The following is a 94,673-nucleotide window of genomic DNA, read 5'->3' as shown; positions in this document are numbered from 1 at the left end:
TTTCAAGCGGTTTGCCGGGGGCAACCGCTACTGCCGCGCGTGTCCGCATCGGGATCTCCTGTTGAAAAGGGCCGCCCTTGCGGGTGGCGGGGATGTGACGGCGGAGCCCGGCACAGCAAGGGTTACGGCAATTCTGTTTATCTGCCCCCGAACCTTCCCCGAAACGCGGCCCGACCCGATCCGTTTGCAAGGCCGGGGCAGGGGGCAATCGACACGGGGGGCGCTCCGCTGTAGGCTGTCGGTAAGTTGCGTCTGTGATCTGGAACAGCCGCGTAATTGCCATAAACACTTGTGTCTGGCAAGTAGTCTTTGTTGACTGCGAAGCCAAAGCCAGACCGAGGCTGCGAGGAGAGCGAGATGACCGAAAACCAGCAAGCCGAAGCTGTCGCCCGGGGGTCGGCCGAACTCTGGTTGCAGGCCGCGCGTGAGGCTTTGCTGGAAGGGGGGGTGGAATCGGTAAAGATCCTGTCCCTCGCCAAGGCGGTGAACCTGTCGCGGGCGAGCTTTTACTGGTTCTTCGAGGATCGGGAGCAACTGCTTGACGCGCTTTTGGCGCAGTGGCGCGAAAAGAATACGGGCAATCTGGTGCGCCGCGCCGAGGCCTATGCGGATACGCTTGCCGAAGCGATTCTCAATGTCTGCGATTGCTGGTTCGACAAGGCGCTGTTTGATTCGCGCTTTGAATTTGCGGTCCGCAGCTGGGCGTTGCAGTCGCCCAAGGTGCTGGCCGAAGTGCAAGCCGCCGATACCGTGCGCATCGCCGCGCTGACGGCGCTATTCGAACGTTTCGGGCGATCCCCCACCGCATCGGCGGTGCGCGCGCGCGCCATCTATCTGGTCCAGATCGGCTATATCTCGATGCAGGCCAATGAAGACCTGCGCCTGCGCATGTCGCGGATGTCGGAATATGTGCAGGTCTATACTGGGGTCGAACCCGAACCGCGCGAAATGAACCGCTTCTTCTCGCGCCATGGGATTTCGGCGGCAGAGGCCTTGTCAGTGCAGGCCTAGCCTGCCTGCCAAAACCGTAGCAGATTCAAGGATGATAAGCCTTGATTTAACATCGCGATTTTAGGGAAGAACCGTGGCAGCCCGTAGGGGAGTCGAACCCCTCTTCCCAGGTTGAAAACCTGGTGTCCTAACCGATAGACGAACGGGCCGCGGTTGGTGAGGCGGTTTCTAGCGGCAGTGTTCAGGGCGCGCAAGAGGAAAAATGCAGCTTATGCAAAAGCTGCATCTTCAAGCCGCAGCTGCACTTTTGTCCGTCCGCCATAGGTGTTCAGCTCCAGCTTTCCGGCCAGATGGAACCGCTGATGACCGGGGTTTTCGAGCGCCGGGCCAAGGGGGCCATCGAAGGCGCCAAAGGCCACTGCGTCGAGTTTCGCGCCCATGCCGTCGCCGAAGGTCAGCCGCAGATGGCTTTCCCCGATCCGGCGGGCCTGCACCGCCACGCTGGCAAAGGCAAAGCGCGGCGCGGGCGAAGAGGCACCGTAAGGCCCCGCTGATTCCAGCTGCTCCACCAGATCCATCGTCGCCCCGGCAGGTGCGAGAAGCCCGTCCAGATGCAGATCCGCCGGGCCGCCCGCCCCGGCGCCCTGCCGCGCCAGCAGCTCGCCCAGACGCGCCATGGCGGTGGGAATCTGCGCCTCCTCGATCGTGAGGCCCGCGGCCATCTTGTGCCCGCCGCCCTTCAGAAGCAGCCCTTCGGCCGCGACGCGCTGCACCGCCGCCCCCAGATCCACGCCCGAAACCGACCGGGCCGAGCCTTTGCCGATGCCGTTTTCCAGCCCGATGACCACGGCGGGGCGATTGGTGGCCTCTTTCAGCCGCGCGGCAACAATGCCCACCACGCCAGGGTGCCAACCTTCGCCTGCCGCCCAGACCAGCGGCCCGTCCGTCCCCCGCGCTTCGGCCTGCGCCAGGGCTGCGGCGCGGACCGCGGCTTCGATCTCGCGACGTTCGGTGTTCAGCTGATCCAGCCGTTCGGCCAGGGCTGCGGCCTCGGCCTCGTTCTGCGTCGCGAGAAGCCGGGCGCCCAGATCGGCCTGCCCGATGCGCCCGCCCGCGTTGACCCGCGGCCCCAGCAGAAACCCCAGCGCATAGGGGGTGGGCGCCTGATCCATGCGCGCTACATCGGCCAGCGCGCGCAGTCCCACCCGGTCGCGCCGCGCCATGACGCGGAGGCCCTGCCGCACGAAGGCGCGGTTCACGCCGACCAGCGGTGCCACATCGGCCACGGTGGCCAGCGCCACCAGATCGAGCATCGCCATCAGATCGGGGCCTTGAACGCCGTCCTGCCGCAGGCGGCGATTGGCTTCGACCAGCATCAGGAACACGACCGAAGCCGCGCAAAGATGCGCCAGTGCCCCGTCTTCATCCTGGCGGTTGGGGTTCACCACGGCCAGCGCGGGGGGCAGAACTTCGCCCCCAAGGTGGTGATCCAGCACAATGACATCGGCCCCCGCAGCGGCGGCAATGGGTTCATGGCTGAGCGTGCCGCAATCGACACAGACGATCAGGTCATGCGCGGCCGCCAGAGCCTGCATGGCGGGCACGTTCGGGCCATAGCCCTCATCGATCCGGTCGGGGATATAGAGCGTTGCCGCGTGCCCCATCGCCCGCAGCCAGACAAGGAGCAGCGCCGCCGAAGACCCGCCATCCACATCGTAATCGGCGAAGATGGCGATACGTTCCTTGCGCCGCACCGCCAGAAGAAAGCGGTCCGTCGCAGGTCCCATGTCGCGCAGTGACAGCGGGTCGGGCAGCAGATCCCGCAGGGCAGGGGCCAGATAGCTCGCCGCATCCTGCGGGCTGATCCCGCGCTGCACCAGCACGGCGCAGAGCGCAAGCGGCAGGCGCGTGGCCTGCATCATCGCCTCGGCTAGACGCGCGGCCTCGGGCGCGGGGCCCAACCAGCGCCGCCCTGTCAGCGACGCCTCGACATTCAGGAAGGATCTTTGGCTCATGCCGTCAGTCCTGCCGCGCCCGGGCCCGCAAGACAAGGGGGCTTGCAGGCCCGGGCGCGCCTTCCGGCCTTACCAATGGCCGGTGTTCGGCATCGAAGCCCAGGGTTCCGCCGGGGCCAGCGCCGCCCCCTTCTGCAGCAGCTCGACCGAGACATTGTCGGGCGAACGGACAAAGGCCATATGGCCATCGCGCGGCGGGCGGTTGATCAGCACGCCATTGGCCTGCAGATGCGCGCAGGTGGCATAGATGTCGTCCACCTCATAGGCGAGATGCCCGAAATGGCGGCTGTCCGAAGGCAGGCCGCTGTCGCCATCCCAGTTGTAGGTCAGTTCGACAGGGCAATCGGGCTGGCCGGGGGGCGCCATGAAGACCAGCGTGAAGCGCCCGCCTTCGCTGTCATGCCGCCGGGTTTCCTCAAGCCCCAGCAGGCGGAAGAACGCGATGGATTTCTCAAGGTCCAGAACCCGGACCATGGTGTGCAGATAGCGGATTGTCATCGGTGTCTCCTTTGATCTGCCCGCAAGATAGGGGATATGGCCGCCGATGCCACCCCCACGATCAGAACAGCGACTTCACCCCGAAGACCACGCCGATCTGATGCGAATCGAAGGCCGAGATATTGCTGTCGGTCCGGCTGGCGCGCAGCGTGACCTGCGGGGCGAACCCGGCCCAGTTCACATCGGTCGGCACCGCCGAAATCTGGGCAAAGACGGTTTCGTCCTGCCGCCCGCCTTCTGGCACGATGATGCCGACGCGGAAATCCGGGTAGAAGGCAAAGCTTGCCCCCACCGCGGTGCTGAGCGTGACCGGGCCCAAAGCCCGCGCGGGGGCAAGGCTGGCCTGCACCATCGCGCCGTGGCGGCGGCGCTGGCCGCTGCTCGTCTCAACCGCATAGGCCGAAAACGACAGGCCCAGCCGGGTGCCGCCGGGGCGCAGCCCCTGCCAGCTGGCCGTGATCTGCGGGCGGCGCTGTTCGCGCCCCCCGGCCGAGGTCGGGCGCTCGACCGTCCAGTCCAGCGCGAGGCCGAGCGTATTGCGCCCGTCAAGCTTCTGTTCGCGGGCAAGGCCGATGCTTGCACTGCGGTTGCCGCTGTCGCCGCTTTCCCCAAGCCCAAGCGCCCCGTTTAGCCGCCAGACCCCGCCGGGCCGGGCCGTGGCGAGGCTGTGGTCCAGCCCCAGGCTGAGCGTCGTTTCCGCAAGATCGCCATCGGTCAGCGTTTCGGCCCGGTCGCGCGCGGCATCCGACATGCGGACGCGCTTGGCATCCAGCCCGAAGGTCAAGCGGGTTTCGGTCGTAGTGCTGCGGGCAAGGCGGAGGCTGCCATCGGCCTGCAGTGTGGCAATCACGCCTTCCAGCGCCTGGGCATCCTCGCTCAGCATGCCGATTTCGGGGCGGCCGTCGATCAGGTTGAAGGGGCTGTCGGACCCGCCGTTCACGTTGTTGGACGGTGACAAAGAAAACTGCAGGCGGCCTTCCCAGGCAGACATCTCGCGCAGTTGGCGCAGGGCAGCCGCCGCCGCCTGCCGTTCCGCTGGCGTCGGGGCCGCGGAACCCGCCTGCCGGAGCCAGTAGCGCAGGGCAAGGTCGCGTCCCTCTGCAGCCGCAATTTCGGCGGCAAGGCGGGCGGCCTCATGCCGCTGGCGGTCGCTTTGAGCGGCGGCAAAGGCGGCGCGGACCGCTGCGCGGGCCTGCGGCAACTGCCCCCTGTCGCGGGCAATCAGGGCGCTGACCTGAAGGCCCAGAGGATCCTCTGGACGCGCGCCCAGCAGGCGCGCGGTCAGGGCATCAGCTGTCGCAAGCTGGCCCTGCTGATAGGCGCGCAGGATCGCTGCGCGCAGGTCGGGCACGGCGACCGCCACGTCATCGGCGGTGGCGGGCAGGGCAGCCAAAAGCGCCAGCGCCGCCACCCAGGGTGCCCGGATCCGGCGCATCCCGCTCAGTTTGGCTCGACCGTGTCGCAAATCGCGGCATCACCCGGCTGGCCGCACTGGGTCAGCACGAAAACACCATGTTCCTGTTCCAGGTCGATATCGTCGTTGAACGTCTCAAGATGCACGACGCCGGCCACGCTGGAGGAATCGCTTCCGCCGAAGATCCCGCCGTAATTACCGGTGATCGCATCGACATTGTCGCCCTCGGGATTTTCCGCGCTGCCCGTGAAGGTGCCGTTCTCCGCAATCTCGGTCGGGGCCAGAATCACCTGGGGCAGGCTGGTGCCTTCGTTCACGACCACGCGGTTGTAGACCACCCCGTTGACCTGATCGTCCGAGAAGTTGGCGTTCAGCAGGATGTTCCCGCGCACCTGACGCGGCTGGTTGGGCAAAAGCTCATCCGCGGTTCCTGCGGGCGGTGTCAGCACATCGGGGTTGCCCGCGGCCGGAATGTTTTGCAGTGCCGCATAGGTTCCGGCGTAGGTGACCTGACCGCTGCCCGTGGCAGCGCTGATCGGGGGGCGGTCGAAATTCCCGTCGCGTTCAAAGCTGCCGCCGCCAAAGTAATGGCCGAACTGCCCACCATCGGCCACGGCCACGGCGCGGGTCGCGCCGTCGCGGCTTTCGCGGGCCAGCGCCACAAACATGCGGTCCAGCGGATCTTCCTGGATCGAATAGGCGCGGTAGCCCCCGACGTCCAGATCGGCATTCCGCTGATAGGTCACCAGCGCAGGCGACGAATCAAGCCCCGCGATCGACAGGCGCAGGCTGTCCGAGGTGGCGTCATAGCGCGCTGCCGTGACATTCACGGCGAGCGATTCCGGCACAGTGACGGTTTCGCTGTCGCCATCACCTTCGCCGTCATCGCCACCCGTTGCATCGGGGAAGGGGCTGCCACCGCATGCCGCCAGAAGCAGCACCGCTGCCAAGGTCAATCTGTAATCCATGTCACTGCCCGTCATCCGCTACGCATTTTTGCCCCGCAGAATGTTTGACCACCTGACGCAAGTCAACGTGGCCCGCGTGGATTTCGTGCAGGACGTGTCCTTGCGGCCCTGCGGCGACCTGCATGCTTGCGTTTTGGCGCATTCCGTGGCTTTTGACCGGGGTAGGGTGGGGTGCCCGGTCAGCCTGCCCGTGCCGCCTGCCTCGCGCCCCCACGACCCGACCAGCCGGAGACCTGACATGCCCCTGACGCCCGAGCAGCTTGCCGAGATCGACGCCCTTCGCGCCACCCCGCGGCCCACGCTGCGCGCTGTGTCCGAGGGGATGGAAGCGCATCTCTACAAGGCCGCGCCGGTGCTGGATCACGGCTTTGTCCGCGTGATCGACTATATGGGCAATGATGCCGCCATCGTGCAGGCCGCAAGGGTCAGCTATGGCGCGGGCACCAAGAAGGTGAACGACGATTCGGGCCTGATCCGCTATCTCATGCGGCACTGGCACTCGACGCCGTTCGAGATGTGCGAACTCAAGCTGCATGTGAAGCTGCCGATCTTCGTGGCGCGGCAGTGGATCCGCCACCGCACCGCCAACGTCAACGAATACAGCGCCCGCTATTCGATCATGGATCGGGAATTCTACATCCCCGAACCCCAGCATCTTGCGGCGCAATCGACGGTGAACAACCAGGGCCGCGGCGCGGTGCTGGAAGGGGCCGAGGCGGCGCGCGTGCTGGAAATCCTGAAATCCGATGCCGCCCGCACCTATGACCATTATGAGGAAATGCTCTCGCAAGACGGTCAGCAGGGGCTGGCGCGTGAACTCGCGCGGATGAACCTGCCCGCCAATATCTATACGCAATGGTATTGGAAGGTGGACCTTCACAACCTCTTCCACTTCCTGCGCCTGCGCGCCGACCCGCATGCCCAGTACGAAATCCGGGTCTATGCCGAGGCGATCGCCCGCATGGTCGCCGATTGGGTGCCGGTTGCCTTTGGTGCCTTCGAAGATTACCGCATGGGCGGGATCACCCTTTCGGGCAAGGCCATCGCCGTTCTGAAACGCCGTCTTGCGGGCGAGACCGTCACCCAGGAAGACAGCGGCATGAGCAAGGGCGAGTGGCGCGAATTCACCGAGGTCTGGGGCTGATTCCCGCCCAAATCGCGGTGGCGTGACGCGCCACCGCCGCTTTCCGTCCGCCCGGCACTGGTCGGACGCAGGATCCGCGCTAAACCGTTCCTGAAACGGAGCAGATCATGCAGATTGCCAGCCTCTACCTTGTGACAGCCACCATCTTCCTGCTGCTGGACGCGATCATGCTGCGTCTGGTGATGTATCCCTTGTTCAGCCGCCACCTGCAGGACCAACTGGCCGAAACGGTGCGGATCGTGCCGGCGGCGCTGTTCTATGCGGCCTATGTGGCGGGGCTGGTCTATCTGGTGTCCCTTCCCGCCATCCGCACCGGCGCGCCGGTCTGGCTGCCCGCGGCGGTGGTGGGCTTCATGGCCTATGGCACCTATGAATTCACCTCTTACGCCGTGATGCGCGACTGGCATTGGACCATGGTGCTGACCGATGTCACCTGGGGCACGATCCTTACGGCCGTGTCGGTCTGGGCAGGCGTCTGGGTCACGCGCGCGCTTGGCCTGGCGAACTGACTGGCCTATGACGGGGGGAAACCGGCCCCCCGGGGTCTGCAAGTCAGGACAGCACCATGATCCTTTACGGCATTCCCACCTGCGACACCTGCAAGAAGGCGCTCAAGGCGCTTGAGGCGGCGGGTCAGACCGTCACCTTCCGCGACATCCGCAAGGACCCTCTGACCGAGGCCGAGATCGCCCGGCTGGTCACTGAATTCGGGGATCGGCTGATCAACCGCAGCTCGACCACCTATCGCGGCTTCAACGATTTCCTGAAAGCATCCGAGCCCGAGGCGCAGATCGCCGCCCAACCCACGGTGATGAAACGCCCGGTGATCGAACAGGATGGCCGTTTCTGGCTGGGCTGGGATGCGGCGGTGCAAAGCGCGCTTCTGGGCTGATCCCAAATGAAAACGGCCCCCGAGCGGGGGCCGCATAGCTGATCTGGCAGGCGCCGCTTACAGCAGCTTCAGATCCGAGGCCGAGGCACGGCCGTCACGGCCCGACTGCAGTTCGTAGCCGATCTTCTGGTTGTCGTTCAGGCCCTTCAGCCCGGCGCGTTCCACGGCCGAGATATGCACGAACACGTCCTTGCCGCCGTCATCCGGCGCAATGAACCCATAACCCTTGGTGGCGTTGAACCATTTCACGGTGCCGGTCGGCATTCCGTCTCTCCTTCATCAGACATCCCGGGGCGAGATTGCCGCGGGCCGTGCAGCCAGGTCTTCCAATGCTCCGGCTGCTGGTCTGGCAGGAGGCGGGCGAAAGTCTGTCGTCACGCGGAAATGATGCCACGGATCAGGCAAAAAGCAAGAAAATTGGTTGAGCAGGGGGTTCCCGCTCAACCATTTGAAAACGCAACAGTTTTTCCGAAAACGCCCGAAATCAGGGCATCTGTGCCGCGTGCGACAACTCGGCCAGGATCGCCTCGAGACTTTGCGTTTCGGTGCGGTTTTCGCCAAGGCGACGCACCGAGACGGTCCGCTCTTCGACCTCTTTCATCCCGATGGCCAGAATGACCGGCACCTTGCCCACCGAATGTTCGCGAACCTTGTAGTTGATCTTCTCATTCCGGGTATCCGCCTCGGCGCGAATTCCCGCTTTCTTCAGAAGATCAGTGACTTCCAGAACATAGGGATCGGCATCCGACACGATCGAAGCAACCACGACCTGACGCGGGGCCAGCCAGAACGGCAGCTTGCCGGCATAGTTTTCGATCAGGATGCCGATGAAGCGTTCAAAGCTGCCGAGCACGGCGCGGTGCAGCATGACGGGGCGGTGCTTTGCCCCATCTTCGCCCACATATTCCGCACCCAGGCGCACCGGCAGGTTGAAGTCCGCCTGGAAGGTGCCGCACTGCCATTCGCGTCCGATGGCGTCGGTCAGTTTGAAGTCGAGCTTCGGCCCGTAGAAGGCCCCGTCACCGGGGTTGATCTGATAGGGCAGGCCCAGACCTTCGATGGCCTTTTGCAGCGCGCCCTCCGCCTTGTCCCAGATCTCGTCGCTGCCCACGCGCACATCGGGGCGGGTCGACAGCTTGATGTCGAATTTCTCGAACCCGAGATCCTTGTAGACGCTGGACAGAAGGCTGATGAAGCTCGCGCATTCCTGCTCGATCTGGTCCTCGGTGCAGAAGATATGCGCGTCATCCTGCACGAAGCCACGCACCCGCATGAGGCCATGCATCGACCCCGAGGATTCATAGCGGTGGCAGGCGCCGAATTCCGCCAGCCGCAGCGGCAGGTCGCGGTAGGATTTCAGACCCTGATTGTAGACCTGCACATGGCAAGGGCAGTTCATGGGCTTGAGCGCGTTGATCCGCTTTTCCTTGGCGCCTTCCTCGTCCACTTCGACGATGAACATGTTTTCGCGATAGGCTTCCCAGTGGCCGGATTTTTCCCACAGGATGCGGTCCACCACCTGCGGGGTGCGGATTTCCTTGTAGTCATATTCGCGCAGGCGCTTGCGCATGTAATCTTCCAGCGCGCGGTATACGGTCCAGCCGTTGGGGTGCCAGAACACCATGCCCGGCGCCTCTTCCTGCAGGTGGAACAGATCCATTTCGCGGCCGAGCTTGCGGTGGTCGCGCTTGGCTGCTTCCTCCAGCATCGTCAGATGCGCCTTCAGGTCGTCGCGGTTCTTGAAGGCCACGCCATAGATGCGCTGCAGCATGGGCCGCGTCGCATCGCCCAGCCAATAAGCGCCTGCGACATGGGTCAGCTTGAAGGCATCGGCCGGGACCTGGCCGGTGTGCTGCAGATGCGGCCCACGGCAAAGATCCTGCCAGGTGCCGTGCCAGTACATGCGGATATCCTCGCCTTCGGGAATCCGGTCCAGAAGTTCGAGTTTGAAAGGCTCGCCCCGCCCACGGTAGTATTCCACCGCCCGTGCGCGTTCCCAAAGTTCGGTTTTGACAGGTTCGCGCGCATTGATGATCTGCTTCATCCGCGCTTCGATCTGGCCCATATCCTCGGGCGTGAAGGGTTCGGCGCGGTCGAAATCGTAGAACCAGCCGTAGTCACGGACCGGGCCGATGGTCACTTTCACATCCGGCCAGATCTCTTGCACCGCCCGCGCCATGATATGCGCGAGATCATGGCGGATGAGTTCAAGCGCCTGGGCATCGTCTTGCATCGTGTGGATGGCGATGGTGGCGTCGCCCTGGATCGGCCATTGCAGATCCCAGTGTTTGCCATTCACCGTCGCCGAAATGGCCTTTTTCGCGAGGCTGGTCGAAATCGACGCCGCCACTTCGCCTGCGGTCACGCCCGCGGCGAAATCGCGCTTATTGCCATCGGGGAAAGTCAGGGAAATCTGGCTCATCGGCCTAGCTCCTCGTCGGTTTGGCGCCCACGGAACGCCCGGTTGCGGGTTGGTGTTGCGCGCTTTTCGCCGCTTGGCGGGGCCACGTCAAGCGGGCAGCCGTGTTGAGCAGGCCCGCCCCCCTCTGATAGGAAGGCCGCAGCAGAGGAGTGGACCATGCCTGATTTCCTGACAACGCCCGCCGGCCGCCGCATCGCCTATCACAAGACCGAGGGGGCCGGGCCGGGCGTGGTGTTTCTGGGCGGGTTCAAATCCGACATGACCGGCACCAAGGCGCAGCACCTGCAGGACTGGGCCGAGGCGACCGGGCGGGCCTTCCTGCGGTTCGACTATTCGGGCCATGGGCAAAGTTCGGGCGCGTTTCTGGATGGCTGCATCGGCGATTGGGCGGCCGATGCCATGGCCGCGATTTCCGCGCTGACCACCGGGCCGCAGGTTCTGGTTGGCTCGTCGATGGGGGGGTGGATTTCGCTTTTGGTGGCGCGCGCCATGCCCGACCGTGTGGCCGGGCTGGTGGGCATCGCTGCCGCCCCCGATTTCACCGAAGACCTGATGTGGGCAACCTTCACCGAGGCCGAGCGCGCGGCCCTGGCCGCGGGCCGGGTTGAACAGCCGTCGGACTATTCGGACGAACCCTATGTCATCACCCGCAAGCTGATCGAGGAGGGGCGCAGTCAGCTCGTCCTGCGCAGCCCGCTGCCCTTGCCCTTCCCGGTGCGGCTGCTGCAGGGCACCGCCGATGTGGATGTGCCCCCTGCCGTGGCGCTGCGCCTGATGGACCATGCGGAAAGCCACGACCTGCGGCTGGTGCTGGTCAAGGGGGCCGATCACCGGTTTTCGACGCCCGCCTGTCTTGCGCTGACTGTCACGCAGATCAAAGAGGTTCTGGCGCTTGCTAAAATCTAAGATTCCGGCTGCCTGAGCGGCATCCGCAGTCTCTGATCTTGTCAATTTCGAACATTTTTGCATCTGGGGCCGTCTTTGCGGCCCTAGCTTCGTTTTCGGCACTGGCCCCGCACGGCGCGCCCGTGTAACCATCGTGCAAAATACGACCTGCCGGACAAATCGGCAGGCATGAGGCACGAGTGACTTATGATTGAACCGGTCATCCTGATCCCGGGGCTGTGCTGCGACGCCCGGGTGTTTGAACATCAGGTCCTGCATCTGTCCCAGCACCGCCCTGTGATGCTCGCCCAGCCCAAAGGGGTGACGGTCGAGGAGATGTCAGCCAACCTTCTGGCCATGGCGCCGCCGAAATTCGCGGTGGTCGGACAGGGGCTTGGCGGGGATGTCGCGCTTGATCTGGTGCGGCGCGCGCTGGATCGCGTCACGCGGGTGGCGCTGCTGTCCACCGATCCGATGGCCGAGGCCCCGGCACTTGCCGCTGCGCGTGAGGCGCGCATGGTGGCCGCGCGGGCCGGGCGGCTGTTTCAGGCCGTGGCGGAAGAATACCCCGCCGCCGACATGGGTCCGGCAGGACCGATGATCCAGCCGCTGTTGCGTGCCATGGCCGAACATCTGGGCGAGGGGGTCTTCCTCGCGCAGTCCAAGGCCATGCAGCGCCGTCCGGACCAACAGAAAACCATGCGCCGCGCCATGCTGCCCGCGCTGATCATGGGGGGCGGCCGCGACAGCCTTGTGCCGCAGCGCCGCCATGATTTTGTGGCCCAGCTGATGCCCTTTGCCACGCTTCAGATGTTTGAGGGGGTGGGCCACCTTTTGAGCCTTGAGGCCCCCGAGGCGGTCACGGCCGCGCTGGAAACTTTTCTGCGCGGCCCGATGCTTTTACGCTGATCACTTCGCCGCGGCGAGCTTGACCGGCGCTTTCTTCGGTGCCTCGGCCGCGGCCCCCGAATTCGCGTCGATGAAGTTGAGCACGAGCGGACGGATGTTCAGACGCCAGCTCTTGCCAGCGAAGATGCCGTAATGCCCGGCGCCGGGTTCCAGGTGGCTGGCCTTTTTCGCGGCGGGCAGGTTGGTCAGCAGGTTCAGCGCGGCAAGGCACTGGCCGGGGGCCGAGATATCATCCTTCTCGCCCTCAACGATTTTCACGGCCACATCCGTGATCGCGGCAAAATCGACCTTCTTGCCCGCGACCACAAAGTCGTTCCGCGCGATTTCGCGGTTTTTGAAGATGCGCTCGACGGTGGAAAGATAGAATTCCGCGGTCATGTCCATGACGGCCAGATATTCGTCATAGAAGCGGTTGTGGGCGTCGTGATCCGAAGCTTCGCCCCGCGCGGCGCGCAGGATCTGGTCACTGAAGGCCTTGGAGTGGCGCTCTGCGTTCATCGACATGAAGCCCGCCAGCTGCATCAGCCCCGGATAGACCAGACGCCCCGCGCCCTTGTATTTGAAGCCCACGCGCTGGATGGCCAGTTGTTCCAGTTGGCCCATCGTCACGCGGCGGCCGAAATCGGTCACCTCGGTCGGGGCTGCATCGGGATCGACCGGCCCCCCCATGAGGGTGAGAGAGCGCGGCTGCGCGGCAGGGTCTTCCGCGGCAAGGTAGGCGGTGGCAGCAAGGGTCAGCGGCACCGGCTGGCAGACCGCGATCACATGGGTGTCGGGGCCAAGGTGGCGCATGAAATCCACGAGGTAGAGGACATAATCCTCAACGTCGAACTTTCCTGCCGACACCGGAATGTCGCGGGCATTGTGCCAGTCGGTCACATAGACATCGGCATCCGGCAGCAGCGAGGCGACGGTGGGGCGCAGCAGCGTTGCGTAATGCCCCGACATCGGCGTCACGACCATGATCTGCCGTTTCATCTTGTCGCGGCGGCGGACCGAGAAATGGATCAGATTGCCGAAGTCGCGTTCCACCACCGGCTTGATATCCACCAGATGATCGGTGCCATCCGGCCCCACGATCGACCGGATGCCCCAATCCGGCTTGGTCACCATGCGCGAAAAGGTGCGTTCTGTCACTTCGCCCCAGGCTGCGGTCAACTGGAACAGCGGATTGGCCGACAGTGCGAAGACCGGGTACGAGGCCATGGCCCGCGCGGTGGCGCCAAGCCACTCATTCGTGTTGCGGGCTGTTTCCATCAGATCATAAGTCGCCATATACTTCATCTGCGTCTCCTTGCCCGCCGGGCCGTGGCACCGCCCCGGACCCCAGGTAAGCCCGGGACAAAGAGGCGCGTATGCTGCATGCGCAAAAAGTGTAGGGGGGAATTGAACACATGACAACTGAGACCAAGGACGAAGCCGCGCGGTTTGAAAGGTTGAACGCCAACCTTGCCAAGGTCGAAGAGTTGTCCAAGCGCCTGACGACGGCGCTAACCCACCGCAAACAGGCCGATCCGGCCCTGCATGGCCCCTCGCAAGAGCTCTATCTGAAGGCTGCAGCCGCCTATGTGGCGGAAATGATGCAGAACCCGTCGAAAATCATCGAGCAGCAGGTCAGCTACTGGGGAAAGACCCTCAAACACTATGTCGAGGCGCAGCAGGCGCTGTCGAAAGGGGAAATGAAGGCCCCGGCCGACCCCGGCCCGCGCGACCGCCGATTCGCGAATCCGATGTGGGATACCCACCCTTTCTTCAACTACCTCAAACAGCAGTACCAGATGAACGCCGAGGCGGTGACCACCGCCGTATCGGGGCTCGAACGGCTGGAGGACACGGACCGGCGGCGGATCGAGTATTTCTCGAAACAGCTGGTCGATATGCTGGCGCCGACGAACTTCCTGGGCACCAACCCGGATGCGCTGGAAAAGGCCGTGGCGACCGACGGCGAAAGCCTGGTGCGGGGCCTGGAAAATCTGGTCCGCGACATCGAGGCCAACAATGGCGATGTGCTCGTCACTTTGGCGGATAAAGAGGCCTTCCATGTCGGCCAGAACATCGCCACCACGCCCGGTGCGGTGGTCTTCCGCAACCATATGCTGGAGCTGATCCAATATGCGCCCACCACCGACAAGGTGCATCAGACGCCCCTGCTGATCTTCCCGCCGTGGATCAACAAGTTCTACATCCTTGACATGAAACCGGCCAACAGCCTGATCAAGTGGATCGTGGATCAGGGCTTCACGCTTTTTGTGGTCAGCTGGGTCAACCCGGATGCAAGCTACCGCGACGTGGGCATGGATGACTATATCCGCGACGGCTATCTCGCCGCGATGGATCAGGTGCGCGCGATCACCGGCGAAAAGCAGATCAACGCTGTGGGCTATTGCATCGCGGGCACGACGCTGAGCCTGACGCTGGGCTATCTGAAGAAGATCGGCGACAAGCGGGTGAAATCGGCCACGCTTTTTACCACGCTGACCGATTTCAGCGATCCGGGCGAGGTGGGGGTTTTCCTCAAAGATGATTTCGTGGACGGGATCGAGCGCCAATGCGCCGTGGATGGGGTGCTGGACAAGTTCTTCATGGGGCGCACCTTCAGCTTCCTGCGCTCCAACGACCTGATCTATCAACCCGCGATCAAAAGCTACATGATGGGCGAGGCTCCGCCCGCCTTCGACCTTCTGTTCTGGAACGGGGATGGCACCAACCTGCCCGCGAAGATGGCGGTCGAGTATCTGCGCGGCCTCTGCCAGCAGGACCGCTTTGCCCAAGGCGGTTTCCCGGTGCTGGGCGAGATGGTGCGGCTTGAGGATGTGACCCTGCCGCTTTGCGCCATTGCCTGCGAGACGGACCATATCGCGCATTGGAAGGGCAGCTTCAACGGCGTGCGGCAGATGGGGTCGAAGGACAAGACCTTCATCGTTTCGGAAAGCGGGCATATCGCCGGGATCGTCAACCCGCCTTCGAAGGGGAAATACGGCCATTACGTCAATGACGGCCCGATGACCACGCCGCAGGAATGGATCACCGGGGCCACCTTCCATCCGGGCAGCTGGTGGCCGCGCTGGGGGGAATGGCTGGCGGCGCGGTCCGGCAAGATGATCGCGGCGCGTCAACCGGGCGATTCGGGCCATGAGGTGCTGGCCCCCGCGCCGGGTACCTATGTGACGGCGGTTCCAAAGCTCTGATATTCCAGAACTTTGTTCCGCTGTCATTGCCTGGCTGGATGAAATGCTGCGGTGCAGAATAAATGCTTGATTTTCTGCACCGCAGCATCTATATCTGTGTTCAGGAACCGGGCGACGCGCCTTTGCAGCCTGACACACGGAGCAAGATGATGACGAAGACCACCGACTTCACCAAAGTCATGCAAGACATGATGGCCGCTTTCCCGGTTGACGCCTCGGCGTTCCAGAACGCGTTCAAGACCCAGGCTTCGATGGGCGAGAAGCTGTCGAAAGTGGCGCTGGAAGCCGCTGAGAAATCGACCGAGATCACCTCGAAATGGGCCAAAGACACCATCGCCAAGCTTTCGGACACGTCGAAAGCCAAGGCTGACCCGTCGGAATACACCAAGGCCGTGACCGACTTCGCTTCGGCCGCTGCTGAAATGGCTGCCGAGCATATGGCCGCCTTCGCCGAAGTCGCCAAGAAAGTTCAGATGGAAACCGTCGAACTGATGATGGCTGCCGGCAAGGACGCTTCGGAAGAAGCCCAGGCTGCCGTCAAGAAAGCCACTGCCGACGCGACCTCGGCCGTGAAAAAAGCTGCTGCTGCCGCGAAGTAATCGCACGACGCGCAACCTTCCTGTCCTCCTCCCTCGTGGAAGAATGCGCGGGGCGGACCCTTGGTCCGCCCCTTTCTTTTTGCTTTCCTTTTCGCTGCGCCCTGTCCTAAGCTTCTCTGCAAGCGCAAAAAGACCGGGGGAGGAGCCGTCATGGCAAACGCCGAAAAACCGCTGCTGATCAAACGTTACGCCAGCCGTCGGCTCTATAACACCGAGACGAGCGATTACGTGACGCTTGAGGATATCGCAGGGTTCATCCGGGCGGGCCGTGAGGTGCAGATTGTCGACCTGAAATCGGGCGATGACCTGACCCGGCAATATCTGCTGCAGATCGTGGCCGAACACGAAAGCAAGGGGCAAAGCATGTTGCCCATCAATGTGCTGACCGATCTGGTCCGCAGCTATACCACCGAAATGCAAAGCGTGGTGCCGCAATTCCTGGCCGCCTCTTTCGACATGCTGCGCGACGGTCAATCCAAGATGATGGAAAACCTGCAGAATTTCCCGAATCCCATTGCCGCAATGCCGGGGTTTGAGGCGATGCGGAAGCAGCAGGAAGCCTTCATGAAATCCATGATGGGCGGTCTTCCGACCTGGCCCCCCACGGCCCCCGCGCGCGAGGAAGAGGGCAAATCCGCGAAAGACAATGATGAGCTGGACGCCATCAAGAAGCAACTGGCCGAGCTGCAGGCCAAGCTTTCCAAGCTCTGACCCATGCCGGAACCTTCTGGCCGCGTGACCCTCTGGGGGATCGAGGTCTTTTTGGCGGTGGCCGAGGAAGGCTCTATCACTGCCGCGGCGCGGCGTCTGGGGGCCAGCCCCTCGGCCGTGAGCCAGCAGTTGGGTGGGCTCGAATCCGTTCTGGGATCGGTTCTCTTTGACCGCGGGCGCCCCATGCGGGTGACGCCTGCGGGCGCTATCCTGCGGCGGCACGCGCAGACCATTGTCCACAGTGCGCATGAAGCGCGGGCCGAATTGGCCATGGCCGATCTGTCGGGACTGACGTCGCTGCGCCTTGGCGTGATCGAGGATCTGGATGCAGACGTGACGCCCAGCCTGCTTGAGGGGCTGGCCGTCGATCTGCGGACCTGCCGTTTCCTACTGGAAACCGGTCCCAGCCACCGGTTGCAGGATCAGCTTGAGGCGCGGGCGCTGGACATCATCGTTGCGGCCGAACTGGGTGCCGCCCAACCCCCGGCCGATGGGCTGGAAATGCATGGTCTGCTATGCGACCCCTTCGTGGTCGTCGCCCCGGCCGGTGTGGCCACCGGGCCCGAGGCGCTGCGGGCCTTGCCGATGATCCGTTATTCGGCGCGTCATCACATGGGGCGGCAGATCTCGGCGCATCTGGCGGCGCAGAACCTATCGCTCACCAGCCGGTTCGAGCTGGACAGCTATCACGCCATTCTGGCCATGGTAGCGGCGGGGCAGGGATGGTCGATCCTGACACCGCTGGCGCTGCATCATGTTGCCCGGTTCCGCCGCGCGGTGCAGGTGGCGCCGCTGCCCTTTGGCGGGCTGGAGCGGCGCATCACCCTTTCGGCGCGGGCGGGGGCCTTGCAGGACATGCCGGCCACCGTGGCACAGCGCCTGCGCGACCTGCTGCAACAGCAGGTGGTCAGCCCGGCGGTGGCCGATTGGCCTTGGCTCGCCGGGCAGCTTCGTCTGCTTTAGCCTTTGACCTCGGCGGCTGCTTCCACCAGTGCGGCGGCGATGAAGTCGAGTTCGGATTGCGTCAGGCGGGTCGGCAGGCGCACGTCGCAGGCGCGCATCAGCATGGCGCGGGTCTGCGGCAGATCGGGCGCATCGCCCAGGAATTGCCAGTTCCAGAAGGCGCGGGCGTTATCTTCGCTCAGACCGAAGACCTGCACGGCGATGCCACGCTTTTTCGCGGCGGCCTGGAAGGCGCGGGCCTCGGCATCGGTTTCAAACCCGATGAGGTTGAACTGGATCGAGTCCGGCGCCCGTTCTTCCGGGCCAAGGGGGGGCGGCACGTCTAGCCAGGGGCTCTCGTTCAGTTGTGCGGCCACATGATCATGGTTGAAGCGGCCCTGATCCACGCGGCGTGCAAGCTCGGGCAGCTGCGGGCGGATGACGGCTGCCGAAAGGTTCTGCATCCGCATGTTGTAAAGCGGCAGGCGATTTTGCCACAGCATATAGCTGTTTTGCAGGCCGGGATGCTTTTTCCAGTTATGCTCATAGGCGCCCGACATGATCACCGCGCGGGCTGCAAGCTCGGGGTCGTCGGTGATCAGGATGCCGCCTTCGCCTGCATTGATCATCTTGTAGGACTGGAAGCTGAAACAGCCGATCTTGCCGATCGTGCCGATATTGCGGCCATGCCATTTGGTGCCCAGGCTGTGCGCGGCATCCTCGATCACCGGAATGCCCGCGGCATCCGACAGGGCCATGATCGCGTCCATGTCGCTGGTATGGCCGCGCATATGGCTGATCAGCACGGCATCGGCGCCGGGCAGTTTGGCTTCGAAATCGGCCATGTCGATGCGGTAATTGGCGCCGACCTCGACCAGAACCGGGGTGCAATCGGCGTGAACCACCGCCGAAGGCACGGCGGCAAAGGTGAAGGCCGGGATCAGCACCTTGGCGCCCCGCGGCAGATCCAGCGCCTTGAGCGAGAGGAACAGCGCCGCCGAACAAGAGCTTACGGCAAGGGCATAGCGAGCACCCAGAAGCGCCGCGAATTCGGCCTCAAGCAAGGCGACGGGGGCGCCTTCGGGCGCCGTGTAGCGGAACAGATCCCCCGAGGCGAGCAGCCGCTCGATCTCGGCCTTGGCGGCTTCGGGGATCGGTTCGGCGTCATAGACATTGGGCGGGGAAATCTGTCCGTCAGCGGCCATCTTCGGCTTTCCTGAAACTGTCATTCAGGAAATCTGTAAGCCCGCAAGGGCCGAAATGCCAGCAACAAGTTGATGACATCCCGGCCCCGGCGGGCCTTTCCGCCGATGCACAGATCAGACGCCCAGCCGGTCGCGCAGCGAAAACCAGGTCATCGCCAGCACCAGAAGCGGCCAGCGCAGCGCCGCGCCCCCCGGAAAGCGCGGGGTTGGCAGGGCGGCCATCAGATCAAAGCGTTCGGCCTGACCGCGCAGCGCTTCGGCCATCAGCTTGCCGGCCAGCGTCGCCATGGCCACACCATGCCCGGAATAGCCCGAGGCCGACAGGACATTGGCCGCCACACGCGCAAAGCAGGGCAAACGGGTCATGGTAATGGCCAGCGTCCCGCCCCAGGCATAGTCGATGCGGGCATCGGCCAGCTGGGGATAGACCTCCAACATGGGTTTGCGCACGGTGCGCACCAGATCCGGGAAGGTCCAGCCATAGCTTTCGCCGCCGCCGAACAGAAGCCGCCCATCCTCGGACAGACGCCAGTAGTTCACGACGAATTTCGTATCGGCCACGGCGACGGGTTTTGACAGGATCTCGGCCGCGCGGTCGCCCAGCGGTTCGGTCGCCAAGATGAAATTGTTGATCGGCATCACCCGCGCCGCAACAGAAGGTTCCAACCCGCCCAGGTAGCCGTTGCAGGCGAGGATCACATGATCCGCCTTCACTCGGCCTTTGGCCGTGATCACCGTTGCGGGGGGGCCGTGGTCGATCGTTGTGACATGGCTGTTCTCATGCAGCACAACCCCCGCCGCCACGGCAGCCCGGGCAAGGCCGATGGCAAAGTTCAGCGGATGCACATGGCCCGCGCCCCAGTCGATCTCGCCGCCTTTGTAAGCGGTAGATCCGATCAGGCTGCGAATGCCGGCGCGGTCGAGCGGCTCCAATGCCTCGTAGCCATAATCGCGGCGCAGCTTTTCGGCATAGGCATGGGTGTCGCGCACTTCGCGGTCATGCCAGCAGGCATGCGCCACGCCGGGGTGGAAGGTGCAGGGCATGGCGTGTTCGGTGATCAGGTCGCGCACCAGTGCCTTGGCCTCTTCCGCCATGTCCCAATAGCGGTGGGCGGCATCGCGCCCGGCGATGCGTTCCAGCTCGATCTGGTCCAGCCGCTGGCCCGATCCGACCTGCCCGCCATTGCGCCCCGAGGCGCCAAAGCCCACGCGATGCGCCTCAAGCACCACGACGCGATAGCCCGCCTGCGCCAGATGCAGCGCGGCAGACAGGCCCGTATAGCCCGCGCCGATCACGCAGACATCGGCCCGGACCTCGCCTTCAAGCGCCGGAAAGGCGAGCAGATCGGCCCGCGTGGCCGCGTAAAAGCTGGCCGGGTATTCACCCGGCCGGTCATTTGCAAAGAGAAGATCCATCGCCGCCTCAGACGTTCAGCAGCAGATGTTCGCGTTCCCACGGGCTGATGACTTGCAGGAACTCTTTGTATTCGTTGCGCTTCACGCTGTCATAGACGGTGCAGAATTCCGTTCCGAGCACGTCGCGCAGGGCGGCGTCCTCTTCCAGCAGGTCCAGCGCATCGCCCAGGTTGGTGGGGATGTCATCGCTGTCGATATAGGCCGAGCCGCTGAATTCAGCGCGGGGCAGCCGTTTTTCCTTGAGGCCCAGATAGCCGCAGGCAAGGCTGGCCGCGATCCCCAGATAGGGGTTGCAATCCATGCCCGGCAGGCGGTTTTCCACACGCCGCGCCTCGGGGCTGGCGATCGGGACGCGCAGGCCCGTGGTGCGGTTGTCGCGGCCCCATTCGAGGTTAATGGGGGCGGCGAAGTCGGGAACGTAGCGGCGATAGCTGTTCACATAGGGGGCCAGTAGGGCGATGGCGCCGCTCATGTGGTTTTGCATCCCGGCGATGAAATGCAGGAATTCAAGCGTTTCGCCGCCATCCGGGGCCGAAAAGATGTTGCGGCCGCTGGCCATGTCCACCACCGAATGGTGGATATGCATGGCGCTGCCGGGCTCACCTGCAATGGGTTTCGCCATGAAAGTCGCGAAACAATCGTGGCGCAGCGCCGCCTCGCGGATCATGCGCTTGAAGAAGAACACATCATCCGCCAGCCGGACCGGATCGCCATGGGCGAGGTTCAACTCGATTTGGCCCGCGCCGCCTTCCTGCAGGATGCCGTCGATCTCCAGCCCCTGCGCCTCAGCGAAGTCATAGATATCGTCGATCACCTTGCCATATTCATCGACCGCAGACAGCGAATAGGCCTGCTTTTGCGCGGCGCGCCGACCCGTGCGGCCCATGGGGGGCTGCACGGGCATATTGGGGTCGATGTTGCGGGCGGTCAGGAAGAACTCCATCTCGGGGGCGACGACGGGGCGCAGGCCCTCGGCCTCGAACAGCCCGACGATGCGCTTGAGCACATTGCGCGGGCTGAAGGGCACCGGGCGTCCCTGCTGGTCCTGCGCGTCATGGATGACCTGCAGAGTCACATCCGCTGTCCAGGGGGCGGCGGTGGCGGTGGTGAAATCCGGCACGAGGATCATGTCGGGTTCGGTGAAGGCGTCGAACGGGTTGTCGGCCCATTCGCCGGTGATGGTCTGGAGAAAGATCGAATTGGGCAGGAAATAGCTGGTCTGCTTGGCGAATTTCGCGGCGGGCATGGCCTTGCCACGCGCCACGCCGGCAATGTCGCCGATCACGCATTCCACCTCATCCACGCGACGGTTGGCAATGAAGGCTCGGGCTGCGTCGGGCAGCTTGCTCGTCCAATCGGACATGGGTCACACTCTGGCTTTGGCCCCGGGGGCTGGCCGGATTCAGGCCGCCTGACGGGGCGCTTTGAAAAAATCTGCGATCTGGCGCGCAAGGATCTGGTCATCAAGCGGCAGGTCAAGGCGCGCGCCCGCCTTGGCCATGAGGGCATCAGGCACGACGCCCTTGCCCCGGGTCTTCATCAGGCCATCCACGAATTCGCTGCGGAATTCGGGGTGGGCCTGCACGGTAAAGATGCGGTCACCATAGACCAGCGCCGCATTCTGGCAAAAGTCGTTGCAGCCCGCGACCTCGGCCACGGCGGGTTTTTCCACCACCTGATCCTGATGCCAGGCATTCAGGCGGATGCTGCGGCCGCCAAAGTCGTATTCCGTCGGGCCGACCGACCAGCCGCCCGCGAATTTCTCGACCCTGCCGCCCAGGGCCTGCGCGATGATCTGATGACCAAAACAGACGCCGACCATGGGCACCGCCTTGGCATAGGCCTCGCGGATGAAGGCCTCAAGCGGGGGGATGAAGGCGTGATCCTCGTAGACGCCAAAGCGTGACCCGGTGATCAGCCAGCCATCACATTCGGCCACGCTGGCGGGAAACTGCATGTCCAGCACCCGGTAGGTGCGGAAGGTCAGCCCCTGATCGCCCAACAGACGCATGAACATGTCAGGGTAATCGCCCGAGGCTTCGATCAGCACGTCAGGGGATTGGCCGGTTTGCAGGATGCCGATCAGCATGGGGGTTCCGAATTTGATGTTCTTGCAATGTAGCAATCCGCCCCCGCCTGCGGCAAGGGGGGCAGGGCACGGGAAGCGCCCCACCCGGCGGTTGCGTGACGTCAGACGGTGTCGAGGTAAAGCTCGACCCGCTCTTCCGCCGAAAGTTCGGCGATATAGTGCAGCTCTTGCCGCTTGGTCTGCACGAAATTGCGGATCAGCTCTTTCGGCAGGAAACGGTAGAGCGTGTCGCTATGCTCGAAAGCCTCGATCGCGGCTTCCCAGTCGGTGGGGATCTGCGGCAGGTCCATCGCATAGGCATTGCCGGTGATCGCGCTCGGCGGTTCCTGCTGATCCTCGATCCCGCAAAGCGCGGCGCCCAGAATCGCGGTGAGCATCAGGTAGGGGTTCACGTCGCCCCCCGCCACGCGATGTTCGATCCGCCGGGCCGAAGGGCTGCCCGCGGGGATGCGGATCGCCGTGGTGCGGTTTTCATAGCCCCAGCCGATCGAGGTGGGGGCATGTTTGCCCGGCACCAGCCGTTCATAGCTGTTCTGATGCGGCGCAAAGACCAGCGTGCTGTCATGCATCGCGTTCAGGCAGCCCGCCACGGCATGACGCAGCATCTGCGTGCCCTTCGGACCGCCGCTGTCAAAGACATTCTCGCCTTTCTCGTCGATGACCGAGAAATGCGTATGCAGGCCCGAGCCGGAGTATTCCGGGTAGGGTTTCGCCATGAAGCTTGCCGCAAAGCCGTGGCGCCGCGCCAGACCCTTCACCAGCATCTTGAAAAGCCAGGCATCATCGGCGGCGCGCAGCGCATCGTCGCAATGCATCAGGTTCACTTCGAACTGCCCCAGTCCCGTTTCCGAGGTCGAGGTATCGGCCGGAATGTCCATCGCCTCGCAGGCATCATAAAGATCGGTGAAGAAGGTGTCGAAGGCATCAAGCGCCCGGATCGAGAGCGTCTCGGCCGCCTTGCGCCGCTTGCCCGACCGGGGCGAGGGCGGAACCTGCAGCGTCTTGCCGCTGTCGTCGATCAGGAAGAATTCAAGTTCCATCGCGACGACAGGTGTCAGGCCGCGCGCCTTGTAGCGTTGTACCACCGCATTGAGCGCGTGGCGCGGGTCGCCCTCATAGGGCTGTCCATTTTCGCGGAACATCCAGATCGGCAGCAGCGCCGTCGGCGCCTCAAGCCAAGGCATCGGCATGAACCCGCGCTCGGTGGGTTTCAGCACGCCGTCCTGATCGCCCTGTTCGAAGACGAGCGGGCTGTCATCAATGTCTTCCCCCCAGATGTCGAGGTTCAGCACGGAAAAAGGGAACCGCGTGCCGTTCTTGACCACGCTTTCCGCAAAACGCGCGGGCACCCGTTTGCCCCGCGCCTGTCCGTTCAGATCCGCCGCAGCCACACGGATCGTGCGAACCTCGGGGTGTTTCCTGAGCCAGTCCTTCATATTCATGTTGTCGTCAAGACACTGGGGCACGGGAACACCCTTCCACACAGAGGGCGCGCTGGCCCTTGGCGTGGGGATGGGGACCATGCCCTTGGTCCGTTCTCCCTTGTTTGATCCTTGCCATCCGCGCCCGCCCATCGGGGCAGGGGACGCCACACCTTTGGTGCGGTTCGGGCGACGGCCCGAAGAATTTGATCAAAACTAGGCTACTATCGGATCAGCTGCGGACGCAAGCGAATTTTGCTGCGCGTGTTCGACGGCAGGTGGCGATTGAGCCTTCGGTTCACCAGACCGAAGATCCCGATCAGCGTGCCGGTCAGCAGGATGAAGTAGAAGGCCACGATCGGATAGGGCACGAAGGGGTTGAAGGTCTTGTCCGCGAAGTAGTTGGCGTAATAGAGCGCATCGCCCCGCTGCTGGAATGCCGGGAAGCCGGAAAAGAATACCAGCGTCGTGGCATGGAAGAGGAAGATCGCCTCATTCGTATAGGCGGGCCACGCGAGCCGCAGCATGGTGGGCCACTGGATGCGCCGGAACTTGGCCCAGCCGGAAATGCCATAGGCCTCGGCCGCCTCCAGATCGCCCTTCGGCACCGACATCAGCGCGCCATAGAAGATTTCCGCGGCATAGGCCGAGGTGTTCAGGAACAGCACGAACAGCGCCCCCGCCCAGGCCGAGGTCATCCACGAGGTCGGGAGATGCAGCCCCAGCACATCCACACCACCGCGCGGCAGCATCACCAGTGCCGAATAGGCTAGGAAGAATTGGATGAACAGTGGCGAGCCACGGAAAACGAAGATGAACCATTCCGCCGGTTTGCGCGCCCAGGGCTTGTGCGAGGCCTTGGATAGCGCCAGCGCGTTGGACAGGAAGAACCCCAGCATCAGCGCCAGAGCGCCGAAATAGACGTTCCAGATCAGCCCCGACCCGATCAGCGTGAACTGCTGGCAAAGCGTGAAGTCCGTGCGCGGCAACAGCTTTTCGCCAAAGCCGAGGCTGCGGAAGGCATAGGCGCCAATGGTTTCCCAGCAGGTCATTGCGCGGTCCTCCGCATCGCTTCACCGGCGGCGGTGGCCTGACCGTGGTTGAGCCGTTTGGCCAGTTTGTTCAGCACGATTTCAGAAAGGCGCGTCATCAGAAGATAGCAGACCATCAGGAAAAGGAAGTACCAAAGCCGCCAGTCCGGATGCGGATAGGCATAGGCCTGCGTCTTGGCGCTGCCCAGCTCGCGCGCCCAATAGACGATGTCCTTGACCCCCAGCAGGAACAACAGCGGCGTGGCCTTGATCAGGATCATCCACAGATTCGACAGCCCCGGTAACGCATAGACCCACATCTGCGGCACAAGGATGCGGCGGAAGACCTGCCGCGGGGTCATGCCATAGCTCTCGGCGGTTTCGAGCTGCGCCCGCGGCACCGCATTCATCGCACCGTAAAGCACATTGGCAGCAAAGGCGCCAAAGACGATGGCAAAGGTAAAGACGGCCAGCGCGAAACCATAAAGCTGGTGCCAGATCTGCGCCGAGCTGTTCGAAGGCACCTTGGCCTCGGGGCAGACACGGAATTCCAGCCCCTGCCGGATCGGCTGCGTCCAGTCGGGGCAGACGACCTGATGCTTCATCCATTCGATCCCCTGATCGAGCGCGATCACGAAGAACAGGAAGAAAACGATATCCGGCACGCCTCGCACCATTGCCGTATAGGTCTTACCGACCAGCCGCACCGGGGCCACATGACTGCGCGCGGCCATCGCCCCGCCAAAGCCGAAGGTGAGCGCCACGGGGGCGGTGACCGCCAGCAGCGTCAGCACCGTCAGGAAGGACCAGTAGAAATCGATGTGCTTGCCCGAGGTGAGGTAGCACACGAGCCAGGAGAGGCCCTCAAGCGTCTTGGGGTCGGCGCAGCTGCTGAACATTTGGGGGATCCGAGGGGGAAAGGCAAAGGCCCCTGCCGCCACATGGGCAGCAGGGGCAAAGGCAGATCAGAACTTCTTGGCTTCGGGGCCAAAGTGCTTTTCGATCAGCGGGTTGAGGGCGCCTTCGGCCTTCATTGCGCGGATGGCGGCGTTGAACTTTTCACGCAGCTCGTCATCGCTGTCGCGGAAGGCCAGACCGACACCGCCGCCAAGGGCGATGGCGTCGCCCACATAGGTCAGCTCGCCATTCGATTCGGCCACATAGGGGGCGAGGAAGTCCTTGTCGGCAAAGACGGCGACCGCCTCGCCGTTGCGGACGGCGGCCACGGTTTCATCCGGCGTCGGGAATTCCAGCAGGGTTGCGCCCGATTCCGCGACATAGCCCGCCTGGATGGTGCCAACCTGCGCCGAAACGACGCCGCCCTTCACATCCGCATCGGCGGTCAGGCCCACATAGGCGCTATCGGCCGGCGGGACGTAGTTTTCCGAGAAATCGACGACCTTCTCGCGCTCATCGGTGATCGACATGCCGGCGATGATCACGTCATAGTTGCCCGACTGCAGGTTCGGGATGATCGAATCCCAGTCATTGGTGACCCATTCGCAGGTCAGACCGGCGCGCTTGCACAGCTCATCGCCCAGCTCACGCTCAAAGCCCGCGACATTGCCCTGATCATCGATGAAGTTGAAGGGCGGGTAGGCGCCCTCGGTGCCAAGGCGGATGGTTTCGGCGGCAGCGGCGCCGCCGGTCAGGGCCAGCAGGGTGGTGGCGAGCAGAAGTTTCTTCATTCTTGTTCTCCCGTTGGTGATGTGGTGGCGTCAGCGGCCCCTTTCGGGTCAGGCCATGGTGGCCGACAGGAAGCCGCGCAGGCGTTCGGTCTGCGGGTTTCCGAAGAGTTGATCGGGCGGGCCTTCCTCCTCGATCTTGCCCTTGTGCAGGAAGACGACGTGGTCGGACACATCCGCCGCCATCTTCATGTCATGGGTTACGATGATCATCGTCCGGCCTTCTTCTGCAAGGGCCTTGATGACCTTGACGACCTCTTGCTCCAGCTCGGGGTCGAGCGCGGAGGTCGGTTCATCGAACAGAAGCGCGCGCGGCTCCATGCACAGGGCGCGGGCAATCGCGGCGCGTTGCTGCTGACCGCCCGAAAGCATCGCGGGCCAGGCATCCGCCTTGTCGGCAATGCCCACTTTGGCAAGATAATGCCGCGCCTTTTCTTCCACTTCGGCAGGGTCGCGCTTCATCACGGTCAGCGGCGCTTCCATCACGTTCTGCAGAATGGTCATATGTGACCAAAGGTTGAACTGCTGGAACACCATCGAAAGGTTTGTCCGGATACGCAGCACCTGCGCTTTGTCTGCGGGGTGGCGGTTCAGGCCCGTGCCGCGCCAATGGACGGCCTCACCTTCGAACAGGATCTCGCCCTGCTGGCTGTCTTCCAGCAGGTTGCAGCACCGGAGCAGGGTGGATTTGCCCGATCCCGAAGACCCGATGAGCGAAATCACATTGCCCCGCGGTGCCTTGAGATCAACACCCTTCAAGACCTCCAGCTGGCCATAGCTCTTGTGGAGGTCACGAATTTCAATGACCGGCGCGTCAGTCGCCGGAGAGACGGAATTACGTTCGGCAGTCACGGTTTCTCGCTTGTCGTTGGCCATCAAGGCTCCCTTGGGGGCAAGTAGGGCGGAATTTCTGGCCCCTTGCAACGGCATTTGTGCCGAAACAATCCGATTTGCCACCAGTTTGGTCAATCTGACTGAACGTAATGCGCAACGCACGGGCAGAATGCCGCAGGGTTTTTGCGCCTCACGCGGGAACCTTTGGGCCGAGGTCAGCCCTGCGTCGCGCTGCGCTGTCGGGCCAGCGCCGAATCCCGATCCGTCAGCCCCAGAAGCGAGGCGACAAGGCGGATCACCTGATCCTCTTCCTCGCCCCGGCTGCCATCTGACAGCGCGACCGACCACAGCGCCTCGATCAGACCGGCGCGGTCGTCCAGCGGCACGGTCTCTTTCAACGCACGGGTGAAGCGGACGGTATCGGGGGCCTCGGCCTCAAGCACGGCGGCGCGGCCCTGCAGATCGGCGGCGGCAAAGGGCGAAAGCGCGTAAAGCCGCGCCAGAACGCGGTCGATTCGCGCGCGCTCGGCCTCGGTATAATGCCCGTCTGCGCGCGCGACGCGCACCAGAAGCGCCGCCAGCGCCAAGGGGGCATCGGTGGCATCCAGGCGGTCGGGGGCGGGTGTCAGCAGACGACGCAGAAGGTTTTCAAACATTCCGGCAGATTAGCGGCCCTGCGCGGCGCTGTCCAATCACAGCGGCTTGGTCGGAACCCGGATCTTGCCCTGCGAAATCCGCACGGCCTGCCCGCCGATGCGGATCGCGGTCGGGCCATCGGCGCCGACCTCGATCGTCAGGCGCAGGTCTGACGGGCGGCCCATTTCAATGCCCTGCCGTAGATGGAAGCGATGGGTGCCCGGTGTCAGATCGCCCGAGGCCTGCAATTGCGCGGCCAGAATGGCGCTGGCCGATCCGGTTGCCGGGTCTTCTGACACGCCCGCGCCGGGCCAGTACAGCCGCGCGCGGAAATCGCAGTCGGTGCCGGGGGTGTAAAGATAGGCGCTGTCCACCCCCGCCGCCGCGCGCAGAGCGGACCAATGCGGTTCCATCGGGCGGGCGCGGGCGAGGCAATCCAGATCCGCCACCGGCACGAACAGGAAGGCCGGCCCCCCCTGCCAAAGCGCGGGCCGATGGGCGCCAAACCCCACCTCATCCTCGGCAAGGTCGAGCGCCTTCGCGACCAGCGCGGGCGGCGCCGATCCTGCAAAGGCATGGGGCAGCACGGGGGCGGTGAATTCGGCCTCGGTCACATCGCCCCGGCGGGTGACGCGCACCGGCACCAGACCGGCCTCTTCCTCCAGCACCAGCACGGTGTCGAAATCGCCCGCGGGGTGGTCTTCCTCGGCCAGTAGGATCGCGCAGCCCAGCGTCGGATGGCCGGCAAAGGGGATCTCGGCCCCTGGCAGGAAAATCCGCACCCGCGCGCGGTGGCCGGGCTGTGCCGGGGCCTGCACGAAGATCGTCTCGGACAGGTTGAATTCCCGCGCGATGATCTGCATCTGCGCCGTTGTCAGCGCATCGGCCCCCAGCACCACAGCCAGCGGATTGCCGGTGAAGGCGGTGTCGGTAAAGACATCAAGCGTGTGAAAGGCCAGCATCGCGGATCAGAGCTTTTTGAACAGGTCGGTGATTTCGGCTGCCGCCTCGGCCGTGCCCCAAGGCGGATTGACGATGAACATCCCCGATCCGATCATGCGATGCCCTTCCCGCACGGGCGGGAAGCGGACCTCATGGCGCAGGTGGTCAGGGTGATTTTCCTCCATCGTCGCAAGCATCTCAAGATGTGCGCCCGAGGTCAGGATCGGATACCAGAGCATCAGCACCCCCACATTCCACTTGCGCCCCACGGCGGCGAACAGCTTGGGGATGGTGACATAGTCGTCCTTGATCTCATAGGACGGGTCGATCAGCATCACCCCGCGGCGCGGGGTCGGGGGCGTCAGCGCCAGCGCCTGCTGCAGCCCGTCGCGCTGATAGAGATGCACCGGGAAATCCGCCATGGACAGGTAAAGCCCGTGGTGTTCCTGCGGATGCAGCTCTGACAGGTGGATCTGGTCGGTCGGGCGCAGCGACAATACGGCCAGCAGGGGCGAGCCCGGATAGGCGCTGGCACCGTGGCGGGCGCGCACCTCGGCCAGACGTTTGCGATAGGGGTGACTGGGGCGGAGCTTGCGTTCCAGAACCGAAATCCCGCCTGCGGCCTCGCCGGTTTTTTCGGCTTCATGGCTGGACAGGTCATAAAGCCCCCGTCCGGCATGGGTTTCGATATAGGTCAGCGGCTTGTCCTTCTGGGTCATGTAGTCAAGGACATGACACAGCAGGGCGTGCTTTTGCACGTCTGCCAGGTTCCCGGCGTGATAGATGTGTTGATAGGACAGCATGGCCCAGCCGTAATCGCCTTCGCCGCGCCACGCAATGAAATAAGACCTTTCCGCCTGTTGCGTCATACCCTGCAGAGGACTAGGGAAGCGGCGACATCCCGGAGGATATGCCTTGGAAATCTTCACTGCCGAGGGCCTGACCGCCCTGCTTGCCGTCATAGGCATCGATCTTGTGCTGGCGGGCGACAATGCCATCGTCATCGGCATGGCCGCCGCGGGCTTGCCCAAGGATCAGCGTGCCCGCGCGATCTTCGTGGGGATCATCGCGGCCACGGTGCTGCGGATCGGCTTTGCCGCGCTGACCACGCATCTTTTGCAGATCGTGGGGCTCTTGCTGGCCGGGGGCATCCTGCTGCTCTGGGTCTGCTGGAAGATGTGGCGCGAACTGCGCGAAGGCCATGACGCCGAGGTTGCCGCCGAAGAGGCGCTGACGGGCGAGGACGTGAACCGGGATGGTCAGATCGCGGGCGGCCAGCCGCGCAAGACTTTTGCCCAGGCGGCGCTGCAGATCGTCGTCGCCGATGTCTCGATGAGTCTTGATAACGTGCTGGCCGTCGCCGGGGCGGCGCGGGAACATACCTCGGTACTGGTGATCGGGCTGATCCTGTCGATCGCACTGATGGGTCTTGCCGCAAGCTTCATCGCCAAGCTGCTGAACCGTCACCGCTGGATCGCCTATATCGGCTTGGTGATCATCCTTTATGTTGCGCTGAAGATGATCTGGGAAGGCTTCCACGAGGTCGAGCCGGTGCTGCTGAGCGCGCTTGGCGCCTGATCGGCCCCTGATCTGAAACGATAGGGCGGCCCCGCGGGGTCGCCCTTTTTCATGCGCTCAGCCCCGCGAGGCGCGGTATTCCTGAAAGCGTTCATACATCAGACGGTATTCCGTCGGAATGTCACGGATCGACAGCAGCGCGATCACCTCGCCCTGATCCATCACGGGCATATGGCGGAAATGCCCCTCTGACATGATGGCCAGCGCATCATTCAGCCCGGCCTCGGCCTCAACCGTCTTGGGGTCGGGGGTCATGATATCTTCGACGCAGGTCGTGTCGGGGTTTTCGTCATGGCCGATGCAACGGCGGATCACATCACGTTCCGACATCACCCCCACCAGCCGCGTGCCCTCAAGCACCAGCAGCGCGCCGATGTTGAACTGATCGAGGACATGGGCCGCCGCGCGCACCGTGGTGCCGATCTGCACGGCAGGCAGGCTGCGACCGGCGACAACTTCACGGACAGAGCGGATGAACATGGGGCGCACCTCGGGGCTGGGACAGGCGGGTCGGCATGACCGGCGATAAAACCTTACGATACCACGAAACTTCCTGTCCGCGCAGCGGCTTTGGCGCCCGCTGCGATCTTCTGTCACGCGTCAGAAAAGCAGAACGCCCGGGTTGCCGTGGCGCCCGGGCGTTTTGAAAGTTGGAACTGATCCTCAGACCAGGCGGCTCTTTTCCTTGGCCGCGCGGATGAAATCAGCAAACAGCGGATGCGGCTGGAAGGGCTTGGATTTCAGCTCGGGGTGGAATTGCACGCCGATATACCAAGGGTGATCCTTCGCCTCGACGATTTCCGGCAGGCGACCATCGGGCGACATCCCCGAGAAGATCAGGCCACAGGATTCCAGCTTGTCCCTGTACTGGGTGTCCACCTCATAGCGGTGGCGGTGGCGCTCTTCGATCTCGGTCGTGCCATAGACCTGTGCAACGCGCGAGCCGGCCTTCAGCGTGGCGTTATAGGCGCCCAGACGCATGGTGCCGCCCTTGTCATCACCCACTTTGCGCGCGACGACATGGTTGCCCTGTACCCATTCCTTGAGGTGATAGACCACCGGGGTAAAGCGCTTGGCGCCCGCCTCATGGTCAAATTCTTCCGAGCCTGCATCCGCCAGACCGGCCAGATTGCGCGCGGCCTCGATCACCGCCATCTGCATGCCAAGGCAGATCCCCAGATAGGGGATACCCTTGGTGCGGGCATATTGCGCCGCCTTGATCTTGCCCTCGGTCCCGCGCTCGCCAAAGCCGCCGGGGACGAGAATCGCATGGAAACGTTCCAGATGCGGGGCCGTATCCTCACGTTCGAAGATCTCGGCATCGATCCATTCGGCCTTCACGCGGGTGCGATTGGCCATGCCGCCATGGGTCAGCGCCTCGGCGATGGATTTGTAGGCATCTTCCAGCTGGGTGTATTTGCCGACAATGGCGACACGCACTTCGCCCTCGGCATTCATCAGCCGGTCCATCACATCTTCCCAGCGCGACAGATTGGGCTTGGGGGCCGGTTCAATGCCAAAGGCATTCAGCACGGCTTGATCCAGACCTTCGCGGTGATAGGCGAGGGGGGCCTCATAGATCGTCTTGAGGTCATAGGCCGCGATCACCGCATCCTTGCGGACATTGCAGAAGAGGGCGATCTTTTCGCGCTCTTTTTCCGGGATCGGATGTTCTGACCGCAGCAGCAATACGTCGGGCGCAAGGCCGATCGATTGCAGTTCCTTGACCGAATGCTGCGTGGGCTTGGTCTTCAGCTCGCCGCTGGCCGCCAGATAGGGCAGCAGCGTGAGGTGCATGAGGATGCATTCCCCGCGCGGCCGTTCGTGGATGAACTGGCGGATTGCCTCGAAGAAGGGCAGGCCCTCGATATCGCCGACAGTACCCCCGATTTCGCAGAGCATGAAATCGACCTCGGTTTCGCCCACGCGAAGGAAGTCCTTGATTTCATTGGTCACATGCGGAATGACCTGAATGGTCTTGCCAAGGTAATCGCCCCGGCGTTCCTTTTCCAGCACGTTGGAATAGATCCGCCCCGACGAGATGCTGTCGGTCTTGCGGGCCGAGACGCCGGTGAAACGTTCGTAATGACCAAGGTCAAGGTCGGTTTCCGCGCCATCATCGGTGACGAAGACTTCGCCATGTTCAAAGGGCGACATCGTGCCGGGGTCGACGTTCAGATAGGGGTCAAGCTTGCGCAGGCGGACCGAATAGCCACGCGCCTGCAACAGCGCCCCCAGCGCCGCCGAAGCCAGACCCTTGCCAAGGGAGGACACCACACCGCCGGTGATGAAGATATAACGCGCCATGAGGAGGCTCCCGTGAAAAATCGTTTCGGATATGGCGATTCGCCCTGCGGGAATCGCAGCATCACGGGAGTTGAGACTTAGCCAGTAATTCGGCAAAGCGCAACACGGCCGCTAAATGCTGTCGACGTCAGCAGGGCGCAGTCTAGGGTTTGTGGAAGGTCGGCCCAGGCCGAAGGGATCAGTTGTTCTGGGCCGGGGCCGCCGGGGCAGCGGGCGCTGCCGGGGCCGCATTGCCTTCGGTCGCGGCATCGGGGCGCGGCGGGGCAAGCGGGGCATCGGTCTGCGCCGGGGGCAGCAGGTCACCGCCCAGCGGTGCCGCCGGGGTTTCCGGCTTGGCCGGCGCCGGGGTGCCACCGATCTGGTTGATCACCGAGCCGCTGTCGGCTTCGCGCGCGGCGATGATCGTCAGCGTGATCGAGGTGATGATGAAACCGACCGCGAAGATCCAGGTCAGCTTGGTCAACGCATTGGCCGCGCCGCGGGCCGAGACGACGCCCGAGCCGCCACCGCCACCCATGCCAAGCCCACCGCCTTCGGAGCGCTGCAGCAGCACGACCCCGATGAGCAGAAGCGCAAGGATCAGGTGGATGGTAAGGATGACGTTTTCCATGGGGCCGCCGTTATTCGCTGCTGACGCGCCTATCTAGGCGGAAGGGGGCGGGGGCGCAAGCCCGATGCGCGGTCTTGCACCCCAAAGGCGGCTGCCTTCCGGGCCGGGGCCGGAAAAGCCGGGCGTCGCGGCGCCCCGCGCGGGGCGATCAGCCCTTTTCGTAAATGGCCTGCGTCTCTTGCAGGGCGGCGTCCAGCCTGCGGCCGGGTTCATAGGCAGCCAGATGCGCGGGCAAGGGCGTATGTTTCGGCAGCACCGGTGAAGGCTGCGGCGTCCCGATCACGGTCGAGACGGGAATCACCCCGGCCCAGACCGGCAGATGGCCGTCCTCTTCATCATCGCCGACATTGGCGGCGCGGATTTTCGCGGCGGCCTCTTCAATACCCATCGCGATGACGGTGGTGGCCTTGATCTCTTGCGTCGTCATCGGACGCAGCTCTTCGTTCCGGCCGGGGTAGAAGCGTTGGGTGATGGCCAGCAGCGCGCGTTCCTGTTCGGCGGGGTCCTCCACCAGATGCGCTGTGCCGAACACCATGGCCGAGCGGTAGTTGACCGAATGGTTGAACCCGGACCGCGCCAGCACCAGCCCATCCAGATGGCTGACCGTCAGGCAGACCCGCGCGCCCTGTTCCTGCGCGCGCAACATGCGGCTGGCCGAAGATCCGTGCCAATAAAGCGTCTCGCCCTCACGCCAGTGGATTGTCGGGGTGCAATAGGGTTGGCCGTCCAGCACATAGGCGACGTGGCACATTAGCGCGCTGTCCAGAATGGCATGCACGGTCGCACGGTCATAGCTGCCGCGTTTGCCAACGCGTTTGATGCGGTTGCGGGGGCTGACGGGATAGTCGCTCATGGTCACCTCACTTGTCTTTGGCCTTGATAGGCCGCAAAATTGGTTTGTAAGAGGTCCAATATGGCAAAGATAAATCAGACCAATTTGCCGGACTGGTCGGCGCTGATCCCGGTGCTGCCCACGGCTGGCACGCGGGCACGGGCGGTCTATGCCGCGCTGCGCGGGCTGATCGAGGATGGGCGGTTGCCCCCTGGCGCGAAACTGCCGCCGAGCCGCGCCTTGGCGCAGCAATGGGGCCTTGCGCGCGGTGCGGTGGTCGCGGGGTTCGAGATGTTGGTGGCCGATGGTTTTGCCGTGGCGCAGGTGGGGGCGGGCACTTTCGTGGCGCCGCAGGTGCCGCGGGCGGCGGTGGTGGCCGTTTCGGCCCCACGCGCCTTTGTGCCGATGGACCTGCCCGGCGATCTGGGGCTGGGCTTTCCCGATCCGCTGACATTGCGACAGTTCCGGGTCATCCTGAACCGGCATCTGAGCCGCCCCATCGCCACGCTGTATCACTACGCCGATCCGCAGGGCGACCGCGCATTGCGGGCCGAGGTGGCGCAATATCTTCAGGTCGCGCGGGGCCTTCGGCTGCATCCCGATCAGGTGGTGCTGACCTCGGGCACGCAGGGGGCGCTGGATCTGGTGGCGCGCGCGGTTCTTGCGCCGGGCGATGAGGTCTGGATGGAGGACCCGGGCTATCCCTCGGGCAAGGCTGCGCTGGTGGCACAGCGCCTGATCCCTGTTCCAGTGGATGCCGAGGGGCTGGATGTGCGCGCGGGGATCGCGCGGGCACCGGGCGCGCGGGCGGCCTATGTCACGCCCTCGCACCAGTTTCCGCTGGGGGTGGCGATGACCATGCCCCGGCGGCTGGAGCTGCTGGCCTGGGCCGATCAGATCGGCGGCTGGATCATCGAGGATGATTACGACAGTGAATTCCGCTTTACCGGCGCGCCCCTTGCGGCTTTGCAAGGGATCGATGCGGCGGGGCGGGTGATCTATGTCGGCACCTTTTCCAAGGCGCTGATGCCGGGGCTGCGCGTGGGGTATCTGGTGCTGCCGGAGGCGCTGCTGGGGCCGGTGATCGACCTGCGCCGCCGTACCGACCGCGCCCCGCCGGCCTTGGGCGAATCTGCCCTGGCCGAGCTTCTCGCGCAGGGGCATTTCGCGGCCCATCTGCGCCGCGCCCGCCGCCGGGTGCGCGCCGCGCGCGACCGGCTGGTCGCCGATCTGCGCGCGGCAGGGCTTGCCGTCACCCCGCCCGATCAGGGGCTGCACCTGCTGCTGGATCTGGCCGCGGGGCAGGATGATCTGGCGCTGGCCGCGGCGGCGCGTGCCACGGGCTTTGGCGCAAGGCCGCTGTCCCCCCTTTACCTCGAACGCGCGCGGCAGCGGCCGGGCCTCATCCTCGGGTTTTCGGGCCATACGGCCGAGGGGCAATCCCGTGCGGCCCGGTTGTGGCTGGCCCGCCAGGGCGAAGCCCTGCGCGCAAGGGCGGCTTGAGTTTCCTGTGCATGGCGCGCCCGAGGGGCGATTTTCCTCTGTCCTCGCGCGGGTTGCGTCTATATACGGTCGCGGGTTTCACTTTGCCGAAGGATTCCGGGCATGGCCAATGTCGTCGTAGTCGGCGCCCAATGGGGCGACGAGGGGAAGGGCAAGATCGTTGACTGGCTCAGCGAACGCGCCGATGTGATCGCACGCTTCCAAGGCGGCCATAACGCAGGCCACACGCTGGTCATCGGCAGCAATGTCTACAAGCTGTCGCTCTTGCCTTCGGGCATCGTGCGCGGTGGCAAGCTGTCGGTCATCGGCAATGGCGTGGTGCTGGACCCCTGGCACCTTGTCTCCGAGATCGCCAAGCTGCGCGGGCAGGGCGTTGAGATCAATGCAGAAAACCTGATGATCGCGGAAAACACCTCGCTCATCCTGCCTCTGCATGGCGAACTGGACCGCGCCCGCGAAGGCGCTGTCGGTGTGGCCAAGATCGGCACTACCGGGCGCGGCATCGGCCCGGCCTATGAAGACAAGGTCGGCCGCCGCGCCATCCGTGTGGCCGATCTGGCCGATGCGGCGACGCTGGAAACCCGTGTGGACCGCCTGCTGGCCCATCACGACGCGCTGCGCCGCGGTCTGGGGCTGGAGCCTGTGGACCGCGTGGCCCTGATCGCCGCACTGAAAGAGATCGCGCCGCAGGTGCTTCCCTTTGCCGCCCCGGTCTGGAAAGTGCTGACCGACGCCCGCCGCGCGGGCAAGCGCATCCTGTTCGAAGGCGCGCAAGGCGCACTGCTGGATGTCGATTTCGGCACCTATCCCTTCGTGACCTCTTCCAACACGCTGGCCGGTCAGGCCGCGACCGGCGTGGGCCTTGGCCCGACCGCGATCGATTTCGTGCTGGGTATCGTCAAGGCTTATACCACTCGCGTGGGCGAAGGCCCCTTCGCGGCGGAACTGCATGACGAAGACGGTCAGCGTCTGGGCGAGCGGGGCCATGAATTCGGCACCGTCACCGGGCGCAAGCGCCGCTGCGGCTGGTTCGATGCGGTTCTGGTGCGCCAGACCTGCGCCACCAGCGGCGTGTCGGGCATCGCGCTGACCAAGCTGGACGTGCTGGACGGCTTCAAGACGCTGAAGATCTGTGTGGGCTATGATCTCGATGGCACCACCATCGACTATCTGCCCACCGCCGCCGATCAGCAGGCCCGCTGCAAGCCGATCTACGAAGAGATGGAAGGCTGGAGCGAATCGACCGCCGGCGCCCGCAGCTGGGCTGAACTGCCGGCTGCCGCCATCAAATACGTCCGCCGCGTGGAAGAGCTGATCCAGTGCCCGGTTGCCTTGCTCTCGACCTCGCCCGAGCGCGATGACACCATCCTCGTGACCGATCCCTTCGCGGATTGATCGCATGGCACTGGGCTATCGCACCCGCAAGCGGCTTGCGCTGCTGATCCTGATCCTGGGCCTGCCCGTCTATATCGGGTTGGTCTGGGGGATCATGGGCGCGCTGGACCGCCCGCCGATCTGGCTGGAGCTGCTGATCTATGTAGGCCTGGGCTTCCTTTGGGCCTTGCCGTTCAAGTTCATCTTCAAAGGGGTAGGGCAGGCCGATCCTGATGCCCCGCGCGACGAAGACGGGCGCTGACATCGAAAAAGGCGGAAGGGGTGACCCTTCCGCCTTTCGCGTTCCGGGGCGGGTGGCAGCCCTTCAACCCGGAGAAAATGGTGGGCGATCAGCCCACCAATTTGCGTGCCTCGGCCAGAACATGCGACGAATCGGACAGCGCATACTGCCCGCGCTTCACCTTGACGATCTTGCCCACCCGCAGCAGCGACCCGAAGCTGCGCAGGCTGTCTTCGCGGTTTGTCCCGGCCTGATCGACCAGATTGGCCACCTGACGCATGATCTGCGGCCGCGAGAAATGCGGGCGACCCTCGATGCAGGCGGCGTAGGCCGCCGCAGCCTCAAGCAGGGCCGGAAGGCCCTGCGCCCCGAGACGCTCCGCAAACTCGGCAAAGCCGCGGCTGTCGGCGAAGAGGTTTTCTTCCTCTTCGTCCAGATCGAGATCCTCAAGATCCAGGTCATCCTCATCGTCGAAATCATCAGAGATCGACTGAGGTGTGGGCGCGGCACGCGCAGGGGCGGCAGGTGCCACGGCCCGATCCACCCGAAGTTCGGACACCAGCACCAGCGGGGCGGGGCGGGCAACAGTGGTCGTGCCCCCCTCGGCCAGCATTTCCGGTGCGGTGACTTCGCTCCGGGCGGGGCGCACGATGTGGGACAGGGCCTCGCGGTAGGGATCAATCCGTTCAGAGTCGTTCACGGGGCGGGCGGCTCCGGCGCGACGCTCGGCGACGGTGGCGGCCACTGCGGCCTTCAGATGCTGGATCGCCGACATGCGGCGGCGGGTTTCCGGGCCCGCCATCTGGCTGTTGGTCTCGGCGATCAGGCGCGACACGGCAGCCTCATGGGCATCGGCGTCGGGCACGGGCTGCGCGAGCGCTTCGGCCTGGGGCGGAACGGCAACCGGGCGCGTCGTTTCGGGCCGGGTGGGGCGCACCGGACGGACCGGGCGAACCGGGCGCACTGACTCGGCCGTGGTGGGCTCGGCCGTGGTGGGGGCGTCTGTCGATTCGGCCTGAACTGCAGCCAATTCGCGCATCAGATCGGCCTCCGCCTCGGGCGAGAGGACGGGCGCCGCGGCGGGGGTGTCGGCGACCACCTCGGCATCTGCGACTTGCGCTTCGGCAGCAAGCGGACGGCGGATGCGGATCACCCGCGCGCGGGCGCGCTGCAGGCGGTCATCCAGCGCCGCAGCAGGTTCTTCGGCTGCGTCATGGGCCGCGAAGGGCGCAGCCATTTCGGGTTCAGGTTCGGGCACCTCTGCGGCGGTGGGCTCCGGCGGCAGGTCATCGTCAAAGCTGCCCGTTGCGTCATCGTCGAAGCCGTCGCCGTCCGCGGGCGCAGGTGCCCTATCGGGGGCCGCGACAGCCGCCAGAATGCCCGACAGGTCAGGCTCGGGCTGATCGTCCTCATCGGGCAAGGCCGCTTCATCGATAACCTCGGTGCGGATGTTGGCAATTAGCGCATCCTCAAGAACCAGCTCGGCGCCGAAATCCTGATCGGGTTCCGGCGTGACCGGGCGCAGGGCTTCGGCCACCACATGCTGCTCCGCCTCGGCGGCCAGCGCGGCAAGGTCTGCCTGCGGTAGATCTTCCTGCGCGTCCATGCTGTCTTCCGGCAGGGGCGCGTCCTGCAGCGGATCTGCAGCCATCACCGGCATCACATCTTCGGGCAGGAGATCCTCTGCGACGGGCAGGGGCGCAAGCGGGGCTTCGGCGTGGACATCCTCAATATATTCCGTGGCGGGGGCCGCGGTCGGGCGGCTTTCCGCCACCGCGCTGCGAATCCGGGCAAGCTTGGCGGTCAGGCTCTCGCCTGGTTCATCCATCACGGCGGGCGCCACCGGAGTTTGGGGCACCTCCGCCACGGGCGGGACGGACGGCTGCATGGCCGGTGCGTTCTGCGCCGGGGCGGTCAGGCGGGGTTGGGCTGCCGCCTCATCGCCACCAGCCCGCAGGATGACACCGTTTTCCTGGATCTTGGCCTCAACCCGGCGCTGGATTTCCCGTTCGGCAATCTTGTGCAGCATCGCGGCATCGGGCGTCGGCGGTTCCGCCCCGAAATAACGGTCTTCGGCTGCCAGATCACGGAAGTATTCGGCAATCGCCTTCATCGTGTTGAAAGGGTCGTCAAACCCCTCCAACGTGCAAGAGAAGGTGCCATAGGAAACCGTGAGAATTTTACTGGCTCCGATCATCGGACGCTCGCCTTCTACTAACCATGTGCCCAATTTACGCGGGCCGGGTTCGATTCCATGGACAGATAGGGGTAATTTGAAGGATTGATTATGGCCCGCAGCCCCACCCTCTGCCTTAATTCGGGAACAGTATCCGCATGAATCCCCTGATTGTCGAATCCTCAGCGCCGGTCACGCTGATTGCGGGGGGGCCGGTGATGCGCGCCGACCTGCGCCTGGCGCAGAAACATGCGCCGATGGTGGTGGCGGCCGATGGCGGGGCGGATCGCGCGCTGGCGCTGGGGGTCAGGCCCGCCGCCGTGATCGGCGATTTTGATTCGATCAGCGCGGCGGCAAAGGCGCAGCTGCAAGGCGCCCAAATGCTCCATCTGGCCGAACAGGAGACGACCGATTTCGACAAGGCGCTGCGGTCCATCCGCGCGCCAATGGTTCTGGCCCTCGGCGTCATGGGGGGGCGGGCCGATCATGCGCTGGCAGTGCTGTCGGGGCTGGTGCGGCACCGGGCCAATGGCGGCGCGCCCTGCGTGCTGCTGGGGCCAAAGGACGTGGTCTTTGCCGCGCCGCGCCACCTGCGCTTGCGCCTGCCGGTGGGCGAGCGGCTCTCGCTCTTCCCGCTTGCGCCGGTCAGGGGGCAAAGCCGGGGTCTGCGTTGGCCCATCGACGGGCTTGTCCTTGCGCCCGATGGGCGGATCGGCACTTCGAACTGCACCGACGCGCGGGATGTGGAGCTGACCTTCGACAGCGATGCGATGCTGGTGATCCTGCCGCGCAAGTGCCTCGGGGCGGTCTTGCGCGCGCTTTAAAAGCTCGGGTCGGTCAGGGCGTCAAGGCTTGCGCGTTGTTGCGCGCTGCGCCGTTCCCGCCAGATCACGTAAAGCCCCGATCCGGTGATGATGGCGATCCCGGCCCAGGTCATGGCATTGGGGAAGTCGCTGAAGACCAGATAGCCCAGCACCACCGCCACCACGATTTCAAAGTAATGAAGCGGCGCCAAAGTGGCAGATGGTGCAAACTTCAGCGCATAGGTCATGCACATATGGCTGACCGAGGCCCAGAACCCCACCCCGAACAGCCAGAGCCAGACGATGCCCTGCGGCATGCGCGGGTCCAGATCGGGCAGGCCGGTGCCCTCTGCCCAAAGAATGACCGGCAGGCAGATCGCGGTTCCCGCGAGCGCGGTATGCAGCTGCATCGGCACCGGATGCATGCGCGTGGAAATCGCGCGCGTGGCCAGCATGTAGAAGGCAAACAGGAACGCCGTCCCCAGCGGATAGAGCGTGACCAGACCGAAGGTCGCAAAGGCGGGCTGGATCACCAGAAGCGCCCCGGCAAACCCCACGATCGAGGCCGCAATCCGGCGGGGCCCGACCTCTTCGCCGAACAGGATCTTGCCCATCAGCAGCAGGATGAAGGGTTCCACAAAGACAATCGCCAGCGCATCGGCAATGGGCATCACGGAAATCCCCGCGATGAAGCAATAGGTCGACAGCACCAGAAACAGCGCCCGCAGAACCACCATGCCAAAAAGCCTGCGGTCCATGCGGCCCCATTCGCCCATCCACATGACCACCGGCAGCATCACCAGCGACTGCACCACGAACCGCGCCAGCGTCACCTGACCCACGGGCAGCGTCTGCGTCGCAAGTTTGGAACAGACATCCAGCAGCGGTGCCAGCACGCAAAAGGCAATCATCAGCAGCGCACCGGGCAGGATGCGATCAGAGGTGTTCGGGCCGGTCAGCGGTACGGAAGGGGAAGTCATCTGGGTCATGCCGCCTTGATAGGCAGGCAGTTGCGCCGCAAACCGGCTGGATGCGACAAAGGGTGCCGCTTCCAGTGCATCCGGCAGCTTTGCCCCCCGCAAAAGCGGAGGGCAGGCGTTCAGCAGTTCGGCACGTTCACCGCAAGGCCACCCAGCGAGGTTTCCTTGTACTTCTCATGCATGTCATGGCCGGTCTGGCGCATGGTTTCGATGCAGACATCAAGGCTCACCAGATGCTGGCCATCGCCCCGCAGGGCAAGGCTTGCGGCCGAGACCGCCTTGATCGCGCCGAGACCGTTGCGCTCGATGCAGGGCACCTGCACCAGCCCCTTCACCGGGTCGCAGGTCATGCCAAGGTGATGTTCCAGCGCGATTTCGGCGGCATTCTCCACCTGTTCGGGCGTGCCCCCCATCACAGCGCAGATCCCGGCGGCGGCCATGGCGGCGGCGCTGCCGACCTCGGCCTGACAGCCACATTCCGCGCCCGAGATCGAGGCATTGTGCTTGCAGAGCCCGCCAATCGCAGCCGCCGTCAGCAGGAAATCCCCGATTTTCGACCGGCTGGCCCCCGGCACGTGATCCAGCCAGTAGCGCACCACGGCCGGCAGCACCCCGGCCGCGCCATTGGTCGGCGCAGTCACGACCTGACCGCCCGCGGCGTTTTCCTCATTCACCGCCATTGCATACAGCGACATCCAGTCGTTGATCGTATGGGGCGGCGTCATGTTCAGGCCGCGCTCGGCCTCCAGCGCCTCGCGGATGCCCTTGGCGCGGCGGCGCACCTTCAGCCCGCCGGGCAGGATGCCATCAACCGCCATGCCGCGTTCGATGCAATTGTCCATCACCTCCCAGATGCGGGCAAGACCCGCCTCCAGTTCGGCCTTGGAGCGGAACACCAGCTCATTGGCGCGCTTCATCTCGGCAACCGACAGGCCGGATTTCGCGGCCATTTCAAGCATCTGCGCCGCCGTTTCGAACGGATAGGGCACTGGCGTCGCGGCCTTGGCGCTTTCCCCGGCGGCCAGTTCCGCCGCCGTCAGCACGAAGCCGCCGCCGATGGAGTAATAGGTTTCCTCAAGGATCACGTCGCCCTCGGCATCCAGCGCGCGCAAGATCATGCCATTGGCATGGCCGGGCAGCGAGGGGCCGTAGTCAAAGACCATATCGGTCTTGGGGTCGAAGCGCATCGCGGCGAAACCGGGCGGCGTGATGGTCCGGGTGGCGTGAATCTCTTCTAGCGCCGCTTCGGCCTTGGCATGGTCATAGGTGGCAGGCTCAAACCCCGCCAAACCAAGGATCGTGGCCCGGTCGGTGGCATGGCCCACCCCGGTAAATGCGAGCGATCCGTGCAGCGAGGCCCGCAGCCCATGGGCGTGGAACGGGCTTGCCTTCAGCGTGGCCAGAAACTTGGCCGCGGCCACCATGGGCCCCATGGTATGCGAGGACGACGGGCCGATGCCCACTTTGAACATGTCGAATACGGAAAGGAACATGCGCGACTCCTTGTTTCGCGCACTATGGCGATCCGGGGCGCGCGGGGGCGTGCGGAAAACGACAGGCTCTGGCGCAAAGCGAAGTCCGGGGCCTTGCTGGGCCTGTCCCGCGTTAACGCGGCCTTAACCGGAATCGCGCCACGATCGATACCAGGTGCAGGAGGTTTCGATGCGATTTCTGCTTTCTTTGCTCATCTGGTTCTGTCCGACCCTTGCCCATGCGGTCGATCTGCCCGCAGCGGTGCAAAAACGATTGGACCGCAACCCGGATGCCTTTGTGGCCGATGCGCTGCGGCTTGTGGCCGGGTTCGGCGGGCCATCGGGTTTGACTGGTGCTGATATTGACCGTGCCATAGCGGTCGATCGGGCGGCCGCGCGGGCCGGGGCGCTGCGTGACCTTTTGGTCGCCGATTTCGACGGCGACGGTGGGCTGAGCGCGGTTGAGGTGTCAGGCTACCTCTCCATCCTCTCGGCCCGCGGGCGCGGCGATTTTCTGACGACGGTCAGCGATGCCGATCAAGGGCAGGATGGTGCGCTCGATCCGGCAGAGGTGGGGGCTGCTGCTGCCCGTGCTGCCGAGGCGGCGGTCTCGGTGCAAGAGGTTGCCGCGATGCAGGCGCTTTTGCTCTTTGACGGGGATGGCGATGGGGGCGTGACGGCCGCCGAACTGCGCCGTGGCGTTGCACAGGCAGCCTCGGCGGCGGGGGGGTGACGGGATTCTCCCCTCGCACTTGGGTGGGGTTCTGCCTATAAGCGGGCAACGCTTGCGAAGGAGTTTCCCCATGCCCGCTGATCTCTCGCCCATCGACAAGGCCAAGTTTGTCGCCGCCAAACGCGCTGTGGATTTCGTGGAAACCGGGATGAAGATCGGGCTCGGCACGGGTTCGACCTCGGCCTGGATGGTGCGCTGCCTCGCCGAACGCATCCGGGAAGAGGGGCTGAAGGTCGTGGGCGTCCCGACCTCGACCCGCACGGCCGAACTGGCGCGCAGCCTGGGCGTTCCGGTCACCTCTCTGGACGAGGCCAAATGGCTCGACCTGACCATCGACGGGGCCGATGAATTCGACCCGCAGCTGAACCTGATCAAGGGCGGCGGCGCGGCGCTGCTGCAGGAAAAGATCGTGGCGACCGCCTCGGACCAGATGATCGTGATCGCCGATGCCGCCAAAGACGTCGCCAATCTGGGGGCCTTCCCGCTGCCGGTCGAGATCATCCCCTTCGGCTGGCAGACCACCAAGGCGCTGATCGAGGAAATGCTGGTCAGCATGGATGTGCTGAACCGCGATGTGACGCTGCGGATGAATGGCGATGCGCCCCTGGTCACGGATGAGGCCAACTACATCGTGGACCTGCACCTCAAGCGGATCGGCAACCCGCGGCAGCTTTCTCTTGTGCTGAACCAGATCCCGGGCGTGGTGGAGAATGGCCTTTTCATCGATATCTGCGACAAAGTGATCATCGGCCACGGCGACGGTCGCGTCGTGCTGCGCGACATCAACTCGGGCGAAACTTTCGACGAACGCATTGAATTCGCCGACAGCGACAACATCTTCGCCGATCTGGACGACTGAGGAAGGGCGCGGACATGACATTCGATTACGATCTGTTCGTCATCGGCGGCGGGTCCGGTGGCGTACGCGCAGCCCGGATCGCCAGTGCCGAGGGCAAGGCCCGCGTTGCGCTGGCCGAAGAATACCGCATGGGCGGCACCTGCGTGATCCGCGGCTGCGTGCCGAAAAAGCTGATGGTCTACGCGAGCGAATACCCCGGCATGATCGAGGACGCCCGCGCCTATGGCTGGAAGGTCGAGGCCGGCGCCTTTGACTGGTCGCATTTCCGCAGCCAGCTTGAGGTTGAGCTGACCCGGCTTGAGAATGCCTATCGCGGCACGCTGAAAAACGCGGGCGTCGAGGTGTTTGACCAACGCGCAACCGTGGCCGACGCCCATACCGTGGCCCTGGCCGATGGCCGTCGCGTCACCGCCAAGCACATCCTGATCGCGACCGGCGGCAAGCCCTTCATCCCCGACGTTCCGGGCGCCGAGCTGGGCGTCACCTCGAATGAGATGTTCCACCTCGAGGCGCTGCCCAAGCGCGCGCTGGTGGTGGGCGGGGGCTATATCGCCTCCGAATTTGCCTGCATCCTCAATGGATTGGGGGTCGAGACGACGCAGTATTACCGCGGTGCGCAGATCCTGCGTGGCTTTGATGACGAAGCGCGCGGGCATGTCTCGACCGCGATGCAGGCCGCAGGCGTAACCATCCATTGCGGGACTGACATCCTGCGGCTGGAAAAGACTGCGGGCGGCATTCTCGCGGTTGCGACCGATGGCACCGAACGCGAATTCGATCTGGTGATGTTTGCCACCGGCCGTAGCCCCAATAGCCGCGGGCTTGGGCTTGAGGCGCTGGGGGTCGAATTCGGCCGCAAGGACGAAATCAAGGTGGATGGCTGGAGCCAGACCTCGGTCCCCTCGATCTATGCCGTGGGCGATGTGACCGACCGCATCAACCTGACGCCCGTCGCGATCCGGGAAGGCCATGCTTTCGCCGATACGGTGTTCAAGGGCGAACCGCGGCAGGCGGATCACGATCTGGTCGCCTCGGCCGTATTCACCCAGCCCGAACTAGGCGCCGTGGGTCTGACGGAAGAGGCCGCGCGCGCGCAGGAGCCGATCGAGGTTTACGTGGCCACCTTCCGCCCGATGCAGACACTGTTCGCCGGGCGGCAGGACCGCGTACTGATGAAACTGATCGTGAGCACGGCGAGCCGCAAGGTGCTGGGCTGCCATATCGTCGGCCCCGGTGCGGGCGAGATGATCCAGCTTGTCGGGATCGCCGTAAAGATGGGGGCGACGAAGGAAGACTTCGACCGCACCGTGGCCGTGCATCCGACCATGTCGGAAGAGCTGGTCACCCTGCGGAACCCGGTGCGTCGGGGCTGAGTGACGCAGGGGCCGCCACGGCGGCCCCAAGTCTTGAATTTCTCGCCAGAATGACCAGTTAGTCCAAAACGGACAGAACTTAGGAAGGTTTCGATGTCGAATGGGGGTCCTTGGGGCGGCGGTGGAGGCGGTGACAACCGCGATGGGCGTGGCGACAACAACCGGGGCGATGGCCGCGGGGGGCCGCGGCGCCCGGGCGAAGGCCCCCAGATCCCGGAAATCGACGAAATCGTGAAAAAGGGGCAGGAACAGCTCCGCGTGCTGATGGGCGGTCGTGGCCGCACCGGCGGCGGCGGGGGCGGGCGTGGGCCCGGCGCGAACGGCCCGCTCGTTTCGGCACAAGGGCTCGCACTGGGCGCACTCGCGGCGCTGGGTCTTTGGTCTTGGGCGTCCTTCTACACGGTGAAGCCGGAAGAACGGTCGGTTGAACTGTTTCTGGGTGAGTTCTCCGCCATTGGCGAGCCGGGCCTGAACTTTGCGCCTTGGCCGCTGGTGACGGCCGAAATCGTGCAGGTGACGGGGGAACGGACCACCGATATCGGCACAGGCCGCAATGGCGATACCGACAGCGGCCTCATGCTGACGCGCGACCAGAACATCGTGGATGTGGAATTCCAGGTGGTCTGGAATGTCTCGGACCCGCAGCCCTATCTGTTCAACCTGGCTGATCCGGCCGATACGATCCGTGCGGTTTCGGCTTCGGCGATGCGCGATATCATCGCACGGTCCGAACTGACCCCGGTTCTGAACACGGGCCGGGCGTCGATCGCTGCCGATCTTCGCGCGAATGTGCAGGCCACGCTTGACAGCTACAAGGCCGGGATCAACGTCATCCGCGTGAACTTTGACCGTGCCGACCCGCCGCGCGAAGTGTCGGATTCGTTCCGTGAGGTGCAGGCCGCGCAGCAGGAACGCGACCGGCTGGAGAAAGAGGCCGACGCCTATGCCAACCGCGTGACGGCCGGCGCCCGGGGTGAGGCCGCGCGTCTGCTTGAGGATGCCGAAGCCTACCGCGCGCGCGTCGTCAACGATGCCAAGGGCGAGGCGAGCCGCTTCTTGGCCGTCTATCAGGAATATGTGAAAGCGCCCGACGTGACGCGCCAGCGCATGTATCTGGAAACCATGGAAGGCGTGCTGGGCCGCGTGAACAAGGTGATCCTTGACGGTGTGGCCGAGGGGCAGGGGGGCGTCGTTCCCTATCTGCCGCTGAATGACCTGACCCGTCCCGCCGCACAGGGAGGCAATTGAGATGGCCCGCGCACAGATCTTTCTTCCCGCACTTTTCGTGGTGGGCGCGGTTGCCCTGTCTTCTGTGTTCATCGTCGATGAACGTGAACAGGTTCTGGTCCTGCAATTCGGCCAGGTGAAGCAGGAAATCCGCCAGCCGGGACTGGGATACAAGATCCCGTTCATTCAGGACGTCGTCCGCTATGAGGACCGCATTCTCGGTCTTCAGACCCAACCGCTTGAAGTCACGCTGAAGGACAACCGCCGGTTGGTGGTTGATGCCTTCACGCGCTGGCGGATCACCAACCTGATCGATTTCCGCGAGGCCGTCGGCGCCGGTGGCACCGATGCGGCGCAGTCGCGTCTCGACCGGATTGTCAGCGCGGCCATCCGTGAGGTTCTGGGCTCTGTTCCGTCGAATGCCGTGCTGTCGGAAGACCGCACCGGCCTGATGAACCGCATCCGCGACATTGCCAAGCGCGAGGCTGCTAGCCTCGGTGTCGAGGTCATCGACCTGCGTCTGACCCGGACCGATCTGCCGGAACAGAACCTTGCCGCGACCTTCGCACGCATGATCGCCGAACGTCAGCGCGAGGCCGCGGATGAGGTCGCGCGCGGGAACGAGGCCGCAAGCCGCGTGCGCGCCGCCGCCGATCGTGAGGTGGTGGAAGTGACCTCGGATGCCCGCCGCCAGGCTGAGGTCATCCGTGGTGAGGCAGATGCCACGCGCAACGGCATCTACGCCGAGGCCTTCGGTCAGGATCCGGAGTTCTTTGCATTCACCCGCTCTCTGACCGCCTATGAACGGGCTTTGGGCGAAGGGAACAGCGCCATCGTCATGAAACCTGACAGCGCATTCTTTGATTATCTGAAAGATCCCAAGGGCGGTGCTTCACGCCAGCCCTGATCCGGTTTCCGGAACAGGATCGAAAGGCCCGGACTCGATGGTCCGGGCCTTTTCGCTGCGCGGCAGAGTTGAAAATTGAAACAAAGAATCACATCGGTTTGACGCGGCGCGACGGGGTTTGCATTGCGCTTGGCGTCGCCGCGCTGTTTGCTGTGTTCAACCCGGCGGGGGGCCGGGAGAGTGTTGCAACCGAAAGGAGTTTCGCGGTGCAATCCAGAGCGATTACCTTGGATGTCCTGTCCGGCAGGCCGCGCCAAAGCGCCGTCCGTCTGTTGGGCGCGCTATTCCTGGGCCTTGCCGTGGCCATGGGACCGGCGGGTCTGGTCGAGGCGCGGGGCGCCCCGGAAAGTTTTGCCGATCTGGCCGAACAGATCAGCCCGGCGGTGGTGAACATCACCACATCTGCCGTCATCGAAACCTCGACCGAAGACATGCCGCGCCTGCCCGAAGGCTCGCCCTTCCAGGATTTCTTCGATCAGTTCAACCAGGGGCAGGGCGACAACGAACCTCGCCGCTCCGAGGCGCTGGGGTCGGGTTTCGTGATTTCGGAAGACGGGTTCATCGTCACGAACAACCACGTGATCGAGGGCGCAGACGAGATCGAGATCGAATTCTTTTCGGGCAAGCGCCTGCCGGCCAAGCTGGTCGGCACCGACCCCAAGACCGATATCGCCGTGCTGAAAGTCGAAAGCCCGGAACCGCTGGCTTTCGTGAACTTTGGCGACAGTGATCTGATGCGCGTGGGCGACTGGGTTGTCGCCATGGGCAACCCTCTGGGGCAGGGGTTCTCGGTCAGCGCGGGGATCGTTTCGGCCCGCAACCGAGAGCTTTCGGGCACCTATGACGACTATATCCAGACCGATGCGGCCATCAACAAGGGCAACTCGGGCGGGCCGCTGTTCAACATGGACGGCCAGGTGATCGGGGTGAATACCGCGATCCTGTCGCCCACCGGCGGGTCGATCGGTATCGGCTTTTCGATGGCCTCGAACGTCGTGTCCAAGGTCGTGACGCAGCTGCGCGAATTCGGGGAAACCCGTCGCGGCTGGCTGGGTGTGCGCATTCAGGACGTAACACCGGATGTGGCCGAGGCCATGGGGCTGGGCGAGGGTGTCACCGGCGCGCTGATCACCGATGTGCCGGAAGGGCCTGCGAAAGAGGGCGGGATGCTGTCGGGCGATGTGATCCGGTCGTTTGACGGCAAGCCGATCAAGAATGTCCGCGATCTGACGCGTCGTGTGGCGGATGCGCCGGTGGGCCAAGGCGTCAAGGTCGAGGTGCTGCGCGAGGGCAAGACCGAAACGCTGACCGTGACGCTTGGACGTCGTGAGGAAGCCGAGGCCGCTGAAACGGGTGCGGGCGATGCCCCGGCTGACAAGGCCCCCGCAAAGGTCGAGCTGATGGGCCTGACAGTTGAACCGATGAGCGCCGAGATCGCCGGTCAGCTGGGCTTGCCGGAAGACACCGAGGGTTTGGTCGTGACCAAGGTCGATGCCACGTCCGAGGCCTATACCAAAGGTCTGCGTGAGGGCGATCTGATCACAGAAGCAGGCCAGCAGAAGGTCGCGCGGGTGCAGGATCTGCAGGATCGCGTCGCCGAGGCGAAAGAGGCGGGGCGTAAGTCCATTCTCTTGCTGATCCGCCGGGGTGGCGACCCGCGCTTCGTGGCGCTGTCGGTCGAATAAGCGGCGCTGCAGGGACAGGATGGGGCGGCAGGACGATCCTGTCGCCCCTTTTTCATGTTTGGGGCTTTTCGGCGGCACGGCAAGACGGCAGCATGGGCGTGACTGTTGAAGGATCTTCCCATGACCGCTGCTGCCGATCTGCCCCCCGCCCATGAACCCGTGATCCGTGCGATTGCCATGCCCGCCGATACCAACCCCTCGGGCGATGTTTTTGGTGGTTGGCTGATGGCGCAGATGGACCTTGCGGCGGGCAATCTGGCAGCCCGGACGGCGCGGGGCCGGGCCTCGACCATCGCGGTCGACGGCATGACCTTTCACAAACCGGTGAAAGTCGGGGATGAGGTCTCGTTCTACGCCGATCTGGTCCGCACGGGCCGGTCGTCGATGCAGATCCATGTCGAGGCTTGGCGGCGCGACCGCTATAGCACCGATTTCATCAAGGTGACGGATGCGACCTTTACCTTTGTGGCCTTGGATGCCGAAGGGCGCCCCCGCCCGGTTTACGGGTAAGGGCGTTCAGCCCACCTCATGCAGAAGGCGCGTGCGGAAGGAGGCCATCCATTCCGCGCGCTCCTCTGCGATGGCGCGGCCTTCCTGCGTGTTCATCGTCTCGACAATCGGGAAGAGCTTCACCTCCAGATGATCCAGCGCAAAGGCGCGGTCATCCAGGGGGCGGTGATGCGCCAGCGGGTCTTTGGCGTCGAACAGTGCGGCATTCATGGCACCCGCGACATAGAACATCCGCGCGATGCCCAAGGCCCCAAGCGCTTCAAGACGGTCGGCATCCTGCAGGATCCGGGCCTCTTGCGTTTCGGGGGCGATGCCCGCCGAAAAGCTGTGCGCTGCAATGGCATGGGCCACACCGGGCAGCTTCGAGGCCGGAAAATCCGTGCCCGACAGATAGGCGACGGCCGCCTCGGCCGACCGGCGCGAGGCCTGCGCCCGGTCGGGCGAATCCTTGGGCAGGTTGACCGCATCATGGAAAAAGGCCGCCGCCATCAGGATCTCGGCATCAGCGCCGCCTTCGAAGCGGGCGATGCGCTGGCAATTGGCCCAGACACGCCGCAGATGCGCCAGATCATGCGCGCCATCGGCCCGATCGGCCCAAAGGCGCAGCACCTCGGCCTCATATGCGGCCTGACGTCGGGTTTGATCAGGGGTCATTACAGTTCATCCAGTTCGGTGCGGACCAGGCCCAACGTCTTGGCCCCTGCCAGCGACAGGATGCTGCTGTTCAGGCCAAGGGGTTCCTGAAAGCGGCGGATCGCATCGCGTGTGGCCCGGTCGAGGCGACCATTGACCGCGCTGAGGTAGAAGCCCCGCGCCTTCAGCGCGCGCTGGACCGAGGCGACGAATTCGGGAGTCATGTCCTCGGGGCAGGGGGTGCGGAAATGGATCGACTGCCGGTCGCGCAGGATGCGCTGGTGGGTTTCGGTGGCATAGGTCGCAGGTGTCACCACCTTGCCGCTGGCATCGGTCTTGGCGGGCGTCGCCTCGACCTGTTCCGACACGGTTTCGATCACCGCTGGCGTGGTGTCGGTCGCCCAGCACTCGCCCGCCTTGTCCTTGGGGGCCGTCGATTTGTTGCGAATCACGCCTTTGGACAGATCGGCCTTTTCCGGGGCGGCGATGTCGGCGGTGGGCTGGCAGGCGGCCAGCATGGCAAGCAAGGCAAGTCCCGCCCAAGCGCTCTGCATCATCGTGTCGGATTTCCCACCTTCTTTTCGTCAGCTGCGACCATAGCCGCTATCCCGGCGTGGTGAAAGGGGCGCGCGGACGGGCTGGAAGCCCCGCAATTTATGGCCTATGTCTTTGCCAGCGAAGGTTTCATGGGGCCCGGCAAATGGCGAAAATCACCTATATCGAGCATAACGGCAAAGAGCATGTCATCGAGGTCGCCAATGGCCTGACGGTGATGGAAGGCGCGCGCGACAATGGCGTGCCGGGGATCGAGGCCGATTGCGGCGGCGCCTGTGCCTGCTCGACCTGCCATGTCTATGTGGCACCGGAATGGGTGGAAAAGCTGCCCAAGAAAGACGCGATGGAAGAGGACATGCTGGATTTTGCCTGGCAGCCCGATCCCGTGCGCTCGCGTCTGACCTGCCAGATCAAGGTCAGCGATGCGATCGACGGTCTGGTCGTGCAGCTGCCCGAAAAGCAGATCTGACCGATCAACAGCTTCGGTGCATGTCAGGGCGGGGCAACCCGCCCTTTTTGCATTCAGTTGGTCTTGCGCGCGGGCAGGAAGGGCAGGGGGGCGACAGGCACGCCGTCCTCCAGCAACTTGCGGGCCTCATCCAGTTTGGCCTCGCCATAGATCGCGCGTTCGGGGGCATCGCCGGCATGGATGCGGCGGGCCTCGGTCGCGAAGTTCATACCGACATATTCGGATTTCGCCTCGATCTCGCGGCGCATGGCGGCCATGGCCTCTTCGACCTCGGACCGGGGCTGGGCAAGGGGGCGGGCCTCTTCCTTGACCGCGACCGAGGGCGCCATCAGCGCCTTTTCCACCTCGGTGCCGCCGCAGACCGCACAGGCCACGAGCCCACGCGCCTTCAGATCGTCAAAGGCCGAGCCGGAGGCGAACCAGCTTTCAAAATCATGGCCTGCGGCGCAGTGCAATGCATAGCGGATCATGGTGTCACATCGCTGTCACAAGGTGCATGAGGCAGACATGGCGCGCCGCACGGGGGAAATCAAGCGCCCCTGCGACCGCGCCTGCGTCATGCCCCCGTGAACCCGGCAAGCAGCGCCTGCAATTCCGGCTCGGCCACGCGTTCGGCCGCGGCCGTCGGGCTAAACCATTCGCGGCGGCGTTGCTTGCGTTCGGGAAAGCGGTCGGCGACCTGATCCACGCGCAGGCCATACACCATCACGACGCAGGGCATCGGCACGCGCTGCGGCCCGATGCCCTTGTCATAGGAAAAGGCGCCCAGCGGGGCGTCGGTCAGGGTGCCGGTCACGCCGGCTTCCTCCCACGCCTCGCGTGCGGCGGAACCATCGGGGCCAAGATCCTTGATCGGCCAGCCCTTCGGGATGACCCAGCGCCCGGTATCGCGGCTGGTCACCAGCAGGATTTCGACACCATGGTCCACAGGGCGCCAGCACAGCGCCCCGAACTGGGTCCGCGGCTTGTCACTGCCAAGCTTGGCAGTCTGGGGGTCATGGTCGTTCATCACGCCTCTTGCCTGTTCTTGGGGGCGTCTCTTGCGGTCGCCTAGCCTGCAACTTTGCGGCCAGTCGGGGATATTGTCACGAGATGTTTGCGCGTCCATGGCGGTTCATCCCGGGATTGCAGGATTTGTTCCAATTTCCCCGCTGCGGTGGCAGGTTTCAGCCGTTGACGGCGCGAATTTGCGGATTACTTGACCGATAAGGCCATGAAGGGGGATCACGATGCAGGGCAGGATCGGGCGGCGCGCTGTTCTGGCGGCAATGTTGGCGTTCGGCGCGGCAGGGGCCTTGGCCGCGGGGCCGGGGCCCGATTTCACCTTCGACTCCATTGATGGCGGCAAGATTGATCTGGCGCAATGGCGCGGCAAGCCGGTGCTGGTCGTCAATACCGCCTCGCTCTGTGGCTTTACCGGCCAGTATGAGGATTTGCAGGCCCTTCAGGATCGCTATGCCCCGCGCGGCCTGGTGGTGCTTGCGGTACCCTCGGACGATTTCGCGCAAGAGCTTGGCACCGCGGATGAGGTCAAGGAATTCTGCGCCGTGAACTTCGACCTCACCCTGCCCATGACCACGATCACCCATGTGAAGGGCGCCAAGGCGCATCCCTTCTATCGCTGGATGAAGGATCAGCACGGCTTTGCGCCGGGGTGGAATTTCAACAAGATCCTGCTGGGGCCGGATGGGGCGCCGCTTGGCACATGGGGGGCGCCGGTGCGCCCGCTTTCGGCGCCGATCGTTGGCGCGGTCGAGGCGGCGCTGGGGTGATGCAGCCCCTTTTTGTCGGGTCGGAAATCTATCGCGGGTCGTCCTACGGCGGGCTGCACCCGCTTCGGGTGCCGCGTGTCTCGACCGTGATGGATCTGGCCCGCGCGCTGGGGTGGCTGCCGCCTGATCAATTCCGCACCTCGCCCCGTGCCAAACCGGCGGCGCTGACGCTCTGGCATGATGCGGCCTATGTTGCGGCGCTGGAAGAGGCCGAGCATCTGACGCGCGCAGGCCACCCCCTGCCGCCCGATTGGCGCGACCGCTTTGGCCTTGGCACCCTGTCCAATCCCGCCTTCCCCGAGATGTTTCGCCGCCCCGCGACCGGGGCGGGCGGCATCATGTGGGCGGCCGAGATGCTGGCCTATCGCCCGGCGGGGGTCATCCATGTTCCGGGCAGCGGCACCCACCACGGTTTGCGTGAGCGGGCGGCGGGCTTTTGCTACCTCAATGACGTGGTGCTGGGGCTGAAGGCGCTGCAGGGGGCGGGGCTGCGGCGGCTGGCCTATGTCGATATCGACGCCCATCATTCCGACGGAGTTGAAATCGCCTTTGCCGGGCAGCCCGATGTGCTGATGATCTCGGTCCATGAGGAAGGGCGCTGGCCCTTTACCGGCGGCCTTGCAGAGACGGCCGGGGGCAATGCCTTCAACCTGCCCGTGCCGCGCGGCTTCAATGATACCGAGATGGAGGCGGTGCTTGACCGTCTTGTCCTGCCCCGCGTCGCCGCCCATGCGCCCGAGGCGATCGTGCTGCATTGCGGGGCGGATTCGCTGCGTGAAGACCCGCTGTCGCGGCTGGAGCTGTCGAACCGCGCCTATCTGGCGGTGGTTGCGGCGCTGCGGCCATTGGCGCCCCGGCTGATCGTGACGGGCGGGGGCGGGTATAACCCCTGGTCGGTCGGGCGGCTATGGACGGCGATCTGGGGGCTGCTCTCGGATCAACCCATGCCCGACCAGCTCCCCCCCGCCGCCGAGGCGGTGCTGCGCGGTCTCAGCTGGAATGGCGGCAGCCGCCCCTTGCCGGCGGCAGAGCTTTACACCACGCTGCTGGATGATCCGCGGCCGGGGCCGCTGCGCCCCGTGCTGCTTGACCGTCTTGCCAAGCTGGAAGCCCGATGATCCGTGCCTTCATCGCCCTGCCGATCCCCGAGGACGTGGCCCAAGCCCTGTATCAGCTGCAGGCCCTGTTGCGCCTGCCGTCCGAGGTGGACCCCCATGATTTTCACCTGACGCTGGCCTTCCTGGGCGAACAGCCTGACGCGGTGCTGCAAGAGGTGCATGAGGGGCTAGACGTGTTGTCCATGCCGGGCTTCCCGCTGGAACTGCGGGGCGTGGGCCTTTTCGGCGGGGCGCGTCCGCGCGTGGTCTGGGCCGGTGTGTCACCTTCCGAGCCGCTGATGCGCCTGCAGGCCAAGGTCGCGCAGGTGGCCGTCAGGGCCGGGGTGCGGGTGCCTGCGCGCAGCTATGCCCCGCATGTGACGCTGGGCCGCCTGCCGCATCTGCCACCCGATGAGGTGGGGCGGCTGGAACGCGCGGTCGTGGCGCAACAGGCCTTCCGCGCGGGGCCGTGGCTGGTGGCGGAAAGCGGGCTTTATGCCTCACACGCCAAGGTGCGTGGTCCGAAGTATGAAATGCTGAACAGCTATCCCCTGGGCTGATCCGGGGGCAGGGCGGCCATCAGCGCCGAGATCAGCGCCCCTTCGTCCTGCGGCTGCAAGACCCGCGTCGCCGCCGCAGCCAGTTCCGCCTGTCGGTCTTCGGGCAGGGTGGTCAGTACGGTAGCAAGGCTCTCCTCCGTCACCGGAACCGCCGCGCCGGCCGTATCCAGTGCGGCAAAGACCTCGGCAAAATTCGCGACATTCGGCCCGTGCAGGATGCAGGATCCCTGTTGCCCCGGTTCATAGGGCGTATGGCCACCCGCATCCCCGAAGGTACCGCCGATCACGGTGATCCCGGCCATGGCATACCAGAAGGGCATCTCGCCCAGCGTATCGGCAAGGTAAACCGCCGTCTCGGCGCCCGGCGCCTGCCCCTCGGACCGCCGCGCCATGGTCAACACCTCTGCCGCGATCAGGGCCGCGATCTCGGCTCCCCGGCGCGGGTGGCGGGGCGCAAGGATCAACAGATCGACCGCCCCCGCCGCTTTGGCCTTGGCGAAGGCGCGCAGGATCGGCCCCTCCTCCCCCGGATGGGTCGATGCCGCAAGCACTGTCCGCGCCCGCGCCGCCACCGGGGCAAACGGCAGATCGACCCCCGTGGTCGCCCCCGCCCGGGCCTTCAGCATCAGCCGCGGCCCCAGCGCCCGCGCGGGCAGACCCAGCGCCCGAAACCGTGCCTCCGATCCGGCATCCTGCGCCGACAGAAGCGTGACCTGCCCCAGCATCGCCGCCATCAACCCGGGCGCAACACGGCCCCAGTTGCGGGCCGACCCCTCCGACATCCGCGCGCCCAGAAAGATGACCGGCCCCACCCCCGCCATTTGGGTGATCCGCTCGGGCCAAAGCTCATTTTCCAGACAGATCAACGCGCGCGGCGACCAAGCCTTGCGGAACCGCGCCACGGCGCTGGGCGTGTCGAAGGGCGCAAGCCGCACCGCCACACGCGGCAGCGCCCAGCCCGCCACCATGCGCCGCGCCGTGCCGCTGTTGCAGGTCACCACGATCCGCAGATCGGGGCGCAGCGCCAGCATCCGCTCAACCACCCAGCGGGCCGAAGTCAGCTCTCCGTTCGAGGCGCCATGAAGCCACAGATCCACCGGGCCCGCCCCCCGCGCACCCAGCCGCTCCGCCAGCGCCCCGGCCTCCAGCCGCCCGCGCAGCCGTTGCAACAGCGCCTGCCCCAGCAGCACCGGCATCAAGGCCCGCATAATCGTGCGATAGAGCCGCACCCCGTTCCCCCGTCTGTCTTGCGCCCCCGGCATAGTCCGAAGCCAAGCCCCGGGGCAAGCGGCTTGCCGCCTCTGGCCCTTTCCGCCGATTGCTGGCAGATAGGCCCTTCGCACAACCCCTGAGGCCGCCTTGCGTTACCTTTTTCTCCTGCTTTTGCCGATGCCTGCCATGGCCCTGCCGGTTGTCAGCTGCGAACCGGGTCTTCTGGTGCATCTGCAGGATCTGGGTCAGGCGGGCATGATCGAAGGGCAAAGCAACGGCCTGTGCCAGGTGCGGCTTGAAACCGGCCGCGCCGTGGTGCGTGCGCCCCGCGATCTGCAGCCCGGCATCGCCGCCGATACCCCGCCCGATCCGACCCCGGATCAGATCCCCGGCGGCTGACGCCCCGGCCAGTCGGTCGCCAGATGGTACTGCTGCCCCATGGCCAGCACCCGCGCATCCGCCCCGAAAGGCCCGATCAGCTGCATCCCCATCGGCAGACCCTGCGGCCCGAACCCGCAAGGCAGGGCCAGTGACGGCAAGCCGATCAGGCTCACGGGCACAACGACCTCCATCCAGCGGTGATAAGTGTCCATCGCCCGCGCGCCGATCTGCGTGGGCCAGCGCAGATCCGCGGCAAAGGGCCAGACCTGCGCCGCAGGCATCACCAGCGCATCATGGCTGCGGAACAGCTTGGCCGCCCGCGCATACCAGCGCGACCGGATCACGCTCGCCTCATGCACCTCGGCGGCGGTCACGCGCAGCCCCTGTTCGATCTCCCATTGCGTCTCGGGCTTCAGCAGGGTGCGCTTCGCAGGATCGGCATAAAGCGCCCCCTTCGCGCCCGCGTTCAGAAAGGCCCGCAAGGTCAACCAGGCCTGCCAGAGCTTTTCTGCGGGGAAGGGGGGCGCCACCGGCACCACCTCGGCCCCGAGATCATTCAGCACCCGCAGCCCCGCCTCGCAGCGCTCCAAAATCCCCGGCGCGCAGCCAAAGGCACCGCCCCAGTCCCCCAGCCAGCCGATGCGCTTGCCGCGCAAATCCATCTCCAGCCGCGCGGCAAACGGCTCCCCCGCCCGGCCAAACGGCACCTCGGGATTCTCGCCCGCCAGTACCTCCAGAAACCGCGCGAGATCCTCAACATTGCGCGCCATCGGACCTTCGGTGGCCAGCGTCGCCATGAAAGTATCGCCCACCGCATCGCTGGGCACCAAGCCATAACTGGGGCGAAACCCATAGACATTGCAGAAGGCGGCCGGGTTCCGCAGCGACCCCATCATGTCGCTGCCATCCGCGACCCAGACCATCCGTGCCGCCAGCGCCGCCGCAGCCCCGCCCGAAGATCCCCCCGCCGTCCGCGCCAGATCGTAGGGGTTGCGCGTCACCCCGAAGACCGGATTGAAACTGTGGGACCCATGCCCCCATTCGGGCGTATTGGTTTTGCCGGTGAAAATCGCCCCCGCCGCCCGCATCCGCGTGGCAATCAGATCATCCGTCCCGGGCACATGATCGGCATAAAGTGGCGATCCCCAGGTCGTCCGCAGTCCGCGCACCGCCACCAGATCCTTCACCGCCACCGGAATCCCGTGCAGCCAGCCCCGCCGCGGCGCCTCATCCGCCGCCCGCGCCTCGGCCATCAACTCATCGGCATCCCGCAGGCTGACCACCGCATTGACCGCGCCATTCACTGCGGCCACCCGCGCCAGATGCGCCTCCATCACCTCCGAGGGCTTCACCTCCCGCGCCGCAATCCGCCGCGACAACTCCGTGGCACTCAGATCGGTCAGCGCCATGCCTGCTTCCATTTTCTGTCTGCAAATATCCTCGGGGGGTGCGGGGGGCAGACAGCCCCCCGCGCGACCGTGCCACAGGCGCTTATTTCTGCAGCTCGGTCCAGATCGCCGTCACATAGTCCTGCGCCTTGCCCGAACAGGTCGGCAGGAAATGCCCCGCCGCCTTGAACTCTTCCGGGATCACCACCTCGGGCGCGGTCTTCATGTCTTCGGGCATGAAGGCCTCGGACCCGGCGATGCCATTGGCATAGCGCGCGAAGGCCGAAATCATCGCGGCATTTTCCGGCACCATGATGAAATCGAGGAACTTGTAGGCTTCCTCGACGTTCTGGGCATCCTTCAGCAACGCGACCGAATCCATGAACAGCGGATAGCCTTCGCGCGGATAGCCATAGGCCACATCCGGGTTCGCCACGCGGGCGCGCATCGAGGATCCGTTCCAGTTCACACTGGCCGCCCAGTCGTTGTTCGACAGCTTCTCGGTCGCGCCGTAATCCATGCTGATCCAGTCGGGCTTGGCCGCAATCAGCGCATCGCGGGCCTTCTTCAGCACCTCGGTATCTTCGGTGCAGGGCTCACCCCCGGCCCACATCACGGCCATCGACACCACGTCATTCATCTCGGGGACGACGTTGATCTTGCCTTTCAGCTCATCGGGCACATTCAGGAATACTTCGGCGGTGTTGATGTCGCCGCCATAGACCTTGGTGTTTACGGCAATCCCGGTCGAGCCCCACTGCCACGGGATCGAGAATTTGCGGCCCGGGTCCCAGGCCACATCCATCCATTCCGGAGCGATGTTCTTGTGATTGGGCAGCTTCGACTGATCGAGTTCTACGATCAGACCCTTTTCCACCCAGATCGGCACGTAATTGGCCGAAGGCACCACCAGGTCAAAGCCATGTCCGCCGGCTTCGATCTTGGCCAGCGCGGTATCGTTGCTGTCGTAATCGGTGACGGTGACCTTGATCCCCGTTTCCTTCTCGAATTTCGCCAGCAGTTCGGGGCTGGTGTAATTGCCCCAGTTGTAAAGCTGCAGCTGTCCCTCGGCCGAGGCAAGGCTCGTTCCGGCCAGAAGGATCGCTGTCGCCGTCAGAAAGGTCTTCATCGTCTTACGCTCCTGTTGGTTCTTGGTCTTGGTGGCTTTTGGGGGAAAGTTTCAGCCCTTCTTGCGCGTCAGCAGGAAGAAGGCCGTCAAGAGGATCACGGTCAGCCCCAGCAACCCGGTCGAGATCGCATTGACCTCGGGCGTGATGGCCCGGCGCATCTGGCCCAGCATATAGGTGGGCAGGGTATCCTGCCCGCCTGATTTCACGAATTCGGTGATCACGACATCATCAAGGCTGATGACGAAGGCCAGCATGGCGCCCGCAAGGATACCCGGTGCCAGCAGGGGCAGGGTGACATGGCGGAAGGTCTGCCAGTTGCTTGCGTAAAGATCCGAGGCCGCGGTTTCAAGGCTGAGGTCCATCCCCTCCAGCCGCGCGCGGATCGGCAGATAGGCAAAGGGAATGCAGAAGGCCGTATGCGCCAGGATCAGATAGCCAAGCCCCTGATAGCCGGTCCATTGCTTGATGACGCCGAAGAAGATCATCAGCGCCACCGCCGTTACGATTTCCGGCACCATGAGGGGCTGGTTGATCAGCACATAGATGAAGGTCTGCCCGTGATAGGCTGCGCGGCGGGTGGTGCCAAGGGCGGCCAGCGTCGCCACCGCCGTGGACACCGCCGAAGCCGTGGTCGCGATCAGAAGTGACCGCAGCGTCGCGGATTTCACGGCCTCATTTTCCCAGGCACGGGCGAACCAATGCAGCGACACACCCTCCCACACGGCGATCGAGGTGCCGGCGTTGAAGGCATAGGCCACCAGCGTGAAGATCGGCAGGTAGAGGCAGACAAAGGCCAGCACCGCGACGGTGGCAAAGCCCGGAATCCGGCTCGGCTGGAAGCTTGCATCAGCCATGGCCATTGCCCCCCTTGTTTGCCGCGCGCACATAGATCAGCAGCGCCGCCATCACCACGATCAGCAGCGTCATCGACAGCGCCGCGCCCAGAGGCCAGTTGCGGCCCTGTCCGAACTGCAGCTCGATGAAATTGCCGATCATCATGTTCTTGCCGCCGCCCAACACGCGCGGCGTGACATAGGCCCCCAGCGAGGGCACGAAGACGAGGATCGACCCCGCGATGATCCCCGGTTTCACAATGGGCAGGATCACCCGGCGCAGCACCTGCCAGCGGCTGGCATAAAGGTCATAGCCCGCCTCCAGAAGCCGCATGTCGAAGCGGTCGATCGCCGCAAACAGCGGCAGCACCATCAGCGGCAGATAGACATAGGTCATCCCCATCAGCACCGCCGCATCGGTATTGATGATCCGCAGCGGCGTGTCGAAGAGGCCCAGCTTGATCATCACCGTGTTGAACAGCCCCTCGTTGCGGATCACCTCATTGATGGCGAAGGTGCGGATCAGGAGGTTGGTCCAGAAGGGAATGGTGATCAGGAACAGCCAGAAGGCCCGGGCCCGCGGGGGCCGCGTGGCTATGAACCAGGCGGTTGGAAACCCCACCAGAAAAGTGATGCCAGTCGTCAGCAGCGACAACTTCACCGACCGCCAGAAGATCGTCAGATGGGCATCGGCCAGCTTCAGCGTGTCGTCAAAGATATCCTTAGTGAACAGGATGCCGCGCCAGCCATCCAGGCTGAAGACCCATTCGACATTCCCGTATTTGCCGGGGCTGAGGAAGGAATAGACCGCCACGATCAGCAAGGGCCCCGCCGCCGCCAGCAGAAGGATCAGAAGCGCCGGGGCTGAAAGCGCCCAGGCAGACCTGACGTTTCGGGCGCGAGCGTCGTCTTCAAGGCTCATGGCTCAGTCCCCCAGAACCTGCACGGCGCCGGGGGCAAACCGCAGATGCACCTCTGCCCCCTGCGTCAGCCCGGTTTCGCCGCTGGGGTTGCTTTGCAGGCGGGCCACGACCTCGGTCCCGTCGCGCAGCGCCAGATGCACATGGGTATCGGTGCCGAAATAGACCCAGGAGGCGATGGTCGCCGCAATCCCGCTTTCGGCCAGCCGGACCTGTTCGGGACGGACGGTCAGGGTGACGGTGCCGCTGCGGGTGGGCGGATCGGTCAGTTCGACCAGATCGCCGGTGCCCAGACGGGCGGCGGCACCCTGAAGGGTGGCGGGCAGGAAATTCGTCTCGCCGATGAAGCTTGCGACAAAGCGGTTGACGGGGCGGGTGTAGATGTCGCGCGGCGCGCCGATCTGCTGGATCTTGCCCGCGCTCATCACGCCGATGCGGTCGCTCATGGTCAGGGCTTCTTCCTGATCATGGGTGACGAAGACGAAGGTGATGCCGGTTTCGGTCTGCAGCCGCTTGAGTTCGACCTGCATTTCTTTCCGCAGCTTCAGATCCAGCGCCGAGAGCGGTTCATCCAGCAACAGAACCTTGGGCTTGGGCGCCAGCGCACGGGCCAGCGCGACACGCTGCTGTTGCCCGCCCGACAATTGGCTCGTCTTGCGATCGGCCATCGCCTCAAGCCGGACGAGGGCCAGCATCCGACGCGCGGTCTCTTCGACCTCGGCCTTGGGTTTGCCCTGCATCTGCAGGCCGAAGCCCACATTCTGCGCCACCGTCAGATGTGGAAACAGCGCATAGCTTTGGAACACCGTATTCACCGGGCGGCGGTTTGGTGGCAGGTTGGTGATATCCTGCCCATCCAGCAGGATCTGCCCCGAGGTGGGCGATTCAAACCCCGCGATCAGCCGCAGCAGCGTGGTCTTGCCGCAGCCTGAAGGCCCCAGCAGCGTAAAGAACTCGCCCTTGCGGATCTGCACCGATACATCGTCGAGCGCCCGCACGGCGGCGGCGCCCTGACCAAAGGCCTTCACGGCATTGCGGGCCTCGATGGCAATTTCGCTCACACCCATTCCCGTCCCTGATGATGATCTGATTTTTTGATCATATTTTGCGACTTCGCTGCGTGGCGCAAGTCATTTCACCCGGTGCGGCGGTTTTCGCGCCAGCCAATCGCCACATTTCTCAACTTCTGCACAAAGGGCGATCAACTCCTCATCCGCGCCAAAGGGCGCGGCCAGATGCACGCCGATGGGCAGGCCCATGCTGCTGAACCCCAGGGGGAGAGAGGCCGCAGGCTGTCCGCTCGCGTTGAAGACGGCGCAGAAGGGGGAATATTCGAAGATCCCGCCGGGGCCGGTGCGATATCCCACGTAATCCTCGGTGCGGTGATCAAAGCGGCCGATGGTGGCGGGCGGTTCGGCCAGCGTGGCCGACAGAATGATGTCCACCCCCGCGAAGGCGGCGGCCATCTGGCGGCCAAAGGTGTGGATCTGGCCCACGGCCTCAAGATAACGGGTCGGATGCAGGGTTTCGGCATGGGCGCAGGCACCGCGGCCGACGCCCTCGACCAGATCCGCGGTCAGGGGGCGGCCCTTCAGCGCCTTGCGGATGCCAAGGGCCGTGCCGATGCCAACGATATCGGTCCAGGCGCGCATCATCATCGGCACATCGGCGGCGGGCAGGCCGGGGGCGACAACATGGCCAAGCCCCTCCAGCAACCGCGCCGCGGCCTGCACCACCGCGCGCACCTCGGGGTGGATCGGCGCGCCGGTGAAGGTTGTTTCCACCAGCATCACCCGCAGGCGGCGCGGGGGGCGGCTGATCGCATCCGCATGGCTGCGCGCCAAGGGCGGGGCATGGTAGGGCGCACCCGGATCGGCCCCGGCGCAGGCATCCAGTATCACCGCCGTATCCCGCACCGACCGGGTCAGGAAGCCGTCAATCGCCATGCCCGCCCAGCCCTCGCCGACATAGGGGCCATCGGGCAAACGCGCCCGCGTGGGTTTGAACCCGAACAGCCCGCAGCAGGATGCCGGGATGCGGACCGATCCGCCCCCGTCCGATCCATGGGCAAAGGGCACGATCCCCGCGGCCACCGCCGCCCCGGCCCCGCCCGAAGATCCGCCCGGTGTGTGATCCAGGTTCCAGGGGTTGCGCGTGGGGCCGCCGTAAACCGCCGCCTCGGTCGCGGCGCCGATCCCGCCTTCGGGGCTGGTGGTGCGCCCCCAGGTGACGACGCCGGTGGCGCGGATGCGGTCAAAAATCGCGCTATCCTGCCCGTAGCGCGTGTCCGCCAGCAGCCGCGAGCCGTTGTGCGAGGGGAAATCCACCGCCTCGCACCCCAGATCCTTGATCAGGAAAGGCACCCCCCGAAAGGGGCCGCGCGGCAGGCCCGCCTTCAGATTGCGTGCGGCGGTGTCGATCTGCGGCAGGACCACCGCATTGATCTGCGGGTTGATGGCCTCGGCCGCGGTGATCGAGCTTTCCAGCGCCTCTTCCGCGGTCACCTCGCCCCGCGCGATCAGCGCCGCCAGATCCGTCGCATCGCGCGCCCCGAAACGTTCCAGCATCCCCGGCTCCCCTTGGTCTGATTTGATCATATGCTGGACCGCCCTGTCCGCCCCGGCAATGCCATCCGCGACGGCGGCAGGTCGGTTTTGCCGATTGGCGCGGGCGCCCGCCTGTGCTTTGCTGCCGCGAAACCAGTTTGAGGACCCCGATGATCCGCCTTGCCCGGCCCGCAGATGCGGCCTTCCTGCGGGCCTGCGCCGAGGCTGCCTATGCCCGCTATGTGCCCGAGATCGGCCGTCGCCCCGCGCCGATGGATGCCGATTTTCCGGCCCAGATCGCGGCTGGGCAGGTGTCGGTGGCCGAAGATGTGCAGGGGATGCCGCAGGGGTATGTCGTCTGTGTGCCGCGGGCGGACCATATGTTGCTGGAAAGCGTGGCCGTGCATCCAAGGGCTGTGGGGCAGGGGCTGGGCCGCCTGCTGATTGCGCATTGCGAGACCCTGGCCCGCGCGCAGGCGCTGCCCGAGGTGCGGCTTTACACCAACGCCAAGATGGCCGCGAACCTAGGCCTTTATCCCCATCTCGGCTATCGGGAAACTGGGCGGGGGGTGGAGAACGGCTTTGACCGTGTCTATTTCGCCAAAGTGCTGGGCTAGCGGTCAGGGCGCAATGGCGATCTGCCGGGTCAGTTTGCCCGACGTGTCAAAGATGTAGATCTGCCCATCCTTGCCCACCACCCCGATCCAGTCCTTGCCGCGGGTGATCGCCTCGGGCGTGACGCCTGCGGGCAGGGCAAGATTTTCCGGCCATTCCGGCGCGGTCGAGGTGGGCAGCCGCGTGACAAGCAGCCCCACGATGGTTATGACGCCCAGGATCAACGTGGCGGTCAGCGCCGTCACCAGCCATTTCAGCCAGCGCAGCGAGGGCGGAAGCTCCAGCTGTTCCGAGGTCTCATCCATGTCCCTGTCCCCCGATGACGATGATCTGCCCGAAGGCATCCTGCGCGTTGTGATCGGCGAAGACCCGCCGGACCGTCTTGATAAGGCGCTTGTGCGCGAGGTGCCAGAGGAGGCGTCGCTCTCGCGCTCGCGTCTGATGAAGATGATCGCGGCGGGCGATGTCCGCAAGGCGGGCCAGCCCGTGACCGACCCCAAGGCCCGCGTCGCGGAAGGTGAGGTCTATGAGCTGATCGTCGGGCAGGCTGCCGATGTCGATACGCTGGCCGAGAACATCCCGCTTGAGGTGATCTGGGAGGACGCCGATCTGATCGTGGTGAACAAGCCGGTGGGCATGGTCGTTCATCCGGCGCCGGGGTCTTACACCGGCACGCTGGTCAATGCGCTGCTCTGGCATTGCGGGGATACGCTGTCGGGCGTGGGCGGGGAAAAGCGGCCGGGGATCGTGCACCGGATCGACAAGGATACCTCGGGGCTGCTGGTTGTCGCCAAAAGCGACCGTGCCCATCACGGCCTGGCCGCGCAGTTCGAACGCCATACCGTGAACCGCCATTACCTGGCGCTGGTGCATGGCATGCCCTCGGCCGCTGATCCGCGGTTGCGCGGGGTGCGGGGCGTCAGCTTTGAAAACGGCGGCATCCTGCGGATCGCCACCAATCTTGCGCGCCACAAGACCGACCGCCAGCGTCAGGCCGTGGTCTGGAACGAGGGCCGCCATGCCGTGACCCGCGTCCGCGTGCTGGAAAGCTACGGCACGCCCGCCGTGGCAAGCCTTGTGGAATGCTGGCTGGAAACCGGCCGCACCCATCAGATCCGTGTGCATATGGCCCATGCGGGGCATGGTCTGATCGGGGATCAGACCTATGGCGGCAAGCGCCGCGTGGCGCCGAAATCCGTGGGTGAGGGGGCAGCCGAGGCCGCCAATACCTTCCCCCGTCAGGCGCTGCACGCGGCGACGCTGGGCTTTGTTCACCCCGTCACCGGCGAAGAGCTGCAGTTCGAGGCCCCGTTGCCCGCCGACATGGCCAGCCTGGTCGAAACCCTGTCCCAAGCCCAACCGCGCTGACCCCTTCTCCGGCCCCTGCAGGGGCCGGATCCGCTTGCGGCAGGACCCAATGCAAAAAGCCCGGGTTCGCCTGTCTAGGCGCCGGGGGTAGTCGGGTTATTTGGTGTAAATGGCGGAGAGACAGGGATTCGAACCCTGGGTCGGCGCAAACCGACAACGGTTTTCGAGACCGCCGCATTCGACCACTCTGCCACCTCTCCGCGTCAGGGGTCTTCTTGAAGCGGGGATGTAACGAAGCTTTCGGGGGGGTGCAAGCCCCCTTTTGCAAAAAGTTGCTACTCTTGTGGCGGAAAGCGAAAGCCGTGGCGCGGCGGGGGCTTATATCCTTGGCTGCGCAGCCAATTTCCTGATCGCGATCAACGGGGTTGCGGCTGCAGAGAGGGGCGGATGGCAGAGAGCTCCCCCCGCGGTCGGCGGTCGGCCGCCCCGGTCACGCGGCTGTGCATGACCGGGTGGGGCTTCGTTCTTGGCAAGCGGGCGGGCAGGCATTAGCTGTCAGGGCAGGGCCACATCGGGCCCGCGGTTGGTGGAGAATGCGCATGGCCAGGGTAACACGGATCGGTGTGCTGGTGCTGGCGGGTCTTGTGGCTTTCGGACCCATGTCCTTGCCGGTTCGGGCAGAACAGGCCGGGGCGGGGCAGGTGGCCGCGCTGACGCAAGACCTGCGTGCCCTGACCGAGGCCATGCAGATCCACGATGTCCTGGCGATCATGCAGGCCGAGGGGCAGGACTACGGCAAGCAGCTGCGTGACGAGATGTTCCCCGGCAAGGGCGGTGCCGAATGGCAGGCCACGGTGACACGCATCTATGACCCGGCCCGGATGCATGAGGAATTTACCGCCCGGCTGGCGAAAGAGCTTGCCGTCAAGCCCGGGGTGGCGAGCGCCGCCGCCGATTTCTTCGCGTCTGAAACGGGGAGGAAGATCATCGGGCTGGAGCTTGAGGCGCGCCGCGCCCTGCTGGACCCGGTGATCGAAGAAACGGCCCGCAAGGCCTTTGAGAAGATGGAAGCCGAAAACAGCCCCCGGCTTGAGGCGCTGCGCCGCTTTGCCAAGGTCAATGACCTGATCGAGATGAATGTGATGGGGGCCTTGAATGCCAATTTCGCCTTCTATCAGGGCATGGCCAGCGGCGGTGCGCTGGGGGGCGAAATGTCCGAAGAGGACATGCTTTCCGAGGTCTGGTCGCAAGAGGAGCAGGTCCGCAACGATGCCGAGGACTGGCTCTGGCCCTATCTCGCGCTGGCCTATCAGCCGCTGTCGGATGAGGAGCTGCAGGCCTACCAGAGCTTTTCGGAATCCCCCGCCGGGCGCGATCTGAACGCGGCGCTGTTTGCGGCTTTCGACACCAGCTTTGTCCGCATCAGCCGCGAGCTGGGCCGCGCCACGGCCCTGATGGTGCAGGGGCAGGATATCTGATCCGTCCGGGCCGCAGGGCGGGGAGTTCGGTCTTGACAGACAGGGCCCGATTCCTGATAAGCAGCCATCCCGGTTCAGGCCCCGAGTCTGTCCGGGTATTTCTGTTTACAACGTCCCCCCGTGGGGCGCGCTGTCCGAGGCGGGGAAACCCGGCAACACCGAAAGGGGCCACAGGACGCGGAAACCTTGGAAGGAAAGACCCATGTTCGCGGTCCTCAAAACGGGCGGCAAGCAGTACAAAGTGCAGGCTGGTGACATCCTGCGCGTTGAAAAGCTCGCTGCCAATGCTGGTGACAAAGTCCAGTTCAACGAGATCCTGATGGTTGGCGGCGAGTCCGTGACCGTTGGCGCTCCGACCGTTGCCGGCGCTGCCGTGCAGGCCGAAGTGATCGCCCAGATCAAGGGCGAGAAGGTCATCCACTACGTCAAGCGTCGCCGCAAGCACAGCTCGCAGCGCACCAAGGGCCACCGTCAGCAGCTGACCCTGCTGCGCGTGACCGAAGTGCTGGCTTCGGGTGCGGAAAAGTCGGGCGTGGCTCCGGCCGTCGGCACCGCCGATGCGCGTCGTGCAGCCCACAATGGCGGCGCTGCTGCCAAAGCTGCTGAATAAGGAGTAACTCCCCATGGCACACAAAAAGGCAGGCGGTTCTTCCCGCAACGGCCGCGACTCGGCCGGTCGTCGTCTCGGCGTGAAGCTCTATGGTGGCCAGGCCGCCATTCCGGGCAACATCATCGTGCGTCAGCGCGGCACCACCTGGTTCCCGGGTGAAGGCGTCGGCATGGGCACCGATCACACCATCTTCGCAACCGTCGAAGGCAAGGTGTCGTTCAAGAAGGGCCTGAAGGGTCGCACCTTCATTTCGGTCCTTCCGGTCGCGGAAGCTGCTGAATAAGCCGAAAACCCTACAGGGTAACTGTAAAAAGGGGGATCGGCGAAAGCCGGTCCCCCAACTCCGTTCTGGCCCAAGGCACCGCAGGGCAGACGGAACAGGGGACCGGATCCCGGGCAACGGCAGTTGCGCCATGGATCGGTCCGAAGCGGGCCCCTCCCACTGGCTGCAAGCGTCCATCGCCCCGAATGCGGAGTCCGGCTGCCTTTTGCCGGGTTTGCGCGCCGACCAAGGCACAGGTCGGAAGGCTCTTTTGTCGTCGATGACAAATTGGTCATGGTTCGGCCGTATGATGTTGGCAAACCGTGAAGAACCCCCATCTTGCAGATGGGGCACGTGCGTAAGACGGTGTCCCGCGGGATGCCGCGCTTTCAAGGAGGGAAGCGATGAAGTTGGATGTGATCGAGAAGGATCGGGATTTCGCCGGGGTGGCCGGGTTTGGCCAGATGGTTGATGGTATGATTACTGCGGGCCGTTTTGTCCTGCGCCCTGTCCGAAAATCCGACGCCGGTCTTTTTGCCATGTACGCGGGCGACCGCCGCGTGGCCGAGGCGACCCGCTCGATCCCGCATCCGCTTCCGCCGGGGGCCGCCGAGAACTTCGTGACGCGGGCCATGGCCCGGCAGGGAAATGAGGATGTCTGGGTCATCGACGGGTCCATGCAGGGCCTGGCCGAGGTGCTGGGGGTGATCAGCCTCAAGCGCATGGATGAGGCCCAGTTCAACCGCGACCAGAGCGAGATCGGCTATTGGGTGGCCCCGGCCTTCTGGAATGCGGGCTTCGCGTCCGAGGCCGTGCGCGCCCTGGTCACGGCCAACCCCCAGAAAAACCGCACCATCTTTGCCGAGGTGTTCCAGGACAACCCGGGCTCGGCCCGTGTCCTCACCAATGCGGGCTTCCAGTATCTCGGCGATGCCGAGACATTCTCGGTGGCGCGCAATGCGCGGGTGCCGACCTGGACCTATCTCCGCAAGCTGGACTGAGAGCCAATGAAAAAGCCCCGCCTCGGGATCACCGGGGCGGGGCCTTTGGCAAATGGGGCAGGGGGCGTCAGTTGCCGCGGCGCGCAAACAGGCCCGCATCTTCGGCGGCGCGGCGCAGGGCGCGCGACTTGTTGACCGTCTCCTGATATTCCGCTTCGGGGTCGCTGTCATAGACGACGCCGCCCCCGGCCTGAATATAAAGCTTTTCGTCCTTCAGAACGGCCGTGCGTAGCGCGATGCAGAAGTCCATCTCGCCGTTGGCGGCGAAATAGCCCACGCCGCCGCCATAGACGCCGCGCTTTTCGGGTTCCAGCTCGTCGATGATCTCCATCGCGCGGACTTTGGGCGCCCCCGACACCGTGCCTGCAGGCAGCCCCGCCAGCAGGGCCGACAGGGCATCCTGCCCCTCGGCCAGCTCACCCACCACGTTCGAGACGATGTGCATGACGTGGCTGTAGCGTTCGATAATGAACTTCTCGGTCGGCTTCACGGTGCCGATCTTTGCCACGCGGCCCACATCATTGCGGCCCAGATCGAGCAGCATCAGATGTTCGGCCAGCTCTTTCTTGTCGGCCAGCAGGTCCAGCTCCAGCGCCTTGTCCTCATCCGGTGTGGCGCCGCGCTTGCGGGTGCCGGCGATGGGGCGGATCGTCACCTCACCCTCGCGCAGGCGCACGAGGATTTCGGGGCTGGCGCCCACGACCTGATAGCCGCCGAAGTTGAAGAAGAACATGAAGGGCGAGGGGTTGGTGCGCCGCAGGCTGCGGTAGAAGGCAAAGGGCGGCAGGGGGAAGTCCTGCGTCCAGCGTTGCGACGGCACGACCTGAAAGATGTCACCCGCGCGGATATAGTCCTTGGCCTTCTCGACCGCGGCCTTGTAGCCCTCATGCGTGAAGTTCGACACCGCATCGCCCACAGGCGCGACCTCGCCCAGATCACGGGTCGCGGTCGGGGGCGACCGGTCCAGATCGCGCAGGGCGTCCATCACGCGCTCGGCCGCTTGGGCATAGGCCGCCCGCGCCGACAGGCCCGAGCCGACCCAAGCGGGCGACACGACCGTCACCTCGCCCTTGACCCCGTCCAGCACCGCCACGACCGAGGGCCGCATCAGCACCGCATCGGGCAGGCCCAGCGGATCGGGGTTCACATCCGGCAGATGTTCGACCAGCCGGATCATGTCATAGCCGAGGAACCCGAAGAGACCCGCCGCGATGGGGGGCAAGTCTTCCGGCATCTTGATCCGGCATTCGGCCAGCAGGGCGCGCAGCGTTTCCAGCGGGTGCCCATCCAGCGGCTGGAATGCAGCAGGATCAAAACGCGCCTCGCGGTTGATTTCCGACTGCGTGCCACGGCAACGCCAGATCAGGTCGGGCTTCATGCCCACGACCGAATAGCGGCCGCGCAGCTCGCCGCCGGTGACGCTTTCCAGAATGAAGGTATCGGCGCGGGCCTCGGCCAGTTTCAGCATCAGGCTGACCGGCGTGTCCAGATCGGCGGCAAGGCGGGCGTAGACCAGTTGGTTCTGGCCTGCGCTCCAGCCCTTTTCAAAGGCCTCGAAGGCAGAGATCATCGTCATTCCCGGGCCTTTCAGCGCATCTGGGCGTGGACGGCGTCAATGGCCGCCTGATTGATGGTGATGCCAGCCTGCGCGGCCAGCCCCGCCGAGAAGAGCTGGAACGCATCCTGCGCCATGCCCTGTTCGATCTGCGCCGCAATCGCGGTCTTGAGCGCCTTCGCATCGGCATCATCGGCGGCGGCGGGCATCACGTCATCGACCTGCACGAGGCCAACGTAATCCGGCGTTTCCACCACGCCGACCTCGCCCTTCTTCAGCTTGAAGGCGGCGGGGAGCAGCGTGTTCGGCACCCCTTCGACAAATCCGTCGCGGGCAATCTCGGGCGCCTGGTCGATGATGCCGTAGGCACCGATATTGGCCCCGGCGGCGACCTCGGTCTTGATCTCTTCGGCGCGGGCCAGCAGGGCCTTGTGCAGCGCGTCCTTGCGCCAGCCTTCGGTCACGGCCTCGCGAGTCTCTTCGAACGGGATCGGCGTGGCGGGGACGATCTCGTCCAGACGCAGGGCGACCAGCCCGCCATCATCCAGCTGCACACCTTCGGCGAAATCCCCTTCCTGCACCTTGCTCGCGGCCTCGCGGAAGGCGGGGTAGCCCGCGATTTTTTCATCCGACTTGGCCGAAAAATCGATCGTGGCCAGCGTCATGCCCTGCTCTTTTGCCAGATCCTCCAGCGTAGCGCCCCCTGCCAGCGCATCGTCGATGGCCTCGACCTTGTCGGCAATGGCGCGGCGCGCGGCATCCATCTGATATTCGGTGGTCAGATCGGCCTTGGCCTGTTCAAAGGTGGTTTCCTGCGCCGCAAGCACCGCATTCATGCGGTAAAGCGCCGGCCCCAGATCGGACGGCAGCGGCCCGGCGACACCCGGGGCGGTCAGGGCAAAGACCCCGTCGCCCGCGGCGCCGAGTTCGGCCTTCGACACATCGCCCAGATCGATGTCCATGAGCTTGAGCCCACGTTCCTCGACCAGCGCATCAAAGCTTTCGCCCGCATCCAGACGCGCCTTGGCGGCCTTGGCCTCGTCCTCCGAGGCAAAGACCAGACGCTCCACCAGACGCCGTTCCGGCTTGAGGTATTCGTCCTTGCGCGAATCATACAGCGCGCGCAGCTCGCCCTCATCCACTGGCATGGTGGCGGCCAGATCTTCGGGCAGCAGCGCGGCATAGGTGATGCGCTTGGCCTCGGGCGCGGTGAAGGCCGCGATATTGGCGTCGTAGTAGGCCTTGAGCGCGGCATCATCCGGTGCGGCCAGCGGGGTTTTCAGTGCATATTCGGTAAGCGACAGGATCGACAGCGCGCGGCGTTCGGCGATGAAGGCATGCAGCGTGTCCGTCGCCGTGGCGGGGGCAAGGAAGCCGCCCGACACCGCCCCGGTCAGCAGCGCGCGCGACAGGTCTTCGCGGATGCCGGTTTCAAATTCGGCCTGCGTCAGGTTGTTCTGTTTCAGCGTGAACTTGTAGGTTTCCGCGTCAAAGCTGCCCGAAGCCCCCTTGAAGGCATCCATTCCGGCGATGTCCTGCGCGACACGGGCGTCGCCCATCGACAGGCCGATGCGTGCGGCCTCATTGTCCAGTGCGGCCGTGGTCACAAGCGACTGACGTACACGGGCGTCGATGCCAAGGCCCTGCGCGGCGGGCAGATCGATCTGGGTGCCAAGCTGCTGGCCCATGGCGTTCATCTCGGCACGCAGGGCACGGAAATAGCGGTTCGCATCAATCTCGCGGTCGCCCACGGTGCCGATGCTCATCTTGGCGCTGCCGTAATTGGTGACGCCATAGCCCCCCAGACCGCCGACGACCATGGCCATCAGTACCCAGGCCATGACCGAAGTCCCGCGGCGCTTGCGTTTCGGGCTGTCGGTTTCGGTGTCTTTGGTCATGTCTGGCCTGCGTTGCAAGGGTTTGGCTCGGTTCTAAGCGGTCGATGCGCGCGCGGCAAGTGGCGCCGCCCGCGCAGGTCGGGGGAGGGGGCGGGCGATCAGCCCTGCACGCGGGCAAGCCGGTCAAAGAGCGCGGCAATCCCCGCGGTATCGACATTGGCAAAGGCGATGCGGAACTGCTGCTGGCGTTCGGGATGCGTGTCGGGCTGGAACATGGTTCCGGGCAGCATCAGCACCGCCTGTTCCTGCACCAGCCGCCGCGCCAGATCGGGCGAGGGGGCGGCGAAGGGGTGTTCCACATAGGCGAAATAGGCCCCGCAGCCCAAAAGCCGCCAGCCCTGCAGCGCGCTGAAGCCTGCCACCATGGCCGCACGGCGGGCCAGAATCTCGGCCCGTTCGCCTGCCACCCATTGCGCGAGGTTCCGCATCCCCCAGAGCGCACCGATCTGGCCCAACTGGCCGGGGCAGATGGCGACGGTGTCGAGGAATTTCTCGACCTCGGCCAGACGATCTTCGGCCGCGACGATCGCGCCCACGCGATGCCCGGTCAGGCGGTAAGCCTTGGAGAAGGAATAGAGGTGGATCAGCACATCCGCCCAGTCGGGGTCCGCGAACAGATCATGCGGCCGCCCCTCGCGGCTGTCGAAATCGCGGTAGGTTTCATCAAGGATCAGGGCGATACCCCGCGCGCGGCAAAGATCGCGGAAGGCCGCAAGCAGCGCCGCGGGGTATTCGACCCCGCCGGGGTTGTTCGGGCTGACCAGCGCAATGGCCCGCGTGCGCGGGGTGATCAGCGCGGCCGCCCGTTCGGGATCGGGCAGCAGATCGGCGCCGGTTGCCAGCGGCACGGCAGTCACGCCCTGCATGTCCAGCCACATCTTGTGGTTGAAATACCAGGGCGTCGGCAAGATCACCTCATCCCCGGCACCGGCAAGGGTGGACATCACCGCGGTGAAGGCCTGATTGCAGCCCTGCGTGATGGCGACCTGCGCGGGGGCGATGGCGCCGCCATAGGCGGCCGACCATTGATCTGCAATCTCGGCCCGCAGCTCCGGCAGGCCCAGGACAGGGCCGTAAAGATGCGCCTGCGGATCGTTCAGCGCGGCCTCGGCCAGCGCCTGACGCAGGCCGAGCGGCGGGCTTTCCACCGGGGCGGCCTGGCTCACATTGATCAGCGGGCGGTCGGGGCTGAAGGTCACACCCTGCAGCCAGCGCCGCGCCTCCATCACCGGCGGGGGGAAGGTCGCGGCCATCGCGGGATTGAGCGGCAGGGTCATGGTGTCAGCCTCGGGGTCAGCAGCGCGTAGGGCCGGGGCCGCGCCCCGGCGGTGGCCGGCGGTTCAGTCGCGACCGCGGAAGGGTTGGACGTATTGCAGCGCCATGTCCCAGGGGAAGAAGATCCAGGTATCCTGGCTGACCTCGGTCACATAGGTATCCACCTGCGGCTTGCCATGCGGCTTGGCATAGACGGTGGCAAATTGCGCCTTGGGATAGAGCCTGCGGACCAGCTCCAGCGTCTTGCCGCTATCGACCAGATCATCCACGATCAGGATGCCGGTGCCATCGCCCATCAGATCGGCCTGCGGGCTTTTGGTCACCACCGCTTCGGTGCGGTCCTGATGGTTGTAGCTTTTGACCGAGATCGTATCGACAACGCGGATGTCCAGCTCGCGCGAGACGATCATCGCCGGCACCAGACCGCCGCGGGTGATGCCCACGACTGCTTTCCAACTGCCGTTTTCGCCCGGACCCTTGCCGTCCAGCCGCCAAGCCAGCGCGCGGGCGTCGCGGTGGATCTGGTCCCAGCTGACGTGAAAGCCTTTTTCATGGGGCAGGCGGTCGATCATGGTCTTGCTCCTTCAAAGGGTGGCGATCTTGACGCCAAGCACCGCAAGGATGCCGCCAAAGCTGCGGTCGATCCAGCGTTTCAGGCGGGCATAGGCCTGACGCGGGGCGGACAGGGAAAACAGCCGCGCCACGATGGCATTGCAGAGAAGTTCGTTGGTGAAGATCATGGCCAGCAGTGCAAACAGCCACGGCGCAGAGGTGCCGGGCGGCACCGTTCCCACAAAGACCGCGCCGAAGAAGACGGCGGCCTTGGGATTGGCAAGCTGCGTGGTGATGCCCAGCCGGATGGCCGACAGCGGCGAGCGCGCCGCTTGACCTTCGGTTTCCATGTTCAGCGGTTCATCCGCATGGCGCCACATCTGGAAGGCAATCCAGCAAAGGAAAAGGCCCCCCGCGATCTTGAACCCCCAGAACAGCGCAGGCGCCGCCTTGAACAGCACGGCAAGCCCCAGAAAGGCCGCCGTCGCCCAGAAACAGGCACCAAGCCCGATCCCTACCGCCAACCAGACGGCCGTGCGGAAGCCACGCGTGACACCGGTCCGCGCCGTCAGCAGCACCGCAGGTCCGGGCGAGGCCGCCGCAAGCAGATGCAGCAATGTTGCAGCAAGGAAGGCGGCGCCGGTCATGGGTTCATCCCCTCAGGTCAGGGCAATCTTCGCGCCCAGAAGGGCAAGGAACCCGCCAAAGACCCGGTCGATCAGCGTCTTGAGCGAGAGATAGACGGCGCGGGTGCGATCCAGCGAAAAGAGCCGCGCGACCAGCACATTCCACAGGAAATCGGTCGAAAAGACCACGGCCAGCAGCGCGGCCTTGATCCAGAGCGCGGTATCCGGCGGCACCAGCCCGGCAAAGACCGCGCCGAAAAAGACCACCGGCTTCGGGTTGGCCAGTTGCACCGTGATCCCGCGCCAGAAGGCCGCACGGGCGGTGGGCGGGGCCGCGTCGTCACTGTCGCCCAGCGGCTCGGCCGCGTGGCGCCACATCTGGATGGCAATCCAGACCAGCCAGAGGCCGCCGACGACTTTCAGCACCGTCAGCAGGGCAGGGGCGACCTTGAAGATCACCCCCAGCCCGAAAAGCGCGCAGGCGGCCCAGAAGACCGCCCCCGCCCCGATGCCAGCGGCCAGAAACACGCCAGCCCGCATTCCCCGCGATATTCCGGTGCGGGCCGTCATCAGCACGGCAGGGCCGGGGCTGATGGCCGCCATCATCTGCACCGAAGCCAGGGCGAGGAACGCGGCCAGTGTCATTCCTTGCGCCCCGTCACAACGTCGATATCGGGCGCGTCCACCGCCTTCATGCCCACGACGTGATAGCCCGCATCCACATGCAGGTTTTCCCCCGTGGTGCCCGACCCCAGATCCGAGAGCAGGTAAAGCGCGGCCTTGCCGACCTCTTCCTGCGTGACATTGCGGCGCAGCGGCGAGTTCAGCTCGTTCCACTTCATGATGTAGCGGAAGTCGCCGATGCCGCTTGCGGCCAGCGTCTTGATCGGACCGGCCGAGATCGCATTGACGCGGATGCCGTCCTTGCCCAGATCCTCTGCCAGATATTTGACCGAAGCTTCCAGCGCCGCCTTGGCCACGCCCATCACGTTATAGTGCGGCATCACCTTTTCGGCGCCGTAATAGGTGAGGGTCAGCAGGCTGCCGCCCGGTGCCATGATCGCCGCGGCACGCTGGCAGACAGCGGTGAAGCTGTAGACCGAAATGTCCATCGTCATGGTGAAATTGCCGCGCGAGGTATCGACATAGCGGCCGCGCAGTTCATTCTTGTCGGAAAAGCCGATCGCGTGGACGACGAAATCGACCGAACCCCATTTCGCCTTGATCGCGTCGAACAGGCCGTCCAGCGACTCTTCGCTGCCCACGTCACATTCGATGAAGGTTGACGACCCGATGCTTGCCGCCAGCGGCTGAACGCGCTTCAGCAGCGCCTCGCCTTGATAGGAAAACGCCAGCTCTGCCCCTTGTGCCGCACAGGCCTGGGCAATGCCCCAGGCGATCGACTTGTCATTGGCGAGCCCCATGATCAGCCCGCGTTTGCCGGCCAGCAATCCCGAAGACATGTCGTCCCTCTTGTTATGTGGTCTGGCGTGCAGGTGTAGGGCAATGCGCCCGATCCATCAAGGGCGGCAGATCAGGCGCATTACAGCGGTCTTGCCCGTGATCTTTCGAGCGCCATTTCCACCCCAAAGATGCCGCGAACGTGCTTGAAACCCCGGGGGTCAGGTGCGACGGTGCCGCGCAATCACGTCACGGCACCGGCGGCCCCGCAGCACACCGGTGCCCGCGCACCCTTATGAGGAGACACCATGGACCGCTCTGGCATCTTTGCAGGGGAAAATCCTTTCGCCATCGCCCGCACCTGGCTGACCGAAGCCGAGGCGACAGAACCCAATGATCCCAATGCCATCGCGCTGGCTTCGGTCGATCCCGACGGGCTGCCCAATGTGCGTATGGTGTTGTTGAAAGACATCGAGACCGAGGGCGAGGGCGGCGGCGCTTTCGTCTTTTACACCAATTACGGCAGCGCCAAAGGGCACGAACTTGCCGCCTCGGGCAAGGCTGCTTTCGTCATGCATTGGAAAAGCCTGCGCCGCCAGGTCCGCGTGCGGGGGCTTGTCACGCGTGAGGAAGGCCCACCCGCCGATGCCTATTACGCCAGCCGCAGCCTGCAGTCACGTCTGGGGGCCTGGGCCTCGCGGCAGAGCGAACCATTGTCCTCGCGCGGGGCGCTGATGGCCGAGGTGGCCAAGGTCACCGCGCTGAAGGGGCCGAACCCGCCCCGCCCGCCCTTCTGGGGCGGCTTCCGCATCCGCCCGGTCGAGATCGAATTCTGGGCCGACGGCGCCTTCCGCCTGCATGACCGCTTTCGCTGGACGCGTGAAACAATGGCGGACCCGTGGAAAATTGCACGGCTCAACCCCTGATTTTCACGCTTCGTGAAAATCAGGGCCTGAAATTCTGTGCATTTTCGCTTGAACACGCCGCAGGATTGACGGATTGAACGCAGGAAGGGTCAAACTGGGGAACGGCTCTCACTATGTCTGAAGAAAATATGGTCATGCCTCGAGAAGTGCATGGCAAGGTCAAATGGTTCGATCCAGCAAAGGGCTTCGGCTTCATCATCGGTGACGAAGGTGGGTCCGACATCCTGCTGCATGCGAATGTCCTGAGAAACTATGGTCAAAGCTCGGTTGCCGATGGCACCGGGATCACGGTCATGGTGCAAAATACGCAGCGCGGCGTGCAGGCGGTCGAGGTGGTTCGGATCGAACCGCCCTCGGGTGTTGCCTTCCCGCTGGGCGAAGAACAGGGGCTGGCCACCGCCGAGGAAATCGCGGCGCGGCCCCTGGAACCGGCCCGTGTCAAATGGTTCGACAAATCCAAGGGTTTTGGTTTTGCCAATGTCTTTGGCCGTCCCGAAGATGTGTTCATCCATATCGAGGTGCTGCGCATGTCGGGCTTTGCTGACCTGCTGGCCGGAGAAGCCGTCTGTCTGCGGATCATCGAAGGCAAACGCGGCCGCATGGCCGTTCAGGTGGTATCATGGGAAGCAGCGGCACGACCGCAGGACTGACACTCGCGCTCGCCGCTTTGGCGGGCGCGGCCCTTGCCGATCCGGCCTGCGACCCGGCCCGCATCGATCTGCGGGGCGATTTCGGGCAGGCCCAGTTCCGCGTCGAGGTGGCAGATGATGCTGCCGAACGGGCGCAGGGGCTGATGTTCCGGGAAAGCATGTCCAGTTCGGCGGGCATGTTGTTCATCTACGAGACGCCGCAGCATGCGCGCTTCTGGATGCAGAACACGCTGATCCCGCTCGACATGATCTTTGCCGATGCCACAGGGCGCGTGACGCATGTGCATGCCAATGCCGTACCCGAGGACGAAACCGTGATCGATGGCGGCACAGGCGTGCGCTTCGTGCTGGAGATCAACGGCGGTCTGGCTGAACGCATGGGCATTGCCCCGGGAACCGAGCTGCGCCATCCCGGCATTCCCGCCGATCAGGCAGCCTGGCCCTGCGGCGAAGCAGGCAATTAGGGCTTTCCTTTGCCGCGTCAGGCGGTTAGAGAAAGCGCAGTCGGGGCGTAGCGCAGCCTGGTAGCGCGACGGTTTTGGGTACCGTAGGTCGCGAGTTCGAATCCCGCCGCCCCGACCAATTTCCAAAGATGCCCAACGCAAGCCGCAGCCCTGCTGCGGTTTTTGCGTTTCTGGCCATATGATTTGATGATCTGCCAAAGAAAAAGGGCGCCCCGGCCATTTGGCAGCAGGGCGCCCGATCCTTCGGTCTTTTGCGCGATCACTCGCCGCGGATGACCTTGCAGAGCGACTCGAACAGCGGGTCATTGGCGCAGATCAGCGACCCGCTGCCAAGAATATCGCCATCCACGCGCACGGGTGCGACCATGCCGCCGGCCTCTTTCACCAGCAGCAAGCCCGCCGCGATGTCCCAGACCTTGTTGTTGCGTTCCCAGAACCCGTCGTAGCGGCCCGCCGCCACCCAGGCGAGGTCAAGCGCCGCCGACCCCAGACGCCGCACACCGGCGCAGGCGGGCATCAGCCGCGCCAGATCTTGCAGCGTGGCGGGCAGGCCGGTCTTGGCCGCGAAGGGCACGCCGGTGGCAAACAGTGCTTCATGCATGTAACGGCGGCCCGACACCCGCAGACGCTTGTCGTTCATCCAGGCGCCCGCGCCTTTTTCGGCCCAGTAGAGTTCATCCTTGGCCGCGTCGAAGATCACCGCCGAAACGATTTCGCCCTTGTGTTCCAGCGCGATCGAGGTGGCCCAATGCGGGATGCCGTGCAGGAAGTTGGTCGTCCCGTCCAGCGGATCGACGATCCAGCGGCGGGTCGGGTCTTGCCCGGCCTCTTCGCCGGTTTCCTCACCGATCCAGCCATAGCTGGGGCGGGCGGTCATCAGTTCTTCCTTGATGATGCGCTCGGCCTCACGGTCGGCCTTGGTCACGAAGTCGCCGGGGCCCTTGGCCGAAACCTGCAGGTTTTCCACTTCGCGGAAATCCTTGACGAGGCTGCGCCCGGCCTTGCGGGCCGCCTTGATCATAACATTCAGGTTGGCGCTGCCTTGCATCGGGCTTCCTCGTCTCTGGTTCGGTCATGTCGCGGATGTTCAAGGGGGGGCTTCTAGCCGGAAAGGCCGGCTTTGTGAAGGGGCGGCGTGTGTCTGGGAAATGTCATCTGGCTGTCGCAAAACCGTGACCTTGCCATGGTTGGGTCCGCGCGTGATGAAGGAGGTTCCCATGCCCGCTGATCTGCCCCCCGTTCTGGCCCCGGAAATGTCTGAGGAATTGCCCGGCCGTGACTGGTTGGCCGCCGAGCTGGCCGATACGCTGGACGAGGAATACGAGCTGGAGCTGGAAGATGTCGCGATTTCCGAGGAGATCGCCCGCATCTACAAGGACCGCCACCCCGATGCGCTGGACCGAGCCACCTATATGCATGCGCTGATCCGGCTTCAGTCGGAACTGATCAAGCTGCAGGACTGGGTGCAGCACAGCAGGGAAAAGGTCGTGGTGATCTTTGAAGGCCGCGACAGTGCGGGGAAGGGCGGCGTGATCAAGCGGATCGCGCAGCGCCTGAACCCGCGGGTGGTGCGGACAGTTGCGCTGCCTGCGCCGTCGGACCGGGAACGCTCGCAATGGTATTTTCAGCGCTATGTGCCGCATCTGCCAGCGGGCGGCGAGATCGTGCTGTTTGACCGCAGCTGGTACAACCGCGCCGGGGTTGAGCGGGTCATTGGCTTTGCCAGCGAGGAGGAGGTCGAACAGTTCTTCCGCGACGTGCCGGAGTTTGAACGGATGCTGGTGCGGTCAGGCATCCGGCTGGTGAAATACTGGTTCTCCATCACCGACGAGGAACAGCAGTTCCGCTTTCTGATGCGGATCCATGATCCGATGAAACAGTGGAAACTGTCGCCGATGGATCTGCAAAGCCGGGTGCGGTGGGAGGATTATACCAAGGCCAAGGAAGATATGATGGCCCGCACCAATATCCCCGAGGCGCCCTGGTATATCGTCGAAGGGAATGACAAGAAGCGCGCGCGGCTGAACTGTATCGACCATCTGCTTGGCCTCGTGCCCTACAAGCCGGTGCCGCATGACGAAATCCTGCTGCCCGACCGCGTCTTCAACCCCGATTACGAACGCGCCGTCTTGCCGCCCGAACTGTATGTGCCGGCCAAGTACTGACGGTCAGAGCATCAGGTCCGCGCCCTGAAGGCCGCCGACATTGACCAGCACCAGGCCCACATCGGCCTGGCGGTCGCCGTTGGTATCGCCACCCAGCACGCGGCCCTGATCGGCGATCCCGTCGCCCGTCACGTCGCCGATGGCCTGTGCCGCGCCAAGGCGCAGCTCTCCCGCCTGGCCAGTGAAGGCGCCGGTCCCCAGAAAGCGGAAGGCGTCATTTGCGGCGGTGCCTGCAATGGCATCGATGCCGCGCAGGTCCAGCTGATCGCCCTGGGCATGGCTGAAATCCAGCACGAAATCGGCACTGCTCGGGGTCATCTGCGCCTCGGCCCGGTTGCGCCAGACAAAGGTATCCGCCCCGCCGCGCCCCACCAGATCGTCGAACCCACCGCCGCCCACCAGACGATTTGCCCCGCCGGTGCCAAAGATCGTATCGCCCGAGGGAGAGCCGATGGCATTTTCGATGCTGAGCAGCGTTTCGAAACGGTTGGCGCCAGTCTGCGCAAGACCGGCGCCCAGATCGATGGTCACGCCAGTGCCGCGGGTGGTGCTGTCATCATTGCGGGCTTCGTAGCTGATGGTGTCGGTGCCGGTGCCGCCGCGAAAGCTGTTCTGCCAGCCGACCGAGATGAAGCGATCATTCCCCGCTTCGCCGCGGTAATCGCTTTTGAAGGTGGTGACGGCGAACAGGTCATTGCCCAGTCCACCCAGAACCGTATCGGCCCGGTCCGTGCCAAAGGACCCGAACCCCGTGCCGACATAGGTGTCGCGCCCATCCCCCAGCGTGATCAGGTTGCCCTGTTCGGCGCGGTTCACCACGGTATCATGGCCCAGCCCCATGTGAACGGTATTGCCGCCGCCAAAGTCGTCCGCGCGGTTCAGATCGACAGCATCATCGCCGCCCCGCATGAAAAGGGTGATTTCGACATTGTTGAAGGAAAACCCCTGCACGAATTCATTCGCAGCGTTGTTGAAGGTCAGCGTGCGGCCCATGGAAACCCTGTCTTTTGAAATGTTCCGGCAAATCCGGGACAGCCTAACCTAGCTGCGCTGAAGTTTCACCGCCTCTGTGCGCCCCAGTCGCAGAAAATGCGCCATGTAAGGCTGGGTCGCGTCCTCGGTCCGGGTGGCGGCGTAAAGGCGTTTGGTCACGTTTCCGGCCAGCGGGCGGGTGACGTAATCGGGATTGCCCTTCAGCCCGCGCAGCGCCCAGTCCGGCAGGACAGAAACCCCGCGGTTCGACCCGACGAGCATCAGGATCACCGCCGTGAGTTCGGCCTGGCGGTGGCCGCGCGGTTCAACCCGGGCGGGGGTCAGCAGTTCGGTAAAGACATCCAGCCGGTCGCGGCTCACGGGATAGGTGATCAGCGTCTGGTCGCGCAGATCCTCGGCGGTGATTTCCGCCCTGGCGGCCAGCGGGTTTTGCGCCGCTGCAACCAGCGTGGGGTGATAGTCGAACAGCGGGTTGAACACGACACCGGGGATCTCGCTCGGGTTCGAGGAGATGACCAGATCCACCTCCTCGCGTTCCAGCGCGGGCAGGGCGTCAAAGGCCAGACCGGCGCGGATATCGACATCCACATCGGGCCAGCTGTGGCGGAACTGTTCAAGCACCGGGAAAAGCCAGTCGAAACAGGCGTGACATTCCAATGTGATATGCAGCCGCCCGGTCTTGCCCGAAAGAAGGGCACGGAATTCATCCTCCAGCGCCTCGATTTCCGGCAGAACGCGGTCGGCCACCCGCAACATGCGCTGCCCTGCCGCGGACAGTTTCAGGGGTTTCGACCGCCGCACGAACAGTTCCACCCCGGCCTGATCCTCAAGCCCCTTCACCTGATGCGACAGCGCGCTTTGCGTCATGTTCAGCAGATCGGCGGCCCGCGCCAGCCCCCCGGCCTCATGGATGGCGCGGATCGTCCGCAGGTGACGCAGTTCAAAGTACATGAATGATCCTCATGTTCATCTTGAGAATTATGAATTTGTCTCACATTCGATTTTTCGGCACAAGGGGGCATCCGAAACAGGAGCCGACCATGACCGCACCGCGAATCTCTTTCGAGTTCTTCCCGCCCCAGACGCTCGATGCGTCGTTCAAACTGTGGGAAACGGTGCAGATGCTTGCGCCGCTGAAGCCCGAGTTCGTTTCGGTCACTTATGGCGCTGGCGGCACCACCCGCAAGCTGACGCATGAGGCGGTGACGACGATCGGCAAGAATTACGGGCTGGATGTTGCCGCGCACCTGACCTGCGTCGATGCCACCCGCGCCGAAACGCTTGAAATCGCGGCGGCCTATGCGGCGGCGGGTGTCAAGAACATCGTGGCGCTGCGCGGTGATGCCCCCAAGGGCGCCACCCGGTTCACCCCGCATCCCGAAGGCTTTGCCAATTCGGTCGAGCTGATCGAGGCGCTGGCCGCCACCGGCAATTTCACCCTGCGCGTCGGCGCCTATCCCGAACCGCATCCCGATGCCGCCGATACGGCGCAGGATGTGCGCTGGCTCAAGCGCAAGCTGGAGGCCGGGGCCTCGGCCGCGATCACGCAGTTCTTCTTCGAGGCTGAAACCTTCCTGCGCTTCCGCGATCTTTGCGTGAAGGAAGGGATCACCGCACCGATCATTCCGGGCATCCTGCCGATCACCGATTTCGCAGGCGTCAAGAAGTTCTCGGCCCGCTGCGGGGCGCAAGTGCCGCAATGGCTCGACGATGCCTATGCCGCCGCCAAGCGTGATGGCCGGGAAGAGCTGCTCTCGGTCGCGCTCTGCACCGAGCTGTGTGACACGCTGCTGTCGGAAGGGGTGGAAGACCTGCACTTCTATACCCTGAACCGCCCCCATCTGTCCCGTGATGTCTGCCATGCGCTTGGCATCACCCCCGAAGTGGCGCTGGAAAAGGTGGCCTGACAGGCCCGATCCAGCATACCTGCGCCCGGACCCCGGAGGAGGGGGACCGGGCGTTTTTTTACGCGCCGTCCGGCTGCGGGACCGGAAAGACCAGATCATAGGCCCAGTTGAAGGCGAAGGCATAGACCAGGTAAAAGCCTGCAAAGGCCAGATCCATCATCAGCGCATCCCAAAGCCCGATCCCCAGATAAAGCGCGATGAAGGGGATCAGCACGGCCAGCAACCCCGTCTCGAACAGCACCGCATGACCCACGCGGATGGCCAGCGTCTTTCGCACCGTGCCGCGCAGCCGCAGCAGGGCATGATCGAAGATCAGGTTATAAAGGTAATTCCACAGCGTCGCGATGGTGGCGCTGACGGCGGCCACCACGCCGATCTCACCCATCGGGTGATCAAAGACCACCGCGCCCAAGGGCGTGACGATGGCAAGGCCCAGCAGTTCAAAGCTGAGCGCGTGGCGGATTCGGTCTGCGGTTTTTCTCATGGGGCGTTCCCTGTGCTGGTCGGGTCGTCCCGTCAAATTCCCGGTGCCGGGGCCAAGCTGGCGGAGGTCGTCCTCACTTGGGCCGAACATAACGCGATGGTCGCGCCATGCAAGGGGGGGCAGCAGGGCGGGCTGGTCATGCCGGGGGCGGGGCGTTATCGTTGCGGCCAAAGTGAAAACAGGCGGCTGGCATGAAACCGATCCATATCCTCAACGGTCCCAACCTCAACCTTTTGGGGCTGCGCCAGCCCGAGATCTATGGCCGCGAAACACTGGCCGATGTCGCCGCCCGCTGCGAAGCGCTGGCGGCCGAGCTGGGGGCCGAGGTGGTGTTCCGCCAGTCGAACCACGAAGGCGCGATTGTCGAGATGATCCATGAGGCGCGCGAAGCGGCTTCGGCCATCATCATCAACCCGGCTGCCTACACGCATACTTCGGTTGCGATTCTGGATGCGCTGAACGCCTTTGAAGGCCCGGTGTTCGAGGTGCATATTTCCAACGTCCACAAGCGCGAAAGCTTTCGCCATCATTCCTATGTCAGCCTGCGGGCCGATGGCGTGATGGCGGGCTTCGGAACCGAGGGCTATCTGCTCGCGCTGCGCCGGGCCGTTTCGGTGTTGAAGGCCTGACCCGGGCCATGCGCTTTGGCTGGCACCCCGCGGCGCGGGTGGTCGATGCGGCGGGGGGGCTGCATGGTCCGCAAACCCCGGCCGATCGCCCGGTCGTGCTGGCGCCCGTTCCCGGCGTGGTGGCTTTGCAGGCCGCCCTGGGCGCCCCGGCCTTCCGCATCGGTGGCGATGGGCCACCGCCTGAGGGCGCGGGCCTGTTTGAGACGCTGACCGGCGGCACCTCGGGCACGCCGCGCCGCATTTTGCGGGCGCAGGCGAGCTGGATCGCCAGTTTCACCCAGAACGCGCGGCTATTCGGCATCGGGCCGGGGGTCGCGGTGGCGGTCCTGGGGCAGCTTGTCCACTCCCTTGCACTTTATGGCGCGGTCGAGGCGCTGCATCTGGGCGCGACGCTGCACCTGCTGGATGGGGTGCGCCCGGATCGGCAGGCCCGCGCGCTGGCCGAACGGCGGATCGCGCTGGTTTACGCCACACCCGCGCAGATGCGCGCGCTGGTGGCCGCCGGGGTCGATTGGCCCGATCTGCGGCAGGTGATCATTGGGGGCGCCAAGCTGGACCCGGCTCTGCGCGCGGAATTGCAGACCCGCAGCCCGGCGCAGGTGGTGGAATTCTATGGCGCTGCCGAAACCAGCTTCATCTCCCTCTCCGACGCCGCCACCCCGCCCGACAGTGTGGGCCGCCCCTATCCCGGGGTAGAGATCGAGGACCGCGACGGCCTGCTCTGGGTCCGTTCGCCCTATCTGGCGCAGGGCTATGCCGGGGTGCCGGGGTCGGCCCTCTGGCAAGACGGCTGGGTCTGCCCCGGTGAGATCGGCCATCTGGCAGAGGGTTATCTTTATCTGACCGGTCGCGCGGGGCGGCGCGTGAAGATCGCCGATCAGACCGTGCAGCCCGAAGAGATTGAGGCCCTGATCCTGTCCCTGCCGGGGGTGCAGGCCGCCGCGGTGCTGCCGCAGCCCGATGCGCGGCGGGGGGTGGTGCTGGTGGCCTGCCTGCAGGGCGATGTCACGGCCGAGGGCGCGATCCTTGCCCGGTTGCGGCGCGATTTGGGGCCGCTCAAGGCGCCGCGGCGCATCGTCTGGGTGGCGGAATGGCCGGTGCTGCCCTCGGGCAAGACTGATTTGCAGGCGCTGGCGGGGGTCGTGGCATGACCGCCTTTCTGATTGCCGCGCGCCGCAGCCCAGTCATGCCGCGCGGGGGGGCCTTTGCCTCGCTGACCCCGCATGAGCTTGCCGCCCCCGTGATCCGCGCTGCGCTGGCCGATGCCGGTGTCGCGCCGGATGAGGTGGACGAGCTGATCCTGTCCAATGCCCTTGGGGCCGGGGGAAACCCGGCGCGGGTGGCCGCACTGGCTGCGGGCCTGCCGGAACGGGTGGCGGGGCTCAGCATCGATCGGCAATGTGCGGGGGGGCTGGATGCCATCGTACTGGGCGCCGCACTGGTGCAGGCGGGGCTGGCGCGCGTTGTGGTGGCGGGTGGGGCGGAAAGCTATTCGCGCCGCCCGCTGCGCTATGCCACGGCGCCCGGTGAGCCGCCCCGCGCCTATGACCAGCCACCCTTCACCCCCTGGCCCGACCGCGACCCCGAGATGACCGCCGCCGCCGCCGCGCTGGCCGACCGCCTCGGCATTTCGCGCATCCGGCAAGAGGCATGGGCCATCCGCTCGCACGCACTCGCCCAAGCCTCGCAGCCCGAAATCCTGCCGCTGCTGGGGCAGGGGCGTGATGCCTTTACCCGCAACCTGACGCCGCGCCTTGCCGCCCGCGCCCCGGTGCTGGTGGGCAGCATCACCGCGGCCACCACGGCTGTCGCGGCAGATGCTGCGGGTTTTGTCGTGATCACTGGCGCGGATCGGGCGGCACAGGCGCCGCGCGCCCTGCTGATCGCCGCAAGTGCCACGCTTGGTGCAAGACCCGAAGAGCCGGGCCTTGCCCCCGTCGCCGCCATTCGCGCTGTGCTGGCGCAGCTGAACCGACATCCCGATCAGATGGACCGCGTGGAAATGATGGAGGCCTATGCCGTGCAGGCGCTCGCCTGTCTCGACGCGACCGGCCTGCCAGAGGATCGCGTGAACCTGAAGGGCGGGGCATTGGCACGGGGCCACCCCATCGGGGCTTCGGGCGCCATTCTGGCCGCGCGGCTTTTCCATGATCTTGATGTGGGCATGGGACTTGCCGCCATCGCCGCGGCGGGCGGTATCGGCACCGCACTTGTCCTTCAGGCATGAAAAAGGCGGCCCCGAAGGGCCGCCTTTTCCGCAAAGGTCAACAGCCCTTACGACCGCGACAGGACCGAAGCCGGACGCACCCGCGCCAGACCCCGGGTGATGCCCGCAGCCAGACCGGCCTTGATGACATCCCCGATGATGAAGGGCGATGCCGCAGCCACCGCCTGCGCCCAAGTGAAGGTCTTGGCATCGGCCACACCCTCGGCGATCAGCACCGAATAGACGCGGAAGCCCACGATCCCGCAGCCCGACAGCACGACGATCCCGCCGATCACCGCCCCGGCAAAGGCCGCAACCGCAATCGGGCCCTGCCATTTCTCGACAATCAGCCCGGTCACGAAGGCTGCGATGGGGAAGCCCACCAGATAGCCCATCGACGGGCCCATGAACACACCGATACCCCCACGGCCGCCCGAGAGCAGCGGCAACCCCAGCGCCACCAGCGCGAGGAACAACAGAACCGCCAGCGCGCCCCGACGGGCCCCCAGCACAGTCCCACAGAGCATGATGCCCATCGATTGCGCCGTGATCGGTACGCCCGACACAAGGTCGATCTTCGGCACCAGCCCCAGCACGGCGATCAGCGCCGCAAACAGCGCGATATGGGTCAGATTGCGTTCCATGATGGTCTCCTTACAGGCCGCCCCGCGCGCGCAGGGCCTCGGCCACCTGTTCTGCATCGTCCAGGGCCGCAAGGGCCACCGGAAGCACGATCCGCGCACCGGCCCGCCGGGGGCTTCGCGCGCGCCATGCCTGCACAAGTTGTGCGGCCTTGTCCAGCAGAACCGGCGTGAAGCGGATGACCAGCGCCATGGCCAGCGCGATCGCCTTGGGGTTGATCCCCAGACGCGCCAGCGGCTGAAGCGCCCGCTCGGCCAGCATCAGCATCGCCTCAAGCCGGGTGGTCATCGTCGCCAATGTCGCAAGGCCGATGGCAAAGATCATCCGCCCCGAGACCACCGCCCCGGCTGCCCAGGCGCCCGTCCAGCCGTGCCAGACGAGGATCACCGCCACCACCGGCCAAAGCCCCGAAATCTGGCGCCCGGCCGCCCGGGCAAAGACCACCCCCTGCGAAAGATAGGCCGCAGCCAGCCCCGCCAGCAGCAGCCCGACCCCCGCCAGACTGGTCACCTGCAAGGCCAGCACCGACCCCAGCGCCACGGCCCCCAGCTTCACCCCTGCCGGAAGCCGGTGGAATGCCGTCTCAACCGGCGAGGTCAGTGTCAGCATCGACCTCTCCAAGACGGGCCATCTCGGCACGGAAGGCGGGCAGGACAGTTTCGGGGGCCCCGCACATCTGCACCCGCCCGCCCTCGATCCAGACGATCTGGTCGCAGGACGCAACGGACTCCGGGCTATGGCTGATTGTGATCAGACGCTGGGGCAGGGCGGCGAGGCGCCGGCTCAACCGCGCCTGCGTTGGCAGATCCAGCGCGGCAAAGGGTTCATCCAGCAGCAGCGTCGCAGGCTTCATAAGCAGGATCGCCATCAGGCACAGCCATTGCTTCTGCCCCTGGCTCAGCGCGGCAACCGTCGCCCCCGCCCAATGGCTGCGCCCCTCGGCCTCGAGCATCGCAAGCACGCGCCCGCGCGCCACGGCCGCCGGAAGGCCCATCTGCCGCAGGCCAAAGGCCAGCTCCTCCTCGACCGTCGGAAAGATGATCTGATGATCAGGGTTCTGAAACAGGATCCCCACCGCCCGCAACATCGCGCGCCGATCCTTGGCCGGGTCCACCCCCGCCACCTGCACGCTGCCCGCCGTGGGCGGCAAAAGCCCTGCCGCCAGCCGCAGAAGCGTCGTCTTCCCCGATCCGTTCCGCCCCAGAATGCCGATCCGCGCCGCCGTCATCGACAGCGTCACCCCCTGCAGGACAGACTTGCCCTGCACGCTGTAATCGACCCCGGAAAATGTGATCCCTGCATCCATGGCGCTGGCTTAACGCCCTTGCCGCAGCCGCACAAGAAAAAGGGGCCGCAGCCTTGCCCGCCGCGCCCCCCCGATCCTCTTTCATCTTGGCACAAATATCCCGGGGGTGCGGGGGCTGGCCCCCGCTTCCACCTTCTCAGCCCTGCCGCGCGGCCGCGACCGAAGCTTCCAGGATCTCCATCGCCTCGGCAAAGATGTGGTCCTCGATGGTGATCGGCGCCAGGAAGCGCACCACATTCCCGTAAACGCCGCAGGTCAGCAGGATCAGCCCGCGCTTCTGCGCCTCGGACTTCACGCGATTGGTGAAATCGGCATCCGGCACTTTGCTTTCGGGGTTGGCGAATTCCACCGCCACCATGAAGCCGGGGCCGCGGATATCGCTGATCTCGGGCGTGACCGCGCGGATCGATTCGAGCTTCTGCTTCAGCCGCGACCCAAGTTCATTGGCGCGGTCGCACAGCTTTTCCTCCTCGATCACATCCAGCACGGCATGGGCAGCGGCGATGCCCAGCGGGTTGCCGCCATAGGTGCCGCCCAGACCACCGGGGTTGGCCGCATCCATGATCTCGGCCCGGCCCGTCACCGCCGCAATCGGCAGCCCGCCGCCCAGACCCTTGGCCATGGTGGTGATATCGGCCACCACGTCATAGCCATGCATGGCGAACATGGTCCCGGTGCGGGCAAAGCCGGTCTGCACCTCATCCGCGACCATCACGATGCCATGCTCATCACAGAGCTTGCGGATCGCGCGCATCAGATCGGCCGGGGCGGGGTAGAAGCCCCCTTCGCCCTGCACGGGTTCCAGAATGATCGCGGCCACGCGCGCGGGGTCGAGATCGGCCTTGAAGAGCTTGGTGATCCCCGCCATCGCATCTTCGGTCGAAATCCCGTGCACATCCTGCGGGAAAGGCACGTGGAAGACATCGGGCATCATCGCCCCGAAACCCTTCTTGTAGGGTTCGACCTTGCCGGTCAGCGTCATGCCCATGAAGGTGCGGCCATGGAAGGCCCCGCCAAAGGCGATGACGGCATTGCGCCCCGTGGCGATGCGGGCGATCTTGATGGCATTCTCCACCGCCTCGGCCCCGGTGGTGACGAAGATCGTCTTCTTGGGGAAATCCCCCGGCGCGGCGGCGTTCAGACGTTCGGCGAGGCGGATATAGTTCTCATAGGGCAGAACCTGATGGCAGGTATGGGTAAAGCGGCCCATCTGTTCGGTCACGGCGGCCATGACCTTGGGGTGGCAATGGCCGGTGTTCACCACCGCGATGCCTGCGGCAAAGTCGATATAGCGGTTGCCCTCGATATCCCAGATTTCGGCATTGCGGGCGCGGTCGGCATAGATCTGGGTCTGCATACCCACGCCCCGGGCCACCGCCTCGACGCGCCGCTGGGCGACTTCGGTATTGAGCATCTCTTGGTCCTTTCACGCCGCGGAAGCGGGATGATCACAATCTTCGATCGAAGTTTGATCAAAAGATGGCAGCCCTCGCAACCAGAATTGCGACACCGGGCAGGACGGAAAAGGCCGCCCATTGGGGCGGCCCTGATGCACCGGCGCGCCTAGCTGCCGAAATGCGAAAAGCGATAGGGCGAGACGCCGTATTTCTTGCGGAAGCTTTTCGAGAAATGACTTGATGAGGCATAGCCGCATGCCACCGCCACTTCGGTCACGCTCATATCCGTTTCCGCCAGCAGCGCCCGACCGTGCTGAAGGCGCAGGTCGTTCATGTAGCGCACGGGTGTCACACCCAGATAGCGGTTGAAAAGCCGCTCGATCTGACGGCGCGACACGCCCAGGTGATCGGCGCAGGCGTCCAGGTCGAACTCTTCCTCGATCCGCGCTTCCAGGAAGGCCACCGCCTTGATCAGCTTTTCGTTCCGCGTGCCCAGGCGCGCGGCCAACGAGGTGATCTGCTCATCCTCTTCGGTGCGGCGCTGGGTCAGAAGGCACATGTTCATGACCTCCTGGCTCAGCTGTGCGCCGTAGCGGTCATGGATGAGTTTGAGCATCAGGTCCGCCGCCGCCATCCCGCCCGCGCAGGTGACGATGCGGTCCTCGATGCAGAAAACCTGCCGCGCGGGTTCCAGATCGGGGAAGGTTTCGCAAAATCCCGACAGGTTCTCCCAATGCAGCGTGAAGCGCCGTCCCTTGAGGATACCCGCCCGCGCCAAGGCATAGGCCCCGGTGCAAAGCCCGCCCACCGTGCGCCCGCGCCGCCATTGCGCCCGGACCCAATCGCCCAGCGTGGGGGTGATCTGGTTTTCCGGCTCGACCCCGCCGCAGACCAGCACATAACCCGGCGGCGGTGCTTCGGGCAGGGTGCCCTCGGGGACCACCGGCACGCCGTTCGAACAGGCCACCGGCTTGCCATCCTCGCTGAAGGTTCCCCAGCGGAACAGCATCTGGCCAGTCAGCTGGTTCGCCACGCGCAGCGGCTCGATCGCCGAGGTGAACGCCAGCATGGTAAATTTCGGCGCCAGAACAAAGGTGACAGAGACTGGCTCGGTCACTTTCGGCAAGGCGACATGCGCCACCCCACGGGCCACAAATTTGCGGGCGTCTTCTGGATCGGAACTCTTCATGGCTTTGGCCTAGCGTGACTGCGTCCCCATCGCAAGCATTACACATTCGCCTGCAATCTCGTCGCGAATCTTTACGGGCCATTAACCACCCTGACGCAATCTGATCCGCAGAAAGAAGGAGCGGACAGATGAATTCCGGCCCATACCCCGATTGCCCCCTGCCGCCGCGCCCCTTGGCCGAGGCTGAGCAAATCGCCTGTCTGCGCCTGATCCGGTCGCGCCGGGTTGGACCGGCGACCTTTCACCGGCTTGTGGCCGAACACGGCAGCGCTGCGGCGGCCTTGGCGGCGCTGCCCGAAATTGCCCGCGCGGCGGGGGTAGAGCGTTATGAACCTTGCCCCGAGGCAGTGGTTTTGCAGGAAATCCGGGCGGCCCGCGCGCAGGGCGCACGGTTACTGTGCCTGGGTGGCCCGGGGTATCCTGCGCTTCTGGCCGAAATCGCCGACGCGCCACCGGTGCTCTGGGTCAAGGGGGACCCGGCGCTGCTTGCGCGCCCCGTGGTGGGGCTGGTGGGCGCGCGCAATGCCTCAAGCCTTGGGGGGCGGATGGCGCGGCGGTTGGCCGAATCGTTGGGGGAGGCGGGATTTGTCATCGCCTCGGGCCTTGCGCGGGGCATTGATGCCGAGGCCCATCGCGCCAGCCTGCCCACCGGCACTGTGGCCGTGGTGGCCGGGGGGCTGGACGTGGTCTATCCGCCCGAACACGCGGGCCTCGCCGCCGAAATTGCCGAGAAGGGCTGCCTACTCAGCGAACAGCCCTTCGGCCTTGAACCGCAGGCGCGACACTTTCCGCAGCGCAACCGCATCGTCTCGGGGCTGTCGCGGGCGCTGGTGGTGGTCGAGGCGGCGGCGCGGTCCGGATCGCTCATCACCGCGAAAGAGGCCGCCGACCAGGGGCGAGAGGTCTTTGCCGTGCCGGGCCATCCCTTCGATGCCCGCGCGGCCGGCTGCAATCATCTGATCCGCGAAGGGGCCACGCTGGTCAGGTCCGCGGCCGATGTGATCGAGGCGCTGGGCGTGGTGGCCCCGCCCGAACCGCCGCTTGCGGTGCCCGATCTGCCACCTCTGCCGGGGCCGGTGTCGCAGCGCCGCCCGCTGCGCGACATAGCGGCGCTGCACCGCCTGATTCTCGACCGCCTCTCCCCCAGCCCCGTGGCCGAGGATCAGCTGATCCGCGATCTGGCCGTCTCTGCCGCCGAAGTTACGCCCGAGCTGCTGACGCTGGAGCTGGAGGGGCAGGTCATCCGCCAGCCCGGCGGGCTGATCTGCCGGCCATGATGCGGGCATCAGCGGCAGATCTCGGGCAGTACGGGCCCCCAGTTTTCGCAGTAGACAGGGTCGGCGTACCAGACATCGGTGGCCCCGATGCCGTGATGCACCACGACCCATGTGTTACCCTGTTTTTGCAAAAGCGCCTGCATGGCGGGGCCATCCAGGTAGTCCGGGTCCATCCCGTCGCGTTCGACCAGTGGCGTCCTGGCAAGGTCGATCGGGATGCCACCGGGGCGTTGGGGTTCGACCGCGGCGAAGGCGACCTTCCCCTCGACCCGCAAGGATTGCACGATGAATTCGATGGGAGCGCCAAGATCCCATTCTGCCAAAGGGCGCATCGCATCCATCATGGCGCGCCGTTCTGCCGAGCCGCGCGGCGGTTCGGTCCAGGCTTGGGCGGGCAGGGCGAAAAGGACGAAAGCCAGCGGCAGAAAACGCATCGAAAATCCTGTGATGAAGGCGGAATCGCGATCAATGATGGGGGTGTTGTCGGCCCTGCGTCAAACGCCGTGATGATGCGCCTCCCCTTGACGCGGCGGGTTTGCCTTGACATGGGGGCAGCGTCGCACACATCTTTCCGCGCCGCCGCAGGGCAGGGCGCAAGAGGTATTCATGGCAGTCGTCGTCGTCGAGTCTCCGGCCAAGGCCAAGACAATCAACAAATATCTCGGCTCCGACTATACGGTGCTCGCCTCATATGGCCATGTCCGCGACCTGCCGCCCAAGGATGGGTCGGTCGATCCCGAACATGATTTCGACATGAAATGGGAAGTCGCTGCCGAAAGCAAAAAGCATGTCCGTGCGATTGCCGAGGCGCTGAAGACGGATGATGAACTCATCCTCGCGACCGACCCTGACCGTGAGGGGGAGGCGATTTCGTGGCACTTGAAAGAGGCGCTGGCCTCAAGCCTGAAGAAGGGCAAGAAGGTCAGCCGCGTCACCTTCAACGCCATCACCAAATCCGCCGTGACCGAGGCTATGAAGAACCCCCGCGATGTCGATGAGGCGCTGGTCGAGGCCTATCTGGCCCGCCGCGCGCTGGACTATCTGGTGGGCTTCACCCTGTCGCCGGTGCTGTGGCGCAAACTTCCCGGGGCGAAATCGGCCGGTCGGGTGCAATCGGTCTGCCTGCGCCTGATCGTTGAACGCGAGATGGAGATCGAGGCCTTCCGCGCCCGCGAATACTGGTCGGTGACGGCGGTGCTGGCCACCCCGCGCGGGCAGGAGTTCGAGGCACGTCTGACGATCCTCGGGGGCAAGAAGCTTGACAAGTTCGACATCCCCACCGCCGAGGCGGCGGAGATTGCGGTGCAGGCCGTCCAGTCGCGCGATCTGAAAATCGCCACGGTCGAATCGAAGCCCGCCGCGCGCAACCCCTATCCGCCCTTCATGACCTCGACCCTCCAGCAAGAGGCGAGCCGCAAGTTCGGCATGGGCGCCAAGGCGACCATGGCGGCGGCGCAGCGGCTCTATGAGGCTGGCCATATCACCTATATGCGGACCGACGGGATCGATATGGCGCCCGAGGCGGTCATGGCGGCCCGCGCGGCGATCAAGGACCGTTTTGGCGCGGCCTATGTTCCCGACAGCCCGCGCATGTACAAGAACAAGGCCAAGAACGCGCAAGAGGCACACGAATGTATCCGACCGACGGATATGTCCGCCGCACCCGAAACGCTCCGTCTGGTCGAGGCCGATCAGCGCAAGCTTTATGACCTGATCTGGAAGCGCACCATCGCCAGCCAGATGGCCGCCGCGCGGCTGGAGCGGACGACCGTCGATATCGCCTCGGCTGATGGGCAGGTGGGGCTGCGCGCGACCGGGCAGGTCGTGATGTTCGACGGCTTCCTCAAGGTCTATGACGAAGGCCGCGACGATGATGGTGAGGATGAAGGCCGCCTGCCGCAGATCATGCAGGGCGAAGCCGCCGAAAAGCGCAAGGTCGCGCCCGAGCAGCATTTCACCCAGCCGCCGCCTCGCTATACCGAGGCCACGCTGGTCAAGCGCATGGAAGAGCTGGGCATCGGCCGCCCCTCGACCTACGCCTCGATCCTGACGACCATCCAGGACCGCGAATATGTGCGCCGCGACAAGAACCGCCTGATCCCCGAGGACAAGGGCCGTCTTGTCACGGCCTTCCTGACCAACTTCTTCCGGCAATATGTGGAATATGACTTCACCGCCGATCTGGAAGGTCAGCTGGATGACGTGTCCGCCGGTGAGCGGGATTATAAAGAGGTTCTGGCCCGGTTCTGGCGCGATTTCTCGGCCGCCGTGGCCGAAACCGCCGATCTCCGCATCAGCGAGGTTCTGGACAAGATCGACGAATTCCTTGGCCCGCATCTCTATCCGCCCCGGGCGGACGGGGGCGATCCGCGCGCCTGCCCGACCTGCGGGTCG

98 protein-coding genes and 3 tRNA genes (1 of these 101 running past the window's edge) are annotated in these 94,673 nt (G+C 65.0%); 44 read left to right on the top strand and 57 right to left on the bottom strand.

What is annotated here, in order from left to right; genetic code table 11:
• The first annotated feature begins 357 nt into the window (after positions 1-357).
• Positions 358-1,011 carry a TetR/AcrR family transcriptional regulator gene (locus IE101_RS13570; RefSeq protein ID WP_189634385.1) on the top strand — a complete coding sequence of 218 codons (654 nt, stop codon included), beginning with the start codon at positions 358-360 and terminating at the stop codon, positions 1,009-1,011.
• Between the two features lie 74 nt (positions 1,012-1,085).
• On the opposite strand, the gene IE101_RS13565 is transcribed toward IE101_RS13570, so the two are convergent.
• From IE101_RS13565 to IE101_RS13545, 5 genes are all read right to left on the bottom strand, one after another.
• Positions 1,086-1,160 (bottom strand) — tRNA-Glu (locus IE101_RS13565).
• 60 nt (positions 1,161-1,220) lie between these two features.
• Complete coding sequence (gene recJ, locus IE101_RS13560) at positions 1,221-2,966, bottom strand: single-stranded-DNA-specific exonuclease RecJ (RefSeq protein WP_189634384.1); 1,746 nt, start codon at positions 2,964-2,966, stop codon at positions 1,221-1,223.
• A 69-nt stretch (positions 2,967-3,035) separates the two neighbouring features.
• On the bottom strand, positions 3,036-3,464 hold the full coding sequence (locus tag IE101_RS13555) for a VOC family protein (protein WP_189634383.1): 429 nt from the start codon (positions 3,462-3,464) through the stop codon (positions 3,036-3,038).
• A gap of 61 nt (positions 3,465-3,525) precedes the next feature.
• Positions 3,526-4,899, bottom strand: coding sequence for a hypothetical protein (locus IE101_RS13550; protein WP_189634382.1), 1,374 nt, complete (start codon positions 4,897-4,899; stop codon positions 3,526-3,528).
• 5 nt (positions 4,900-4,904) lie between these two features.
• Positions 4,905-5,846, bottom strand: coding sequence for a thymidylate synthase (locus tag IE101_RS13545; protein WP_189634381.1), 942 nt, complete (start codon positions 5,844-5,846; stop codon positions 4,905-4,907).
• 238 nt (positions 5,847-6,084) lie between these two features.
• Here IE101_RS13545 and thyX point away from each other — a divergent pair, with 238 nt between their 5' ends.
• The 3 genes from thyX (at position 6,085) to IE101_RS13530 (ending at position 7,882) form a co-directional block, all read left to right on the top strand.
• Positions 6,085-6,990, top strand: coding sequence for an FAD-dependent thymidylate synthase (gene thyX, locus IE101_RS13540; RefSeq protein WP_189634380.1), 906 nt, complete (start codon positions 6,085-6,087; stop codon positions 6,988-6,990).
• A 107-nt stretch (positions 6,991-7,097) separates the two neighbouring features.
• Positions 7,098-7,499 (top strand): DUF2177 family protein, encoded by a 402-nt coding sequence (locus tag IE101_RS13535; protein ID WP_189634379.1) that lies wholly within the window; start codon positions 7,098-7,100, stop codon positions 7,497-7,499.
• Positions 7,500-7,555: 56 nt separating this feature from the next.
• Positions 7,556-7,882 carry an arsenate reductase family protein gene (locus tag IE101_RS13530; RefSeq protein WP_189634378.1) on the top strand — a complete coding sequence of 109 codons (327 nt, stop codon included), beginning with the start codon at positions 7,556-7,558 and terminating at the stop codon, positions 7,880-7,882.
• A 57-nt stretch (positions 7,883-7,939) separates the two neighbouring features.
• Here the strand turns inward: IE101_RS13530 and IE101_RS13525 are convergent, their stop codons facing one another.
• Both IE101_RS13525 and thrS read right to left on the bottom strand, forming a co-directional pair.
• A complete protein-coding gene (locus tag IE101_RS13525; protein ID WP_189634377.1) occupies positions 7,940-8,146 on the bottom strand; it encodes a cold-shock protein in 207 nt (68 codons plus the stop codon).
• Between the two features lie 220 nt (positions 8,147-8,366).
• Positions 8,367-10,304, bottom strand: coding sequence for a threonine--tRNA ligase (gene thrS / locus IE101_RS13520; protein ID WP_189634376.1), 1,938 nt, complete (start codon positions 10,302-10,304; stop codon positions 8,367-8,369).
• A 156-nt stretch (positions 10,305-10,460) separates the two neighbouring features.
• Between thrS and IE101_RS13515 the strand changes: the two genes are divergently transcribed.
• Positions 10,461-11,210 carry an alpha/beta fold hydrolase gene (locus IE101_RS13515; protein ID WP_189634375.1) on the top strand — a complete coding sequence of 250 codons (750 nt, stop codon included), beginning with the start codon at positions 10,461-10,463 and terminating at the stop codon, positions 11,208-11,210.
• A gap of 186 nt (positions 11,211-11,396) precedes the next feature.
• On the top strand, positions 11,397-12,098 hold the full coding sequence (locus IE101_RS13510; protein WP_189634374.1) for an alpha/beta fold hydrolase: 702 nt from the start codon (positions 11,397-11,399) through the stop codon (positions 12,096-12,098).
• Here IE101_RS13510 and phaZ read toward each other — a convergent pair whose 3' ends face one another.
• Complete coding sequence (gene phaZ, locus IE101_RS13505) at positions 12,099-13,382, bottom strand: polyhydroxyalkanoate depolymerase (RefSeq protein WP_189634373.1); 1,284 nt, start codon at positions 13,380-13,382, stop codon at positions 12,099-12,101.
• A gap of 110 nt (positions 13,383-13,492) precedes the next feature.
• On the opposite strand from phaZ, the gene phaC reads away from it, so the two are divergent.
• From phaC to IE101_RS13485, 4 genes are all read left to right on the top strand, one after another.
• Positions 13,493-15,286, top strand: a complete 1,794-nt coding sequence (gene phaC, locus IE101_RS13500) for a class I poly(R)-hydroxyalkanoic acid synthase (protein WP_189634372.1) — start codon at positions 13,493-13,495, stop codon at positions 15,284-15,286.
• A 149-nt stretch (positions 15,287-15,435) separates the two neighbouring features.
• Entirely contained in the window at positions 15,436-15,885 is a 450-nt protein-coding gene (locus tag IE101_RS13495) for a Phasin (RefSeq protein ID WP_189634371.1), read from the top strand.
• A gap of 150 nt (positions 15,886-16,035) precedes the next feature.
• Positions 16,036-16,596, top strand: a complete 561-nt coding sequence (phaR, locus tag IE101_RS13490; protein ID WP_189634370.1) for a polyhydroxyalkanoate synthesis repressor PhaR — start codon at positions 16,036-16,038, stop codon at positions 16,594-16,596.
• Between the two features lie 3 nt (positions 16,597-16,599).
• On the top strand, positions 16,600-17,559 hold the full coding sequence (locus IE101_RS13485; protein ID WP_189634369.1) for a LysR family transcriptional regulator: 960 nt from the start codon (positions 16,600-16,602) through the stop codon (positions 17,557-17,559).
• On the opposite strand, the gene IE101_RS13480 is transcribed toward IE101_RS13485, so the two are convergent.
• The 12 genes from IE101_RS13480 to IE101_RS13425 all read right to left on the bottom strand — a co-directional run bounded on the left by IE101_RS13480 (position 17,556) and on the right by IE101_RS13425 (position 29,600).
• Positions 17,556-18,743, bottom strand: a complete 1,188-nt coding sequence (locus tag IE101_RS13480) for a DegT/DnrJ/EryC1/StrS family aminotransferase (protein ID WP_189634368.1) — start codon at positions 18,741-18,743, stop codon at positions 17,556-17,558. The two genes, IE101_RS13485 and IE101_RS13480, sit on opposite strands and share 4 nt — an antisense overlap.
• A 114-nt stretch (positions 18,744-18,857) precedes the next feature.
• Positions 18,858-20,159, bottom strand: coding sequence for an NAD(P)/FAD-dependent oxidoreductase (locus IE101_RS13475; RefSeq protein WP_189634367.1), 1,302 nt, complete (start codon positions 20,157-20,159; stop codon positions 18,858-18,860).
• A gap of 7 nt (positions 20,160-20,166) precedes the next feature.
• The gene (locus tag IE101_RS13470; RefSeq protein WP_189634366.1) at positions 20,167-21,522 is read right to left on the bottom strand and encodes a glutamine synthetase family protein; all 1,356 of its coding nucleotides are present in this window, start codon (positions 21,520-21,522) and stop codon (positions 20,167-20,169) included.
• A gap of 39 nt (positions 21,523-21,561) precedes the next feature.
• The gene (locus tag IE101_RS13465; RefSeq protein WP_189634365.1) at positions 21,562-22,248 is read right to left on the bottom strand and encodes a type 1 glutamine amidotransferase; all 687 of its coding nucleotides are present in this window, start codon (positions 22,246-22,248) and stop codon (positions 21,562-21,564) included.
• Positions 22,249-22,349: 101 nt separating this feature from the next.
• Positions 22,350-23,684 carry a glutamine synthetase family protein gene (locus IE101_RS13460; RefSeq protein ID WP_189634397.1) on the bottom strand — a complete coding sequence of 445 codons (1,335 nt, stop codon included), beginning with the start codon at positions 23,682-23,684 and terminating at the stop codon, positions 22,350-22,352.
• Between the two features lie 209 nt (positions 23,685-23,893).
• Positions 23,894-24,721, bottom strand: a complete 828-nt coding sequence (locus tag IE101_RS13455; RefSeq protein ID WP_189634364.1) for an ABC transporter permease — start codon at positions 24,719-24,721, stop codon at positions 23,894-23,896.
• Complete coding sequence (locus IE101_RS13450) at positions 24,718-25,599, bottom strand: ABC transporter permease (protein ID WP_189634363.1); 882 nt, start codon at positions 25,597-25,599, stop codon at positions 24,718-24,720. Before IE101_RS13450 ends, IE101_RS13455 begins: the two co-directional genes overlap by 4 nt.
• A gap of 66 nt (positions 25,600-25,665) precedes the next feature.
• Positions 25,666-26,388 (bottom strand): transporter substrate-binding domain-containing protein, encoded by a 723-nt coding sequence (locus IE101_RS13445; RefSeq protein WP_189634362.1) that lies wholly within the window; start codon positions 26,386-26,388, stop codon positions 25,666-25,668.
• A gap of 48 nt (positions 26,389-26,436) precedes the next feature.
• Positions 26,437-27,261 carry an ABC transporter ATP-binding protein gene (locus tag IE101_RS13440; protein ID WP_189634361.1) on the bottom strand — a complete coding sequence of 275 codons (825 nt, stop codon included), beginning with the start codon at positions 27,259-27,261 and terminating at the stop codon, positions 26,437-26,439.
• A gap of 173 nt (positions 27,262-27,434) precedes the next feature.
• The gene (locus tag IE101_RS13435) at positions 27,435-27,875 is read right to left on the bottom strand and encodes a tellurite resistance TerB family protein (RefSeq protein WP_189634360.1); all 441 of its coding nucleotides are present in this window, start codon (positions 27,873-27,875) and stop codon (positions 27,435-27,437) included.
• A gap of 36 nt (positions 27,876-27,911) precedes the next feature.
• Entirely contained in the window at positions 27,912-28,817 is a 906-nt protein-coding gene (locus tag IE101_RS13430) for a PhzF family phenazine biosynthesis protein (protein ID WP_189634359.1), read from the bottom strand.
• Between the two features lie 6 nt (positions 28,818-28,823).
• A complete protein-coding gene (locus IE101_RS13425; protein WP_189634396.1) occupies positions 28,824-29,600 on the bottom strand; it encodes a 23S rRNA (adenine(2030)-N(6))-methyltransferase RlmJ in 777 nt (258 codons plus the stop codon).
• Positions 29,601-29,712: 112 nt separating this feature from the next.
• Between IE101_RS13425 and IE101_RS13420 the strand changes: the two genes are divergently transcribed.
• The gene (locus tag IE101_RS13420) at positions 29,713-30,375 is read left to right on the top strand and encodes a TerC family protein (protein ID WP_189634358.1); all 663 of its coding nucleotides are present in this window, start codon (positions 29,713-29,715) and stop codon (positions 30,373-30,375) included.
• A gap of 57 nt (positions 30,376-30,432) precedes the next feature.
• Here IE101_RS13420 and IE101_RS13415 read toward each other — a convergent pair whose 3' ends face one another.
• The 4 genes from IE101_RS13415 to IE101_RS13400 all read right to left on the bottom strand — a co-directional run bounded on the left by IE101_RS13415 (position 30,433) and on the right by IE101_RS13400 (position 34,145).
• Positions 30,433-30,855 carry a CBS domain-containing protein gene (locus IE101_RS13415; protein WP_189634357.1) on the bottom strand — a complete coding sequence of 141 codons (423 nt, stop codon included), beginning with the start codon at positions 30,853-30,855 and terminating at the stop codon, positions 30,433-30,435.
• A 183-nt stretch (positions 30,856-31,038) separates the two neighbouring features.
• Positions 31,039-32,682, bottom strand: a complete 1,644-nt coding sequence (gene pyrG, locus IE101_RS13410; RefSeq protein WP_189634356.1) for a CTP synthase — start codon at positions 32,680-32,682, stop codon at positions 31,039-31,041.
• A 178-nt stretch (positions 32,683-32,860) separates the two neighbouring features.
• Positions 32,861-33,292 (bottom strand): preprotein translocase subunit SecG, encoded by a 432-nt coding sequence (gene secG / locus IE101_RS13405; RefSeq protein ID WP_189634355.1) that lies wholly within the window; start codon positions 33,290-33,292, stop codon positions 32,861-32,863.
• Positions 33,293-33,440: 148 nt separating this feature from the next.
• A complete protein-coding gene (locus tag IE101_RS13400) occupies positions 33,441-34,145 on the bottom strand; it encodes a pyridoxamine 5'-phosphate oxidase family protein (RefSeq protein WP_189634354.1) in 705 nt (234 codons plus the stop codon).
• Positions 34,146-34,205: 60 nt separating this feature from the next.
• On the opposite strand from IE101_RS13400, the gene pdxR reads away from it, so the two are divergent.
• The 3 genes from pdxR (at position 34,206) to IE101_RS13385 (ending at position 37,263) form a co-directional block, all read left to right on the top strand.
• Positions 34,206-35,627 carry a MocR-like pyridoxine biosynthesis transcription factor PdxR gene (gene pdxR / locus IE101_RS13395; RefSeq protein ID WP_189634353.1) on the top strand — a complete coding sequence of 474 codons (1,422 nt, stop codon included), beginning with the start codon at positions 34,206-34,208 and terminating at the stop codon, positions 35,625-35,627.
• Between the two features lie 102 nt (positions 35,628-35,729).
• Positions 35,730-37,022, top strand: coding sequence for an adenylosuccinate synthase (locus IE101_RS13390; protein ID WP_189634352.1), 1,293 nt, complete (start codon positions 35,730-35,732; stop codon positions 37,020-37,022).
• Positions 37,023-37,026: 4 nt separating this feature from the next.
• On the top strand, positions 37,027-37,263 hold the full coding sequence (locus IE101_RS13385; protein ID WP_189634351.1) for a DUF2842 domain-containing protein: 237 nt from the start codon (positions 37,027-37,029) through the stop codon (positions 37,261-37,263).
• Positions 37,264-37,351: 88 nt separating this feature from the next.
• Here the strand turns inward: IE101_RS13385 and IE101_RS13380 are convergent, their stop codons facing one another.
• A complete protein-coding gene (locus IE101_RS13380; protein ID WP_189634350.1) occupies positions 37,352-39,439 on the bottom strand; it encodes a hypothetical protein in 2,088 nt (695 codons plus the stop codon).
• Positions 39,440-39,576: 137 nt separating this feature from the next.
• Here IE101_RS13380 and IE101_RS13375 point away from each other — a divergent pair, with 137 nt between their 5' ends.
• Positions 39,577-40,242: a thiamine diphosphokinase gene (locus tag IE101_RS13375; RefSeq protein ID WP_189634349.1), complete on the top strand. Its 666-nt coding sequence runs from the start codon at positions 39,577-39,579 to the stop codon at positions 40,240-40,242.
• Here the strand turns inward: IE101_RS13375 and IE101_RS13370 are convergent.
• Both IE101_RS13370 and IE101_RS13365 read right to left on the bottom strand, forming a co-directional pair.
• Positions 40,239-41,210, bottom strand: a complete 972-nt coding sequence (locus IE101_RS13370) for a DMT family transporter (RefSeq protein ID WP_229804173.1) — start codon at positions 41,208-41,210, stop codon at positions 40,239-40,241. The genes IE101_RS13375 and IE101_RS13370 overlap by 4 nt on opposite strands.
• Before the next feature lie 110 nt (positions 41,211-41,320).
• A complete protein-coding gene (locus IE101_RS13365; protein ID WP_189634348.1) occupies positions 41,321-42,694 on the bottom strand; it encodes an L-serine ammonia-lyase in 1,374 nt (457 codons plus the stop codon).
• A 169-nt stretch (positions 42,695-42,863) separates the two neighbouring features.
• Here IE101_RS13365 and IE101_RS13360 point away from each other — a divergent pair, with 169 nt between their 5' ends.
• The 7 genes from IE101_RS13360 to IE101_RS13330 all read left to right on the top strand — a co-directional run bounded on the left by IE101_RS13360 (position 42,864) and on the right by IE101_RS13330 (position 49,967).
• Entirely contained in the window at positions 42,864-43,406 is a 543-nt protein-coding gene (locus IE101_RS13360) for an EF-hand domain-containing protein (protein ID WP_189634347.1), read from the top strand.
• A 70-nt stretch (positions 43,407-43,476) separates the two neighbouring features.
• A complete protein-coding gene (gene rpiA, locus IE101_RS13355; RefSeq protein WP_189634346.1) occupies positions 43,477-44,265 on the top strand; it encodes a ribose-5-phosphate isomerase RpiA in 789 nt (262 codons plus the stop codon).
• 14 nt (positions 44,266-44,279) lie between these two features.
• Positions 44,280-45,638, top strand: a complete 1,359-nt coding sequence (gene gor, locus IE101_RS13350) for a glutathione-disulfide reductase (RefSeq protein WP_189634345.1) — start codon at positions 44,280-44,282, stop codon at positions 45,636-45,638.
• A 93-nt stretch (positions 45,639-45,731) separates the two neighbouring features.
• Complete coding sequence (gene hflK / locus IE101_RS13345; protein WP_189634344.1) at positions 45,732-46,886, top strand: FtsH protease activity modulator HflK; 1,155 nt, start codon at positions 45,732-45,734, stop codon at positions 46,884-46,886.
• Between the two features lies 1 nt (position 46,887).
• Positions 46,888-47,772, top strand: a complete 885-nt coding sequence (gene hflC, locus IE101_RS13340) for a protease modulator HflC (protein ID WP_189634343.1) — start codon at positions 46,888-46,890, stop codon at positions 47,770-47,772.
• A gap of 206 nt (positions 47,773-47,978) precedes the next feature.
• Positions 47,979-49,457, top strand: coding sequence for a DegQ family serine endoprotease (locus IE101_RS13335; RefSeq protein ID WP_373296123.1), 1,479 nt, complete (start codon positions 47,979-47,981; stop codon positions 49,455-49,457).
• A gap of 120 nt (positions 49,458-49,577) precedes the next feature.
• On the top strand, positions 49,578-49,967 hold the full coding sequence (locus IE101_RS13330; RefSeq protein ID WP_189634342.1) for an acyl-CoA thioesterase: 390 nt from the start codon (positions 49,578-49,580) through the stop codon (positions 49,965-49,967).
• Between the two features lie 6 nt (positions 49,968-49,973).
• Here the strand turns inward: IE101_RS13330 and IE101_RS13325 are convergent, their stop codons facing one another.
• Positions 49,974-50,621: an HD domain-containing protein gene (locus IE101_RS13325; RefSeq protein WP_189634341.1), complete on the bottom strand. Its 648-nt coding sequence runs from the start codon at positions 50,619-50,621 to the stop codon at positions 49,974-49,976.
• Positions 50,621-51,157: a peptidoglycan-binding domain-containing protein gene (locus IE101_RS13320; protein ID WP_189634340.1), complete on the bottom strand. Its 537-nt coding sequence runs from the start codon at positions 51,155-51,157 to the stop codon at positions 50,621-50,623. Before IE101_RS13320 ends, IE101_RS13325 begins: the two co-directional genes overlap by 1 nt.
• Positions 51,158-51,300: 143 nt before the next feature.
• Here IE101_RS13320 and IE101_RS13315 point away from each other — a divergent pair, with 143 nt between their 5' ends.
• Positions 51,301-51,624, top strand: a complete 324-nt coding sequence (locus tag IE101_RS13315) for a 2Fe-2S iron-sulfur cluster-binding protein (protein ID WP_189634339.1) — start codon at positions 51,301-51,303, stop codon at positions 51,622-51,624.
• Positions 51,625-51,677: 53 nt separating this feature from the next.
• Here the strand turns inward: IE101_RS13315 and IE101_RS13310 are convergent, their stop codons facing one another.
• Together IE101_RS13310 and IE101_RS13305 are read right to left on the bottom strand one after the other, a co-directional pair.
• Complete coding sequence (locus IE101_RS13310; RefSeq protein ID WP_189634338.1) at positions 51,678-52,094, bottom strand: DUF1178 family protein; 417 nt, start codon at positions 52,092-52,094, stop codon at positions 51,678-51,680.
• An 86-nt stretch (positions 52,095-52,180) separates the two neighbouring features.
• On the bottom strand, positions 52,181-52,633 hold the full coding sequence (locus IE101_RS13305; protein ID WP_189634337.1) for an NUDIX hydrolase: 453 nt from the start codon (positions 52,631-52,633) through the stop codon (positions 52,181-52,183).
• Between the two features lie 220 nt (positions 52,634-52,853).
• Here IE101_RS13305 and IE101_RS13300 point away from each other — a divergent pair, with 220 nt between their 5' ends.
• The 3 genes from IE101_RS13300 to thpR are packed head-to-tail and all read left to right on the top strand — an operon-like array spanning position 52,854 to position 55,053.
• Positions 52,854-53,396 carry a glutathione peroxidase gene (locus tag IE101_RS13300; protein WP_373296122.1) on the top strand — a complete coding sequence of 181 codons (543 nt, stop codon included), beginning with the start codon at positions 52,854-52,856 and terminating at the stop codon, positions 53,394-53,396.
• A complete protein-coding gene (locus IE101_RS13295) occupies positions 53,396-54,514 on the top strand; it encodes an acetoin utilization protein AcuC (RefSeq protein ID WP_189634336.1) in 1,119 nt (372 codons plus the stop codon). Before IE101_RS13300 ends, IE101_RS13295 begins: the two co-directional genes overlap by 1 nt.
• Positions 54,511-55,053, top strand: coding sequence for an RNA 2',3'-cyclic phosphodiesterase (gene thpR, locus IE101_RS13290; RefSeq protein WP_189634335.1), 543 nt, complete (start codon positions 54,511-54,513; stop codon positions 55,051-55,053). Before IE101_RS13295 ends, thpR begins: the two co-directional genes overlap by 4 nt.
• Here the strand turns inward: thpR and IE101_RS13285 are convergent.
• Positions 55,038-56,282: a 3-deoxy-D-manno-octulosonic acid transferase gene (locus tag IE101_RS13285; RefSeq protein ID WP_189634334.1), complete on the bottom strand. Its 1,245-nt coding sequence runs from the start codon at positions 56,280-56,282 to the stop codon at positions 55,038-55,040. The two genes, thpR and IE101_RS13285, sit on opposite strands and share 16 nt — an antisense overlap.
• 130 nt (positions 56,283-56,412) lie before the next feature.
• Here IE101_RS13285 and IE101_RS13280 point away from each other — a divergent pair, with 130 nt between their 5' ends.
• Positions 56,413-56,664 carry a hypothetical protein gene (locus IE101_RS13280; RefSeq protein ID WP_189634333.1) on the top strand — a complete coding sequence of 84 codons (252 nt, stop codon included), beginning with the start codon at positions 56,413-56,415 and terminating at the stop codon, positions 56,662-56,664.
• Here IE101_RS13280 and IE101_RS13275 read toward each other — a convergent pair.
• From IE101_RS13275 to IE101_RS13250, 6 genes are all read right to left on the bottom strand, one after another.
• Positions 56,646-58,055: an amidase gene (locus tag IE101_RS13275; protein ID WP_229804172.1), complete on the bottom strand. Its 1,410-nt coding sequence runs from the start codon at positions 58,053-58,055 to the stop codon at positions 56,646-56,648. The two genes, IE101_RS13280 and IE101_RS13275, sit on opposite strands and share 19 nt — an antisense overlap.
• Positions 58,056-58,137: 82 nt before the next feature.
• Positions 58,138-59,163: an ABC transporter substrate-binding protein gene (locus IE101_RS13270; RefSeq protein ID WP_189634331.1), complete on the bottom strand. Its 1,026-nt coding sequence runs from the start codon at positions 59,161-59,163 to the stop codon at positions 58,138-58,140.
• A gap of 51 nt (positions 59,164-59,214) precedes the next feature.
• Positions 59,215-60,018, bottom strand: a complete 804-nt coding sequence (locus IE101_RS13265; RefSeq protein ID WP_189634330.1) for an ABC transporter permease — start codon at positions 60,016-60,018, stop codon at positions 59,215-59,217.
• Entirely contained in the window at positions 60,011-60,919 is a 909-nt protein-coding gene (locus IE101_RS13260; protein WP_189634329.1) for an ABC transporter permease, read from the bottom strand. Before IE101_RS13260 ends, IE101_RS13265 begins: the two co-directional genes overlap by 8 nt.
• 3 nt (positions 60,920-60,922) lie before the next feature.
• Positions 60,923-61,984: an ABC transporter ATP-binding protein gene (locus IE101_RS13255; protein WP_373296121.1), complete on the bottom strand. Its 1,062-nt coding sequence runs from the start codon at positions 61,982-61,984 to the stop codon at positions 60,923-60,925.
• A gap of 63 nt (positions 61,985-62,047) precedes the next feature.
• Positions 62,048-63,484 (bottom strand): amidase, encoded by a 1,437-nt coding sequence (locus IE101_RS13250; RefSeq protein WP_189634328.1) that lies wholly within the window; start codon positions 63,482-63,484, stop codon positions 62,048-62,050.
• Positions 63,485-63,633: 149 nt separating this feature from the next.
• Between IE101_RS13250 and IE101_RS13245 the strand changes: the two genes are divergently transcribed.
• Positions 63,634-64,080: a GNAT family N-acetyltransferase gene (locus tag IE101_RS13245; protein ID WP_189634327.1), complete on the top strand. Its 447-nt coding sequence runs from the start codon at positions 63,634-63,636 to the stop codon at positions 64,078-64,080.
• A 3-nt stretch (positions 64,081-64,083) separates the two neighbouring features.
• Here the strand turns inward: IE101_RS13245 and IE101_RS13240 are convergent, their stop codons facing one another.
• Complete coding sequence (locus IE101_RS13240; protein ID WP_189634326.1) at positions 64,084-64,383, bottom strand: DUF6476 family protein; 300 nt, start codon at positions 64,381-64,383, stop codon at positions 64,084-64,086.
• Here IE101_RS13240 and IE101_RS13235 point away from each other — a divergent pair.
• Positions 64,382-65,446 (top strand): RluA family pseudouridine synthase, encoded by a 1,065-nt coding sequence (locus IE101_RS13235; protein ID WP_189634325.1) that lies wholly within the window; start codon positions 64,382-64,384, stop codon positions 65,444-65,446. The two genes, IE101_RS13240 and IE101_RS13235, sit on opposite strands and share 2 nt — an antisense overlap.
• 110 nt (positions 65,447-65,556) lie before the next feature.
• On the opposite strand, the gene IE101_RS13230 is transcribed toward IE101_RS13235, so the two are convergent.
• Positions 65,557-65,646 (bottom strand) — tRNA-Ser (locus tag IE101_RS13230).
• 339 nt (positions 65,647-65,985) lie between these two features.
• On the opposite strand from IE101_RS13230, the gene IE101_RS13225 reads away from it, so the two are divergent.
• The 4 genes from IE101_RS13225 (at position 65,986) to IE101_RS13210 (ending at position 68,737) form a co-directional block, all read left to right on the top strand.
• Entirely contained in the window at positions 65,986-66,864 is an 879-nt protein-coding gene (locus IE101_RS13225; protein WP_189634324.1) for a DUF2059 domain-containing protein, read from the top strand.
• 202 nt (positions 66,865-67,066) lie between these two features.
• Positions 67,067-67,474, top strand: coding sequence for a 50S ribosomal protein L21 (rplU, locus tag IE101_RS13220; protein ID WP_189634323.1), 408 nt, complete (start codon positions 67,067-67,069; stop codon positions 67,472-67,474).
• A gap of 13 nt (positions 67,475-67,487) precedes the next feature.
• Positions 67,488-67,757, top strand: a complete 270-nt coding sequence (rpmA, locus tag IE101_RS13215) for a 50S ribosomal protein L27 (protein ID WP_146285497.1) — start codon at positions 67,488-67,490, stop codon at positions 67,755-67,757.
• 443 nt (positions 67,758-68,200) lie between these two features.
• Positions 68,201-68,737 (top strand): GNAT family N-acetyltransferase, encoded by a 537-nt coding sequence (locus tag IE101_RS13210; RefSeq protein ID WP_189634391.1) that lies wholly within the window; start codon positions 68,201-68,203, stop codon positions 68,735-68,737.
• Between the two features lie 67 nt (positions 68,738-68,804).
• On the opposite strand, the gene trpE is transcribed toward IE101_RS13210, so the two are convergent.
• The 7 genes from trpE to fabI form a co-directional block, all read right to left on the bottom strand.
• On the bottom strand, positions 68,805-70,313 hold the full coding sequence (trpE, locus tag IE101_RS13205; RefSeq protein WP_189634322.1) for an anthranilate synthase component I: 1,509 nt from the start codon (positions 70,311-70,313) through the stop codon (positions 68,805-68,807).
• Positions 70,314-70,324: 11 nt separating this feature from the next.
• On the bottom strand, positions 70,325-72,190 hold the full coding sequence (locus IE101_RS13200) for a peptidyl-prolyl cis-trans isomerase (RefSeq protein ID WP_189634321.1): 1,866 nt from the start codon (positions 72,188-72,190) through the stop codon (positions 70,325-70,327).
• Positions 72,191-72,288: 98 nt separating this feature from the next.
• Entirely contained in the window at positions 72,289-73,467 is a 1,179-nt protein-coding gene (locus IE101_RS13195; protein WP_189634320.1) for an aminotransferase, read from the bottom strand.
• A 63-nt stretch (positions 73,468-73,530) separates the two neighbouring features.
• Complete coding sequence (gpt, locus tag IE101_RS13190) at positions 73,531-74,037, bottom strand: xanthine phosphoribosyltransferase (protein WP_189634319.1); 507 nt, start codon at positions 74,035-74,037, stop codon at positions 73,531-73,533.
• Between the two features lie 12 nt (positions 74,038-74,049).
• Positions 74,050-74,664 (bottom strand): LysE family translocator, encoded by a 615-nt coding sequence (locus tag IE101_RS13185; protein ID WP_189634318.1) that lies wholly within the window; start codon positions 74,662-74,664, stop codon positions 74,050-74,052.
• 12 nt (positions 74,665-74,676) lie between these two features.
• A complete protein-coding gene (locus tag IE101_RS13180; RefSeq protein WP_189634317.1) occupies positions 74,677-75,288 on the bottom strand; it encodes a LysE family translocator in 612 nt (203 codons plus the stop codon).
• Complete coding sequence (gene fabI, locus IE101_RS13175) at positions 75,285-76,106, bottom strand: enoyl-ACP reductase FabI (protein WP_189634316.1); 822 nt, start codon at positions 76,104-76,106, stop codon at positions 75,285-75,287. The genes IE101_RS13180 and fabI overlap by 4 nt, the downstream gene beginning before the upstream one ends.
• 246 nt (positions 76,107-76,352) lie before the next feature.
• Between fabI and pdxH the strand changes: the two genes are divergently transcribed.
• The 4 genes from pdxH to IE101_RS13155 all read left to right on the top strand — a co-directional run bounded on the left by pdxH (position 76,353) and on the right by IE101_RS13155 (position 78,202).
• A complete protein-coding gene (gene pdxH, locus IE101_RS13170) occupies positions 76,353-76,970 on the top strand; it encodes a pyridoxamine 5'-phosphate oxidase (protein WP_189634315.1) in 618 nt (205 codons plus the stop codon).
• A 134-nt stretch (positions 76,971-77,104) separates the two neighbouring features.
• Complete coding sequence (locus IE101_RS13165; protein WP_229804169.1) at positions 77,105-77,620, top strand: cold-shock protein; 516 nt, start codon at positions 77,105-77,107, stop codon at positions 77,618-77,620.
• Positions 77,590-78,084, top strand: coding sequence for a DUF192 domain-containing protein (locus IE101_RS13160; RefSeq protein ID WP_189634313.1), 495 nt, complete (start codon positions 77,590-77,592; stop codon positions 78,082-78,084). The genes IE101_RS13165 and IE101_RS13160 overlap by 31 nt, the downstream gene beginning before the upstream one ends.
• A 41-nt stretch (positions 78,085-78,125) precedes the next feature.
• Positions 78,126-78,202: transfer RNA gene (locus IE101_RS13155), tRNA-Pro, on the top strand.
• Between the two features lie 141 nt (positions 78,203-78,343).
• On the opposite strand, the gene IE101_RS13150 is transcribed toward IE101_RS13155, so the two are convergent.
• Entirely contained in the window at positions 78,344-79,132 is a 789-nt protein-coding gene (locus IE101_RS13150) for an inositol monophosphatase family protein (protein WP_189634312.1), read from the bottom strand.
• Between the two features lie 169 nt (positions 79,133-79,301).
• On the opposite strand from IE101_RS13150, the gene ppk2 reads away from it, so the two are divergent.
• A complete protein-coding gene (gene ppk2, locus IE101_RS13145; protein WP_373296120.1) occupies positions 79,302-80,249 on the top strand; it encodes a polyphosphate kinase 2 in 948 nt (315 codons plus the stop codon).
• Positions 80,250-80,252: 3 nt separating this feature from the next.
• On the opposite strand, the gene IE101_RS13140 is transcribed toward ppk2, so the two are convergent.
• Positions 80,253-81,242, bottom strand: coding sequence for a calcium-binding protein (locus IE101_RS13140; protein WP_189634311.1), 990 nt, complete (start codon positions 81,240-81,242; stop codon positions 80,253-80,255).
• Positions 81,243-81,290: 48 nt separating this feature from the next.
• Complete coding sequence (locus IE101_RS13135; RefSeq protein ID WP_189634310.1) at positions 81,291-82,193, bottom strand: LysR family transcriptional regulator; 903 nt, start codon at positions 82,191-82,193, stop codon at positions 81,291-81,293.
• Between the two features lie 89 nt (positions 82,194-82,282).
• On the opposite strand from IE101_RS13135, the gene metF reads away from it, so the two are divergent.
• Positions 82,283-83,149, top strand: coding sequence for a methylenetetrahydrofolate reductase [NAD(P)H] (gene metF, locus IE101_RS13130; protein ID WP_189634309.1), 867 nt, complete (start codon positions 82,283-82,285; stop codon positions 83,147-83,149).
• Between the two features lie 58 nt (positions 83,150-83,207).
• Here metF and IE101_RS13125 read toward each other — a convergent pair whose 3' ends face one another.
• The gene (locus tag IE101_RS13125) at positions 83,208-83,633 is read right to left on the bottom strand and encodes a PACE efflux transporter (RefSeq protein WP_189634308.1); all 426 of its coding nucleotides are present in this window, start codon (positions 83,631-83,633) and stop codon (positions 83,208-83,210) included.
• A gap of 191 nt (positions 83,634-83,824) precedes the next feature.
• Between IE101_RS13125 and aroQ the strand changes: the two genes are divergently transcribed.
• Genes aroQ through IE101_RS13110 form a run of 3 tightly spaced genes read left to right on the top strand, consistent with a single transcriptional unit; the run spans position 83,825 to position 86,489 of the window.
• Complete coding sequence (gene aroQ / locus IE101_RS13120) at positions 83,825-84,262, top strand: type II 3-dehydroquinate dehydratase (protein ID WP_189634307.1); 438 nt, start codon at positions 83,825-83,827, stop codon at positions 84,260-84,262.
• 8 nt (positions 84,263-84,270) lie between these two features.
• Positions 84,271-85,413 (top strand): AMP-binding protein, encoded by a 1,143-nt coding sequence (locus IE101_RS13115; protein ID WP_189634306.1) that lies wholly within the window; start codon positions 84,271-84,273, stop codon positions 85,411-85,413.
• Entirely contained in the window at positions 85,410-86,489 is a 1,080-nt protein-coding gene (locus tag IE101_RS13110) for a thiolase family protein (RefSeq protein ID WP_189634305.1), read from the top strand. The genes IE101_RS13115 and IE101_RS13110 overlap by 4 nt, the downstream gene beginning before the upstream one ends.
• A gap of 47 nt (positions 86,490-86,536) precedes the next feature.
• On the opposite strand, the gene IE101_RS13105 is transcribed toward IE101_RS13110, so the two are convergent.
• From IE101_RS13105 to IE101_RS13085, 5 genes are all read right to left on the bottom strand, one after another.
• Complete coding sequence (locus IE101_RS13105; RefSeq protein ID WP_189634304.1) at positions 86,537-87,112, bottom strand: biotin transporter BioY; 576 nt, start codon at positions 87,110-87,112, stop codon at positions 86,537-86,539.
• A gap of 10 nt (positions 87,113-87,122) precedes the next feature.
• On the bottom strand, positions 87,123-87,719 hold the full coding sequence (locus IE101_RS13100) for an energy-coupling factor transporter transmembrane component T family protein (protein ID WP_189634303.1): 597 nt from the start codon (positions 87,717-87,719) through the stop codon (positions 87,123-87,125).
• Positions 87,694-88,416, bottom strand: a complete 723-nt coding sequence (locus IE101_RS13095) for an energy-coupling factor ABC transporter ATP-binding protein (RefSeq protein ID WP_189634302.1) — start codon at positions 88,414-88,416, stop codon at positions 87,694-87,696. Before IE101_RS13095 ends, IE101_RS13100 begins: the two co-directional genes overlap by 26 nt.
• 136 nt (positions 88,417-88,552) lie before the next feature.
• Positions 88,553-89,830 carry a 4-aminobutyrate--2-oxoglutarate transaminase gene (locus IE101_RS13090; RefSeq protein ID WP_189634301.1) on the bottom strand — a complete coding sequence of 426 codons (1,278 nt, stop codon included), beginning with the start codon at positions 89,828-89,830 and terminating at the stop codon, positions 88,553-88,555.
• A gap of 149 nt (positions 89,831-89,979) precedes the next feature.
• Positions 89,980-91,002, bottom strand: a complete 1,023-nt coding sequence (locus tag IE101_RS13085) for a GlxA family transcriptional regulator (protein ID WP_189634300.1) — start codon at positions 91,000-91,002, stop codon at positions 89,980-89,982.
• Positions 91,003-91,130: 128 nt separating this feature from the next.
• Between IE101_RS13085 and dprA the strand changes: the two genes are divergently transcribed.
• Positions 91,131-92,279 (top strand): DNA-processing protein DprA, encoded by a 1,149-nt coding sequence (dprA, locus tag IE101_RS13080; protein ID WP_189634299.1) that lies wholly within the window; start codon positions 91,131-91,133, stop codon positions 92,277-92,279.
• Between the two features lie 8 nt (positions 92,280-92,287).
• Here the strand turns inward: dprA and IE101_RS13075 are convergent, their stop codons facing one another.
• Positions 92,288-92,713: a hypothetical protein gene (locus IE101_RS13075; protein ID WP_189634298.1), complete on the bottom strand. Its 426-nt coding sequence runs from the start codon at positions 92,711-92,713 to the stop codon at positions 92,288-92,290.
• A 172-nt stretch (positions 92,714-92,885) separates the two neighbouring features.
• Here IE101_RS13075 and topA point away from each other — a divergent pair, with 172 nt between their 5' ends.
• Positions 92,886-94,673 carry the 5' portion of a type I DNA topoisomerase gene (gene topA / locus IE101_RS13070; protein WP_189634297.1) on the top strand. Its footprint extends 873 nt past the window's final position, so the window shows 1,788 of its 2,661 coding nt (coding positions 1-1,788); it begins with the start codon at positions 92,886-92,888; its stop codon lies off the right edge, out of view.

Source organism: Gemmobacter lanyuensis, from assembly GCF_014652355.1.
Taxonomy (GTDB): Bacteria; Pseudomonadota; Alphaproteobacteria; order Rhodobacterales; family Rhodobacteraceae; genus Gemmobacter; species Gemmobacter lanyuensis.
This window is presented reverse-complemented; position numbering and strand designations above follow the sequence as displayed.

Excerpts from the sequence above, each read along its gene's own strand:
- IE101_RS13570 (WP_189634385.1), top strand. The coding sequence starts at position 358 with ATGACCGAAAACCAGCAAGCCGAAGCTGTCGCCCGGGGGTCGGCCGAA.
- recJ (WP_189634384.1), bottom strand. The coding sequence starts at position 2,966 with ATGAGCCAAAGATCCTTCCTGAATGTCGAGGCGTCGCTGACAGGGCGG.
- IE101_RS13555 (WP_189634383.1), bottom strand. The coding sequence starts at position 3,464 with ATGACAATCCGCTATCTGCACACCATGGTCCGGGTTCTGGACCTTGAG.
- IE101_RS13550 (WP_189634382.1), bottom strand. The coding sequence starts at position 4,899 with ATGCGCCGGATCCGGGCACCCTGGGTGGCGGCGCTGGCGCTTTTGGCT.
- IE101_RS13545 (WP_189634381.1), bottom strand. The coding sequence starts at position 5,846 with ATGGATTACAGATTGACCTTGGCAGCGGTGCTGCTTCTGGCGGCATGC.
- thyX (WP_189634380.1), top strand. The coding sequence starts at position 6,085 with ATGCCCCTGACGCCCGAGCAGCTTGCCGAGATCGACGCCCTTCGCGCC.
- IE101_RS13535 (WP_189634379.1), top strand. The coding sequence starts at position 7,098 with ATGCAGATTGCCAGCCTCTACCTTGTGACAGCCACCATCTTCCTGCTG.
- IE101_RS13530 (WP_189634378.1), top strand. The coding sequence starts at position 7,556 with ATGATCCTTTACGGCATTCCCACCTGCGACACCTGCAAGAAGGCGCTC.
- IE101_RS13525 (WP_189634377.1), bottom strand. The coding sequence starts at position 8,146 with ATGCCGACCGGCACCGTGAAATGGTTCAACGCCACCAAGGGTTATGGG.
- thrS (WP_189634376.1), bottom strand. The coding sequence starts at position 10,304 with ATGAGCCAGATTTCCCTGACTTTCCCCGATGGCAATAAGCGCGATTTC.
- IE101_RS13515 (WP_189634375.1), top strand. The coding sequence starts at position 10,461 with ATGCCTGATTTCCTGACAACGCCCGCCGGCCGCCGCATCGCCTATCAC.
- IE101_RS13510 (WP_189634374.1), top strand. The coding sequence starts at position 11,397 with ATGATTGAACCGGTCATCCTGATCCCGGGGCTGTGCTGCGACGCCCGG.
- phaZ (WP_189634373.1), bottom strand. The coding sequence starts at position 13,382 with ATGAAGTATATGGCGACTTATGATCTGATGGAAACAGCCCGCAACACG.
- phaC (WP_189634372.1), top strand. The coding sequence starts at position 13,493 with ATGACAACTGAGACCAAGGACGAAGCCGCGCGGTTTGAAAGGTTGAAC.
- IE101_RS13495 (WP_189634371.1), top strand. The coding sequence starts at position 15,436 with ATGACGAAGACCACCGACTTCACCAAAGTCATGCAAGACATGATGGCC.
- phaR (WP_189634370.1), top strand. The coding sequence starts at position 16,036 with ATGGCAAACGCCGAAAAACCGCTGCTGATCAAACGTTACGCCAGCCGT.
- IE101_RS13485 (WP_189634369.1), top strand. The coding sequence starts at position 16,600 with ATGCCGGAACCTTCTGGCCGCGTGACCCTCTGGGGGATCGAGGTCTTT.
- IE101_RS13480 (WP_189634368.1), bottom strand. The coding sequence starts at position 18,743 with ATGGCCGCTGACGGACAGATTTCCCCGCCCAATGTCTATGACGCCGAA.
- IE101_RS13475 (WP_189634367.1), bottom strand. The coding sequence starts at position 20,159 with ATGGATCTTCTCTTTGCAAATGACCGGCCGGGTGAATACCCGGCCAGC.
- IE101_RS13470 (WP_189634366.1), bottom strand. The coding sequence starts at position 21,522 with ATGTCCGATTGGACGAGCAAGCTGCCCGACGCAGCCCGAGCCTTCATT.
- IE101_RS13465 (WP_189634365.1), bottom strand. The coding sequence starts at position 22,248 with ATGCTGATCGGCATCCTGCAAACCGGCCAATCCCCTGACGTGCTGATC.
- IE101_RS13460 (WP_189634397.1), bottom strand. The coding sequence starts at position 23,684 with ATGAAGGACTGGCTCAGGAAACACCCCGAGGTTCGCACGATCCGTGTG.
- IE101_RS13455 (WP_189634364.1), bottom strand. The coding sequence starts at position 24,721 with ATGACCTGCTGGGAAACCATTGGCGCCTATGCCTTCCGCAGCCTCGGC.
- IE101_RS13450 (WP_189634363.1), bottom strand. The coding sequence starts at position 25,599 with ATGTTCAGCAGCTGCGCCGACCCCAAGACGCTTGAGGGCCTCTCCTGG.
- IE101_RS13445 (WP_189634362.1), bottom strand. The coding sequence starts at position 26,388 with ATGAAGAAACTTCTGCTCGCCACCACCCTGCTGGCCCTGACCGGCGGC.
- IE101_RS13440 (WP_189634361.1), bottom strand. The coding sequence starts at position 27,261 with ATGGCCAACGACAAGCGAGAAACCGTGACTGCCGAACGTAATTCCGTC.
- IE101_RS13435 (WP_189634360.1), bottom strand. The coding sequence starts at position 27,875 with ATGTTTGAAAACCTTCTGCGTCGTCTGCTGACACCCGCCCCCGACCGC.
- IE101_RS13430 (WP_189634359.1), bottom strand. The coding sequence starts at position 28,817 with ATGCTGGCCTTTCACACGCTTGATGTCTTTACCGACACCGCCTTCACC.
- IE101_RS13425 (WP_189634396.1), bottom strand. The coding sequence starts at position 29,600 with ATGCTGTCCTATCAACACATCTATCACGCCGGGAACCTGGCAGACGTG.
- IE101_RS13415 (WP_189634357.1), bottom strand. The coding sequence starts at position 30,855 with ATGTTCATCCGCTCTGTCCGTGAAGTTGTCGCCGGTCGCAGCCTGCCT.
- pyrG (WP_189634356.1), bottom strand. The coding sequence starts at position 32,682 with ATGGCGCGTTATATCTTCATCACCGGCGGTGTGGTGTCCTCCCTTGGC.
- secG (WP_189634355.1), bottom strand. The coding sequence starts at position 33,292 with ATGGAAAACGTCATCCTTACCATCCACCTGATCCTTGCGCTTCTGCTC.
- IE101_RS13400 (WP_189634354.1), bottom strand. The coding sequence starts at position 34,145 with ATGAGCGACTATCCCGTCAGCCCCCGCAACCGCATCAAACGCGTTGGC.
- pdxR (WP_189634353.1), top strand. The coding sequence starts at position 34,206 with ATGGCAAAGATAAATCAGACCAATTTGCCGGACTGGTCGGCGCTGATC.
- IE101_RS13390 (WP_189634352.1), top strand. The coding sequence starts at position 35,730 with ATGGCCAATGTCGTCGTAGTCGGCGCCCAATGGGGCGACGAGGGGAAG.
- IE101_RS13385 (WP_189634351.1), top strand. The coding sequence starts at position 37,027 with ATGGCACTGGGCTATCGCACCCGCAAGCGGCTTGCGCTGCTGATCCTG.
- IE101_RS13380 (WP_189634350.1), bottom strand. The coding sequence starts at position 39,439 with ATGATCGGAGCCAGTAAAATTCTCACGGTTTCCTATGGCACCTTCTCT.
- IE101_RS13375 (WP_189634349.1), top strand. The coding sequence starts at position 39,577 with ATGAATCCCCTGATTGTCGAATCCTCAGCGCCGGTCACGCTGATTGCG.
- IE101_RS13370 (WP_229804173.1), bottom strand. The coding sequence starts at position 41,210 with ATGACCCAGATGACTTCCCCTTCCGTACCGCTGACCGGCCCGAACACC.
- IE101_RS13365 (WP_189634348.1), bottom strand. The coding sequence starts at position 42,694 with ATGTTCCTTTCCGTATTCGACATGTTCAAAGTGGGCATCGGCCCGTCG.
- IE101_RS13360 (WP_189634347.1), top strand. The coding sequence starts at position 42,864 with ATGCGATTTCTGCTTTCTTTGCTCATCTGGTTCTGTCCGACCCTTGCC.
- rpiA (WP_189634346.1), top strand. The coding sequence starts at position 43,477 with ATGCCCGCTGATCTCTCGCCCATCGACAAGGCCAAGTTTGTCGCCGCC.
- gor (WP_189634345.1), top strand. The coding sequence starts at position 44,280 with ATGACATTCGATTACGATCTGTTCGTCATCGGCGGCGGGTCCGGTGGC.
- hflK (WP_189634344.1), top strand. The coding sequence starts at position 45,732 with ATGTCGAATGGGGGTCCTTGGGGCGGCGGTGGAGGCGGTGACAACCGC.
- hflC (WP_189634343.1), top strand. The coding sequence starts at position 46,888 with ATGGCCCGCGCACAGATCTTTCTTCCCGCACTTTTCGTGGTGGGCGCG.
- IE101_RS13330 (WP_189634342.1), top strand. The coding sequence starts at position 49,578 with ATGACCGCTGCTGCCGATCTGCCCCCCGCCCATGAACCCGTGATCCGT.
- IE101_RS13325 (WP_189634341.1), bottom strand. The coding sequence starts at position 50,621 with ATGACCCCTGATCAAACCCGACGTCAGGCCGCATATGAGGCCGAGGTG.
- IE101_RS13320 (WP_189634340.1), bottom strand. The coding sequence starts at position 51,157 with ATGATGCAGAGCGCTTGGGCGGGACTTGCCTTGCTTGCCATGCTGGCC.
- IE101_RS13315 (WP_189634339.1), top strand. The coding sequence starts at position 51,301 with ATGGCGAAAATCACCTATATCGAGCATAACGGCAAAGAGCATGTCATC.
- IE101_RS13310 (WP_189634338.1), bottom strand. The coding sequence starts at position 52,094 with ATGATCCGCTATGCATTGCACTGCGCCGCAGGCCATGATTTTGAAAGC.
- IE101_RS13305 (WP_189634337.1), bottom strand. The coding sequence starts at position 52,633 with ATGAACGACCATGACCCCCAGACTGCCAAGCTTGGCAGTGACAAGCCG.
- IE101_RS13300 (WP_373296122.1), top strand. The coding sequence starts at position 52,854 with ATGCAGGGCAGGATCGGGCGGCGCGCTGTTCTGGCGGCAATGTTGGCG.
- IE101_RS13295 (WP_189634336.1), top strand. The coding sequence starts at position 53,396 with ATGCAGCCCCTTTTTGTCGGGTCGGAAATCTATCGCGGGTCGTCCTAC.
- thpR (WP_189634335.1), top strand. The coding sequence starts at position 54,511 with ATGATCCGTGCCTTCATCGCCCTGCCGATCCCCGAGGACGTGGCCCAA.
- IE101_RS13275 (WP_229804172.1), bottom strand. The coding sequence starts at position 58,055 with ATGGCGCTGACCGATCTGAGTGCCACGGAGTTGTCGCGGCGGATTGCG.
- IE101_RS13270 (WP_189634331.1), bottom strand. The coding sequence starts at position 59,163 with ATGAAGACCTTTCTGACGGCGACAGCGATCCTTCTGGCCGGAACGAGC.
- IE101_RS13265 (WP_189634330.1), bottom strand. The coding sequence starts at position 60,018 with ATGGCTGATGCAAGCTTCCAGCCGAGCCGGATTCCGGGCTTTGCCACC.
- IE101_RS13260 (WP_189634329.1), bottom strand. The coding sequence starts at position 60,919 with ATGAGCCTTGAAGACGACGCTCGCGCCCGAAACGTCAGGTCTGCCTGG.
- IE101_RS13255 (WP_373296121.1), bottom strand. The coding sequence starts at position 61,984 with ATGGGTGTGAGCGAAATTGCCATCGAGGCCCGCAATGCCGTGAAGGCC.
- IE101_RS13250 (WP_189634328.1), bottom strand. The coding sequence starts at position 63,484 with ATGCTGGAACGTTTCGGGGCGCGCGATGCGACGGATCTGGCGGCGCTG.
- IE101_RS13245 (WP_189634327.1), top strand. The coding sequence starts at position 63,634 with ATGATCCGCCTTGCCCGGCCCGCAGATGCGGCCTTCCTGCGGGCCTGC.
- IE101_RS13235 (WP_189634325.1), top strand. The coding sequence starts at position 64,382 with ATGTCCCTGTCCCCCGATGACGATGATCTGCCCGAAGGCATCCTGCGC.
- IE101_RS13240 (WP_189634326.1), bottom strand. The coding sequence starts at position 64,383 with ATGGATGAGACCTCGGAACAGCTGGAGCTTCCGCCCTCGCTGCGCTGG.
- IE101_RS13225 (WP_189634324.1), top strand. The coding sequence starts at position 65,986 with ATGGCCAGGGTAACACGGATCGGTGTGCTGGTGCTGGCGGGTCTTGTG.
- rplU (WP_189634323.1), top strand. The coding sequence starts at position 67,067 with ATGTTCGCGGTCCTCAAAACGGGCGGCAAGCAGTACAAAGTGCAGGCT.
- rpmA (WP_146285497.1), top strand. The coding sequence starts at position 67,488 with ATGGCACACAAAAAGGCAGGCGGTTCTTCCCGCAACGGCCGCGACTCG.
- IE101_RS13210 (WP_189634391.1), top strand. The coding sequence starts at position 68,201 with ATGGTTGATGGTATGATTACTGCGGGCCGTTTTGTCCTGCGCCCTGTC.
- trpE (WP_189634322.1), bottom strand. The coding sequence starts at position 70,313 with ATGACGATGATCTCTGCCTTCGAGGCCTTTGAAAAGGGCTGGAGCGCA.
- IE101_RS13200 (WP_189634321.1), bottom strand. The coding sequence starts at position 72,190 with ATGACCAAAGACACCGAAACCGACAGCCCGAAACGCAAGCGCCGCGGG.
- IE101_RS13195 (WP_189634320.1), bottom strand. The coding sequence starts at position 73,467 with ATGACCCTGCCGCTCAATCCCGCGATGGCCGCGACCTTCCCCCCGCCG.
- gpt (WP_189634319.1), bottom strand. The coding sequence starts at position 74,037 with ATGATCGACCGCCTGCCCCATGAAAAAGGCTTTCACGTCAGCTGGGAC.
- IE101_RS13185 (WP_189634318.1), bottom strand. The coding sequence starts at position 74,664 with ATGACCGGCGCCGCCTTCCTTGCTGCAACATTGCTGCATCTGCTTGCG.
- IE101_RS13180 (WP_189634317.1), bottom strand. The coding sequence starts at position 75,288 with ATGACACTGGCCGCGTTCCTCGCCCTGGCTTCGGTGCAGATGATGGCG.
- fabI (WP_189634316.1), bottom strand. The coding sequence starts at position 76,106 with ATGTCTTCGGGATTGCTGGCCGGCAAACGCGGGCTGATCATGGGGCTC.
- pdxH (WP_189634315.1), top strand. The coding sequence starts at position 76,353 with ATGGACCGCTCTGGCATCTTTGCAGGGGAAAATCCTTTCGCCATCGCC.
- IE101_RS13165 (WP_229804169.1), top strand. The coding sequence starts at position 77,105 with ATGCCTCGAGAAGTGCATGGCAAGGTCAAATGGTTCGATCCAGCAAAG.
- IE101_RS13160 (WP_189634313.1), top strand. The coding sequence starts at position 77,590 with ATGGGAAGCAGCGGCACGACCGCAGGACTGACACTCGCGCTCGCCGCT.
- IE101_RS13150 (WP_189634312.1), bottom strand. The coding sequence starts at position 79,132 with ATGCAAGGCAGCGCCAACCTGAATGTTATGATCAAGGCGGCCCGCAAG.
- ppk2 (WP_373296120.1), top strand. The coding sequence starts at position 79,302 with ATGCCCGCTGATCTGCCCCCCGTTCTGGCCCCGGAAATGTCTGAGGAA.
- IE101_RS13140 (WP_189634311.1), bottom strand. The coding sequence starts at position 81,242 with ATGGGCCGCACGCTGACCTTCAACAACGCTGCGAATGAATTCGTGCAG.
- IE101_RS13135 (WP_189634310.1), bottom strand. The coding sequence starts at position 82,193 with ATGTACTTTGAACTGCGTCACCTGCGGACGATCCGCGCCATCCATGAG.
- metF (WP_189634309.1), top strand. The coding sequence starts at position 82,283 with ATGACCGCACCGCGAATCTCTTTCGAGTTCTTCCCGCCCCAGACGCTC.
- IE101_RS13125 (WP_189634308.1), bottom strand. The coding sequence starts at position 83,633 with ATGAGAAAAACCGCAGACCGAATCCGCCACGCGCTCAGCTTTGAACTG.
- aroQ (WP_189634307.1), top strand. The coding sequence starts at position 83,825 with ATGAAACCGATCCATATCCTCAACGGTCCCAACCTCAACCTTTTGGGG.
- IE101_RS13115 (WP_189634306.1), top strand. The coding sequence starts at position 84,271 with ATGCGCTTTGGCTGGCACCCCGCGGCGCGGGTGGTCGATGCGGCGGGG.
- IE101_RS13110 (WP_189634305.1), top strand. The coding sequence starts at position 85,410 with ATGACCGCCTTTCTGATTGCCGCGCGCCGCAGCCCAGTCATGCCGCGC.
- IE101_RS13105 (WP_189634304.1), bottom strand. The coding sequence starts at position 87,112 with ATGGAACGCAATCTGACCCATATCGCGCTGTTTGCGGCGCTGATCGCC.
- IE101_RS13100 (WP_189634303.1), bottom strand. The coding sequence starts at position 87,719 with ATGCTGACACTGACCTCGCCGGTTGAGACGGCATTCCACCGGCTTCCG.
- IE101_RS13095 (WP_189634302.1), bottom strand. The coding sequence starts at position 88,416 with ATGGATGCAGGGATCACATTTTCCGGGGTCGATTACAGCGTGCAGGGC.
- IE101_RS13090 (WP_189634301.1), bottom strand. The coding sequence starts at position 89,830 with ATGCTCAATACCGAAGTCGCCCAGCGGCGCGTCGAGGCGGTGGCCCGG.
- IE101_RS13085 (WP_189634300.1), bottom strand. The coding sequence starts at position 91,002 with ATGAAGAGTTCCGATCCAGAAGACGCCCGCAAATTTGTGGCCCGTGGG.
- dprA (WP_189634299.1), top strand. The coding sequence starts at position 91,131 with ATGAATTCCGGCCCATACCCCGATTGCCCCCTGCCGCCGCGCCCCTTG.
- IE101_RS13075 (WP_189634298.1), bottom strand. The coding sequence starts at position 92,713 with ATGCGTTTTCTGCCGCTGGCTTTCGTCCTTTTCGCCCTGCCCGCCCAA.